The sequence below is a fragment of the Methylomonas subterranea genome, assembly GCF_024505185.1.
Lineage (GTDB): Bacteria > Pseudomonadota > Gammaproteobacteria > Methylococcales > Methylomonadaceae > Methylomonas > Methylomonas subterranea.
This window is the reverse complement of the sequence record NZ_JANIBJ010000006.1, coordinates 1-115,343: the sequence shown is the minus strand read 5'-3', so window position 1 is coordinate 115,343 and position 115,343 is coordinate 1. Positions and strand designations below refer to the sequence as shown.

Below are 115,343 nucleotides of genomic sequence, written 5' to 3'. Positions count from 1 at the left end.
CGATAATCGGAATCACAGTCGACCGCACGTCCTGCAGGAAGATGAACACCACCAGCGCCACCAGCACAAAGGCTTCAAATAAAGTTTTCAGCACTTCGTGGATGGAAGCATCCAGAAATTTGGAAACGTCATAACTGACGGTGTAAGTCATGCCGGGGGGGAAAGTGTCGCCTTTTAGTTTTTCCATCGTTGTTTTGATGTTCTCGATAACCTGCTTGGCATTACTCCCCGGCCGCTGTTTAAGTAAAATCGCCGCGGATGGGCGGCCATTTTCTTTGGAAATTACATCGTAGCCTTGCGAATCCAGTTCAATATCCGCAACGTCCTTGAGACGAATGATTTCTCCATTATCGCTACCCGATAACACGATATTTTCGTAGCCTTCCTTAGTGTTGTACTTGCCGGTGTAACGCAGCACATATTGCAAGGACTGCACCTCTTTGCCGGAACTTTCACCGATTTTACCGGGTGCCGCCTCCACGTTTTGGGCCTTTAGCTTGTCAATGACTTCCGTTGCCGAAATGTTGTACATCAGCAGTTTGTCGGGTTTCAGCCAGACTCGCATCGCATACTTGCGGGCACCCAGGATTTCCGCAAAACCGACACCTTCTATTCGTTTGAGCTCTTTCAGAATGTTGATGTCGGTGAAGTTGTAAAGAAATTTTTCGTTAGCCGCCGGATCATCGCTGAGAATATTGATATAAAGCAGCATGGCGTTTTGCACTTTTTCGACAATTACCCCCGCCTTTATCGCTTCAGCGGGTAACTCATCGATGGCGGAAGAAACCCTGTTCTGCACGTTCACCGCCGCCACATCCGGATTAGTACCGGGTTTGAAAATGATGCTGATCAGACCACTGCCATCGTTGCCGGAAACCGACGACATGTAAGCCATACCGGGAACACCGTTGATGGCGCGTTCCAGAGGCGTCAATACAGCTTTCACTACCACTTGTGCATTGGCTCCTGTAAATTTGGTGGTCACGCTGACCTCGGGCGGAGCAATATCCGGAAATTGGGTGACAGGCAGCTGTGTCAGCGAAATCAGCCCCATCAGGGTAATGATCACGGAGATAACGATGGACAGCACCGGACGGTGTATAAATTTAGCGGTCATATTGGCGTACTCCCTTACTGACGAACTTCGGACATGGAAGCCGCTAAATCGACGAATTTAGGTTCAATATTCTCTCCGTCCTTGGCGCTATCCACGCCTTCAAATACAATTCTGTCGTCCTTCGTTAAACCAGATTCTATAGCGTAATAGTCGGTAAAACGCATTTTGGGAACAATATTACGTTGGTGTAAAACATTGTTTTTGTCGACCACGAAGACATATAGTTGATCTTGAACCTCGAAGGTGGATTTTTGCGGAATGACCAGCGCCTGTTTCAACGTTTTATTGATTACAATTTTACCGTTGGCGCCGTGTTTCAAAATACCGTCCGAGTTGGGGAATCGCGCTCTGAAAGCAATATTGCCGGTTTCGCGATCAAACTCGCTTTCTATCATTTCGATTTTGCCTTTATACGGATACAGCTCGTTATTGGCCAGCCGCAAACTGACGACTTTCATTTCTTCTTCGTTGCCGGAAATGTAATTCAGATAATCGACTTCCGACAGGTGGAAATAGGCGAATATTTCGCTGTTATCCGAAATGGACGTCAGCATGTCGCCTTCCTCGATCAAACTGCCGACCTTATGCGGAATGCGGTTGATGATGCCGTCGTACGGCGCCTTGATTTGCGAAAAATCCAGATGCAGAGCCACCTGTTCCTTGTTGGCCTGAGCTTCTTCCACCTTGGCTTTTAAGGCATTGATTTTTGCTTCCAATACTTCCAGCTCGGTTTTGGAAACAATATTCTTTTCCACCAGCCGCTTCACATTGCCCAATTCAACTTCCGAAGCCTTTAAATCGGCTATGGCGGCTTTATAGTCCGCGTTGGCTTTTTGCAATTCCTTTTCGTGCTCCATGAAACTCAGGCTGAACAAAAGCTGGCCCTTCTTGACCGTCTGACCTTCGTCGACGTAGTTTTTTTCGATAAAGCCCTTGATTTTGCTTCTGACCTCGACATACCTGACCGACTGAATTTCAGCCACGTACTCGCTGGTATATGGGGTATTTTTGACGATGGGGCTGATGACCTCGTAACTTTCGGGTTTGGTTTCAGCAGTTTGTTCCGGCCCGCAGGCTGTGATGGTTAAACACAAGGCAAGCCAGGGAATTTGTTTGATTTTCATTGTTAGGGAATCGGTATTTGGTTACTGTTTAGAAACCGAAATCGGTTTCGCTCCAATAAATAATCAGCGATTTTTATCCATGCTCAATCGCTATAAAACCCATTGGGTAAATCAGCCATTGCCGGATGGGCCGCCGGCCGATGCGGCGCTGAGCCGGGCTTTGCTTGATTCGGCCGGAAGGTTTGTCGGGCGGCAAAACAAACCGCCCCGGCTTACCAGTCCGGACCGTTATGGGGAGGCGGGGCGCGTTGGCCGTATTGATATTTGAACTTGCGCTTCAACAATCCGGTGGGTTCGTCGGGTATGCGTTTTAACAACTGTTCGCTGGCGCGGCGGGCTTCGTCCTGTTCGGTGGCGGGCAGGGCGGCCGGTTGGTCGCCGGCGGACTGTTCCGGCTCGGGATTTTTAGGCTCGCGGCGGGCGTCGTCGGGCTTGTCGACCTCCGGTTCCGGTTGCCGCTGCTTGCCTTGGCTTTGTTCGGATTGTTCTTCTGATTGGGCTTGGCTTTGATCGGGTTTTTGCTGTTCTTGCTCCGCCTGCCCGCCTTGCTGCTGATTTTGGGCGGACTGGGGCTGGCCGGCTTGATCCTTTTGCTCATCCGCCTGCTGTTGTTCGGATGACGGCTCCGCGGCAGACTGACTATCCCGCTGCTGCCGCTCTTGCTGTTTTTGCTGTTGTTTTTCCAGCAATTCTTTGTTGTACCGGGCATCGGCGTGATTCGGATCCAGCCTGAGCGCTTCGCCATAAGCCTGTAATGCCTCGTCCAAAAGACCGGCCTTGGCCAGGGCGTTACCGCGATTGTAGTGACCGTTCGCGCTTTGCGTGTCTTTCAGGGTCTCGGCCGCTTCCTGAAATTGGCCGGCTTTATACTGGGCGGCGGCCCGCCAGTCGGGGTTGTCGAATTGTTCCGCCGCTTGGCGGTATTGTTGCTGACGAAACGCCTGTTGGCCGCGTTGATCGGGGGTTTGCCACAGGCTTTGCCAATCCAGCGCGGCCGCCGGCCTGGGTAAGGGCAGCAGGCACAACAGGGCAAGGGTCAACAAGCCTTTTCTGAAACGCAATGCCGCCCACGGCAGAACCAGCAACAACAACCACGGCCCCATTTCCCGCCATTGCTCCAGCAGCATAGCGGATTTTTGGTTTTGTGCCTTCTGTTGCACTTGGTTAAACAACCCGCCCAATCGCTCGATATCGCTGTCGTCGGCCGTTGCCGCCTGAAAAATCCCCCGCCCGTTTGCCGCCAATTGTGCCAGTTCCGCGCTATCCAGACCGGCCACCACGATATTGCCCCGCCCGTCCTTCAAAAAACCGCCGCCTGCCAGCGGAATGGGCGCGCCCTCCGGGCTGCCCAAAGCCAATACAGACAGGCGATAGTCGCCCAACAAGCGGCCGGCGCGGCTCGCGCTGTCGGCATCGGCGCCGTCGGTCACCAGCAGAATATCGCCTTGCGCCAAACCGGCCTGCCTGAGCAACTCGACGGCTTTTTCGATGGCAAGGCCGGTGTTACTGCCCGTGCTGGGCATGATGTCGGTGGTCAAGGCCTCTATCTGACTATTGATGGTGGCCGTATCCGTGGTCAGAGGGGTAACGGTAAAGGCCGCGCCGCTGTATACCAGCAAGGCGGTTTGGCCGTCCTTGCGCTGTTGCAAAATATCGCTGATTTTGTAGCGGGCCCGGCTGATGCGGCTGGGTTTGATGTCGGTGGCGTTCATGGATTCGGATAAATCCAGCGCTATCACCAAGGCGGAATCGTTGCGAAAGGCCGGGCTCGGTAAACGTTCCCAAGTGGGGCCGGCCAAGGCCAGAATGCACAACAAAGTAGCCAAAGCGGCCGCCAGCCAGCCCCCGCTTTGCATCGACCGAGGTTTTTCCTGCAGGATGAAGGGCAACAGTTCGGCGTCGCAGACAGCGGCCCAGTCGCCGCGCTGGTATTTGTGGCGCATCAATGCGTACAGCAATATGGCTGCCGGCACCACGCTCAGCAACCACCATGGCCTGAGGAAATGAAAATCCGCCGACATTTCAGCGCAACCTCAAACGACTGACGGCCAACAGCGCGACCAAGGCCATGGCAACGGCCAGCGGCCAGACATAAAGCTCGGCGCGCGGACGGAAAAACTGCTTGTCCTTTTCCACCGGCTCCAGTTGATCCAGAATTTGATAGATCTGCTCCAGTTCTTCGGTATTGCGGGCCCGGAAATAACGGCCGCCGGTGGTATCGGCAATGGCTTGCAGGGTTTTTTCATCCAGGTCGGCGGAGGGGTTGACCCGGCGAGTGCCGAACAGTCCGCGCACCAGCATTTCGTCCGCCCCCACGCCTATGGTGTAGATTTTCAATTGGTGTTCGGCGGCAATCTCGGCGGCCTTTAGCGGCGTCAATTCGCCGGCGGTATTGGCACCGTCGGTCAGTAAAATCAATACCCGACTGGCGCTTTTTTCATGTTGCAGACGTTTGACGGCCAAGCCGATAGCGTCGCCGATGGAGGTTTGCGGCTCGTCCTCGGTAATACCGATAAAGGCTTCGTTAAGCAGGGTTTCCACGGTCTGGCGATCGAAAGTCAACGGCACATGCAAATAGGCTCGGGTACCGAATAATATCAGACCCAGCCGGTCGCCCACCCGGCGTTTGACAAAGTCGCTCACCACATATTTGGTGGCGGTCAGGCGATCGTAGCGTTTGTCGTCAATCACAAAATCTTTTTCCACCATGCTGCCGGACACATCCACCGCCAACATCAGGTCGCGGCCGCTTACGGCCAGTTCCAGGGGGTCGCCCAGCCATTGCGGGCGGCAGCAAGCCAACAGCAGAAAAATCCAGGCCAGTCCGGCCACCCACAACGGCCAGCGCTGTTGACTGCCCAAGCCGTCCGCTCGGCCGGCGGGCAGTTCGTCCAGAAAAGGTACGATCAGCGCGGCTTGCCGAGGTTGCGGTTTGGCGGGCAGCAGCCGGCGCAATAAAAACGGCAACGGCAGCAACAAGCCCAGCCAGGGCCATTGAAAAGCCATCATGACAACTTACCTCGTTGCTTGAGCCAGCGTTCGCACAAGGCAAACAAGGCTTCCAGGTCGGCGTCATCCGCCGGCGCCGGCCGATAATGACTATCGGCCAGACAACGGCCCACACCCTGGCTGAACGGGGCGTCCGGAAGTTTGCGGTCCAGATACTCCAACCAGGCTTGGCCGTGCAATTGCGCCACGCCGGCGCGCGGCTCCGTGCCGATCGCGACGCGGCGCAACAAGGCCGACAGCTCGGTCAAGGTCTGCTTGGTATCGCTTTGTTGTCGGCGCATCCGGTTCAGCAAGGTTTGGGCGCGCTTGACGGCGGTTTTGCGGGTCAGCCGGCGATATGCGTAACGGCCAACCAAAATCAATAAAATCAGCAACAACGGCAGCAACCACCAAGCGGGCGCCGGCGGCCACCAGCCTATGTCCTCGGGCAAGCGGATGTCTCTCAAGGCTAAGGGTTCCATGGCTGAATCAGGCATTTTCCGTCAGACAGTCTTCTAGTTGTTGTTGGAGCTTTTCCAGTTCCGCGAAACCCGCCCGGGCGGTTTGCGCTTCGCCTTGCCAAAATTGTTGCATCAACGTATCGCCCTTATGCAGCAGTTGTTCGTGCAGGGCGGTTACTTGTTGCAACCAGACCCTGTTGTATTGTTCCTGTTGCCGGGCTTGCCTGAGCCAACGGCCGAAATGGCTTTTACGCGGCTGCATGATGGGCCAGCAAGCCATGTTGTTGCGGTTGCCGTGCAGACATTGCTCGACCCGCCGCAGCCATTGCCGGAGATCAAGCCTGCGCAAGGCGATCTGGGTTTGATCGGCGGACATTTCCTTGTTTGCGTAGGTCTCCCAGATGGGAAAGGGCCGGTAATGTTGGATCCAGCCCAGCATTTCATCCGCCGGCATGGGTTTGGCAATCGCATAGCCCTGGGCGACATAACAGTTCAACAACAGCAGGGCCAGACCTTGTTCCTCGGTTTCCACGCCTTCGGCGACCACCTGATTGCCGAAAGCCTGACTCAGGCCGATAACGGTCTCCACAATAGCAAAATCGTCGGGATCGTCAAGCATGTCCCGCACAAAGCTCCTGTCGATTTTGACCGTATCCACCGGCAGGTGGCGCAAATGGGTCAATGACGAATAACCGGTGCCGAAATCGTCCAGGGCCGCGCCTATGCCCAATGCTTCATGGCAGGTTTTAACGATACGGTTGACCGCCGCCAGATCGTCCAGGGCGGTGCTTTCCAGAATTTCCAGTTGTAAATGGCGCGAGGCCATCCGCGGGTGTTTTGCCAACAGCTTTTCCAAGTAGGGGATAAATCCCGGCCAGAGCAGGTGGTAGGCGGAAACGTTGACGCTGACTTCGATTTTCAAACCTTGCCGGTGCCAGTGATTCAGTTGCAGCCAAGCCTGTTCCATGACCCAATTGCCCAGCTTTATTTCCAGCTCGGTGGCCGCCAACACCGGCAGAAAATTCAAGGGCGATACCAGCCCCTTTTTCGGATGTTGCCAGCGTATCAGGGCTTCGACGCCGGTGATCCGCCCCGTCTTCAGACTGATTTTGGGCTGATAAAACAGACAGAACTCGTGGTTGGCAAAGGCTGTTTCCAGCTCCTGCAATTGATTGTGATGATCGACCACCAATTGATCCTGGCTGGCGTCGAACAGCTGGAAACGGTTTTTGCCGGTCAGTTTGGCATGATACATGGCTTGATCGGCATGGCGCAGCAAGGTATCGGCGTCGGCATCGTCCAGCGGGAATATGCTGACCCCGCTACTGGCGCCGATGTTGACACTTTGTCCGTCAATCAAAAACGCTTCCGCTATGGCGTTATGAATACGGGTCAGCGTTTGACTGATTTCTTCCACGCTATGCAAACCGGTCAGCAACAGGGCGAATTCATCGCCGCCGTGGCGGGAAACGGTGTCTTCTTCCCGCAAATTTTGTTTGATCCGCTTGGCCACCTCTATCAGTACCTGATCGCCGGCACCGTGCCCCAGTTGATCGTTGACGGGCTTGAAGCCGTCCAGATCCAGAAAGCAAACCGCCAGCAGCAACTTTTCACGCTTGCTGCGGGCGATGGCTTGCAACAGGCGGTCGCTGAACAGCGTGCGGTTGGGCAAGCGCGTCAATGGATCATAATGCGCCATTAGCTCCAACATTTGCTGTTGCTGCTTGATCTGGGTGATGTCGGAAAACAGGCCGATGAAATAGATGATTTGCCCACGGTCGTCGCACAGCGCCGAGATACTGAGCAGCTCCGCATACAGCTCGCCGTTTTTCTTGCGGTTCCAGACTTCGCCCTGCCAATGCAGCTTGGTCAGCAGGGTTTGCCACATTTCCCGGTAAAAAGCGGGTTCTTGCCGACCGGATTTCAGCAGGCTGGGCTTTTTGCCGATGGCTTCGTCGCGGCTGTATCCCGTGATGTCGCAAAACGTGGGGTTGACGTCGATGATGGTGGCTTCCGCATCGGTAATCAAAATGCCTTCGTGCGCTTCGCCGAACACCCTGGCGGCCAGTTTGAGCCTGTCGTCGGCGGCCTTGCGTTCGGTGATGTCCCTAGCCATGCTCAATAGCGCCACGATGCGCCCTTCGTCATTGCGCACCGGCACCGAGGTGCTTTCCAGCCAGCGGATGTCGCCCTTCAAATTGCCGATCTGCATCAGCAGCGAGCGGGTATGGCCGGCAAACACCTGTTCGATAGTCTGGCTAAAGCTGCTCCGGTAATCGGGCAACAGTAAATTTACCGGTTTGAGCGCCTGGATCTGCCCCAGGCTGTCGGCGCCCAGAATGGACAGTCCGGCCGGGTTGATGTTCAGCAATTCGCCGTCCCGCGTCATCAACATGATGCATTCCGGTACCGAGTTGAGAATAGTGCGCAGATAGGCTTCCGATTCCCGCACCTGCCGTTCGGCGGCTTGCAATTCGGCGTTGGTGGTTTGCAAGTCCAGCGTGCGGCGGTCGACCAGGGTTTGGATTTGCGCGGCACGACCGCTGATGGTCAGCAGCAAGATGCTGAACAAACTGGTCAAACCCATGCCGCTTAACAGGGTAAACCAGGGCAGCCAGGAGCCGCGCCGATCGAGAAAACCGCTATCCGGCAGGATGCCGATGCGCCAGACCCGGTCGGCGAACAAAAAATCCTGTTGCCACGGCCTTATATTGCTGTAGGCGCTAACGGGATGGGCAACATCTTTCCGATACAACAGGGAATGACCTTCGGCGGCGGCAACGTCGCTTATGGTTACGGCAAAGTCCTCTAAATCGAGCCCCGCCAAGGCGGTTTCCACCAAGCGTCTCGGTAACACCACCGCCGACACGAAGCCCTTCAATCCGTCGACGGCAAACACCGGAATGGACAGCAATACGCTGGCTTCGGCATCCCGCCGCTGAATCAGCGTCAGGGTCTGACTGACGCTGGGCCGGCCGCTGGCGAGTGCCTGTTGTTTGGAAGCGCGGCTAATGGCGGTCGCGGCCGAATCCAAGCCGAAGGCCGGCTCGTTGCCGCGCATGGGCTCGACGTAGGCAATGGGGAAATACTCCGCCCGTCTCTTAACCGGAATCAACTTGTCGTCGGCATCGCGTTCGACCACTCTAAAATCGGCAAAACCTTCGTTTTGTATCTGCCGTTCGAAGTCGGCCAGTTCCGTCAACGCGACCCTGGGCAGCCATTCCAATGCCTGCAGCTCGGGATGTCTGGTCAGTAAAGACCGGGAAAAGCGGGCGAATTGGCGCCGATTTACCGAGCCGGCGGCCATATACAGATCGCGTAAAGCCAGACTGTTGTCTACGGCGTTCTCGCCGTATTCGATCAGTTGCCGGCTGATCATTCGCGCCTGACCGTCGAAATCCATTTGAATGCGGTCGTGTTCCGCCCGCTGGACGAATACGAAGATGCTGGTCAGCGCCAGCAAGGTGATGGACAGGGGCAGGCCGACCCATTGCCGTCGGGCGGCCCACAACTTGCGGGGTTGCGCAAACTGACAAAACATCAACGGACTGATGATGAATACCCCCAGGCTGTCGCCTATCCACCAGTGCAGCCAGGAGGCTCCCAGCAAATGCGTGGGGGTCATGGAGAAACCCCACAAGCAGAGCACGCCCAAACTGGCGGCAACCAGATTCGCCACCGGCCCGGTCAAGAGAAAAAACAGCAGAATGCCGCGCGGTCCGTCCAGGGCCGGCACGCCGGGCCCCAGGTATTTTTGCGACAGCTGAGCGGCAACCAGGGCTTGCAGGGCGCTGGCGGTGCCGATCAAAAAGGCGGCGACGACGAATTCGCTACGCAAGTCGCCGACCATTTGACCGGCAACCAACAGGTTATTGGCGAAGGCTCCCAGCAAAACGGCCGGCAAGGCGGAGCGGCCCCAAATCAACAACGCCGCCAGACTCAGACCGGCCGGCGGCCATAGCGGGCTGGAATAGACAGGGTAAATCACCGTCATGAACCCCAGCCAGCCGCCCAGGATTATCAAGGTTGTCAAGCAAAGCAGACGAAGGCAATAACGGGCTTTATTCATCCTGGTGTATTTCGCGGCCCGGCAAACAGCCGGGCTGAAGCATCAACATAGGGGCAAACGTCAGGCGGTCCATTGCGCGTGGGTGGCGCTTAACACTTCGATCGGCGACTGATTGGTAGCGCATGTCAGCAAGGTCATGCGCAGCTTACGGCACAGCTGTTTCAAATGCGCCTGGCGTTCCTGAAATCTGCGCTGATAGGCATGGCTTTGCCGGCTTTCGCCGGTATCCAGCAGGATGTCGCGGATTTTATCGGTAAAACGATAGCGACCCTTTTCCGGCAGCCGGCTTTCCAAGGGATCGAAAATCTGCAGCAAAACCACCTCGCAATGCCGGGCTATCAGGGCCAAATGGTTTTCAGCCAGTGGGTCCAGGCCGCGAAAATCGCTGATGAGGTAAATCCGGCTACCGGGATGGGCATGGTGTTGCAATCTGGCCAGGGCCGATGTCAAATCATTGCCGCCGCCGTCGGGGTAAACCGGCAGGGTCAAGGCATCGAAAAAACGCAATAAAGCCGCTTTGCCGCTACGCGGCCTCAATTCCAGGCAACCGGCATCGCTGAATATCTGGCCGCCGATGCGGTCGCCCCGCCGCAGGGCGGCCCAGGCCAGCAAAGCGGCCAATTTGGCGGCCTGCACGGATTTGAATACGCCTCGGGTGGCAAAAGCCATGCCGGGGCGATAGTCCACCGAAATGAACAGCGGCCGCTCGCGCTCCTCGCAAAACACCTTGCTGTGCGGCTTGTCGGTACGCGCGGTGACCCGCCAATCCATGCGCCGCACATCGTCGCCGGGCTGGTACAGCCGGGTTTCGGCAAACGCCATGCCGCGGCCCTTGAAATGCGAAAGGTAATTGCCACTTTGCGCGGCCCGGATCTGCCTGGGGCGCATATTGAGCATGGCGGCCGGTTTGGCCAAATCCACCAGGGTTTTCAGGCTGACCGCGACGCGATCGTTTTCGGGCACGGCGCTTGGGCTCATGGCGCGCCGGGTCCCCAGGGCATCACCGGCACGGTGGAGATGCTGTTCATCGGCGCGCCGTCGATCAACTTGCGGCTGACGGCCAGATAGATCAAGGTATTATGCGCGTTGTCCCACAAGCGCATCACCCGTGTTTCCTTGAACAGAAAGGATGTGCCTTCGGAAAACACTTCTTCGTCCTTGGGTAAATTGGCGGGCAGTTGGATAGGCCCGGTTTGCCGGCAGGCCAACGAAAATTGCGACGGATCGTCGGCCAAACCGAGGGTTCCGGAAACGCCGCCGGTCTTGGCCTGGCTGACATGGCAGGTAACGCCGGGAATTTTCGGGTCGGCGAAGGCTTCCACGCAAACCTTGTGATTGGCCCCCAGCAGTTTCCAGGCGGTGGTCACGCAACCGACGTTTTCCGCTCTGACGGCTGAAACGGTCGGCAACAACAAGGCGATAAGGATTGCGTGCGATATAACTTCCCTGTTGATATCCCTCAAGCTAATCCTATTCCGTAGGCGGAGGGAACCGAATGCGGAAGTTATTGTGGGCGGAATCCTAAGCGGGAGTTTTTTCATCGGGGCTACCTTGGGGTGGAATGAAAGCGGAAGCGGCCATTGCAAGCGGGCCGGCCATGGTTTCGCGGAATATGGCTCAGGGCACCGGAATACGCGAAATCAGTTGCTTGATCACGTCATCGGCGCTGATACCTTCGGCTTCGGCCTCGTAGGATAAGATCAAGCGATGCCGCAGCACATCGTAAGCGACGGCCTGAATATCGCCCGGATCGACAAAATCGCGCCGTTCCAGCCAGGCCCTGGCGCGGGCGCAACGATCCAGGGCGATACTGGCGCGGGGGCTGGCGCCGTATTCCAACCACTTGGCCAGCTCTTCGCCGTAGGCGGCCGGGGAGCGGGTCGCCAATACCAGTTGCAGCAGATACTGCTCCAGGGCTTCGGCCATGTAAATGTCCAGCACTTCGTCGCGGGCCGCGAACAGAGTTTGCTGGCTGACTTTTTCGACCGCGCCGAGGCTATCTTGCCGCGCGCCGCGCGCTTCGACGCGAGCCAGATGCAGAATGGCTTTTTCATGCGCGGCGTTGGGATAATCGATTTTCAGGTGCATCAGGAAGCGGTCCAATTGGGCTTCCGGCAGCGGATAAGTGCCTTCCTGTTCGATCGGATTTTGCGTGGCCATCACCATGAACAGGGGCGGCAGTGGATAGGTGGCCTTGCCGACCGTGATTTGCCGCTCGGCCATGGCTTCCAGCAGAGCGGCCTGCACCTTGGCCGGCGCCCGGTTGATTTCGTCGGCCAATATCAGATTATGAAACAGCGGACCCTTCTGGAATTCGAAGCTGCCTTGTTGCGGGCGGTAAATCTCGGTACCGGTCAAATCGGCCGGCAACAGGTCCGGGGTGAACTGCACCCGGTGAAAATCGGCTTCCAAACCTTGGCTCAAGACGTTGATGGCGCGGGTTTTGGCCAAACCGGGCGCGCCTTCCACCAGCAAATGGCCGTCGGCCAGCAAGGCGATCAACATGCGTTCGACCAGAACGTCCTGGCCGATGATTTGAGTGTTGATGTGGTCTTTAAGCTGCTGTAGCGCGGTTTGCGCGGGAGTCAAATCGGTCATGGTTTGCTGAATTCCGTTCGAATATAGAGTGAAGCCCAAGAATAAGCCTATGGCGTGGGATGAAGATGGCGTTGCTTATTTTTCCATTCCCGGTGCGCGGACATGATATTGACGACTTCTTGCGGATCGTCGGTCACGGTAATCAAATTCAAATCCTCCACGGAAATAGTGCCGTATTCGAGCATTTTGTGCCGCAGCCAGTCCATCAATCCGCCCCAAAAATCGCTGCCGAACAGCACCAGCGGCAAGGGATAGGCCTTGTGCGTCTGCATCAGGGTCAAGGCTTCGAAAAATTCGTCCAGGGTACCGAATCCGCCCGGCATGCAGACATAACCCATCGAGTAACGCACGAACATGACCTTGCGCACGAAAAAATAGCGAAAATTCAGCGACAGGCTTTGGTAGGGATTGGCTTTTTGCTCCATCGGCAATTCGATGTTCAAGCCGATGGAGGTCTGATTTTGCAGGTGCGCGCCCTTGTTGGCGGCTTCCATGACGCCGGGGCCGCCGCCGCTGATGATGGCAAACCCCTCCTTGCTGAGCAGTTCCGCCAGTTCCACGGTTTTTTGATAATAAAAATGCTCCGCCGGCAAGCGCGCCGAACCGAAAATCGAAATCGCATCGCAAAGGCCGGACAATTCGTCGAAGCCCTCGGTAAATTCACTGATGATGCGAAATATCCGCCAGGATTGGTCGCCCTTCAAGTCGTCGATGATGCTGGACGAGGCCGAGCTGACGGTGGTGCGATTATTGATGCAGGCCATGTAGGTTCCTTAAATGTTCGCGCTTAAATTGGCTGTATCGGTTGACGAAAAACGCCCCTTTTGGGGCATGGCACATTGCTCAACGATTGCGGAATTTATACAACAGGCGGCCGCCCTGCAAGGTATGAGTGACCCTGCCAATCAGGGTTTGTTGCCAGTAAGGCGTGTTGCGCCCGGCACTGCGCCAGCTTTGCCCGTCGACTTGCCACGCCAACTCGGGGTCGAAAATGCAGACATCGGCGCTGAATCCCGGCGTCAACGCGCCGGCTTGCAGGCCCAAAATCGCCGCCGGTTTTTCGGTCAGACTGGCCAGTACCTTATGCAGATCGATGCGATGCAGTCTGGTCAATTCCAGCGCCAGCGGCAACAGGGTTTCCAGCGAGGCAATGCCGGGTTCGGTTTCCGGAAAGGCGCCCAGCTTGGCATCCAAATCGTGCGGTTGATGATCCGAGCAAATGGCGTCTATGGTGCCGTTGGCCAAACCTTCGCGCAGATAATGGCTGTCTTCTTCGCTACGAAAGGGCGGCAGCACGTGATAATGGCTGTCGAAGGGCAGCACATCCGTTTCGCTTAAATGCAATTGATGCACGGCCACGTCGGCGCTGACCTTGAGGCCGTATTTTTTGGCCTGCTGTATTTTGATCACCGATTGCTTGCAGCTGATTTGACTGACGTGCATGCGGCAACCGGTCAATTGCGCCAGTTCCAGGGCTTGCGCCAGGGCGATGGATTCGGCGGCGACCGGGATGCCGGGCAAACCATACCGGCTGGCCATGGCGCCTTCGTGAGCGCAACCCTTGCCGCTGAGGGAGGCTTCATTGGCGCGGTACATTAGCAACAAGCCGTGGGTGCCGGCGTATTCCATGGCCCGGCGCAGAATCAGCAAATTCCCCAGCGGGGCGTGGGCGTTGCTGACGGCGATGCAGCCGGCCTGTTTCAAGGCGAACATCGAGCTGAGTTCCGTGCCGTCCAGACGCTGAGTCAAGGCGCCTATGCTGTATACCCCAGGGTAATCGGCGGCTTCCGCCTTGTCCTTGATGTATTCCACCACCGCCGGACTGTCGATGCAGGGCTTGGTGTCGGGCGGCAGGCACAGCGAAGTAACGCCGGCGCTCAACGCCGCCTGGGTTTCGCTTTTGATGCTGCCTTTATGGCCATGGCCCGGTTCCCGCAGTCGCGCGCTCAAATCCACGAAGCCGGGGCAGACGATACGGCCCTTGGCGTTAATGGTCAGATCGGGGGTGAAATCGGCCGGCGGATTCAGCACCTGCAAAATTTGGCCGTCGGCTATGCACAGCGAACCCACGGCATCCAAGGCATTGGCCGGATCGATGATGCGGCCGTTTTCTATCAGTATCTTGGTCACGCCATACCTCCATGGTGGCCCAGCGTCATGGTCATGACGGCCATGCGCACGGCAATGCCGTTGCTGACTTGTTGCAAGATCACCGATTGCGGGCCGTCGGCCACGCTGGAGGCAATTTCCACTCCACGATTGATCGGGCCGGGGTGCATGACGATGGCATCGGGTTTGGCCCGTTGCAGCTTGGCTTCGGTCAAGCCGTAGCATTTGAAAAACTCGCTTTCGCTGGGCAGAAAGGCCGAATTCATGCGTTCCTTTTGCAAGCGCAGCATGATGACGACGTCGACGTCGCTCAACCCTTCGTCCATATCATGCAGCGGAATTACGCCCATGCTTCTGACATGGGCGGGTAACAGGGTTTTCGGGGCGATGACTCGTACTTCGGCTACCCCTAAAGTGTTGAGCGCCAGAATCTGCGAGCGAGCTACCCGAGAGTGCAGTATATCGCCGACGATCGCTACTTTCAGGCCTTCAAACTGTTTTTTATGCTGGCGTATCGTGAACATGTCCAGCATGGCCTGGGTCGGGTGGGCATGTTGGCCGTCGCCGGCGTTGATGACGCTGATATGCGGGGCGGTGTGTTGGGCGATGAAGTGCGCGGCCCCGCTCAAGGCATGCCGCACCACGAACATGTCCACATGCATGGCTTCCAGGTTACGGATGGTATCCAGCAGGCTTTCGCCCTTGGAGGTGGCGGAGGTAGCGATGTTCATATTCAACACGTCGGCCGACAGACGGGTGGCCGCCAGCTCGAAGGTGGTGCGGGTGCGGGTGCTGTTTTCGAAAAACAGGTTGACGATGGTTTTGCCGCGCAATAGCGGCACTTTTTTCACCTGATGTTCGGAAATGCCGACAAAGGATTCGGCGGTATCCAGGATCTCGGTCAACAGGCTCTTGTTAAGGCCTTCTGTGCTGAGAAAATGCTTGAGTTTGCCCTGTTCGGTAAGTTGTATGTGCCGATGCATAATCAGGCCGCGCAAGCCAGGGTTTGCAAATCTATGCCCAGGGGGTCTGGCCCGGTCAGCTTGATGCGTTGACCATCCGGCAAATCGATACGGACGCCCCGGCAATCGGGTTGCAGCGGGATTTGCCGACCGTTGCGTTCTATGAGCACCGCCAGTAAAACCTGATTGGGGCGGCCGTAATCGAAAATCTCGTTCAGCGCGGCGCGGATGGTGCGCCCGGTATAGAACACGTCGTCGATCAGAATGATGTCCCGGCCCTCAAGCCGCGGCGGCAATTGGCTGGCCTTGACGTTGGGATGCATGCCGATTTGCGAGAAATCGTCGCGGTAAAAAGTGATGTCCATCAGTCCCAAGGGTTCGGCAATCCGCAGGCGTTGGTGCATCCGTTCGGCTATCCAGGCACCACCGCTGTGTATACCGATCAGCAGGGGATTGTTCAGCTTGCGGCTTTCGATTTGTTGGCGGATATCGGTTTCAAGGCTGTCGAGCAGGTCGGCGATATTGAACGAGGAGGTCAGCATGATCGGTTTGTAAGCTTGTTTTTACGTAAACAGATGAAAGATCAAGGATACAAGAAAAAGCGGCTATTTGCATTCCAGGGTTGGAAACCGGAACACTTCTACTGTTTAAATCATGCTGTTTTATGCAAAACAGGGTTGGATCATTCATGAGCACAACAAGTGGTTGCGTGCAAAAGTTGGTGGGAGCAATGCTCGTTACCGACCATGAGCAGACAGACGGTTTTTCTGACGAAGGTCTGCTGATTGATCTACAGCCGCCAGCCGTAACCCCAAAAAGGTGCGACCACCTATAGGTTGTGCCGAGCCATGCGAGGCGCAACGATCGCGAACGGTGCGCCTGGCGGCAGCACCCTATAGTAAGCGCACCTTATGGCCTTATTTATTTTTGCGCGGATCATCGGTCGGATTCGTATAAATAATATCCCATGGCCCAGTAGCGATTAGTTCGACGATTGTTTCCTCATCAGTAGTCCAAACATAGTGAGTATGTCCACCAGGTAACACAAAGCTTGAACCTACGTTAAGCATCTCGCCTTTTTTTGCGTCAAATTTTTCACCCATGCCATTGCCTAGTTTGCCCCGCAGGACTGTAATTACTTCTGCAAATGGGTGTATGTGTGGAGGGATTGGATAATTAGATGGAAATTTCAGCAAAGCGATAAAAACCCCCGCTTTCTTTGGGTCGCCTACTAGAATGACGCTTTTGGCACCTTTAGGAAGTATCGGTTCGTCATTCCACTTAACCGTATCCGGGATAAACGATTCCATGGTAACAGCGCTCATGCGATCAATTTTATCCTGAGATAATGCAGAACCTGCGAAAGAAATAAGCATTAGAGCGATCAAGTAAATTCTCATCTGGCATCTCCATTTTCTATTTTGTTGTTAAGGCTCTGGGGCTTCATGGATGACACGTCTACAACAGCAGAGGTGTTGGATAAAGCAATTGTCGTAGAAGGGGGCGGAGGTGTATAGATATTATCTAAATCCTTATCGATTTTAACGGCAAGACTTTCGACGCCCTTTAAGGTTAATTTTTTATCACCGCCTTTTGTCTCTGAAATGTAATTGCCGATTAATTGGCCGTCATTAACCCTGACCAAATGTCCCATAATATAAGCGAATAAGAAACTTGGTTTATGCAGTCTGCCCACCAATATATACTCAGCTCCGGCTTTTTTCGCCAGTTCTGCGGCAGCGTCGCTGTGGTCAAAAAGATACCCAAAACCGCTGTTGGTCTCACGTTGAGCGTCTAACTCAACAGCAGTGATTTTATAGCCCGCTCTTTTTAATTCACCTTCTGGGGCCTTAGGGCGGATAAGCGAAGCGTCATCCGCCGATAAAACCGTCAATTTTCCGGTTCACCCACTTCCAACAATGGCAAGTCCAACCCCGCCCAATTTAACGGATAAATATCCATCTTGACCAAGCGATGAAAACTTGAATATGGCCAATCCTTAACTGTGACTGCCCAACCATGCTTGACCGGGTTGTAATGGATGTAATCCATATGTGCCACATAGTCGGCATCATCGATAATGGTATGTTCCCAAAATCGACGTTGCCATACTCCACGCTCGTGGCGTTTTATTCGGATTGCTGAACGATATTCGGTTTTAGGTATCGCTTTCGAGAAGGCTTTTTTTATCGCTCGCCATCGGTTGGAATATTGATCGTCGCCGGCCGGTAATGTCCAAATCGCATGCATATGATCAGGCAAAGCCACCCAAGCATCGATATGAAATGGCTGCTTTTCCCGGATCACTCGCACCGCTTCCCGTAACTCTGCAATATGCTCGATCAACAGCGACGATTTCCGTTCGAGCAAGTTAACGGTGAAAAAATAGGTGCCACCAGGAATGCGATTGCGTCGATAATTTGGCATGAAAGGAGTTTGACCGATTTGGCGGATGACGCTACGCTTATCCGCCCTACAGCCAGCTTGAAATATTGACCCCACTACTGGGATTAATTGCCTGCTGTAAAGGCTAGACCAGTCGTTCACCAGAAACTGGTGTCTGACTCTTTCGGGTCATAACAAGACAAATTATGCCTTACCCAACCAAGCCGTGAATTTTACGAGAACCGAATTTCAAGCATGTGATTGAACTCGGCGATAAAGCCCGGCAAACTGCAGTCCGACCTTATGTTGCGATTAGCGGAAATAACCCAGTAAAAAAAGCCGCTCATTTTCCTCCATCGCTTTGCCTCTTTACGTCGTCGGCAAATTCGTTAAACCAGCTTTGCAGAATCAGTTGCGCGGCCAGTTGGTCCTGAACTGCCCATAGCTTACCGGCACTGACTTTCAGGTCATCGAATAACAGTTGCTTGGCGGCAAAGGTGGTCAAGGCTTCGTCGATTTGATGTACCGGCAGATTGTAGCGGCCGTTGAGCTGGCGGCAAAATTTCCGCATGCGCGGGGTGATGATGTTGTCCGAGCCGTCTTGTTGCCGGGAAATGCCCACCACCAAGCCGAGCGGACGCCATTCGGCGATCAGCTTGCCAATGGCATTCCAATCAGGCACTTGGTTGAGCGAGCGTAGGGTTTGCAAGGGACTGGCGATGCCGGTATCGGCGTAACCCACCGCAACGCCGATTTTTTTATTACCGAAATCGAAGCCCAGATAGGCGTCGCTACGGAGTTTGGCGGCCAGCGGGTCGGGCTTAGCCATGCCCGGCGGCCGTGGTGAGGCGGTTGATGTCTATGCCCAGTTGGCTGGCGGCGGCATTCCAGCGTTGGTTGACCGGGGTTTCGTACAAAATGGCTTCGCCGCAAGGCGTATTCAGCCAGGCATTCTCGACGATTTCCTTTTCCAGTTGCCCGCTGCCCCAACCGGCATAACCCAGCGCAATCAGATAATGCGCCGGCCCCTGGCCCTTGGCAATGGCCTCCAGAATATCGCGCGAGCTGGTCAGGTTGATGTTATCGGCGGTCGGGATGGTGGAATCCCAAGTTTGCGCGCAAGGACTGTGTATGACGAAACCGCGCTCCTGCTGCACGGGGCCGCCGGCAAAAACCGGGGTGTTCAACACCTCTTCCAGATCCGATTCTATGCCCATTTGCTCGAGAATGTCCTTCAGTTTCATGTTGGTGGGGCGGTTGATGACGATGCCCAATGCGCCTTCCCGATTATGCTGGCACAAATAGGTTACGGTATGAAAGAAGTGCGGATCGAACAGGCTGGGCATGGCGATCAAAAATTGATTATTCAGATAAGTGCTGTCTGTCATATCTATGCGTGGTTGGGCTAGCGGGCTGTCATGCCGGTTTCGTCGGAAAACTTCCAGACCCGGGTAATGACCAAAACGTTCACTTCCTTGAGCAATTCCGTCGGCAGGGCCGCGAACGGCGCGCTCATTTTGACGATGCGTTTGGCCGCCTCGTCGAGCGCGAGGTTGCCGGACGTCCTGACGACGCGCATGCTGTAAATACTGCCGTCGGCATTGATGCCGACGTCCATGGTCAGCGATTGCGAAACACCGGGCTTCTTGGCCGCCGCCGGATAATTCAGATTGCCGGTGCGTTCGACCTTGTCTTCCCAGTCCTTGACGTATTGAGCCGCCAAATATTTGTGGGTGCTGACCGAACTGACGAATTTGATTTTACTGTCTTCGGCGCTTTGCCGGGTATTGCGTATCTGTTCGCCCAGTTGGGCGATTTGCTGCTGCAAGGCTTCGGCGGTCAGTTTGGGGTGTTCCGTAATCGTTTCCGCCACCGGCTCTTCGGCCGTTTCCACGGCAGCGGCGACTTTTACCGGAGCCTTGGCTTGGGTGAGCAGCTTCCGGGGCGTCGGATTTTGCGCCTCGCGGGCGGGCTGTTTGGTCGGCTCGACCCGGGCGGGCGCGGAGGCCTCGATCGGCGGCGTGGGCAGGCTTTGTTTGACCGGTTCGGGCTTTTGGGTGCTGTCGCCAGCCCCAAGCTGGTGTTCCGAGGCCAGATATTTAGCCTGACTCGGGGCTTTCTTCAAGGGTGCGTGCGACAGGGTGATCTCGATGGACTTGTTGGCCTTCGGCGCCTGCGGAGCCTTGAAGTTGATGCCCAATAAAATGCCGACGTGCACCAGCGCGGCAACGAAAACCGCCAACAGCAGCGAGTCGTCGTTGGACAGCGGTGAACTGGTAAGCGGCTGATCCTGCATCATCGGGTATTATTGTTTCGCTTGTAAGCGGTTTTGGATATGGTCCATCAGTTGTGCGCTGATATTGATGCCGAATTGTTTGTCGAGTTCCTGAACGCAAGTGGGGCTAGTGACATTGACTTCGGTCAGATAGTCGCCGATTACGTCCAGGCCGACGAAAACCAGGCCTTTTTCGCGCAGCGTGGGGCCTACCTGTTCGGCAATCCAGCGGTCGCGCTCGCTGAGTTCGCGGCCCTCGCCGCGGCCGCCGGCGGCCAGATTGCCGCGGGTTTCGCCGCTGGCGGGGATTCGTGCCAGGCAATAAGGCACCGGTTCGCCGTTGACCATCAGGATGCGCTTGTCGCCGTCCTTGACCTGCGGCAGATATTTTTGCGCCATGATGTAGCGGGTGGCGTGCTCGGTCATGGTTTCCAGAATCACGCTGAGGTTGGGGTCGTTTTCCCGCACATGAAATATCGAGGCGCCGCCCATGCCGTCCAGCGGCTTCAGGATGATCTCCTGGTGTTGCCGCAGAAAACCGCGAATTTTTTGCGGGTCGCGGGCGACAAAGGTGTCGGTGCAACATTGCGGAAACCAGGCGGTATACATTTTTTCGTTGGCATCGCGCAAGGATTGCGGTTTGTTGACAACGTAAGCGCCTTGCCGCTCCGCCTGTTCCAGCATGTAGGTGGCGTAGATGTACTCCTGGTTGAAGGGCGGGTCCTTACGCATCAAGATCACATCGAGTTCGGCCAGATGCATCTCTTGCTCGCCGAGAAATCGATGCCATTGTTGCCCGTTGCGCTCGACTTGCAGCATCCGGGTGCGGGCGTGGGCCTGACCGTTTTGCATGAACAGGTCGCCCAGTTCCATGTAATGCAACTCCCAGCCGCGCGCTTGCGCCTCCAGCAGCATGGCGAAACTGGTGTCTTTTTTGATGTTGATCTGGCCGATGGGGTCCATGACCATGCCGAATTTAAGCGTCATTCGCGTCCTGTTCTAATAAGTATCGGGAGATAATTGCAAAATTCTAACAAATTTATTTTTAAGAATGTTGTTTACCGGCAAAAGTATTTTTGGTATAAAGCTCGGCTATTTTGAATCAAAAGCTCGCATTGAGGTAGTCATGTCCAGAGTATGCCAAGTAACAGGTAAACGCCCCGTCACCGGGCACAACGTTTCACACGCAATGAACAGAACCAAAAGACGTTTTACGCCCAATCTGCATCATCACAGATTTTGGGTGGAAAGTGAAAATCGTTGGGTTCGCCTGAGAGTATCCTCAAAAGGCATGCGTATTATTGACAAGAATGGTATCGACGCCGTTTTGGCCGACATCCGCGCCCGCGGCGAAAAAGTTTAAGGAGAATTAAACATGCGCGATAAAATCAAATTGGTTTCGACAGAAGGCACCGGCCACTTCTACACCACCACCAAAAACAAAAAAACCATGCCCGAGAAAATGGAGATCAAAAAATTCGATCCCGTGGTTCGCAAGCATGTGATGTACAAAGAAGCCAAAATCAAATAAAGGGCTTTGATTGCCGTAATAGCGGCGGGCCGGACAGGTGCTTACCTGATCCAGCCGCCGCCCGGATCATTTCTCTCCCATTCTGTCCTGCTCGTTTTTAACCTTTTCCAGCTGCCTGGCTAATGCCGAGCATTTCAATTCCAAAGTGATTTTTTCCGCCTCCAGCGCCCTGCATTTTGCCTTGAGCTGCTGAACCAGCTGCCTGAGATCGTCATTCGGCCCCTCTTCAGATCTCTCACCCCTCGGCTCCGCCGGGACCGATATGGACGACTCATTGACCGGCATCAACAGATTACCGGTTTCGGTGCCGTCATCTATGGCGAACGAGGCCGGCTCCGCCAGCAGTTGATCCTGACTGAGACCGGCAATGCCGTTTTTCAAAATCAAGGCGTTGAATTTATTTTGCTGCAGAATAAAGGCTGCCATTTCGCTGGTTTTACCATCCTTGCAAACCACAACGATAGGATGATGCCTATGCAGGGTTTTTAGATACATGCGCAGGGAAAAAAACGGCACATTGGTGCTTTTTGGCAAATGGCTGATCCTGTATTCATCGGGGCCACGCACATCGATGACCTCTGCCCCTTTACTCATCTGCTCATGCAAACCGTCAACATCGATGTATTTGAGCGTGGGTAGCTTGATCAGATTGATGAACTGCTCCTTGCCCAGTCTGAGCAAGGTCATCTCGGTGAGGGCCGTAATCGAGGTACTTCTTGGCTCGCCCGAGATCAAGGCGTCTTCGCCGAAAGTGTCCAGGTCAACTAATTTCGACAGTTTGATATCCTTGGCGTTGGGCGATGGCTTGCGGCTGATCAATGCCTGACCCTTTTTGATGATGTAGTAAAAATCCCCCGGCTCCCCCTGCCGGATGACAACCTCTCCCGGCGCACAACTGACCTCCTGTAAACTCATCAGCAATTTTTGCAGATTGGCCGGCGGCAGCGAGCGGAAAATGGGCGACTTCAGCAGAGTCGTCATCCAGTCGTCGCTATCCCCCAAATCGTCAACCATCATAGCGCTTTCATTCTCGTCGTAAGTTATTTCGTTTGCCATTTTGATCATATCAGCATTCAATCGCAAAAACTGAATTCTACTATTGGCTACCGCGTCAACTTTTCTAGGCACTTGATGGGCGAGGGCAAAGCGCGCCGAATCGCTGCCCGCGGCAATGGTTTCGATGGTGAAAGTCTCGGTTCGCAAGTTAACCGAACCCTCCAGCAAATAATAAAGATCGCCGTCCCGCTGGCCGCGCCTGAACAAAACCGTGCCCTGCTCGGCGTGTTCCGGTTGCAATTGCGCGCACAGGCTGTTAAATGCTTGCGACGGCAGGGTTGACAAGGGAATCAATTGCCGGATCAGACGAGCCTCTTCGGACTGGATATCGACAGCCATGGTTTGATGCGGAATGAATGCAAATTAAAATGCTACGGGCAAGGTGCCTATCATAGACGATAATGAGTTAATATTTTTTGGCGAAACATTTTTGTTGCCGGATTGTCCATGCCGGTTCATCGACTGTTGGAAATACATATATGCTTAATAAGACCATAATAAGGCTGTTTCTTTTGCTCGCTTTCGCGCATTTTTCGGCCGAGGCGGCATTGCCGTTACAAGTGGAGGGCGAACAGTTACCCACCCTGGCCCCGATGCTGGAACGCAGCATGCCGGCGGTGGTAAATATTTCCACCTCCACCAATGTCCGGATTCAGGACAACCCGCTACTGAACGACCCGGTATTCCGCCGATTTTTCGGCATACCCAACAACCCGCGCCAGCAACAAAGGAACAGCTTGGGTTCGGGCGTAATTATCGACAAGGACGAAGGTTACGTACTGACCAACAATCATGTGATCGACAAAGCCGACAAGATTACCGTCACGCTAAGCGACGGCCGGCAACTGAACGCCAAAGTGCTGGGCACCGATCCCGAGGCGGACGTGGCGGTGATTCAAATTCCGGCCGATAGCTTGACCGCCCTGCGCATCGCGGATTCCAGCCAGTTGAAGGTGGGTGATTTTGTGGTGGCTATCGGCAATCCCTTCGGCTTGGGTCAAACCGTAACCTCGGGCATAGTCAGTGCCTTGGGCCGTTCCGGCCTGGGCATTGAAGGCTATGAAGACTTCATTCAAACCGACGCCTCCATAAACCCTGGCAACTCCGGCGGCGCCCTGGTGAACCTGCGCGGCGAATTCGTCGGCATGAATACGGCCATTTTGGCACCCAGCGGCGGCAATGTAGGAATCGGTTTTGCCATTCCGTCCAATATGGCCATCAAGCTGATGGACTCCCTGGTTCAACATGGCGAGGTGCGCCGGGGCCTGCTTGGGGTTACCACCCAGGATTTGACGCCGGAACTGGTTAAAGCCTTCAATCTGAAAAGCCAGCACGGCGCGGCGGTCAGCCGGGTAGAAGCCGGTTCGCCGGCGGAAAAAGCCGGCATCGAACCCGGCGACATCATCGTTGCGATCAACGGCCAGGAAGTCAAAAACGGCAGCAGCCAGATCCGTACCGCAATCGGTTTGTTGCAGGTGGGCGACACCGCCGATCTTGAAGTCATGCGCGGAGATCAACGTCTGAGCCTGCAAGCCGTAATAGGCAAACCCAAGCGTCCTGAAATTGCCGGCGAAAATATACACCCGATTCTGAAAGGCGTTACCCTGAGCGTAACCGGCAAGGACCAGATAGAAGGCGTTTTGCTGGAAAAAATCGAACCCAAATCCTATGCCTGGAAAACAGGTTTGCGGCCCGGCGATATCATCGTCAGCGCCAATCGCTACCGGGTCAGAAATCTGGATGAATTCAAACAGGTGGCCGACCCCAGATCCGCTTTATTGATCAATCTGCAGCGCAACGGCGAAGGCTTTTTCGTGGTGCTGCAATAAGAGCCCCTCGCGAAGCACCCGCGGGGCGAAACACATGGATGTGTTTCGTGACACCAACTTTAAAGCGGTTTCGCGCGGCGTTTCATTTTTTATTGCGTCACAGCTTGAATCACGCCCAAACAATTCATCCAATTGCAAGGCGTCTTGAAATATGCATCAGCCCTTCACGCTTCGGCCGCAGCCCTATACTGTTCAGCGCCGCCATCGATGGCGTTCAAGGCAAGCCCAATTTCATTGGCCAGATCGTCCAGTAATTTGATCTCCCGGTTGGTAAATACCTCTGTCGCGCCGGCATAAAGCGAATATACCCCCAATACCTTGCCCTTGGTTTTAACAGGCAAGGAGAGCATGCTGCGGTAACCCAACGCTAACGCCTTGTGCCGCCAGTCTTTGGTGCGCGGGTCGCTTTCGATGTCGTTGCTACCCACGTTACACATCTGGGCATAGGCCGCATGGGCGGGATGGCTGTTTTGCTCGGGAGATGTCGGCAAACGGTTGAATTGAGCCAGGGTTTCCTTGTCGATGCCGGCAAAAGCGGCCGGATGCAACATCTCTCCGGCGGCGTCCGGCACTCCCAACCAAGCCATGGCAAAGCCGCCTTCCTGCACGGCAATACGACACGCGGCATCGCATAGCGCATTGCTGTCGCGCGCATGCCGAATAAGCTTCATGATCTCGCATGTCATCGCATACACCCGGTTTAAATTGGCCAGCCGCTTTTCAGCTTGTTTGCGTTCGGAAATATTCTCTATTAGCGCAATAAAATGGGTATTGCCGCTTTCCCGGTGACGAATCGGACTGATAGTCAGCGATTCGTTATAAAAAATGCCGTCTCTGTGTTTGTTAATAATTTCGCCGCGCCAAACCCGTTGATTCAAGATGCTGTTTGCCAACGCCAGATAAAACGTTTCGCTTTGCGCCCCCAGGCGAATCAGTTCCTTTGACGGCTTGCCCAAAACATCTTCCAAGGCAAAGCCCGTTAGCGCGGAGAAAGCCGGATTGGCCCAGCGAATGACGGCTTGACTGTCGACAATAACAATGGCTTGAGCGGCGGCTTTCAGCGCCGTATCCAGCAGTTTTAATTGTCGCGCGGTTTTCTCGCGCGATAACGCATCCCCCACCCACTCGGAGGTACGCGCCACTATCAGATTTTGCAATTGCTCATCGGAATCCCGCAATTGCTCTTGTATCCGTTTCCTGCCTTGACAGACATCGGCCAATTTCCAACAACCGACGGCTTGCAAAACCAAAAGCACCAACAGCGCCGACAGAAAGGTATTGAAAAGCTCCGGATTGCCGTAGAGTTTTTTAGCCGGCAGCAGTGCAACAATTTTCCAGGCATTGGCGGTCAGTGCGGCGTCGTTCCGGTCGAGAAATACAGTGTTAAACGTCCACAACCCTTCAGTATCCTCAAACTGACCGGCTTCAGCCTGATTGATCCTGGCCCATATCAAAGGGCGATAGGCTGAAAAATTCGGGCTTGTGGGCTTAAATACCAGACCTTGCCCCTTGTCGGGCAGTGCAGAGGTAAGCAAAAAACCCTCGGGGCTCAACAACAGGGTACGCCCCGCATTCCCCGCGACGGCTTTCTCGAAACGAGCCAATAACTCCACCGCCGCATAATCGCAAACCAGCACGCCGCGCCGGGCGCCAGCGCCGTCAAAAACCGGCGCCGCAATGCGTAATACCGGCTGAAGCGGAGAGTCTTCGTCGCCGAATGGGTCATTGAACTCCAGAGGTGAAATGTAAAGCTGTTCGGGAGCCATTTTATTGGCGGCCATTAAATAATGACTGGCACTTTGATCTCTCGATTCAGCAGATGGCATAAAATGGGGCTTGCCACTGTTAAAATTTACCTGCAAACGTTCGCGCCCGAACTCGTCCAGCCAGCGTATCCGCTCAAACAGCACTGACGTGGCCGCTAACAGCGTCAACCGCCGTTCAAAATCAACTGGCGAAAGCCGATCGGCGGCCGGATTTGCTTCGTACGGCCCGGATATCCGGCGAATGCCACGCCTTATCTCATCCAAGGCGAGATTTATGGCTTCTCTGCCCGCTTCGACACCAATACCGTCGGACAAACGACAGCGCAGGGATGCGTGGTATTGGATGTTGCCGTAAAAAAAATAGCCGCCGGCGCAGCTCAATATGACCAGAACCACATACAGCCTGAAGAACCGGGAACCACATAGCCTACCCAGCTTATGCGCTAAGCTTTCAAGCATTTTCATGAGCATAAAATCGCAATCCCGGGGGGAGCCGAATGCATGAACATTTGATATGAAGGGTTAGAAATGAATAGTTTGGCAGTATATCGCAGTCGCGCCAAATTGCCAGAAGACTGGTTAATAGGCTGAGGGTACATTGCAATGCCGAACGCCAGGATAGCGGAAGAAATTCCGCGCGGGTCGGCATGAAGTTTCAAACCAAGAACTTGCCGCCGAAGGCAAAAAAACCACGGCGACTGCCTTACCTTGAAAAACAGCCGGGCATGCCAAATTCACACGGTGCATATTGATGTCCCGAAAAAGTCATAATAGTCGCCACGTTATCCATTAAAATGTCAGTCATTTTTGCCAAGCCGGAGAGGTTCAGTGTCAGTTCAGCCATGGTCGATCGAACAGGCCAAACAGCTTTATGCCATTCAGCAATGGGGCGACGGTTACTTTTCGATTAACGCCCGGGGCCATGTCTGCGTCAGGCCGCAAGGCGATAGCACCGTGGAGATCGATCTGTTTGAGGTCGCGCGGGCTTTGCGCGGCCAAGGTTTGCAACTGCCGGTGCTGGTGCGCTTTACCGATATTCTGCCCGACCGTATCCGCCGCCTGCAGCAGGCCTTCGATCAAGCCCGCGCCGCTCATGATTATCGCGGCCGTTACACGCCGGTTTACCCTATCAAGGTCAATCAACAGGGCAATGTGGTCGAAAGCATCGTCTCCGCCGAGCACATAGGCCTGGAAGCCGGCAGCAAACCGGAACTGCTGGCGATATTAGGCTTGGCCAAAACCGGCGGCACCATCGTTTGCAACGGTTACAAGGACAGGCTGTATATCCGCATGGCCTTGATGGGGCAGTTGATGGGCTTGTCGGTGTTCATCGTCATCGAAAAACCCTCCGAACTGGAACTGATCATCGAAGAAGCCGCCAAGCTGAATGTCAAGCCGCTGATCGGTTTACGAGTGCGTTTGTCCACCATCAGCGCCGGCAAGTGGCAAAACAGCGGCGGGGAAAAATCCAAATTCGGTCTGCATGCCAGCGAAATATTGCAGCTGATCGAGCGTTTGAAACAACACGCCATGCTGGATTGCCTGCAGTTGATGCATTTTCACATGGGCTCGCAGATCGCCAATATTCACGACATCAAACTGGCCCTGAAAGAGGCCGGGCGGTTTTACCAGCAGTTGCACAAGCTCGGCGCACCGATTAACACGGTGGATGCCGGCGGCGGCCTGGGCGTGGATTACGACGGCAGCGGCTCGCGGCGGGAATGCTCGATCAATTACAGCATGACCGAATACGCCGAAAATATCGTGCGCGCCTTCGCGGAAGCCAGCCATGAGCGCAAACTGCCGCAGCCCAACATCATCACCGAATCGGGCCGCGCCATCACCGCCCACCATGCCGTGTTGATTACCAACGTTACCGAAGTGGAAAGCCTGCAAGGTGCCGAAAATTTGCCGGCAACGACGTTCCATAACATCAGCGAGGCCTACCATAACGCTCAATTCGACATGGCCGAGGCCAGAGCCCGCTTTGTACAGGGTGATTTGTCGCTGCCGGAATTGGCGGAAACCGAAAAAAATTACGTCGGCCTATGCCAGCAGATTCAAAGCCAGCTGAACCCGCATAACCAGCAACACCGCGAAATACTGTTGGAGCTGGACGAAAAGCTGGCCGATAAGGTGTTCTGCAATTTTTCATTGTTTCAATCCATGCCGGATATTTGGGGCATAGAGCAGATATTCCCCATCATGCCGATACACCGGCTGGATCAACAACCCCGCCGCCGCGCGGTATTGCAGGATTTGACCTGCGACTCCGACGGCCGCATCGACCACTACGTGGATCAGCAGAACATCAGCCATACGCTGCCGTTGCACGGTATCGCCGATGGCGAAGATTACCTGATCGGCTTTTTCATGGTGGGTGCCTACCAAGAAATTCTGGGCGATATGCACAATTTGTTCGGCGACACTCATTCCATAAACATCGAGCTGGACGGCGACGGCTATCGTTTCGGCGAATTCATGGAAGGCGAGGATGTCAGCGAATTGCTGGATTACGTCCACATCGATACCGCCGCGCTGAAAAGCGCTTATCGGCAAAAGCTGGACGCTGCCCCACTCGGCGCCGCGCAAAAACAGGCTTTCGAACAGGAATTACTGGCCGGATTAAACGCCTATACTTATCTGGAAAAATAACCGATACCCCGTAACCGACAGCAAGATTCGATTATCAAGGAGCGCTCATGGTAAAGAAATGGATTATTGGTTTGGCCTTACTCGGCTTGATGGCATGCAACAAGGAAACCTCCAAACTGAGCAAACTACCGGATGACGGAGTCATACTGGCTTTCGGAGACAGTCTGACTTACGGCACCGGGGCCACGGCGGAACACGATTACCCGGCCCTATTGAGCGCATTATCCGGTCGCGAAGTGATCAACGAAGGCGTACCGGGCGAAATCAGCAGCGAGGGCCGACAGCGCCTGCCGCAATTGCTGGACGAATATCAACCGCATTTGTTGATCCTGATCCACGGCGGCAACGACATCTTGCGGCAGATCAACGTCGAGGAAACCCGGGCAAATCTAAAAGCCATGATCGCGGAAGCCAAACAGCGCAACATCCCGACCGTGATGCTGGGCATACCCAAATTCGGCCTGGTTTTTTTACATAGCGCGGAAGTCTATGCCGAGTTGGCCCAATCCGAACAGGTACCCACCGATCTGGAAACCCTACCGGCCATACTGTCCTCTAACGACTTAAAGTCCGATACCGTGCATCCGAACGACAGAGGCTATCAAAAACTGGCCGAGAATATCGCCGCCTTGCTGCGCGAACAAGGCGCCTTGTAAACTCTGACCGGTAAGCAACATTGTCCCCCACCACTCCGGAGAACCAGCGATGCAAACAGGCTTGATCGGCTTGGGCGCCATGGGCCAGGGCATGGCCCGCAATCTGGCCAGGGCCGGCCATCTGCAAGCGGTTTATAACCGATCCCCCGGCAAGGCCGACGCACTGGCCGCCGAACTGAATGTTCGGGCGCTGGACAGCCCAGCGGCGCTGGCCGGGCAATCCGAGCTTATCTTGCTTTGCGTTTCGGCCGACCGGGATGTGCTGGAAGTGGTTACGGCGCTGTGCGAAACCATCAAACCCGGCTCGGTTGTGGTGGACATGTCGACCGTCGGCAGCAATACCGCCAAACAAGCGGCGGCGTTACTGGCGAACAAACAAGCGGACTTTCTCGACGCGCCGGTATCCGGCGGCGTGGAAGGAGCCAAAAACGGCACGCTGGCCATGATGGTCGGTGGCGACCGGCTTGTGTTGGAGCGGGTCGGGCCGGTACTGCAAGCCATGACGGCCCGTATCGAGCACATGGGCCCAACCGGTTCCGGACAGGCCTGCAAGGCGGTGAATCAAATCATGTGCGCCGGCATCAATCAGGCGGTCACCGAGGCCTTGGCGTTTGCGCAAGCGCAGGGCCTGGATATGGAGAAAGTCGTCGACGTGGTTTCCGGCGGCGCGGCCGGCAACTGGTTTTTACAGCATCGGGGCAAGACCATGACAAAAGGCGTTTTCAAACCGGGTTTCAGGTTGGCCTTGCACCACAAGGATCTGCTGATTTGTCGGCAAATGGCCGAGCAAGCGCGCCTGGAGTGCCCCTTGACCGATGCAACGCTAGGCGATTATGAATTGCTCATGCAACAGGGCTTTGGCGACGAAGATATTTCCGCCCTGTATCGACTAAAACGGACAAACTAAAATATTAATTGAGGAGTGGAGATGAAAATTACGGTATTCGGTAGCGGCTATGTCGGCTTGGTAACCGGTGCGTGTCTGGCCGATGTCGGCAATCAGGTCATGTGCATGGACGTGGATCAAGCCAAAATCGACAAACTGAAGCAAGGCATCATTCCGATCTACGAGCCCGGCCTGGAAGAAATGGTCAAGGACAATATGCTGGCCGGTCGCTTGCAATTCACCACCGACGTCAAGGAAGCCGTGGATTTCGGCTTGTTCCAGTTTGTTGCGGTCGGCACCCCGCCGGACGAAGACGGCTCGGCCGATTTGAAATACGTGCTGGCGGTAGCCAAAAGCGTTGCCGAGCACATGACCGATTACAAAATCATCGTCGACAAATCCACCGTACCGGTGGGTACCGCCGACAAAGTCAAACAAACCGTACTGGATGAATTGGCCAAACGCGGCGAAACACTGGAATTCGATGTAGTATCCAACCCGGAGTTTCTGAAGGAAGGCTCGGCGCTGGACGACTTCATGAAACCCGACCGCATCGTCATAGGCACCGACAATCCGCGTACCGCCGAATTGCTGAAAGCCCTGTACGCGCCGTTCAATCGCAGCCGCGAGCGGGTCATCACCATGGACATCCGCTCCGCCGAACTGACCAAATACGCCGCCAACGCCATGCTGGCAACCAAAATCAGTTTCATGAACGAACTGGCCAATCTGGCCGAACGCTTGGGCGCGGACATCGAGCACGTCCGCCACGGCATCGGCTCCGACAGCCGGATAGGTTACAGCTTCATCTACCCCGGTTGCGGCTACGGTGGCTCCTGCTTTCCGAAAGACGTCAAAGCCCTGGAACGCACCGCCAAGGAAATGGGCTACCACGCCGAATTGTTGAGCGCGGTGGAAAACGTCAACGATAGACAGAAACATCGTTTGTTCGAGAAAATCTCCGCCCATTACCCGGACGGCGTGCAGGGCAAAACCTTTGCCCTGTGGGGTCTGGCCTTCAAACCCAACACCGACGACATGCGCGAAGCCCCCAGCCGGGTCTTGATCGACGCCCTGACCGCCGCCGGCGCCACGGTACAGGCCTACGATCCGGAAGCCCTGCATGAAGCAAGGCGCATATTCGGCGACAAAGCCGGCTTGATGTATTGCGAGAAGCAAGCCGACACCCTGCAAACGGCCGACGCCTTGATCATCGTCACCGAATGGAAGCAATTCCGCAGCCCGGATTTCGATGCCTTGAGCCGCTCGCTGAGCGACAAGGTGATTTTCGACGGCCGCAACATGTACGAACCCAAGTTCGTCAAACAAGCAGGCTTGCGGTATTACGCCATCGGACGCTGATAAACACCCGCTACCACCCGCTGGAAGGCAAGACAATTCCACCTTGGTATAAGACAGTATTCCGGAACCATCCGGGCGGGTTTATGCTTGGCCAGCGCCTTTTAATAACGCTAACTTTGGAAAATGCATGGAAATTTTGTTAATTGGCGCGGTTGCTTGTATGGCCGCATTGATCATCTCGGCGTGGCTGATGACATTTGCCCGCTGGTTTCCCATCCAGGGTATCGACGAAAAATTCCTGGTCGATTACAAAACCATGATCAGGGCCCACGTCGATTATGCCCTGATGGCCTTGTTCAATTTGGGCTTTTACGGCGCGGGCGTCGATTTGCCGGTTTTTGCCTGCTGGTGCGTGGCAATCGGCGGCTTTGCCAATCCCACGGTATTTGTCATCGCCGCCTTCGACCCGGAGTTTTGGCATAAAACCCATTGGAAAGTTTATACCGCCATCAGCTTCATCATTACCACCGTCGGCTTTGGCGGGGTGGGAATGGCTTTGCTGCGGCAGGCATTATAAAAAGCAATCGGGGCCGATCGATCCCGGACCCAACCGGCTCATGCTGGATAGGTATTCCCAGACATCAACCGGATTACTCTGAATTTAAATCGCCGGGACGATAGCGTAACTTCATGCTCGTCAGGCTGCGGTAATCCATGGGCCTTTCCGCTATCGGCCGACACCTGCGGGAACATGCTGGGCGCCGTCGAAACGGGCTCCGCTGGTTTTGGCGTCGGTAAAAATCGCATCGTGCAGCTTGGTGGAAGATAGATTGGCGCCGCTCAAATCGGCTCCGGTCAGATCGGCGCCACCCATTTCCGCCGAAAACAAATCGGCATTTTTCAAATTGGCGTTGTTCAGTTTGGCGTGCTTCAGCATGGCCCGGCCCAACTTGCTGTTGCTGAGATTGGCACCGCTGAGATTGGCGCCTTTCAAATTGGCCCGCATCAGGCCCATGGACTGATTTTTCATGTCCGCGGCCCAATCGGCGTTGCTGATATCGGCATGGCTGAAATTGGCCCCCTCCATCACCGCGATAACCCGGCTACCGCTCAGATTGGCGCCGCTGGCATCGGCATGCATCAAACTCACGCCGAAAATACTGGTGTTGGACAGATCGGCATTTACCAGCTTGATATGGGTCATTACGGTCAAATCCAGATTCAGGCCGGCCAGATTGGCCTTACTCAGATTGGCGCGGCGCAAGTCCGCCCCCCACAAATCGGCGTTGCGAAAGTCCAGCCCGGACAAATCCAGATCGGTCAAATCCTTGCGCCGCAGCGGGGCGGGGTGTTGTTTATCGGCCTTGGCCAATAGTTGTTCGACTTGAGCGCGGGTTAGTTCCGCCGCCTGTAAGCCGCCAGCCGCCAACACGGCAAGCAGTAGCGCCGAAAGCTTGATTGAATAATGCATATCCACTCCTGAATGTTATTGCTTACGTAATCAACGGTCAGCATAACACCGGCCAAGTGTTGGCGTCGATCATCGATATGCCGCCAGCAAACCGGCAAAAACCGCCAAGCCAAACCAATTGTTATTCAAAAAGGCCTTGAAACAATCGGGTTTATGGAAATGAAAAATCAATTTTTGCTGGTAAATCCCCAGACCGGTAGCGACCAGCAAGCCGGCATAATACGGCCAACTCAATTGCTGCATAAAACCTACGCTTATCAACAGCCCCAGGATAACCAACTGCAAGCCGGCGGTAATCTCCCGCACCCGCTTGCCGAATAAAATCGCTGTGGATTTGACGCCTATCTTCAAATCGTCGTCGATATCCACCATCGCGTACATGGTGTCGTACACCAGCGCCCACAGCAACACCGCCAAGTACAAAATCCAGCCGACTGTTGGAATTTCGTTGGTCTGCGCGGCAAACGCCATCGGCACCGCAAAACCGAACGCCGCCCCCAGATAGGCTTGCGGCAGATGGGTGTACCGTTTCATGAACGGGTAACTGGCGGCCAAAAAAGCGCCGATAAACGATAGGCCGATGGTGTACCAATTCATCAGCAACACCAACCCAAACGCGGTCAGACACAACACCGCAAAAACGATCAGCGCTTCCTTCGGCGACACCTTGCCGGCGGCGATCGGCCGCAACTTACAACGGTCTACATGCGGATCGAAATCCTTGTCGGCGTAATCGTTAATCACGCAACCCGCAGCGCGCATCAACACCACGCCCGACACGAACACGAACAACACCAGTCCATCCGGCCTGCCGTCGCCGGCAATCCACAAGGCCCACAGTGTCGGCCACAGCAAAATGAAAATGCCGATGGGTTTATCGAAGCGGGCCAGGAGCCAGTATTGGTGGAGACGGTCTTTGAGTGTGTCCATGAATCGTGATTATTTAAATGTGTTATGTTGAGCTTTATCCGATGCGAAGCTTGTGCAAACTCGACTTTGCTCAGTGGGGATTTCAGGTTTGAAGATGACGACAAAATATCCCGACTAACAAACGACCGCCGTTGGCAATTTTATCTGGAGAGAAATGGATTCGATCCCTATCTGGCTCAAGTTTGCTATGCCACCAAAACACAACTTCTTTACCGTTAAAAATACGTGTTCGTTCTCTCCGCGCTTCGCTATTGCTCTTCGTGTTTCCGTTCTCGTCAGATATGTTAATTCCATGCGAACCGAATTTAGAAGGCGCATCTTTCCATGGTTCGGAGAAAACTCTTTTTCCATGATCAGACAAAACACTTAAATGCTTGGTCAGTGGCTCTATCAACTCTCGATAAGGTTTGCTCATACCCTTGATACCATCGAAAGAGTTGGGAATAAAATCAAGTGAAGCGAATGCGGAATCTGCAAATTTTGTCAATTCATCGGGACTTTTGGTGGTATCGGTAATGAGCCACCGAAAATAGTCACGATAGCTTTGAAATTCTCCGACAAACCATAGATTCTCTATCTGATTGTCGACCGTAACAGCATGATTCCCAATTCGACGAACGCTAGGAAAAATCAGGCAAGCAACAGCATTGGCTTTGCTTTGGGCGGTTTGAGCGTGTGCCCAAGCAATTGACGGAGCAAATTCTTTAGCTCTATTGTTAATTTGTACGTCAAAATCTCTGGGCTCACATGAGTCAAGTTCCTGCCACTTGGATAGTCTTCCAAAAATACTCGCAACACGCTCCTGAACTTCCCAAGGTATCGCCATTGGTGAATCCGATTCATACAATTCATAAAAAGTTTTATTCTGCCAAACGGCGGTTTCAAACAGCTCTTCCGAATAGCAGGCTAACTGTCCTTGGTGATGCGCATCGTCCAGTAAATCCAACAAGGCTTCCAATGCCTCGATACAAGCATCGTTCTCAAGTCCATCGAAACGCCAGCTTGTTTCGTCGATGACAAAGCGCATGATTTATTGCCTTGGACGCCTTACGCGGGTTAGAGCAGAGACATCGAGTTGGTATTGATCGAAAAATCCGCGAGGCCAAGATGCAATGCTGCCGGTCTCGGTAAAACGCAGAGTCTGTGGGTCGGTTCCATCAACATCGAAGAAATGGATAATTGCTTGATCTTTGGTCAAGATACTATGCTCGCCAATAGCACGACGAATACCGTTTAAGACATGGTCGGAATGGGTTTCTACCACGACCTGAACACCGGCAGATGCCATAGCCGCAAGAAAATATCCCATTTGCGATTGACCGGCAGGGTGCAGGTGAGCTTCGGGATTTTCCACAATTAAGAGTCCGCCGTTTCCAGCCGTCAAGCCAGCAAGGATTACCGGAAGTGCATAAGTTACTCCAAAGCCCATGTTCGGCGGCCGAACCCACTCGCCATCGGGAACGCGGAAACGCAGTGCTGTTACTGTCCTAATCGAAATAGAATCGGTATCAATCTGTACAGGACGAGTAATCCTAGATAGCCACCGCTCCGTCTCGAATTTCAATAACGCGGCATCCTCTTCGCCGAATCCTGGACAACGGCGAGGTTCGGCGATGGATAAACTATCAAGGCTATAGAGAATCTGGGCGCTGTACTCCCCGCGAAAACCTACTTCCAGCAAGTCGGGCGGCAATGCCGCCGAGCCGAGTATATTGCGTGGACCGTAACGTTCGGCGCAAAGATACTGAAAGACTCTTTCTCCCTCGATGAACAGCATTGGAAGTTCTCCGGGTTCTTGTATCTCCGCATAGAGCGAACTGGCAACGCCAGTCAACTCCCACGAATAGACAGCATCATTGTCATCCGTGAGATCAAATCTAACCGAATCCTGCGTATTCCAATTTTGGATATCTTCGAACGAGCCCAATTCCAAACCGAATGGACCATTTAGCGGAACGATATTATCTCCTCGCCGAACGGATTCTTTTAAAAGAAGCAAAGCATGGATAACTGAAGTTTTACCAGCACCGTTCATGCCGGCCAGAATAGTCAGCGGCGCCATTTCAAAGCTGGCCTCAGCAAACATCTTGAAGCCGCGCAGTTTAAATTCACGGATCATTTGAGAACTTTCTCCAAGGCTTTGCGTGGCTTAAGCAACCTGTCTTCGACCTTTTTGTAGGAACCTGTGCCAGCACTTACAGAGGTATCGTAATCTCGGTTTTTAAAAAGCTTTCTTAGGGCTTTTTGAATAGCGTCTTTGTGTGTGCTAACAATTTCTGGAGGGTGCTCCGCGAGCGCTAAAGCTTGTGATTCAAAAATTGCTCGGTTGATGCGACCACTTGGTGATTGGTTGTGTGGAGCCCATCGGCGAAATGCACCGGTACCAAACACTTCATAACAATTTCGCATGGCTTGTCGAAATGCAGTTTCTAGTTTTTTTAAATCCGAAGGTTTTGCTTGTTGGTCTAGCCAGCGAGAAAAATCCAACAAAAATGCATCCAAACTCGATGCCTCGGCATATTTTTCTAGTGGCACGACATGAAAAGCACAGAAACGTAATGCCATTTCTCTATCTGTCATTCTTTTACTATCGCGAACCAACTGCCCTATCGAATCTTTTCGCCAGAAATAGTCGCCCATAACTTGATCGAAGCTTTCGCTTTCAACCAGCTTTCGCAAAAATTTTCGAGAGCGTTCCTTGCTCATACAATGGCGAATTTCCTGAGCAGAGAGTGGACTACCTCCGGTATTAACGCGATTGAAAATATCGAATTTAACGTCGTCCGGCGTTTGCGGCTCGATCACATGAGCCACTATCTGGGTGACGGCAAAACGCCGCTTGGTTGCAGGATCGAGCGTGGAAAATGTCGCCTCTTTTAGCGGACTCAGATATTCAAGATATTCTTCCTTCAACTCCAATTGATTGGACATAAACCGCTTGACCGTAGTCAGTCGCTGAACACCGTCGATTACCTGTAGAGCACCGTCTTTATCCTGGTTGAAGTAAAAAACAGGAAGAGGGATACCCAATAGGATGGATTCAATAAGGCGTATCTGTTGTTTGGTATTCCAAACGAAACTCCGTTGAAAATCGGGCGCTAAATCCAATTCTTTTTCTTGCTCTGGTTCCTTATCTTCAATCTGGGTATAAATCTCCCGGATAGTGAAGTTTTTAGTCGTAATCCGAATATCGTTCGGATTCCAAGGCTTCATCTTCAAATCAGAGCCTGATTTATCCTCGTCTTCTAGCGAACTTTCTTCAACCGAATTATCGGCCTTCGCATTATCGTCAGAGAGTTCTTTTGTAGTCATACGCCATTCAAATTTCAAATACATCAAAAATAGTCTGCCACCATAACAAACAGCTTTGTTATACGTTCAATACTTTCATTTGCTAGATTACTAAACCAAATCATCCAAATCCACATTCAATGTTTCGGCTATTTTTTCAGTGCGGCAACGGTTCCGGTTCGTTTGCCGCTTTCCATTTGGGCAATACTGGCTTGGGCCATTTTGCAGCTCTCGGCCAGCCCCGACTGAGTCAGGCTGCGATGTTCGCGCCATACTTTGATTTTATTCTCGCCGTTCAACAGCCGTTTTACGATTTCGGCGGGAACCAGTTCGTCTTCGCTGGCCAGGGCTTGGTCATAGGCTATGATGTCATCCAGCATTTCAGCCTTATTCAACAGCATTCTTATTCCACTATTTTAAGTTTCCAAACGAATTTTGCCCGTCGCATATTGATGCACCAGCGAAGAAATTAGCGTTTGATAGGGAATGCCAATATCTTGTGCACGGTTTTTAATCAACGTCACATCCCCCAAACTCAGGCGAATAGTGACATTTTTGGATTTTGACAGGTACTCTTTGGCCGCCTGTTTTGCCAAAGCAATTTCTTCATCCGCATTGACGCTACGTACCAGCTGGTCATTTTCCAATGCGGTTAATATCGACATTTCTTCGTCATCGAACATGGCTTCCCCCTTTGTAACGTTTTTTGGCTTTGCGACTTGGAATGATGGTTTTAAGAAAAATGCCGTCTTCGTTCTGTAAAAACGGCACCAGATAAACATAATCCAGCGCCTCAACCACATAAATTTTTTGCTGCGGATACTGTATTTGATCGGGATGGTCTAACACATCCAATATCTTCCCTGCATTGATTGCCGCGATAATATCCTCAAAGCCGATACCTCGGCTTTGCTTCAGCAATTCATTTTTCTCGCGACCAAATGAAATCATAGAACGCCACTTTTATACATACATTGTATTGGCGGCATGGCCTAGTTGCCGGTTTTATCCTTAATCGTCTGAATAATCCCCGTAGTCGAATGCCCCTCGATAAACGACAAAATCTTTACCTCGCCACCGTTGGCCAGCACGCTTTCGTGGCCGGCGATGCTGGTGATGTCGGTGTAGTCGCCGCCTTTGACCAGGATGTCCGGCAGGAGTTGGTCGATGACTTCCTTGGGTGTGTCTTCTTCGAACGGCACCACCCAGTCCACGCATTCCAGTGCCGCCAACATTTCCATGCGGTGGTCCAGTTTGTTGACCGGACGCTCGGGGCCTTTCAGTCTCTGTACGGAGGCGTCGCTGTTGACCAGCACCACCAAGCGGTCGCCCAGGGTTTTGGCTTGTTGCAGGTAGCGGACGTGGCCAGGGTGCAGAATGTCGAAACAGCCGTTGGTGGCGACGATTTTTTCGCCGTTTTGTTTGGCGGCGGCGCGTTCTTTTAAAAGCTCCGGCAAGCCGCAAACACCTTTGTGATGGGCGCGCGGACCGTGCAGGGCTGCGGCCAGTTCTTCGGTATTGACGGTGGCGGTGCCCATCTTGCCGACCACGATGCCGGCGCCGATGTTGGCCAGTTGAGTGGCTTCGGCCAGGGATTTTTTGGCGGCCAGGCTGGCGGCCAATACCGAAATCACCGTGTCGCCGGCGCCGGTGACGTCGAACACTTCACGGGCATGGGTAGGTAAGTGCAGGGGTTCGGCTTCCTTGCTCAGTAAGGTCATGCCGTGTTCGCCGCGCGTCACCAGCAAGGCGTCCAGTTCCAATTCAGTTAGCAGGTTTATGCCGCGCTCGACGATCTGTCTTTCATCGCTACAGCGACCGACGACGGCTTCAAATTCGCTCAAGTTGGGCGTAATCAGGGTCGCTTGCTTGTAAATGGAAAAATCGCTGCCTTTGGGGTCGACCAACACCGGTTTTTTCAGTTGGCGGGCCAAACGAATGAATTGTTCGACCTTGCTCAACGTGCCTTTACCGTAATCCGACAATACCACGACTTGCGACTGCATCATCTCCGCGTGATATTGATGCAGCAGCAGTTCGGTGTCGACATCGTGAAAGCCGTCTTCGAAATCCAGCCGGATCAATTGCTGGTGCCGGCTCATCACCCGCAATTTGGTGATGGTGGGATGGTGCGGCACGCCCTGAAACAGGCACAACACCCCGGCTTTTTTCAGCAGGGTTTCCAGGGCGACGGCGGCTTCGTCCTCACCGGTAAAACCCAACAGCGAAACCTTGGCGCCCAGGGCGGCGATATTCAAGGCCACGTTACCGGCACCGCCGGCCCGTTGTTCGTCGTGTTTGACATGTACCACCGGCACCGGCGCTTCCGGCGAAATGCGGGAAGTGGGGCCGTGCCAATAGCGGTCCAGCATCAGATCGCCGACCACCAGTACCCGGGCGGCGGAATAATTGGGTATTTGCATAGCTTTGCACGCGGTCTATTGAAGTCGGGATGTTATTATAACGGCTTGTCGAGACACACAGGGGCGTAAACCATGAGCATCACAATCTATCACAACCCGCGTTGCGCAAAATCCCGCGAAACATTGAAATTGCTGGAAGAAAAGGGCTTGCAGCCCGATGTGGTCGAATATCTGAAACATCCGCCGACAAGTGCCGAATTACAGGATATTTTGCATAAGTTGGGCATCAAACCGCGCGAGCTGATGCGCACCAAGGAAGCCGAATACAAGGAAAACGGTCTGGACGACGCATCCCTCAGCGATGCCGAACTGATTGCGGCCATGATCCGCATCCCCAAACTGATCGAGCGGCCGATTGTGCTGACCAACGGCAAGGCCGCCGTCGGTCGGCCGCCGGAAAACGTCTTGAACATCCTGTAACCGCCCCACTCTCTCGATACGAAATTTATGTCGAAACCCTTGATACCCTTGGCCGCGATGCTGGCCTTATCCATGTCCGCCCAGGCAACGCCGGCTAACGACGACATGGGCGTTTGGATCAGCAATACCTTTCAAACCGATTTCGGCGGCAGCCCCTATCTGGCATTTTTGGAACTGCATCCCCGCACCCGCAGCGACAACAGCAAATTCAATCAAATGATCGTCCGCCCGTTGCTGGGCTACAAGGTGACCAAGAAACTGCAACTCTGGGCGGGTTACACCTGGCAAGGCGAATACAACGATCAAACCGACTTCGAGTTAGCTACCAACGACATCATGGAACAGTTGCAATGGATAGACAACTGGACGCCGCAGTTAAACTTTCAATATCGTTTTCGTCTGGAACAGCGCTTGTTCGCCCACGAAGACGATGTCGGCCACAGGATGCGGCACCGCGTCCGCTTGGTTTATTCCATTCCGGACAGCAAGGCCTATTTGATTGCGTTGGACGAGTTGTTCGTTTATTTCAACGATATCGAAACCGGCCGGCTATCCCATTCCGTGCAGAGCGGCGTCAATCAGAACCGCAGCTATGTGGGGGTCGGGTACAAGTTGGCGCCTTTCGTGAATGTCGACACCGGCTATCAATTGCAGTATGTACATAATTACGGCAGCCCGGACTTGGTGAATCACGTCTGGCTGACCAATATGAATTTCAATTTTTGAGGCCAACGCATGGACCGCGCCGAGATCAAGATCCTGATCGTGTATTACAGCCGTAACGGCAGCACCTTGAAAATGGCGCGGCAGATAGCTCGCGGCGTGGAATCGGTGGCCGGCGCGGAAGCGGTTTTGCGCACCGTGCCGGAGGTGTCGACGGTGTGCGAAAAAGTGGCCGACAGCATCCCGGCCGACGGCGCGCCGTATGCCAGCTTGCGGGAACTGGAAACTTGCGACGGCTTGGCCTTGGGCAGCCCTACTCATTTCGGCAACATGGCGGCGCCGCTCAAGCATTTCATCGACGGCACCACGGCGATGTGGTTTGCCGGCGCCCTATCCGGCAAACCGGCCGGCGTGTTCACCTCCACCGGCAGCATGCACGGCGGCCAGGAAACCACCCTGCTGTCCATGATGCTGCCGCTGATGCACCACGGCATGCTGCTGCTGAGCCTGCCCTGCAACGAAATTGCCCTGCGCGAAACCGTCAGCGGCGGCACACCCTACGGCCCCAGCCATCGCTCGGAAACCGATAGCGAACTGACGGAACACGAAAAACGCTTGTGCTGGGTGCTGGGGGAACGCTTGGCGAAAACGGCGCTGGCGTTGAAGGCCAACCGAACATAAAGCCCATATCAGCCGCGGCACGGGGAAAACCGCGCGCCCTTGCTCTGCGCATCAGTTGCGCAAGGGGCTCCGATTTAGGTTAACCGGCAATGCCGCGATGCGACGCTCGATTTCTTCCATCATCGCCTGATAAGCTTCGCCTTCCAGGCCGCCATAACGCAGCAAGAACTCCGCTTCGGGAATAAACTCCGGCAGATCGGCTGTTTGCGGCATGATGCCGGACTCGTCGGCGGATGCCAGGAAAGTCTGTAGCGCCCTGGCACTTTGCCGACCGGCAACGGCACGTTCACCCATGACTGTTCCAGCCCGGTCTGCCGCCAAGTCGTTAAAGGAAAAACCGCTACCGCCGCGCGAATCCTGAATCTCCTTATAGAGCCCTACCGCGTTGGCCAAGGGCGAACCGGCATCCGCCGCCAATAAAGCGGATACCAGATAATGCTTGCTAAAGTCATCGCGATTTTGCAACAGCACCCGGCGCCAAACCGGGCTCGGCCAGTGCTGGTTTGCGGGCATCAGTCGGCCTAAGTCCTTCTGGTTGACATACAAAGCCAGCACCCGAATGATGGCCTGATTTTCCCGAACGGGGTCTTCCCGCTCGCCGCGCTGAACGGCGGCCTGAAATAAGGCCCGCATCAGCGTGGTCAAGTCGATGGCGGACCGGTCTGATCGGGTCAACTCGGTTAGACGGGTTTGGTAAAACAAAAGCGCCTCGCGCTCGCTATCGGACAACAAAGCGTTGCCCAGATGGGTTTTCAAATTGCCTTGCCATGTGTAGCTTACGCTGACGCCGCCACTGAAAAACTGGACTCTGTTTACCATGCCGACGATAGGCTGCCAGTCGGCGGCAAACGGCATACTGCCGGAAGCGTATTTGAGCAAGCCGTTTGCTATAAAACCCGGCACCGGCAAGCGGCCCAGCGTCAGCGCGCTTATTTCCGGAAGCGCCGAAGTTTGCTTCAGTTCAAGGCGCAGATTCAAAAAGCGGCCGGCAAAATAGCTTGGCAGCGGCAATGTGGCTTCGATGTCGGCCTTGCCGGGCGAAATCTTCAACGTGGCCGCGCCGTCGGCAAATTGATTTGCCGCATAATTCAAGGCCAAATTCAGCTCTTCCCGACCCAGAATGGCCCTTGCCGCGCTGCCTTTGCGCAAGCGGCGCGGATCGTTGCGCTGCAACAGCTTTTTTACCTTGGCAATTTGCTCGGGATTCAGATTTGCCTTGGTATTGACGCGCGGCGAATTCTCCACCGCCAGCAATGCCATGACCAACAACAGCGATAACACCAGACCAGCCAATAACAGAATACGTTGTAGCATTGATATTATCCTGCTTGCGCCGGGGCTTGCTTCACGTGAATGGACGAGGAATGTTCTTGACCCGATTGCAGGCTGACATTCAAGCCAAACCCGATGGTTGACATCCGGCGTTGTGCCGCCGGATTAAAGCTGACTCTATGTTTCAGATAGGCGAACAGGCCGGCCGCCAAACCTTGCGGCTTGTCTTACAAGGTCCAGGTTCTGAAGGTGCCGGTATCCAGGTGAATGAAATTGGACTCGGGATAAAATCCCACCCCGCCGCGATGCATGGCTATTGCGGCACTGTGGATTCGCCGCAGGTCGAAGCGCTCTATGCGTATATCCACCGCTCGGCCATGAATATGGAAACTGTTGTTGGCAACCCCGCTATGTTCGGCATGCAAGCGGGCATTGGTCATGGGCGAACGGTAACCGCAAATCACCCCGAACGGTTGGCTTAGTCCCAGCATTTGCTTCAAATCGTGTAACTGATCCAATAATTCGGGATCGATGGAATGCACGTCGCCGGTACGGTAGTCGCGCAACAAAAAACTGACTTCCTCTAAGGCGTCGCTCAGATAGCGACCCTTTTCAAAGTAGGTCACGTTCAATTTGTCCCCGGTATGCGGGTTTAGAAAAGCCAAGGAACGATGACTTCCAAAACGACCATGATCCATAAAAGGTGAGTTTTGCATTTCAGGCTGAATCAGCGGTTCGCGATGTCCCGGCTGAATAATCGAATGCTGCCGACCGGCCTGAGTATGGCTACTTGACTGGCTTGCCACATTCAGCGGCTGATTTTTACCCGTATAAACATCACGCACCCGAGCATTTTGCCGAGCGGAATGAAGTTGCTTTTGCTGCGCTGAAGCAGTCGCATGACGATGGTCGCTTGCTGCTTTACCGGTCTTTTGTGCCTTGGTTAATTTTGCAATATGGGCTTTATTGGACTTGGTGCCGCCGGATAGCACTTTTTTGTTTTCGCCAACAGGCCGAACCGCCGAACCCTTATGCGATTTATCGGCGGATTTGACCGCTTTGACTGCATTTTTTTTAGGTATCCGCACCGCGCTTCTTGTTTGCGCGGGTTTATTTTTATCCGGTTTTGCGGCATACACGACGCCAGGCATTCCGATAGATAAAACCGCGCCAACCGCTAAACGACCGAAAAAGCCGCGCCTGGACAGCTCAACTTCGTCCCGTTCCCTGGCATTATTTTCCGCATTGTGTTTCAGCATCCACAATCTCCCAATTCGATATTATTCGGACAGTATTTGATCCCGAAAGCTTAAAACTAAAAATCCTTTTTGAATTATAGCACTCCATTTCAGTTCTTCTTAGCGTCATTTTTCTGCTGTACGTCAACGTATAGTCGAAGCCACGCTCCGGGAATGCAGGCCGGTTTGGGTGCAAACCATGCGGTTTTATCAGTGCCAAGCCCGTTGAATCGGCCGATAGCGCCGCGCGCGAACCAGTCGGCGCTTCCGTATTTGCAGAACGACCAAGGATACAGTTCAACACTCAAATTGACAATCAAACGATTGATTGATATCGTTTTAATCAATCGATTGATTTAGTCGCTTCAGCCAACCCCGCTCCCAAAGGAACCATGGTCTCTTTCGAAAATCCCGCCATAGAAGTTCACGACGCCCGCAGCCGCCTGGTTATGGCGGCATTAAAACTGTTCGCCGAAAAAGGTTACAAGGCCGCCTCCACCCGCGAAATATGCGAAGCGGCGGGCGCCAATATTTCCGCCATCCGCTACTATTTCGGCGACAAGGCCGGCCTCTATCGCGCCGCATTTTTCGAACCGATGGGCGACACCCCCTGCGGCTCCAATGTCGCGGCTTATGCGGATTTACCCTTGCCCAAAGTGTTGGCCCGCTTCTTCAGCGAATTTTTGGAGCCGCTTAAAAAAGGCGAAGAGCTCGGACTGGTCATGAAACTGCACTTTCGGGAAATGATAGAACCGACCGGCGCCTGGCAGCAGGAAATAGATGCGGAAATCAAACCTCAGCATGAAGCCTTGGTTTCGCTGCTGAAGCAGCATCTAGGATTGATCCGCATTGACGATGACCTGCACAGGCTGGTGTTCGCGATGATAGGCATGGCGGTGCATTTTTACGTCGGCCAGGAAGTGATCGCAGTCACCTCGCCGCAAATCCTCGCGACGCCGCAAAACATCGACGTACTGGCCGAACGTTTGGCCGCTTATGCCTTGGCCATGATAGACAGTGAAGCAGAGCGGCGCGCTCGGGGAGGCACTCATGAGCACTAAATCCCTACCACCGCTCGGCGCCGGCCTGATTCCCTTAATGCTTTCGGCATGCGGCTCGGGCGGCTTATTGACCACCGTCGGCCCGGACTATCAAGCCAAGCCCCTGCCCGCGCCGACAAGTTGGCAAGCGCCGCAAGCGGATTCAGGCAATCTTTTTCAGGCTCATCGAGGCGACCCCACCGAACTGATGCGCTGGTGGGACGGCTTTCGGGATCCCGTGCTATCTCGCCTGTTAAACGCCGCCGAGCAGGTTAGCACCTCGGTTGCCGATGCCGCGGCGCGCATCGTGGAAGCCAGAGCCAATCGGGTGGGCGCCGATGCGGCCCTATTGCCGAATCTGCACTCCGAACTCGCTTCCAAACGCTCATCGTCCTCGTTTGGCGGCAGCCCGTTCATATGGAACCAATTTTCCGCCGGTTTGCAATCCAGTTGGGAAATAGACCTGTTCGGCGGCTTGTCCCGGCAAATGGAAGCGACCCAAAGTCAGCTAGCCTCGCGTAATGCCTCTTGGCACGACGCTAGGGTTGCGGTTGCCGTGGAAGTTGCCGAGGCCTACTTGGCTCATCGCTATTGCCAAGCGCAAGAACAACTATTCCGCGCCGACAGCGACTCGCGCCAGGAATCGGCCCGCTTGACGGCGATTGCCGGAATTAACGGTTTCCGCTCTCCGAGTGATGTGGCCTTGGCCAACGCCAGTGCCGCCGAAGGCAGCAAAAACTTGCTGCAACAACACGCCCAATGCGAACGCTCACTCAAAAGTCTGGTGGCGATGACCGGCCTCGCCGAAACCGAGTTGAGGCAATTACTGAAGGACGCGGAGGGACTGCCCCGGCCGCCGGCTTTCGGCATCGCTTCGTTGCCGGCCAAGGTTTTATTACAACGGCCCGACCTGGCCGCCGCCGAACGCGACCTTGCCGAGGCCAGCGCCAATATCGGCGTGCAACGGGCCAAGCAATTTCCGAAATTGAGCCTGTCGGGCAACATTACTCCCACACTGCAGAACATCAACGGCGCGGCCTTAATGCTGGCTCAGACCTGGGCGATAGGACCGACACTGAGCCTGCCGCTGTTCGACGCCGGCAAGCGGGCGGCCGACGTGGAAGTGGCCAAAGCGCAATACCAAGCGGCGGAAAGCCGTTTCCGCGCCAAAGTGCGCACGGCGGTCAAGGAAGTCGAAGACGCCCTGGTGCGCCTCGACAGCACTCGCCAACGCTTGCCGCAAGGCCAGGTGGCGGTTAGCGGCTACCGGGAAAACTTCCAGGCCCTGCAAAGGCTCTACCAAAGCGGTCTGGGCAATTTGCTCGACCTGGAAACGGCACGCCGCAACATGCTTGCCGCCGACCTGGCTCTCAAGGACTTGGAACGGGAACAGGTCGGCGCCTGGATCTCGCTTTATCGCGCGGCGGGCGGCGGCTGGTCGGATGACGCACACTCGCCAAATGCGAATGCGGCTGGCATCAATCCACAAAAACCCGCAAACAACGACAATCCGGATTTATTTTCGCAGCACCACAACACATTCAACGGAGGAGAATCATGACCCAGGGAAAAATTTTGGCGCTAGGCATCGCCTTACTGCTATCGATCGGCATTGGCGCAACCATGGGCCCCATCGACGAAACCAAGCCAGCGGCCGAAACCGCGCTAGCCGATAATCCGGCACTCAGCGTATCCACGGTCCGTCCGCAAATGCGCGAAATACCGCTCGGGCTGACCGCCAACGGTTCAATTGCGGCATGGCAGGAAGCGGTGATCGGCGCCGAAGTCGGCGACCTGCGCCTGAACGCAGTCAATGTACAAATCGGCGAAACGGTTAAAAAGGGCCAGGTGTTGGCGACTTTTTCGGATGAAAGCGTACTGGCCGACGTGGCGCAAAGCCGAGCCGTCTTGGCGGAAGCGGAGGCCAATCTGACGGAAGCCAAAGTCAACGCCGACCGGGCCACCAAGATTTCGCCGGCCGGAGCGCTGAGCGCGCAACAAGTGGATCAATATTTAACCATCGAAAAAACCGCCCGCGCCAAAGTGCAGTTGGCCAAGGCCCAGTTGGAGGCTCAATTGCTGCGGCTAAAATATACCAAGGTATTAGCCAGCGACGACGGCGTGATTTCCGCCCGCGCCGCCACCCTGGGCGCCGTGGCGGCCAAGGGGCAGGAACTGTTTCGCCTGATCCGGCAAAACCGGCTGGAATGGCGCGGCGAAGTCACCGCCGCCGAAATGACCCAACTCGCGCCCGGGGTTGCCGTAAGCGTCGAAGTGCCCAATGTCGGCGGTATCGAAGGCTCGGTGCGTTATTTGGCGCCCACCCTGGACGAACAAAGCCGTAACGGGCTGGTTTATGTCGATTTGCCGGGGGCCGCCGCCAAGGGCTTGCGCGCCGGCATGTTCGCCCGCGGCGAATTCCATTTGGGCGCTAGCCGCGGCTTGACCGTGCCGCAAGACGCACTATCGCTGCGGGAGGGCTTTAGCTATGTGTTTCGCTTGACCGAACCGGTTGGCGACCGGGCTCGCGTCCGGCAAATCAAGGTAGAGCTGGGCCGCAGACACGGCGACTCACTGGAAGTATTGTCGGGCCTCGGTCCGGACGATAATCTGGTGGCCCGTGGAGCCGCTTTCCTGACCGATGGCGACAGCGTCAGGGTGGTAGCGCAATGAACCTCTCATCCTGGTGTATCCGCAACCCGATTCCGGCGTTGATGCTGTTCGTGCTGCTCAGTTTTGCCGGACTGCTCAGCTTCAAAACCATGAAGATTCAGAATTTTCCCGACCTGGATCTCCCCACCATCACCGTTACGGCGTCCTTGCCCGGCGCTTCGCCGTCGCAACTGGAAACCGAGGTGGCGCGTAAAATCGAAAATGCCATCGCCACCTTGCAGGGTCTGAAACATATCACCTCCAAGGTACAGGACGGCAATGTCACCATTACCGCCGAATTTCGCCTGGAGAAACCGGTTCAGGAAGCCCTGGACGACGTGCGTTCCGCCGTTTCCAAAGTCCGCGCCGATTTGCCCGGCGACCTACGCGACCCCATCGTCACCAAACTGGATTTGGCCGGCTCGCCTATCCTGGCCTTTACCGTCAGCTCCATGCAACGGGACGACGAAGCTCTGTCCTGGTTTGTCGAGGATACGGTAGCCAAGCGTTTGTTGACGGTGCGCGGAGTGGGCGCGGTCAATCGGGTCGGCGGCGTCAACCGGGAGATCACCATTGCGTTGGACCCGGTCAAACTGCGGGCCCTGGGCGCCACGGCGGCCGATATTTCCCGCCAACTGCGCGACATGCAGCGCGAAAGTACCGGCGGCCGCATCGCTTTGGGCAGCGGCGAACAGCCGGTCCGTACCCTGGCCAACGTGGCATCGGTCGAGGAAATCCGGCCCTTGCGGCTTGCCTTGTCCGATGGCCGTCACATCGGGCTGGATCAGGTCGCCAAGGTCGACGACAGCGTGGCCGAACCGCGCGCGCTGGCCTTGTTGAACGGCAAGCCGGTGGTGGGTTTCGAAGTTACCCGCAGCCGTGGCGCCAGCGAAGTTGAAGTCGGCGCCGGTGTGCAATCAATCCTGGCGGAACTGCGTGCCGCCAACCCGGACATCGAATTTACCGAGGCCTTTAACTTCGTTACCCCGGTAAAGGAAGAATTCCAGGGTTCGATGACCATGCTTTACGAAGGCGCCCTGCTGGCGGTCTTGGTAGTCTGGCTGTTTTTACGCGACTGGCGGGCCACTTTTATTTCGGCCGTGGCATTACCGCTTTCGGTGATTCCAGCCTTTCTGGGCATGGATTACCTCGGTTTCTCGCTGAACGTCATCACGCTGCTGGCCCTGTCCTTGGTGATCGGCATCCTGGTGGACGATGCCATTGTCGAAGTGGAAAACATAGTCCGCCATCTGCGGATGGGCAAAACTCCCTATCAAGCCGCAATGGAGGCCGCCGACGAAATCGGCTTGGCTGTGGTTGCCACTACCTTCGCTCTGGTGGCGGTATTTTTGCCCACCGCTTTCATGAGCGGTGTAGCCGGAAGATTTTTCAAGCAATTCGGCTGGACGGCGGCACTGGCGGTACTGGCATCGCTGGTGGTTGCCAGGATGTTGACGCCCATGATGGCGGCTTATATGTTGAAGGACGGCAAACACCAGGAAGCCAGCGAAGGCATCTTGATGCGCACATATATGAAGTTGGCGCGTTGGTGTTTGCAACATCGGTTGACAACGATCTCCGGCGCGGCGGCGTTTTTTATCGGTTCGCTGTTTTTGATCCCGTTATTGCCCACCGGCTTTCTGCCGGCGGACGACAACCCGCAAACCCAGGTCTTCGTCGAGTTGCCGCCCGGCTCCAGTTTGGCGCAAACTCGAGCGTCCGCCGAAGCTGCTCGGCGGCTGGTGGCCGATATCGATTACGTAAAAACCATTTACACCACCATAGGCGGCGGTTCGGCCGGTACCGATCCGATGGCGGGCAACCAGGGCAGCGGCGAGGTGCGCAAGGCCACGCTGACGATCACTCTGGCCGATCGCCAGGACAGGCCGGTGCGCAAGCAGGCCATTGAGCAAAATATCCGCCAGGCACTGCAACAACTGCCCGGCGCGCGGACCAAGGTTGGACTGGGCGCCTCCGGCGAGAAATACGTACTGGTTCTGAGCGGCGACGATCCGCAAGCCTTGAGTAGCGCGGCCCGCAATCTGGAACGGGATCTGCGGAGTATCCCCGGCCTGGGCAGTATAGCCTCCAGCGCCGCGCTGGTGCGGCCGGAAATTGCGGTGCGCCCCGATTTTGCTCGCGCCTCCGATTTGGGCGTCACCACCCAATCACTGGCGGAAACCCTGCGCATTGCCACCCTGGGCGATTACGACTGGTCCTTATCCAAGTTGAATCTGACGCAGCGCCAAGTGCCGATAGTCGTCAAATTGGCCGAGGAAGGCCGGCGCGATCTGGCCGTGCTGGAACGGCTGGCCGTACCGTCCGCGAAACCCGGCATCGGCCCGGTCATGGTCGGACAGGTGGCCAAGCTCGAACTATCCAGCGGACCGGCGGTAATCGACCGCTATGACCGTTCGCGCAATATCAATTTCGAAATCGAATTGTCCGGCCTACCGCTTGGCGACGTCGCGGCGGCGGTGGAAAATTTACCCAGCATCAAAAACCTGCCGGCCGGCGTCAAGCGCATCAACATCGGCGACGCCGAAATGATGGGAGAGCTTTTCGCCAGCTTTGGCTTGGCCATGCTGACCGGCTTATTGTGCATCTTTATCGTGCTGGTCTTGCTGTTCAAGGATTTCCTGCAACCCATCACCATTTTGGCGGCACTGCCGCTGGCCTTCGGCGGCGGTTTCGTCGCGTTATTACTGACCGGCAAGGCCTTTTCGATGCCGTCGTTGATCGGCTTGGTGATGCTGATGGGAATAGCCACCAAAAACTCCATCCTGTTGGTCGAATACGCCATCGTCGCCCGCCGCGAACACGGCATGAGCCGCATGGCCGCCCTGCTGGACGCCTGCCACAAGAGGGCTAGGCCTATTGTCATGACCACCATCGCGATGGGAGCCGGCATGTTGCCGATTGCGATAGGGATGGGCAATGCGGATTCATCCTTTCGCAGTCCGATGGCGGTGGCGGTTATCGGCGGCTTGGTCACTTCCACCGTACTCAGCCTGCTGGTAATTCCGGTCGCTTATACCTATCTGGACGATTTCAAACATTGGGGTTTGGGGCTGTGGAAGCGCTACACCTCGCCTAACGCCGTTGCCGTCGAATCGTGAGGTTTAACCAAGGCCATGCCGCGGCGGAAAAATGTTAATCCATTTCCGGCTGGAAAAGCCGTCCCTTGGCATCCATCACCATCGCGGCCGCCGGTAGTTTGAATAGTCCCGTTTTTTTCGGCTACCGAAAAAAACGGGAGATTCGGCGCGGGGTATCTTCTCTTTCCATCGTGACCGTTATGCCGGCGGCAGCCCGGCATAACGCGTTTGCCTCGCCTGCTTGGCGGGGCATTTTCAGGTATAATCCGGCCATTTTTATTACTCAAGTGGCTCTCAGCGTGTCGACTAGCAAAAACGATGTTTCTACTTTTCAGGGCCTGATTTTGACCTTGCAGGAATACTGGTCGAATCAGGGCTGTGTGTTGTTGCAGCCTTTGGATCAGGAAGTCGGCGCTGGGACTTTTCATCCCGCTACTTTTCTGCGCGCCATTGGTCCGGAGCCCTGGAATTCCGCTTACGTGCAACCTTCGCGCCGGCCGACCGACGGCCGTTACGGCGAAAATCCAAATCGCTTGCAGCATTACTACCAATTCCAGGTGATCATGAAGCCGTCGCCGGATAATATTCAAGAGCTGTATCTGGGTTCCTTGCGGCATTTGGGCTTGGATCTGCTGGAGCACGATATCCGCTTTGTCGAAGACAACTGGGAATCTCCCACCCTGGGCGCCTGGGGCTTGGGCTGGGAAGTGTGGCTGAACGGCATGGAAGTCACGCAGTTTACTTATTTTCAACAAGTCGGCGGCCTGGAATGCAAACCGGTCAGCGGCGAAATCACCTACGGCCTGGAACGCATCGCCATGTATCTGCAAGGCGTGGAATCAGTGTTCGATTTGGTCTGGACCCGCGGCCCGCAGGGTGTCGTGACTTACGGTGACGTGTTCCACCAAAACGAGGTGGAGATGTCGGCTTTCAACTTCGAACACGCCAACGTCGAATTCCTGTTCCAATGCTTCGATACCTTCGAAGCCGAATGCCAGAAACTGCTGGAACAAAACCTGCCGCTGCCGGCCTATGAAATGGTCTTGAAAGCCTCCCACTCATTCAACCTGCTGGACGCCCGCCACGCCATCTCGGTTACCGAACGCCAGCGTTATATATTGCGGGTACGTAACCTCGCGAAATCGGTCGCCGAAGCCTATTACGCCCGGCGCGAAGCGTTGGGCTTCCCGATTCTGGCCAGACAAGGAGCGTAATCCATGAGCAGCAACGATTTATTATTCGAACTGGGCGGCGAAGAACTGCCGCCCAAATCCCTGAAAAAACTCAGCCAGTCGTTATTGGACGGCATGGTCGTCGGATTGCAAGACGCCGGCCTGAGTTTCAGCGAAGCCAAGGCCTATGCGACGCCGCGCCGCCTGGCCGTTCTGATTCGTAACCTGGACAGCCAGCAGGCGGACAAGGTCGTCGAAAAACGCGGCCCGGCCTTGCAAGCGGCCTATGGACCGGACGGTGCGGCGAGCAAGGCGGCCCTAGGCTTCGCGTCCAGTTGTGGCGCCAGTTTCGAGCAATTGGAAAAGCTGGAAACCGATAAAGGTTCCTGGTTGGTCTTCAAGCAAGCTGTCAAGGGCCAGCCGACCACTGAATTGATGCCGGACATCATTCGCAAAACTCTGGCGCAATTGCCGATCGCCAAACGCATGCGCTGGGGCGACTACGATCACGAATTCGTAAGACCCGTTCATAGTGCAGTGTTGCTGTACGGAAACGACGTTATCGAAGCGGACATTTTGGGCTTGAAAACCGGCCGCCATAGTTTCGGCCATCGCATGCACGCACCAAGTCCGATCGAGTTGAGCCATCCGAACGAGTACGTCGAAAAATTGTTGGCGGCGAAAGTCACGGTCGATTTCGAACAACGCATGCGGCAAATCGAAACCGGCGCCCAGCAGGCGGCGACTGCATTAGGTGGTATCGCCCATATCGAGGAGGATTTGCTGGAAGAAGTCGCGGCCTTGAACGAATGGCCGGTGCCGGTGGTCGGCAATTTCGACGCTCGTTTTTTGGAACTGCCGCAAGAAGTGCTTATTACCACCATGCAAGCCAACCAGAAATATTTTCCGGTCAAAAACGCCAAAGGCGGCTTGCTGGCGCATTTCATTACCTTCGCCAATATCGAAAGCTCCAACCCAACTGCAATCCGCGCCGGCAACGAGCGCGTGGTATTACCGCGTCTGGTCGATGCCGAATTTTTCTGGAAACAGGATAGAAAACAATCGCTGGCCGACCGCGTCGATAGCCTGAAAACCATCGTGTTTCAAAAAGACTTGGGCACCTTGTTCGACAAGACCGAGCGCGTCGCCCATTTGGCCGGCCTGATTGCCGAAAAACTGGGCGCGGATAGCGCTTTGGCGAAACGCGCGGCCCTGCTGGCGAAAACCGATTTGATGACCAATATGGTCGGCGAATTCGCCAACTTGCAAGGCACCATGGGCCGCTATTACGCGGCGGCGGACGGCGAGGACCTGGCGGTCGCCAATGCCTTGGAGGAGCAATATTTTCCGAAACAATCGGGCGGCGAAATTCCGCAAGCGCCCATCAGCGTGGCGCTGGCCGTGGCGGAAAAAATCGACACCTTGGCCGGCATTTTCAGCGCCGGCCTCATCCCGACCGGCGACAAGGACCCTTACGCCTTGCGGCGCGCCACCTTGGGCATACTACGCACCCTGATCGAAAACGGTCTGGAGCTGGACGTGGCCGAATTGTTGGATGCGGCCTTGGCCCAATTCAGCCACCCATTCGATCATGCCGAGACCCGACGAAAAGTCAGCGGCTTTATTTTCGATCGCTTGAAGGGCTATTGCCAGGATCGCGGCTTCGGCAGCGACGAGTTCGAAGCGGTTTTGGCCGTCAACCCTACTCAACCATTCGACTTTTGGCAAAGAATCCGGGCGGTTCAGGCCTTCAGACAGTTGCCGGAAGCCGAAAGCCTGTCCGCCGCCAACAAGCGCATCATCAACATTCTGAAAAAATCGGAACAGGCCGCGTCCAACGCCATTGGTGCGCTGGTTGAAATCGAGGAAAAGAATCTGTTGGCGGCCGCCGAAGCTTCGGCGGCGGACATTCAACCTTTATTGGCGGAGAAAAATTACCAGCTGGCATTGAACAGGCTGGCGCAACTGCGCGACAGCGTCGATGCGTTTTTCGATCATGTCATGGTCAATACCGATGATGTCGACTTGCGCAACAGCCGCCTGAGCTTGTTATCCATGCTATCCAATCAATTCTTGCGGATTGCCGATATTTCCAAATTGCAATCGTGACGGAACGCTGGGTCATACTCGATCGTGACGGGGTTATCAACGTCGATTCCGATGAGTTCGTCAAATCTCCCGAGGAATGGCTACCGTTACCCGGCAGCCTTGAAGCCATCGCCGAACTGAATCGACATGGCTTCAAGGTGGTTGTCATTACCAATCAATCCGGTTTAGCCCGGGGGCTGTTCGACCTGGCATCGTTGGCGGCCATGCACGAAAAAATGCGGGGCATGCTGGCGGAACTGGGCGGACAGGTTGAAGCCATTTATTTTTGTCCGCACGGCCCCAAGGAGCAATGCCAGTGCCGCAAACCCAAGGCGGGAATGTATAAGGCTTTTGCCAGCGACAAGTCGGTGGACTTAAGCTCGGTTTACGCCGTGGGCGACTCATATCGCGACATAGAAGCCGCTCGGGCGGCCGGCGCCCGCCCTGTACTGGTAAAGACCGGCAAGGGCCTGCAAACCCTGCACAATCACCCACGGCTTAATTTGCCTATATTCGAAAATTTATATGACGCCGCAAAATACATCGCCTCTAACAGCTGATTTCAAAGTCTATCTGGGTTCGACTTTATTTTTTATCTACGTTTTATTTTCCACCCCGATTGTAGGCGTGGCAATTTTAGGCGGCTTTTTTCTGCCTTTTCCCACCAGATATAAATTTGCGGACATTTGGATCGATTGTTTGCTGTTCATGCTGAAACTTTGCTGCGGTTTGAGCTACGAAGTCGAGGGACTGGAAAACATACCTAAAAATCAGGCCGCCATCATTCTCAGCAAGCATCAGTCCGCCTGGGAAACCATCGCCCTGCGGCAAATCATCAGCCCGCAGACGGCGGTACTGAAAAAGTCGCTGCTGCAGATTCCATTCGGAGGTTGGGCATTGGCCACATTAAAGCCGATAGCCATCGACCGCAGCAATCAAAAAGAGGCGTTAAAGATGTTGCTCGACCAAGGCGTGGAACGCCTGCGAGAAGGCTTGTTCGTGCTGATTTTTCCTGAAGGCACCCGGGTCGCGCCCGGAGCCTATAAAAAATTCAATGCCGGCGGGGCCATGTTGGCCAATAAATCGGGTTTTCCGGTGATTCCCCTGGCGCATAATGCCGGAGAGTATTGGCCGCGCAACAGCTTTTTGAAGTATCCAGGCGTCATCCAGGTAAAAATCGGCCCGATGATTTCCACCCAGGACAAGAGTACCAAGGATATCAATGCCGAGGCCGAGGCATGGATTTCCCAGGCCATGCTGAGTATTGCGAATAAGTCGACTTGAATGTTTCGGCGGGCTGAAAATGGCTGACCGAGGAGAAAATGAGTCTTGCGAGAGCCTTAAGAAAGTTGCGTTGGAAACTTGAACTATGAAGGATGGGGCAGAAAGTTGAGACTTTTTGAAGGCCGAGTCACTGAATAGAATGGCTCCGAATAAGTTTGCTTTTTAATACAAAAGGCCCGCAATTGCGGGCCTTAAGCAAGGACTTATAAAAATCCCGTCAGGGCTAGGATTAGTTGACCCCTGATCCTACTTGGTTAGGTGTACCATAGTTTTTTGGTTTTGGGTTGCCTTGATCAGGATCGTCCATGCAACCGCTCAAGCTGACAATCATAAGGGCCATAGCCAAGACAGAAAATACTTTTTTCATAACATCCTCCGAGTAAATTAAGGTTTTTATAATTTTGTGCACTTAAAAGTTAAGCACATAAAATTTATAGCATGACAGAAAGGCGCATGCAAGGCTAAATTTGAATGCCTAGTTCAAAGCATGTCGATATCGTTAGGCAAATTGACCTTAAACTCTTTGCCCGCCCACTGCGCGGAGCCGATGGCCCGCCATTCGCCGGCCAGATTTTTATTCCTTAAATCCCTTTCCCAAACAAAGGGCGCGCGCGTTTTTTTCATTTTTACGATGAAGCGAGTCTCTTCAAAATCAAGATGGAGTTTCTTACCCCAGAACGCGGTGATCTTCATGATGAATTTTTTTAAGCGGAACTCATCGATATTGGGAGTAACGGCGATGTTGGCCCACATCGAATGCACTCTGCCCCAATTGGGAGCCAACAGCCGGCCTTGTTCGTTGACGAATGGCAGCCAGCGTTCGACACCATTGGCGTCCAGATAGGTAATCGCCAACACATGGTCATAACCTTCGAAATGATCGTGCAGGTACAAGGCGTGCGGGGTAATCCCCAGAAAAGTATGCGAAAACATCAATACGGCATTGCTCATGTCGGCCATGACACTGGCGAGTGGCGTTTGCCGGGTATCCACTTTCAGGCGATACAACAAGCCATAATGAATACTGCTGTTCAGCTGCAGTAACACGATGATCAACAGCACCTTGCCCAGTTTACGGGCATTACGTCTTTGCTGCATGGCTTGGCCATCGGCAAAAATACGCTCATACAGCGTGGTGGCGACCGTCGCGCCGGGCTCCCTTATACAATTTGCATCGCAGCTTAGACGGGCACGATTGTCGGCTATGCGGCGATAACGCGACTTTGCCCAGGCGTGGATTCCGGGTATTCTGATAATCCAGCCAATAACAGCCGTGTAACCCATGGCTACAAGAATTTGCGCGTAGGTATCGACACCGGCATACAATCTGTTTTCGCCATCCAGCGCGTAGAGGTCGGTCAACAGGGTCTCATCGCTCAGGCTATCGAGGGCGGGATAAGCGCGCGCATAAGTTTGGGCTGGTTTAAAATCGACGGCGTGCAAAATATCGAAATGATTCAGAATCAGGACTGTACGGTTACACAACGGGCAATACTGGTCGAAAAAAACCGTCAGGACAGGTTGAGGCCTTCTCAGCCATGAACCAACACGGCGATACCAGGCAAACGGCACCATCAACACATAGAAAATCAGCATGCCCATGCCGAATGGATAAATATTGAAAGACAGCGCTATGCCCAAATGCAAGCTTAAGCCGGTCAGAAAATACAGCGGTCGCAACAATCTAAAATGAAACAAGGGTATAAAACTGAATTGGAAAACGATGATGGTGTAGCCAATCAACTTTTGCAGCGGCTCCATGTTTAATAACCACGACATATCCAACGCGGAGATGTAATACGGCATGGATGATGGCAGCCAAGCACCAAGGCCGTTACGCCAGTGCTCGGCAAACATTTTGTGGATGGCTGAATCGAAATAGAGAAAGCCCAAGCAGATGAGTACGGGCAGGTAATAGGCCAGCCTGGATACTTGTACCTCCGGATACTCGGAGTAGTGAGTGAAAGGTGTTGCCAGTTTTTTTCTGAGCCCGTCAATTGCAAATGCCTTGTCCATAGGCATAAAAATCAGAAAAAAATTCGCCCCTATCATGAACAAATCGAAACCGCCGTCAAAATCCCGTTGCATGGGGGTAAAGTTGACGAAGACCAACCAAAAAACATAATTGGCAAGGCTACTGGCCTGGCAGCGATAACCAATCACCAGACAGAATGCGACGGCCGCCCATAGCCACAAAAAGAAGGTAATCATCGGAAACTCGACGTCCATATAGGGAATGGGGTCGAAAATCAGGTGGTTGAAATAAATCAGGAAGAGAATTTCCTGTAAGGTAATCAGGCCGAACAGCAGCCTAAAAAGACCGATGCCCGTGGCGGGTGCTTGTTGCTGGAAAAGGGTGTAAATTTTGGATGCTAATGCGTTGGACATTTAGGTCGGGCCAGACAAAGTATCCACAAATTATAAGGTATTTTGGCTGGTGAAAAACGTTGGGACACAAAAAAGGCGGCTCCGGGAAACCGTGCCGCCTTTAATCAGAAAAACTAGGCTTCAAGAAGCAATCTAGCTTATTCTTCGTCCTTAGGCTCTTGAAACACCCATTTCACGAAGAAGTATCCTGCAGCGATAATAACTACCGCTCCAATCATACCTGATGGTTCTTTTAACATTTCTGTTAAGTCTAAGATCGCTCCCATGGGTGCCTCCTACCTTTTGTTAGTTGTTATAAAAATTGCCAGCCAAACGGCCTCCGAGACTGATATGTTACTTCAGCTGACTTTAAAGTCAAGTAATTGTCGCCTTTTAAGAAAGATGCCGCCACAAATTGCCAACGCCTCTGTTTATGGTAGTATGAGGGTTCAAACTGACTTTACAAGAATAAAAACAGTTAATTAATAAGGGGAAAGATATGATTGGCGGTATTGTAATGGTTTTGACAGTGATCTGGGTTTACCAGTCACTGATGAGAGCAAAAAAAGACAACGTATTGATGTGGGTAAGCATTTGCGCGGTTGTCTTTCTGGTGGTTCAGGTATTGTTCTATAATGTCAATATAATGATCATCGATGCCTTGGACGGTAAAAACGTGGGTGGAGACTACGATCGCGAACTGACCAGCGTGGGCGACCGCAAAACCCAGGAAGGCGCGGGCGGCTGGATTATGCCGGTCATTTTCGAATTGTTGCCGCCCATCGCCGGTTTTCTGGCGGTTTCGGTCATTCGTTCGCTGTTCATTCTGAAAGAAGCCTTGACCCCGGCCAATCTGTTTGCTGGCGTCAAGGAAATGTTCGAAAGCATTAAAAACAGTTTTAAAACATCCAGCAACTAAGCCGTTTTTCGAGCTTGAAAAAAGCCCAAGCTGTCTTGGGCTTTTTTTTGTAAAAAATGCTCCCGACTCAACCGGTAACCAGCGATACTATCGTCACGAGCGCCAAAATAAACAACACTGTGCCAATAAGGCCAACAATGATATAAGCAGGCAGCGAGCCGTGCTTGAAATCCATTTCCCGATTTTTGTCGCTTTGTACGCCGACTGCGGCGGCAAGCACGCTTTTTACAACATGCAGTAGACTGGGTTTGGACATGATTTCCTCAGTTTCCAAGGTTCAAATAACAATGCGGCTGTTACAGCCCATTCAGCGTTAACATCGATTTTTCCTGCCAATGAACAGCATACAACGATTAAACCAGCAATTAAAACAACGGATTTTATATCTGGATGGCGCCATGGGCACCATGATACAAAGTTACAAGCTGGGGGAAAAAGACTATAGAGGAACGCGTTTCACGGACTGGAACAGCGACCTGAAGGGCAATAACGACCTGTTGTCGCTGACTCAACCCGACATCATCAAGGCCATTCACAAGGCCTATCTGGAGGCAGGTTCCGATATCATCGAAACCAACACCTTCAACGCCACCAAAATCGCGATGGCCGATTATCACATGGAAGATTTGGCCTACGAAATCAATGTGGCTTCCGCGCGCCTGGCAAAACAGGCCACCGAAGAAATATCCGCGTTGACACCGGACAAGCCGCGCTTCGTCGCCGGCGTGCTGGGGCCGACCAACCGCACTTCCTCCATGTCGCCGGACGTCAACGACCCCGGCTTCCGCAACATCACTTTCGACGATCTGGTTGAAGCCTACAGCGAAGCGACCCAAGGCCTGATAGCCGGCGGAGCCGACATCATTCTGATCGAAACCGTATTCGATACGCTGAATGCCAAGGCGGCGATTTTCGCGGTCGAGCAAACCTTCGACAAACTCGGCTACAAATTGCCGGTGATGATTTCCGGTACCATCACCGACGCCTCGGGCCGCACCTTGTCCGGGCAAACCGCCGCCGCATTCTGGTATTCGTTGAAACACGTGCAGCCGATTTCGATCGGCTTCAATTGCGCGCTGGGCGCCCAGGAATTACGCCAGTACATCGAAGAACTCTCCAATATCGCGGATACCTACGTCTCTGCCCACCCCAATGCCGGCCTGCCCAACGAATTCGGCGAGTACGACGAAACGCCGGAAATGATGGCCGCCGAACTGGCTGACTGGGCCGCCAGTGGCTATTTGAACATCATCGGCGGCTGCTGCGGCACCTCGCCGGACACCATTCGCGCCATCGTCGCCGCGCTGGAAAAATATCCGCCGCGGAAGATTCCGGAACTGGAAAAACGCTGCCATCTGGCCGGCCTGGAAGCGATGAGCATAGGTCCCGAGACCTTATTCGTGAACGTCGGCGAACGCACCAACGTCACCGGTTCGGCGGTCTTCAAAAAAATGATCGTCGAAGAACGCTATGAGGAAGCGCTGGAAGTCGCCAAACAGCAGGTGGAAAACGGTGCCCAAATCATCGACATCAACATGGACGAAGGCATGCTGGATTCGAAAGCCGCGATGGTGCGCTTTTTGAATCTACTAGCAGCCGAGCCGGACATTGCTAAAGTACCCATCATGCTCGATTCGTCGAAATGGGACATCCTGGAAGCCGGCCTGAAATGCATCCAGGGCAAGGGTATCGTAAATTCGATCTCGATCAAGGAAGGCGAGGAAAAATTCATCGAACACGCCAAATTGGTGCGCCGCTACGGCGCGGCGGTGATCGTGATGGCCTTCGACGAACAAGGCCAGGCCGACACCATGGCGCGCAAAGTGGAAATCTGCACCCGCGCCTATAAAATTCTGACCGAACAAGTCGGCTTCCCGCCGGAAGATATCATCTTCGACCCCAACATTTTCGCGGTCGCCACCGGCATCGAAGAGCACAACAATTACGGCGTCGACTTCATCGAAGCCACCCGCATCATCAAACAAACTCTGCCGCATGCCTTGATTTCCGGCGGCGTCTCCAATGTGTCATTTTCGTTCCGCGGCAACAACCCGGTGCGCGAAGCCATACACGCGGTATTTTTGTACCACGCCGTGCATGCCGGCATGGACATGGGTATCGTCAACGCCGGCCAGTTGGCGATTTACGCCGACATTCCGGAAGATCTGCGTAACGCAGTCGAAGACGTGATTCTCAACCGCGCGCCGGAAGGCACCGACTCGCCAGAGCAGGCTACTGAAAAGCTGTTGGAAATAGCCGAGAAATATCGTGGCAGCGGTCAAGCCGCTAAGCAGGAAACCCTGGAATGGCGCGAATGGCCGGTCACCAAACGCCTGGAACATGCGCTGGTGAAAGGCATCGCCGATTACATCGAGGAAGATACCGAAGCCGCGCGATTGGCAGCGGAAAAACCTTTGCACGTCATCGAAGGCCCGTTGATGGACGGCATGAACGTGGTCGGCGACTTGTTCGGCGAAGGCAAAATGTTTCTGCCGCAGGTCGTCAAATCGGCCCGGGTCATGAAAAAAGCCGTGGCTTATCTGATGCCGTTCATGGATGCGGAAGTCGACGGCAGCGAACGGCAAACCAACGGCAAGGTGTTGATGGCCACCGTGAAAGGCGATGTACATGACATCGGCAAGAACATCGTCGCCGTGGTGCTGCAATGCAACAATTACGAAGTCATCGACCTGGGCGTGATGGTGCCGGCCGAAACGATTCTAAAAACAGCCCGCGAACAAAATGTCGACGTGATCGGTTTAAGCGGCTTGATTACACCCTCGTTGGATGAAATGGTGCATGTGGCCAAGGAAATGCAGCGTCAAGGCTTCACGATTCCATTGATGATAGGCGGCGCCACTACCTCGCGCGCGCATACCGCCGTGAAGATAGAACCCAACTACCAAGCGGCACCGACCATTTACGTGACAGATGCCTCGCGCGGCGTCGGCGTGGTCAGCGCCTTGCTCAGCGAAGATTTACGCGCCGAATTCGTCGAGAAAACCCGCGCCGAATACGAGCAGGTACGTGAACGCCACAAAGGCCGGCAAGCCAAAAATCCGCAGCACGATTTGGCCGGCGCGCGCAAAAACAGATTCAATTACGCCGATCATCTGCCGGTCAAACCGAAATTCCTCGGTACCAAGGTCGTTGCCGATTTTCCGCTGGAAACGCTGGTCGGCTTCATCGACTGGTCGCCATTCTTCCAGACATGGGAATTGTCCGGCAGCTATCCGGCCATCCTGCAAGACCATATAGTCGGTACCGAAGCCAAAAAGTTATTCGACGACGCTCAAAGAATGTTGCGGCAACTGGTCAGCGAGCGCTGGCTGACCGCCAAGGCCGTGATCGGCTTTTTCCCGGCCAACAGCGACGGCGACGACATTATTCTTTACACCGACGACAGCCGCAGTCAGCCGCGCGAAGTTCTGCATCATTTGCGCCAGCAAAACGTCAAGGCGCCGGGCCGGCCTAACTATTGCCTGTCCGACTTCATTGCGCCGGTCGGCAGCGGCATTGCCGATTATCTGGGCGGTTTTGCGGTCACATCCGGCATCGGCATCGAAAGCAAACTGGCCGAATTCGAAAAAGACCACGACGACTACAGCGCCATCATGCTGAAAGCTCTGGCCGACCGTTTGGCGGAAGCCTTTGCCGAGTACATGCACCAAGCCGTGCGCCGGGACTACTGGGGTTATGCCGAAGACGAAAACCACGACAACGCCGCCTTGATCGACGAAGCCTATCAGGGCATCCGTCCGGCGCCCGGCTACCCGGCCTGCCCGGACCATACCGAAAAGGCCAAGTTGTTCGAGCTACTCAACGTCACCGAAAACACGACCATCGAATTGACGGAGAACTTTGCGATGTACCCGACCGCCGCGGTCAGCGGCTGGTATTTTTCGCATCCGCAAGCGCAATATTTCAACGTCGGCAAAATCGACCGGGATCAACTGGAAGATTACGCCAAACGCAAGGGGTTGAATATTGAAGTAGCGGAACGCTGGCTGGCGGCGCATTTACATCATTGAGAACGGTAAACAATATGCAGTTACGCCTCGAACATTTTGTGGAACGCCTGATGTACGGCAGTCGCTGGATCATGGCGCCGGTTTTTCTGGGCATGAGCCTGATTTTGCTGATATTGGCCATTAAATTCTTCCAGGAGTTGTACCACTTCGTGCCGCATATTCTGGACCTGGACGAGGGCCAGATTATCTTGAAGTTGCTGACTTTCATAGACTTGACCCTGGTTGGCAGCCTGACCCTGATCGTGATGTTCAGCGGCTACGAGAACTTCGTCTCCCGGCTGGACATCGGCAGCGAGGCCGAAAAACTGGATTGGCTGGGTACCCACGATTATGGCTCCCTGAAGCTGAAAGTGGCGACTTCCATCGTGGCCATTTCATCCATTCGCTTATTGAAGGTCTTCATGGAAGTGGAAAACACCGCAAACGAAAAAATGTTGTGGTACGTCATTATTCATCTGACGCTGGTACTTTCCGCATTTATCATGGGTTATCTGGACAAGATATCCAAACATTGATGAGCGAATTGATATTGTTCGGCACCGAGGGCTGCCACTTGTGCGAGGAGGCCGAACAAATGCTGTTGCGGGCTGGCGTGAGTTTTGCCAGGCAGGACATCATGACCGGAGAACAATGGCTGCAACGCTATGCGATTCGGATACCGGTATTGCTGCATGAGTCGAGCGGGTCCGAGCTGGGCTGGCCGTTTGACGAGGCAGGGATTCGGGATTTCCTGACGCAAATCCGCTCCGCAATCCGACCGCGGGATGGCGGGGCGGCTTAGGCCGCGATACGTATGCAGTTACGGCCCTGGTTTTTGGCGGCATACAAGGCTCGATCGGCGCGCTCCAGTAACGGCTCCAACTCGGTATCGTCGGCCAGCGGGGCAATGCCGATACTGACGCTAAAGCCTATTTCCGCAACCCGGATCCGCGAAATTCTAGCCTGCAGACGCTCGGCCACATTGACGGCTTCCTCCCGCGCGGTTTCCGGCAACAGGATAAAAAACTCCTCGCCGCCGAAGCGGGCAAAAATATCCACCGGACGCAGAGCGCTTTTAGCTGTCTCGGTCAACTCGACCAGTATTTTGTCGCCGGTAAGATGCCCATATCGATCGTTGATCGATTTGAAATGATCGATATCGATGGCTATGACGGACAGCGGTTGCCGATGCCGGTTGGCGCGCTCGAGTTCGGCGCCGGCATGGCTCAGGAAATAACGGCGGTTATAGGCCCCGGTCAGAGGGTCGGTTGCGGCCAGCCCGGCCAGTTTCAGGTTGGCGAGCTTAAGTTCCCTGGTGCGCTGTTCGATGCGCCGCTCCAGATCGCGATTGGTCGCCGCCAGTTCGTCGCGAGCGGCAAGCAAGGCGGTTTCGGTTTCCATGATGTCGGAAATATCGTGTTGAATGCCGATGAAATGGCTCACCTCGCCGCTTTCGTCGCAGACCGGGTCGATGATGACATTGTTCCAAAAAATAGAACCGTCCTTCCGGCGATTTCTCAACAAGGCGCGAACCTGCCGACGGCCGGCAACGGCCTGCCTGACGCTCTCGAGTACATCCGGATCCAAGCCCGCCTGCAAAAAACGCGGATTCCTGCCCTTGACTTCGTCACCCCGATAACCGGTAATGGCTTCGAAGCCTTTGTTGACATAGACAATCGGATTGTCTTTGGCTCTGGCATCGGCGATCAGAATGCCGTCGTTGACGGCATCTATGGCCCGCCCCAAAATCCTGAGCTGTTCGTTTTGTAAATTCAGCTCCCGCAACAAAGCGGCCAGTGCCAGCGACGACAAAGCCAAGGCGGCAATATATTCCTGCAATTGGAGGACATTGTCGGCCGCCCGCATCGAAACGAATGGGCCCAGGCGATAAAGAGTGCAGTATATGGCGATGGCGGCAATCAGTAGATTGATCGAAGCAGCCCCACGCATGCCGAAACGTCCGGCCGCCCAAATCGTCATCGGCAGCAACAGCATGGGACTGAGCGGGAACTGGTCGGTCAAATACTCGGATCGGGAAAATACCCATAAGCCCGTTGCGATGGTCGAGGTCGCCAACAGAACGGCTTCCGGCAGGCGCTTGGCTGCGGGCCGGGGCCAAGCATCCATTTCAGGCTGAAACCAACTCAAAAGTACCGGCGTAATAATCAAAAGCCCCAAGCCGTCGCCAAACCACCAGATACGCCAATTGGTCCAATAACAGACTTCTCCGCCCGCCGTCGCCGTGTAAACCGCGGCGCCCAATAATGCCGCCGAACCGCTGGCCAGGACCACGGCAAATAGACCGAATAAAACCACATGGCGCAGCCTATCCAGTTTGACCGGCAGACCGATGGCTTGCTTTAGCAATACCGCGCTGAAGACCGCTTCCAGAATATTCACGGCGGCAAACATCAGCGCCTGTTTGACGGTAAAGGTCGGCCAGTCCGCCAAAATTTCAGCCGGAATGATGGCGCACGAGAAAACCGGCCAATACTTCGGCGGCGCCAGCAATAATGCCGCCAGCAGAAATGCATTCGGCGGCCACAGAATGGCGATACCTTCCGACATGATGGAAGCCTTAACGCCAAGCAGCGCCCCCAAATAATAGCCCATGGCTACCAGTATGGGCGCAAGATACGCCGTCGGCAAAAGTAACAAGGCACTGGAAATGTTTCGGGCTGGGGAAGGCGATGGCATTGGGCGAATAAATCCTGAACTGCCGGGCTAACGGGCCTGGAATGGCTGACAGTATATTCCAAGTCGATTGTAATTCATTACCTACAAAGACTATTTTGGCGACCGCCCGCGCGAGCCGGCCGCCGGGCAAAAAATGAGCGGCATTTTGCTGGCCGGATGTATTCAAGCCAGGGCCAAGCCATTAAATTATTGCCAGTATCCGCTGTTCCGATTCGCAGTTAGAATGTGCGTCAAAACAACACCAATAGCGATGTTTTTTAAAACAGCCAAGGTCGAATAGCCCGAAACACTCATGACGACTCTGAAAAAGTATTTGTTTCGTTTCTCCACCGGACTCTGGCTGGCCATGGCGATGTTCATCGTCTTCGCGCTGGTGTTTGCGATCTACGTCCAATCCGAAAAGCAAATCGATGTGGCCAACGAACAACGCTTCCAATCGTTTTTGTTGGCGGACGAACTGCGCCAATCGTCCGACGATTTGACGCGGATGGTACGCAGTTATGTGGCAACCGGCGACCCCATCTATAAACGTCACTTTCGGGAAATCCTCGACATCCGCGACGGCAAGCGGGCAAGACCGGTCGATTATCACTTGATCTATTGGGACTTGGTATTACAGGACGATAGCCGCCCCCGGCCGGCCGGCCCGGGGAAACTGCCCTTGCTGGTTCTGATGCGGCAGGCCGGCTTCACCGCAGCCGAATTTGCCAAGCTGGCCGACGCCAAAAACAAATCGGACGCGCTTGCCTTGACCGAGTATGCCGTGATGCAGCGGCTCGAATCCGTTTCGTCGCCCACCGAGGCCGACCGAAACCGGGCGAGCTTGATGCTGCATGATTCCGCCTATCATCAAGCCAAGGCCGATATCATGCGGCTGATCGGCGAGTTCTACCGGATGGTGGACAGCCGAACAGCGAAGGCAGTGCAAGATGCATTGCTTAAAGCCAGCCAGTTGAGAGTGGTGTTCATCGCCTTCGGCATGCTGTTGCTGTTGATGTTGTGGCGGACGTACCGGAGTTTGTTTCACATATTGGGCGGCTCGCTGGATGAATTGCACGACGCGCTCGTCCGCCTGGGTAGCGGCGATTTTTCCTCGCGGATTCGACCCGGCCTCGGCGGAAAAAACAGCATCTTGGCCTGGGTGTCCGAAACGCAAATCCAACTGGCGCGACTCGACGCCGAACACCGTCGGGTCGAAGCCAAGAATCAACGCCTGACGCAACTGTATGCCGCCTTGAGCCAGTGCAACCAGTCCATCGTGCGTTGCGATAATCAGCAGCAGCTGTTTTTGGAAATCTGCCGCGCCGCCGTGACTTTCGGTGGCATGAAGCTGGCTTGGATAGGCTGGCTGGATAGCGAGAGCGGAAAAGTCAAACCGGTTGCCTGGTACGGCGACGACGCCGATTATTTAAACGACATCGAAATATCGATCCATCCCGACGACCCTTTCGGCCGCGGGCCAACCGGCACGGCCATGCGCGAGGATAGGCCCTTTTGGTGCCAGGATTTTCAACAAAATCCCGCCACCACGCCTTGGCGCCTGCCCAAAGCCAAGTTCGACTGGCAAGCGTCGGCCTCGCTGCCTTTGCATGGCAATGGCAGGGTAGTCGGGGCGATGACGCTTTATGCCGCCAACGTAAATGCCTTCGATGAAGACGCGCGCAATCTGTTGCTGGAAATGGCCACGGACATCGATTACGCCCTCAACAACCTGGCACAGGAAATTCAGCGCCGACAAACACTGGCGGAGTTGGCCGAGTCCCGTAATCTGCTGCGGACCATCATCGACACGGTACCGCTACGAATTTTTTGGAAAGATAGGGAATTGACGTTTTTGGGCTGCAATCCTGCTTTTGCCCTCGATGCGGGCGCCGACAGCCCCCTGGATGTCATAGGCAAGAATGACAAGCAGTTGGCATGGCGCGATCTGGCCGAGTTTTATCAAAACGACGACCGCCAAGTGATGAGTTCGGGCGTGCCCAAGCTGTTTTACGAAGAGCCCCTGATCAAACCGGATGGCGAGACCGTCTGGTTGAGAACCTCCAAAGTTCCTCTATTGAACTCGGATCGGCAAACTATCGGCGTGCTGGGCGTCTATCAGGATATAACGGCTATCAAGCAAACCGAGCTGGCGCTACTGCGTAGCGAAGCCAATCTGAATCGGGCCCAGGCCGTGGCAAAAATCGGCAGTTGGCGTCTGGATCTGAAACAAGGCCGTTTGGAATGGTCCGCCGAAACCTTCCGCATTTTCGGCCTGCCGCCGGATACCCCGGTGGACTACCGCTTATTCCTTTCGCGCGTGCATCCCGATGATAGCGATCAGGTCAATAATGCCTGGCAAGCCGCGCTGAAGGGCGCGCCTTACCACCTTGAGCATAGAATCGTCGTGAACGGCGATATCCGGTGGGTGGAGGAACGAGCGGAGTTGGAGTTCGATGCGGACGGTAACTGTCTGGCCGGCGTCGGTACGGTGCAAGACATCACCGAACGCAAGCAGGCGCTGGCACGCATCGAGCGTTTGGCCAACTACGATCCATTGACCGGCTTACCCAATCGGGCTCAGTTGCAAGACCGCGTCAGGTACGCCGTCAGTCTGGCCAAGCGCGCTCAAGGCAGTTTGGCTTTGATGTTTCTCGATCTCGACCGTTTCAAGGACATCAACGACACGTTGGGCCATAGCGTGGGCGACGCCCTGTTGATTAAACTGGCAAAACGCCTGCGCCAACTGCTGAGGGAAGAGGATACGGTCACCCGCCTGGGCGGAGACGAATTCATTCTGTTGTTGCCGGGTGTTGATGCCCGCGGAGCCGCCTTTTTGGCGCAAAAGCTGCAGGAGGCCATTGCCGAGCCCTATGCAATCGAGCAGCATAATCTGTCACTGACCGCATCGATCGGTATCGCGCTTTATCCCGGCGACGGCGAGGATCTGGAAACATTATCCAAAAGCGCGGACGCCGCGATGTATAGCGCCAAGCAGGAAGGTCGCCAAGGCTACCGGTTTTTTACCCCCGAGATGCAAGCCAAGGCAACCCGCAATCTTTTGTTGCTGAACGCCCTGCGCCACGCGCTGACACTTGAGCAATTGCAGCTCTATTACCAGCCGCAAGTATCGATGCCGGATGGCCGCATCATCGGCGCGGAAGCCTTGTTGCGTTGGCGGCATCCGGAGCTGGGCATGATATCGCCGGCGGAGTTCATTCCCATTGCGGAAGACAGCGGGCTGATTCTGCCGATCGGGGAATGGGTATTGCGCCGCGCCGCCAGACAGGCGAAAGCCTGGGAAACCGAGGGGCTGGGCGTGTTGACGATGGCGGTCAACATATCCGCTGTACAGTTCCGCCATCCCGACCTGCCGGACTTAGTCGCGCGCGTGCTGGAGCAAGAAGGCTTGGCGCCGGAATTTCTGGAATTGGAACTGACCGAGGGCGTGGCGATGCTGAATCCGGAACGCGCCATCGATGTGATCAACAATCTGCATGCGCGCGGCGTGAGCATGGCCATCGACGATTTCGGCACCGGTTATTCGTCCTTGAGTTATCTGAAAAGATTCAAAGTCAGCAAGCTCAAGATCGACCAGTCCTTTGTGCGCGATATCGACAGCGACGCGGAGGATAGAGCCATCGTCCGCGCCGTGATAAGTCTGGCCCGGAGTCTGGGCCTGAAAACCATCGCCGAAGGCGTGGAAACCATAGAGCAACAAACCTTCCTGAATCAGCAAGGCTGCGAGGAAATGCAAGGCTATTTGTTTAGCCCGCCGCTGCCGGCCAATCAGTTTGCCGCCCTGCTGAAACGGCATCCGCACGCCGAATGAGCGCTGATCTTAGCGCCTTGACGGCGTTTATCCGGCTTGCCAACCTTATTCCGGCGGATTTTATCCCTTAACCCGGTTTCGTCTTAGTATTGGTACTGGCGGGGGCTGGCGTGATAAATTCCCCGCCTTATGTCAATCCCATCGGAACGAGCCATGACCACCATCCGCCAAGACGACTTCATTCAAAGCATCGCCGATGCCTTGCAATACATTTCCTATTACCATCCCAAGGACTTTATCCAGGCACTATATTCGGCGTATCAAAAGGAACAAAGCCCGGCGGCCAAGGATGCGATGGCGCAGATTTTGATCAATTCGCGGATGTGCGCGGAGGGCCGGCGGCCGATTTGCCAGGATACCGGCATCGTGACGGTGTTTTTGAAGATCGGCATGGACGTGCGCTGGGACGCCAAACTGGACGTTGGCGAGATGGTCAACCAAGGCGTGCGCCGAGCCTATTTGCAACCGGATAACGTATTGCGGGCCTCCATCCTGGCGGATCCCGCCGGTAAGCGCATCAACACCAAAGACAATACCCCGGCGGTGATCCACATGGATTTGGTGGCCGGCGACAAAGTCGAGGTGGAACTGGCCGCCAAGGGCGGCGGTTCGGAAGCCAAGGCCAAATTCATTATGCTGAATCCTTCCGACAGCATCGTCGACTGGGTGATGAAAACCGTGCCGACCATGGGCGCCGGCTGGTGTCCGCCGGGGATTTTGGGTATCGGCATCGGCGGCACCGCCGAAAAAGCCATGATACTGGCCAAGCAGGCCTGCATGAGTTCGATTGATATTCAGGATTTGCTTGCCCGTGGACCGGTCAATGCCTTGGAAGAGTTGCGGCTGGAACTCTACGACAAGGTCAACGCGCTGGGCCTGGGCGCGCAAGGTCTGGGCGGCCTGACCACGGTACTGGATGTGAAAATCCTCGATTATCCGACCCACGCCGCCAACAAACCGGTGGCGATGATCCCCAACTGCGCAGCCACCCGCCACGCCCATTTTGTCTTGGACGGCTCCGGCCCGGCGCTGTTGACGCCGCCAAAACTGACGGATTGGCCGGTCATCACCCAAGCGGCCGGCAACGCCCGCCGGGTCGATATAGACACTCTCACAAAACAGGACATCGCCGACTGGAGGCCCGGCGAAACCTTGCTGTTAAGCGGCACGCTGCTGACAGGCCGCGATGCCGCCCACAAACGCATCGTCGATCTGCTGCACAAGGGCGAACCGCTGCCGGAAGGCGTCGATTTCAAGGATAAGTTCATTTATTACGTCGGCCCGGTCGATCCGGTGCGCGACGAAGTGGTCGGTCCGGCCGGCCCCACCACCGCCACCCGCATGGATGGCTTTACCGATACCGTATTGGCGCAGACCGGTCTGCTGGGCATGATAGGCAAGGCCGAGCGCGGCCCGGCGGCGCTGCGGGCCATCGAAAAACATCGGTCGGTCTATTTGATCGCGGTCGGCGGCGCGGCCTATCTGGTGTCGAAAGCCATCCGCAAGTCCCGCGTGGTGGCCTTTCCCGAGTTGGGTATGGAAGCAATTCATGAATTTGTGGTGGAAGATATGCCGGTGACGGTAGCGGTGGATAGCCGCGGCGAGTCCATACACGACACGGCGCCGAAATATTGGCAATCCCGGATAGGCAAAATTCCGGTGACGGTAGTGTAAGCCGGCCGCTTGCCGGCCAAGGATTCCAGCCCAAATGAATCCCATATTTATATCCCTCGCCCTAGCCCGGAGAGCGGTATGCGTAAGTTATTGTGGGCGGAATCCTAAAGCGTGATGTCGGTTTCCCAGCCCTTGACCGCTCTTGGCATGACGTCTGTTATCCTTTGCGCGGTGACATCCATCAATTGCAACTCCGAGCGCCTGCGATCCTGGCGCCGCCTGTCGTTTGCCAGCCGCGAGCTGTTGCCGCGCCGGTCGTTGTTGCGCAGTCTTAAGGAATATTCCGCAATATTGATGGGTTTACCGTTCAACGGTTTCCGGTTGAGCTGCTTGATGATGCGCATGGCCGCCGCATCCGGCTCCACCCTCACCAAGGCGTTGAATTCCGCTTTATCCGAATTGGCGGCCGTTAACATCTGGATGCTGATTTTTACCAGATTACCCGGTTTGCTAAACAAACCCCCTTTAAGCGCGGGGCTGATAAAGGATTCAATATCGGGAACCAGCGTGGATTCGCTGATTCGTTTCAAAATTAGGATCATCGTGCCTGCCTTGTCGAGAAACCCGCCTGATTAAATCGAAAAACAACCGGCTACAACCGCGCTGGCTGTCCGGTTTGCCGGGCAAAGTGTAGCCCGCTATAAGGTTAAAATGGATTTTTTAATCTGATGGTAATATTTGCGCCACCTTTCCAGTCAATAATGGTTACGATGACGATCAACTTCAAGGATGCCGGCTAAACCATGCAAAAAATACCGGCGCCCGCTCAGGGCAATCATTTTTACCGAGACCATGTGGCTTTACTGATCGATAGTTATCGACAGCTGTTGCAGCGCTCATTTTTGCACGACATCGGCGAGGACTGCCTGGGACAGCGGGTATTTGAGGCGGAGTTCGCCCTGCTGTCGCACAACACCGACCCGGACCCCTTGTTTAACTACGCCAATCTAAAGGCTCTGGAATTATTCGAATTAAGCTGGGACGAATTGATCGGCATGCCGTCCAGATTGTCGGTAGAGCCAGAAAATCAACAAGCCCGCGAACGCCTGATGGCGGCGGTCACGGATAAGGGTTTTGTGGATAATTACACGGGCATCCGCGTTTCCAAAACCGGCCGGCGCTTCAGGATAGATAATGTGGCGATCTGGAATGTGCATGACCGGCTGGGTCGGTATCTGGGACAGGCCGCCTGCTTCAGCGATTGGACTTATTTGTAATCCTTCGGCTCTGCCCGCCTTTCGCCGGTTTCGCAAAACGTGTCATTGTTTTCCCTCTCGGTTCGAATGCCACCCGCAAGTAGCTTACCTCCGGCACCATTTATCGGCTATCTCCCACCGGCGCGGCGAAGGCATCGGAAACCAAAGCTTCGACATTACCGCCGGTCAGCGCCTGTAAAAATGCCACCAGATCGTCGATTTCCGCGTCCGAAAGCCCCAGGGGCTTGATCAGCGGCGACAGATTTTCGTTGGCGATACCGCCCCGGTTATAAAACTCCACCACATCCTTCAGACTGGAAAGGCTGCCGTTGTGCATGTAGGGCGCGCTGAGCGCCACGTTACGCAGCGACGGCGTTTTGTATGCCCAGCGGTCGGCCGGATTTTGGCTGATTTCGTAATAACCCAGGTCGTTGGCTCTGGCTTCGGCGACGCCTTGCAAGCTTTTAGCGTCCACATCGACAAACACGCCCGGCGCCACTTGCACCCGCTGCTTGTCCGGCACTCTTAGCATGGATTCGGCATAGCCGATGCCGGTGTTATGGCGTTTTTGGTCGGTAAACAAGGCGGACTTTTCGCCTATGCCATGGCAACCGCCGCAGGCGGCCTTGCCGGTAAACAGCTCGAATCCGCGCCGGGCGGCATCGCTCAGGGCTTGGCTTTGTTTACCGAAATACCAGCGGTCGAACGGCGAATCGGCGGAATTTAACGCCCGTTGGTAACTGGCCAGGGCCTGACCGATGGTTTCCATGCCAGGGCCTTTTCCAAAGGCCTTTTCGAACAGGCCCCGGTAGTCCGCGCCGGCCTTGATTTTATCCACCACATGGCCGATGGACGGATTGCCCATTTCGTTATGCGCCAGCAGCGGCCCCCACGCCTGTTGCTCCAGGCTGTTTTCCCGGCCGTCGTGAAACAGCAGTTGCGCATAAGCGACGTTGTATAGCGACGGACTGTTACGCCGCACGCTACGGCCTTCCACGCCGACGGCGGTCGCCATTTCGTTGCTGCTGAAACCCTGCTCGGGAATATGGCAAATCGCGCAGGAAAAGGTATTGTTGAACGACAACCGGCGGTCGTAAAACAATTTACGGCCCAAATCGATTTTGGCGGCGGTAACGGGGTTATCCGGCGGCTCCGGCAGTTTCGGCAGCCCCAGCGGCGGTTTTTTTACAAACTCGATCAGTTTGGCCGGCTGGCCTCGCCTATGCTCCAGCGCCAGCGAGCGGGTGTGGTAATCGGCCCGCTGATAGTTCTGTTTGTTATCACCGGCTTGATATAGATTTTCCGCGACTGCCGGCCGCGCGGCCGCCGACTCATTAGGTGCCGCCAACAGCGTTTTCACGTCGTTAATGACCGTGTCGGCATGCAGAAAGTCCACGTTGTAGATATTGCGAATATTTTTGTCGGTATCGATCAGATAAACCCGCAGCAAATGCGAAAAAGTACCGGTAAATTGGCCTTGTTCGTCATAAATTTTTTGCACGTTTTGCTGATAGGCGTCCAGTATGGGTTGCAGGGTTTGTTCGTCGCGGGTAGTCAAAAACCGCCAATCGAATTCGCCGGTTTTAAAGCCGGAACCGTACTGGCGCATCATGTCCGGCGTATCGTGGGCCGGATTGAAACTCAGGGTCAACAGGCGCAGCTTGGCCGCCAATTCCGGCTGTTTTTGCAATTGCCGGCTGATTTTATGCAGTACCTGGGTCGCCAGCGGGCAACCGTTTACATCGCTGCACGTGGCGTAAATAAAACTCAACAACACCAGTTTGTCGCCCATCAGCTCATGCAGACGCTTGGGCTGGTTGTCGCCGGTCAAAATCTCGCCGTCGCCGGCGGCTCCGACCACAGGCAGCGAATAGCTGGCGGGCGCGGCCAATTGATACGGCAAGACGGCATGACCCGGCGCCAAGGGGATTTCGGCCCGGCAGACTAAAGCGGTTACCAAAGCCAGCAGGCCGATCAAACGAGAGGTTTTCATAAATTTCAGCCCAGGCCAAGGATTCAAATTTCGCCGGCGGGATTCCATTGATCCCGACAACACATATTATTAATAACTAATATTCCAGTTGGACGGCGCTGTCAACCTCGGCCTATCCGTCAGCGCCGGAAAAATCCGCAACCGGATCGATGTTATATTTTTTTCGCTTTCTCCAGAATGTAGCTCGGCTCATGCCGGCATAACTAGCGGCGGCCTCCAGATTGCCGCCCGTGATTTGCAAGGCTTCGCGGATCAAGTCCGCCTCGCCGCGAAAGGTTTTATGTCCGGCCGCCGCTTGGGTTTCGGGAATGGCGGCCGGCTTTACTTCGCGAAATTCCGGCGGCAAATCATCCAGACTCAATTCGTTGCCGCGCCCCACCGCAAAGGCGTATTCGACAACGTTGATCAGTTCCCTGACATTGCCGGGCCAACTGTAATCGAGCAAACGCCGCATGGCATCCGGGGCGATACTGTCGACATGCCGCCTGCCGTGAAGGTTGTGCAGGCCGATGCTATGCCAGAGCAGCAGGTTTACATCCAACCGCCTTTCCCTCAGCGGCGGCAGAAACACCGGCACCACCCGTAACCGATACATCAAGTCTTCCCGAAAACGTCCCGCTTTGGTTTCTTCGCGCAACGAACGATGGGTGGCGGCGATAATTCTGACGTCGACGTTGAGGATTGCGTCGCCGCCCACCGGGGTAAAGCTTTGTTCCTGCAAAACCCTCAGCAGTTTGGCTTGCAATTCCAAGGGCAATTCCGCGACTTCGTCCAGAAACAGCGTGCCGCCATGCGCGCGCTGAAACAAGCCGTCATGCTGCCGCAGCGCCCCGGTAAATGCCCCCTTGACGTGGCCGAACAGTTCGCTTTCCAACAGGCTTGGAGACAGCGCGGCGCAGTTGATTGCCAGAAAAGGCCGCTGATGACGCGGGCTTTCCTGGTGTAAGGCCCTGGCCACCAGTTCCTTTCCGGTACCCGATTCACCGCGTATCAATACGGTGGCTTCGGTTTCCGCGACATTGCGGATGATTTTGATCGCCTCCAGCATGATGGGGTCGCGGGTCAAAATACCGTGAAAACTTTCGCTGTTTTCCCGTATGCCGAGCGCCGTTTCGCTTGCCGCTTGCGGCCGCAGAAACTCCAGCGCGCCGGCGAATTCTCCATTGGCGTCGAAGAAGGCGCGGGCGGTACGGTAGCAGGTGACGCGCTCGCCGTTGGCGCGCTTGGGATTGACTATTTGCGCCTTGATCGAACCCAGCTCGGCCAGACCGCAAGGGTCTTGACCTTCCTCGCAACCCAGCGTTTCCGCGCAGGGTTTACCCAGAACGGCTTCCGCCGTCAGGCCGAACAGTTTTTCCGCCCCTTTACTCCAGAACAACACTTTACCACCGGCATCCACCGCAAACACGGCGCCGGCATCCAGCAGATCGGTGAGTATGGTCAAGACCTGATCGGGACCTATCCTGCTCAACCAGCGGTTAAAAAAGGGGGAAGATTGGCTCATGGCGGGGGGATTTGTTTCAAATATGTTTCACACTATGGCACAAGTGTTTCAATGTTTCAACATGAAACACAACAAGCCGGCCTGCAGGGCTTGAAATCCAGCGGCGGCAGCGCTGGAGAGTCTTGGCACGATACTTGATATAACTTTATCAGACTATACTGATTTAGTTCTTGATGGAGTATGACCATGATCTTTCGCCAATTGTTCGAACCCGAAACCTCGACCTACAGCTATTTATTGGGCTGCGAACGCAGCCGCCGCGCGGTATTGATCGATCCGGTGGCCTCGGAAGTCGACGGCTATATTCAACTGCTGCAAGCCCTGAACTTGAAACTGATCTACACCCTGGAGACTCACGTTCACGCCGATCATATTACCGGAGCCGGTTTACTTCGCAATACATTAGGGAGTAAAAGTATCGTGCATCGCGATGCCGGCGCGATGTGCGCCGATTTACTGGTCACCGACGGCGTGCTGTTGCAGGTCGGCGAGCTGGAGTTTGCAGTGCTGCATACTCCCGGCCATACCGCCGGCTGCGTCAGTTATGCGATGGCCGACCGGGTGTTTACCGGCGATGCCTTGTTGATCGGCGGCAGCGGCCGCACCGACTTCCAACAGGGCGACGCCGGCCAACTGTACGATAGCATCACCGGCAAATTGTTCATCCTGCCGCCGGATACCCTGGTGTACCCAGGCCACGATTATCAAGGCAACACGGTCTCGACCATCAAGCAGGAGATGGTCAAAAATGCCCGCCTGGGCGGAGGTAAATCGCGTGACGAATTTATTGCCACCATGCAAGACCTCAAACTGGCCTACCCGAAATTTATCGACCAAGCCCTGCCCGCCAACCAATCCTGCGGCTTGGCCGCGGAATAGGCGAGCTTAGGCGAATGTTTTTAACCCTCGGCCTGGCTATCGTCATCGGCTTGCTGCTGGGCCTGCTCGGCGGCGGCGGCTCGATCCTGACCGTGCCCATGCTGGTCTATGTACTGCACATAGAGCCGAAACAAGCCATCGTGACATCCTTCGTGGTGGTGGGCATCTCCAGTTTGATGGCATTGATTTCCCACGCTCGCCGCGGTTTTGTGTGCTGGAAAAGCGGCTTGTTCTTCGGACTGGCCGGCATGGTCGGCGCATTCGGCGGCGGCCGTCTGGCCGCGCACTTTGCCGACGACATTTTGATGGCGCTGTTCGGCTTGGTCAGCCTGTCCACCGGTCTGCTGATGCTGCGCGGAAAACGCGACGAAACCCCAACCGACTTAGCCGTCAACCCCACATCGGTATGTCCGCTGCGGGTGCCGTTTTTCCGCGTACTGTTCGACGGTTTTTTCGTCGGCGGCTTGACCGGCATGGTCGGAGTGGGCGGCGGTTTTTTGATCGTGCCGGCATTGACCCTGCTGGTCGGCCTGCCGATGCAGGGCGCGGTCGGCACCTCGTTGTTGATCATTGCCATGAACGCCGTGGCGGGTCTAAGCGGTTACAGCCAATACGTGGCGCTGGATTGGGAATTGACCGGGCTGGTCGGCGCCGGCGCCATTTTCGGCAGCGCGATTGGAGCCTGGCTCTCGGCCTACGTTAAACCCGCTCTATTGCGGAAAGCCTTCGGGATCATGGTGACGCTGGTTGCCGCTTATGTGCTATCTCAAGCCGTCAGCGCGCAAATGCTCGATTCGCTGCAACAGTGGCTGACGAATGCCGCAGACGCCGGACGCCTGCTGGTCGGCTTGCTGCTGCTGTTACTGCTACTGCGCATCGGTCACTGGGTTCACAAGGCGGACGCCGCCGTGTTCACACTTAATAAAGTTTCAAAGGGCTAAGCCATGGATAGCGAACATTTTGCCAACCTGCATCGACGTTGGAAAACCCGAGTCGACACCATGGGCAACCTGCTGATAGAGATTTTTCATTACCTGGCCCTGTTTGTAATCGGCGCCAGCGTGGTCTGGTCCGGCGTGCTCGCCTATATCGGCATGATGGGGCAAGGCCACGCCACCATCGGCGACATTTTATTGTTGTTCATCTATCTTGAACTGGGTGCGATGGTGGGGATTTATTTCAAGACCAACGCCATGCCGGTGCGCTGTCTGATTTACATCGCCATCACCGCGCTGGCCCGCTTGGTGATTGCCGATGTGCAGGCGCATCACGAGGCCGGCATGGGCATGTTATGGGTATCCGTGGCGATTTTACTGTTGGCGATTGCCACCCGGGTCATCCGCAAACCGCCGTCGGAATCGGAGATCCACTGAACTTAAGTCAAACCGTTTACATCGTCGCGCGGAGACCGACGATCTGCGTCAGGCTAACAAGCTTGACCATCATCAGGGAGTAGTAACCGTTGGGGGACGAAAATACCGCACAAACGGGATTTTCAAAAATGATTACAAAAAGAACCTGTCAAGGTCGAGGAGACATTATGAAATACTCAATCAACCCTTCACGCCGGCGCTTTTTTGCGCAAACCGGTGCTGGATTATTAGCCTATGCGGGATTGCCGGGCTGGCTGCGAGCCATGGAAGGGATGGGCGAAATGCCGAAAATGACGCCTAAAAAAGCCTCGGCCAATTTTCATCCCGATGTCGAAATCGACTTGATTTGTAAACCGTCGACAGTGTCTATACTGCCCGGTCAACCGACTCGCGTACAGCAGTATTTTGCCAAGCTGGTTAAGGGCCCGGCCAACACGTTGACCGAAATTCCCGATTCCTATCTCGGGCCGGTCCTGCGCTTTGAAAAAGGCCAGAAGATCCGTATCAATCTGCATAATCAACTAACCGAACCGACCGTCACCCACTGGCACGGCCTGCATGTGCCGGCGGAACAGGACGGCCATCCGCTTTATGCGATCGACAAGGGTGAAACGCTGGTCTACGAGTTCGAAATGCTCAACCGCGCCAGCATGAACATTTACCACCCGCATCCGCACAATACCACCGCCAAACAGGTCTATCACGGCCTGGCCGGAGCCATATTGGTCAATGACGACGAAGAACGCCGTCTGGAGTTGCCGGCCGGCGAATACGAAGTACCGATCGTGATTCAGGACCGGCTATTCGACGCCAACAACCAATTGCAATATGTGCGTCATATGCACGACCGCATGATGGGCTTTTACGGCGACCGCATTCTGGTCAACGGTCGCGCCAATTTTCAGCTCGACGTCGCCAGTCGGGCTTATCGCTTCCGCGTCCTCAACGGCTCAACGGCGCGCATATACAAGCTGGCCTGGGACGACAAGTCACCGGTCACGGTGATCGGTACCGATGGCGGCTTGCTGGAAACCCCCGTCAACAAACCCTACGTGATGCTGGCCCCCGGCGAACGTCTGGATGTGTGGGCGGATTTCAGCGGGCGCAAAGTCGGCTCCCAGCTTGTTTTGCGCAGCCGTTCTTTTTCCGGCGTATTGCCGAAAATGGCCGAACGCATGATGACGGGAAAACACGGCGGCGACGATCGGCGGCACGGTGGCGGCGGCCATCGCATGGGCATGGGCATGCACGGCAGTAACTTGCCGGTCGGTAGCGATTACCCGATTTTCACGGTGCGCGTGACCAAAAGCGTTAGCGACAGTCCCAAGCTGCCGAACCGCTTGTCCACCATCAAACACTACACCCTGGCCGACACCGCCAACCCCAACAAACCTGTACCCATCGGAATTTCCGAAGGGCCGATGAAAATGGTTCTGAACGGCCGGCCCTACGCCTACAACGACGTTCTGCCCAGCGAACGTATCCCGCTCAACACCGTGCAATTGATGGAGATTTTCCATGCCCACGGCGGCGGTCACGGTGGTGATAAGCCATCCGAGTCCGGCGGACACAAAATGGGACGCATGGGCATGATGGGTGGTATGAATCACGATGGCGATAAAGCTCAGGGCGAAGGCGGTCATCGCATGGGAGGCATGGGAATGGGCATGCGCCACGGCAACGATAGCGGCGAGGGCGGTCATAAAATGGGTGGCATGGGCGGCATGGGCATGATGATGTCGATGGCCCATCCCATTCACCTGCACGGCCAATATTTCCAGATTCTCGGCCGCAACATCGGCATGGGCGAAAGCGATGATTATGCCACCGTCAAGGATGGCTTCATCAATGGCGGCTGGAAAGACACGGTATTGGTGATGCCCGGCGAAAGCGTCAAGATCATCAAGCCGTTCCAGGATTTTAAAGGCTTGTTCATGTACCACTGCCATAATCTGGAGCATGAGGACATGGGCATGATGCGCGACTTTTTGGTGGAATGAGAGCCCGTTCCAGGCGCCAATTATCAGGGAGCAGGATATGTCAATCACCAGCAGACATTTATCGATCGGCGGCATGCATTGCCCGGGTTGCGAGGACATCCTCAGCCAGGCGGTTAGTGCCTTGCCGGGGGTGCGCGACGTTAAAGTCAGTTATATAAATGCCGCGCTGGATGTCGAATTTGATGAGGCGGTCGTCGACGAAGCGCGCATCCGCGCTTGCATAGAAAGCAAAGGCTATGCTGTCTCGACCGTTTCGACATCGACGGCTGACAAAATCAAGCGAACACTGCTTTTTCTGGTCTTATTGATCCTGGTGGGCGGCGTGGCGTTCTGGGGCAAGGGCCTGATGCCGGGCGTAATGCAACAAATCAAGCCGCACATGAGCCATGCCGTACTGCTGGGCATAGGCTTTCTGACCGGCTTTCACTGCATCGGCATGTGCGGCGGTTTTGTGGTCGGCTATACCGATCCGACCCAGACCAAGGCTAGACAGTTGCTGGCACATCTGAGTTACGCCTTCGGTAAGACCCTGTCTTACACGCTGTTGGGCGCGGGTTTTGGCTTGCTGGGGGCCGCCATCGCCATTACCCCGCAAATGCGCGGCGGCGTGGCACTGGCCGCAAGCGTTTTTCTGCTGATATACGGCCTGAAAATGCTCAACGTGTTTGCGCTTCTACGCCGCTTTACCCTGCGCATGCCCAAAACCGTCGACCGGGTGGTAGCCGACGAATTCCGCCGGCCCCGACGCAGCGCTCTGCGCACCGGCTTATTGACCGGGTTGCTGCTGGGGTGCGGGCCTCTGCAAGCCATGTACATCATGGCGGCCGGCAGCGGTGATCCCTTCCAGGGCGGCATGATTTTGTTGCTGTTCGGCCTGGGCACCTTGTTACCGTTATTGGGATTCGGCTTATTCGCCAGCTTGCTGTCGCATGGCGCCATGCGGCAGATGGTTAGGGTTTCCGGCCTGCTGGTAATCGCCATGGGGCTAATGATGGCACAACGCGGCCTGATGCTGCTCAAGGGCGGACACATGCCGGCAATGAGCGGGCAAACCCAAACCGCGCCGCCGGCCCATTAAAACTACTTTTATCGGATTAAAGGAGATAACGCCATGCAGCACGCGCCCATGCAGCCGACCCTGCCTAAACCCAGCCTACTGCGTTGGGAGATAGGCATTGCCATGCTGATCAAAATCCTGTTGTTGATCGGCCTCTGGTTTCTGATTTTTCGCTGGCTGGATAAACCCACCGCCAAACCGGATATAGCCGGGCATTTTGCCTTGCCGGCCGCGCCGCAATCCGGCAATCCCGACTTTTCCTCGCAAGCAAGCCAGGAGCCTTCCCATGTTCGGTGAAGATATTGTCATGCTGTCCCGCATGCAGTTCGGTCTGACCGCGCTGTATCACTTTTTATTCGTGCCGCTGACTCTGGGCATGACCTTCATCCTCGGCATCATGGAATCGGTCTATGTAATGACCGGGCGCGAAGTCTACAAGGACATGGTCAAATTCTGGGGCAAGTTGTTCGGCATCAATTTCGCGATGGGGGTGACCACCGGCCTGACGCTGGAATTCCAGTTCGGCACCAACTGGGCCTACTATTCGCATTACGTCGGCGACATCTTCGGGCCCTTGCTGGCCAGCGAAGGCTGGATGGCGTTTTTCCTGGAATCGACCTTCGTCGGCCTGTTCTTCTTCGGCTGGGACAGACTCAGCAAGGTACAACATCTGTTGGTGACCTGGTTGCTGGCGATCGGCACCAGCGTGTCGGCCCTGTGGATTTTGATCGCCAACGGCTGGATGCAACATCCGGTCGGCGCCGAATTCAATTACGAAACCCTGCGCATGGAAATGACCAGTTTCGCCGATGTTTTCTTCAACCCGGTGGCCCAGGTCAAGTTCGTGCATACCGTGGCGGCGGGTTATGTCACCGGTTCGATGTTCGTGCTCGGCATCAGCTCCTGGTATTTGCTGAACAAACGCGACATCGGTTTCGCCCGGCGTTCTTTCTCGATTGCCTCGGCGTTCGGTCTGGCGTCGGTACTGTCGGTGATCGTGCTCGGCGACGAAAGCGGTTACACCTCTGGCGAGACGCAAAAAATCAAGCTGGCCGCCATCGAATCGGAATGGGAAACCCACCCGGCGCCGGCCAGCTTTACGGTGATCGGCTTCCCCGATCAGGAAAACCGGAAAACCGATTACGCCGTCAAAATCCCCTACGTACTGGGTTTGATTGCCACCCGCTCCATAGACGAAGACGTCAAGGGCTTGAAAGACTTGCGCGAAGAAAGCGTAGAACGCATCAAAAGCGGCATGCTGGCTTACGACAATCTGCAGAAACTGCGGGCCGGCGACCTGAGCGCCAAACCGGCTTTCGAAGCGCATAAAGCCGATTTGGGCTATGGTCTGTTGTTGAAAAAATATACCGACAAGGTGGTGGACGCGAATCAAGACATGATAGCCAAGGCCGCCAACGACACCATTCCCAAGGTCGCGCCCTTGTTCTGGACCTTTCGCATCATGGTCGCCTGCGGTTTCACCATGTTGTTCATCTTCGGCATGACCTTTTATTACTGCGCCACCCGGGTTGCCGACCAGAAGCGCTGGTTGCTACGCATGGCGGTATGGTGCATACCCCTGCCCTGGATCGCCGCCGAAACCGGCTGGTTCGTGGCCGAAGTCGGCCGCCAACCCTGGACCATCTCCGGCGTATTACCGACCCACATGAGCGTGTCCAGCCTCAGCGCCGACCAGCTGTGGTTCAGTATCGGCGGTTTTGCCCTGTTTTACACCGTGCTGCTGATCATCGAAATGTATCTGATGTTGAAGTATGTGCGGCTCGGGCCCAGCAGCCTGCATACCGGCCGCTACTGCTTCGAACCGCGTTCCGCCCACTAATCGCCAGGAAAACTCCATGAACTTTATGCACAAATCTGTTTTGGCCTTACTGATAGGCGCCTCGGTGGGCACGGTTTACGCGCAAGCGCCGGCCAGCGAGCAACGCTTGCACGATGTCGCCGAGCGCGGCAGCCGTGTGATGCCGTTTCATTTGGAAAAGACTCAACATATCTTCGATAAAACCGCGCATGGCGGCATTCAGCAAGTGATTGCCAAGGATGCCGGCGATAGCGAACAAATTGGCTTGATACGCCAGCATCTGGCGGACATTAGCGAGCGCTTCAAACAAGGCGACTTTTCCAAGCAGCGCCGCATCCATGGCGACGATATGCCCGGCTTGGCGGAACTGGCCAGCGCGAATGGCGCGGTGCGATTCGCCTACCGCGACCTGCCGAACGGCGCCGAAATCGAGTATTCGGCCGAAGACAGCGCGCTGGTCGATGCGATCCACCGTTTCTTCAATGCTCAGCTCAGCGACCATGCCCACCATGCGGTCGGCGGCCAGCCTATGAATTGCGAACACAAGGGCCATAAGCATCATCACCCGCACAAACAGTCCCGGCAGATGCCGCAATCCACACAAGGCAAGGAGTAACCCATGTTCGATTATGAAACCATACGCGTCATTTGGTGGCTGTTTATCGGCGTCGTCGGCATCGCTTTTGCCTTGACCGAGGGCTTCGATTTCGGCGTCGGCACTCTATTGCCCTTCGTGGGCCGCAACGATATCGAGCGGCGGGTCATCATCAACACCGTCGGCGCCACCTGGGAAGGCAATCAGGTCTGGCTGATTCTGTTGGGCGGGGCGATATTCGCCATCTGGCCGGCGGTTTACGCCACGCTGTTTTCCGGACTTTACGCGGCCATGCTGCTGGTGTTGTTCTCGCTGTTCTTTCGGCCGGCCGGTTTCGATTACCGCGGCAAGATCGAAGACCCGCGCTGGCGCAATACCTGGGATTGGTGCCTGTTTTTGGGCGGAAGCCTGCCGCCGGTATTACTCGGCGTGCTGGTCGGAAATTTGATCCTGGGACTGCCGTTTCATCTCGACCAGGATTTAAGAGCTTTCTACGACGGCTCGTTCCGGGCCTTGTTGAGTCCCTTTGCCTTGCTGTGCGGGGTGACCGGCTTGTTGCTGACCACCTTTCACGGCGCCTTGTTCCTGAAATGGCGCAGCGAGGGCGTGATTCACGACAGGGCCGTACTGGCCGTCGAAGCGCTGGGCCCCATGCTGTTGCTCGCGCTGGCGGCGGCAACGCTGTGGGTGTTTGTCGGCATCGAGCGTCCGGAAATAACCCAAATGGCGGCTAACGATGCGCCGTCCAACCCGCTGAATAAAACCGTGATCGGCAACGGCGCCGGTTGGTTCGGGCATTTCATGGCGCATGCCTGGATGTGGCTGGCGCCGGTGGCCGGATTTGCCGGTCTGGCCTTGGCCTGGTGGTTGGGCAAGGGCGAATCCAGGATGGGAGCCTTTATGTTCAGCAGCCTGGGCATAGCCGGGATTGCCCTGACGGTCGGCTTCGGCTTGTTTCCCTTCCTGCTGATTTCTGCGACCGATCCACGCTCCAGCCTGACGCTGTGGGACGCCAGTTCCAGTCACTCAACCATGCTGCTGGCTTTCTGGATTACCGTGGTGTTCCTGCCCATCGTGCTGCTGTATACCCGTTGGGTCTACAAAATCATCTGGGGCAGCGTCACCGAAGCCAGCGTCTTGAAAGACACTCACACACTTTACTGAGGAGACACATCATGTGGTATTTCGCTTGGATACTCGGCGTCGGTTTCGCGGCGTCCTTCGCCATCATCAACGCCATGTGGCTGGAATCGGTCTGCGACATCGACCACCACGGTATCGATCAATCCTGCGAGAGTTTGGCGCAACGCGGCAAGGAGAGGCTGTCATGAGCACGGAACGCATCGTCAGAATTGTGGCGGGCTTTTTTATCCTGCTGTCTCTGAGCTTGGGCGTGGAAGGCAGTCCACTGTTCCACTCCGGCAACTGGCTTTGGTTTACCGCCTTTGTCGGCGCCAATTTGTTTCAAAGCGGTTTTACCCGATTCTGTCCGCTGGAAATCATTCTGAAAAAATTGGGCATAAAAGAAACTTGCCGGTAACACCGGCAAAAAAATATCTATCAATCAATTAGGAGTAGTCACATGGCAAAAATAGTAATCGTGGGGGCCGGCATAGGCGGTATACCAATGGCCTTGGAAATGAAGGAAAACGCTCGCAAGGAAGACGAGGTCGTGGTGATCGCCGATACCCCGACTTTTCACTTCGTGCCGTCCAACCCCTGGGTAGCGGTCAACTGGCGCAAACCGGAAGACATCAAGGTGGAACTGGCGCCGATGTTCCAGAAAAAGAATATCGGCTTCATCCAGCAAAAAGTCACGCGCTTTCACCCGGAAGACAATCAGCTCGAACTGGCCGACGGCTCGCGGGTCGCTTACGATTTCCTGATCATAGCCACCGGCCCCAAGCTGGCCTTCGACGAAGTACCGGGCCTGGGTCCGGACGGCCACACCCAATCGGTGTGCCATGTCGATCACGCCGGCGAATCGGGCGAGTTTTGGGATAAATTCGTTGAAGATCCGGGCCCCATCATTGTCGGCGCGGCCCAGGGTGCTTCCTGCTTCGGCCCGGCTTATGAATACATGTTCATTGCCGAAACCGATCTGCGCCAACGCAAAATTCGCGACAAAGTCAAAATGACCTATGTCACCTCGGAACCTTATATCGGCCATTTGGGCCTGGGCGGCGTCGGCGACACCAAGGGCATGCTGGAAAGCGAACTGCGCAATAAAAGCATCAACTGGATTTGCAATGCCAAAATCGACAAAATCGAAGCCGGCATGATGTATGTCACCGAGGTCGACGAAAACGGCCAGGAAAAGAAAAAACACGAACTGCCGTTCAAGCACAGCATGATACTGCCGGCTTTCAAGGGCGTGGATGCTTTGTTTGGAATCGATAAATTGGTCAATCCGCGCGGTTTCGTCATCGTGGACGAGCATCAGCGCAACCCCACCTTTAAAAACATTTATTCCATCGGGGTCTGCATTGCCATTCCGCCCTTGGAGCAAACCCCGGTTCCCACCGGTGTGCCCAAAACCGGCTACATGATAGAGTCCATGGTTACCGCCACCGCGCACAACATTCGCGCCGAACTGGACGGTAAACAACCGAAGGACAAAGGTACCTGGAATGCTTTGTGTCTGGCGGATTTCGGCGACTCGGGCGTAGCCTTCCTGGCCATGCCGCAGATTCCGCCGCGCAATGTGCAATGGGCTTCCAAAGGTAAATGGGTGCATTTGGCCAAAATAGGCTACGAAAAATACTTCATGCGTAAAGTCCGCAAGGGCATCAGCGAGCCGTATTACGAAAAACTGACCTTAAAAATGTTCGGCATTATGCGGCTCAAGGGCTAAAACAGGGCGAAACAGCGGTGAAGTCGCGGCACACGCGCCGCTGTCTTTAATCCGAGAGTAATGAGCGCATCGCCCCGGCAAATGCAAGACAGTCTCGTTGGAGAGACGCATAGTCGCGATGATGGCCTTGCGAATCGCGACTATGCGTCGCTCCTACCATGACTTTAATTACCGTAATTATTATTCGGTCAAAACAACGTAAAACAAACGTAGGCCGGATAAGCGAAGCGCATCCGACCCACACGTCACCAGCGCTGAATAGTTACAAATTACCCGTTCAAACTGAATTCGGATTTTTTCATGAGACACAAACACTTTTGGCAAATACCGTTCGCGTTAATGCTGGTGGTTAATCCGGTCCGCGCCGATTCCGGACCAAGCCCGCATACCCTGGAACAGGCCATGGATACGGCATTGGCCAATAACCCCGAGCTAGGCATCATGCAGGCCCGCATCGATCAGGCCAATGCCCAATTGGGTGAAGCCTTGGCGAACTTTTACCCTCAAATAAAGGCCAGCCTATCGTATCTGCACAGCGATAACCCGGCGCAGGCCTTTGCCATGATCATTGCGCAACGGCGTCTCAGTTTTACCGGCAGCGATTTCAATCACCCGGGCGGCGTCGACAATTACCGTCCGCAAGTGACCGCCAGTTATTCCTTGTTTCGCGGCGGCCGGGATTACTACGGCAAGCAGGCGGCCGAATTGGGCGTGGAAACCTCCGAATATGAAAAATCCGCCACCCGCAATCAACTGCTCAACAACGTCACCGCGGCCTATTACGGCGAGCTGGCGGCCATGGAAGCACACGCCATCAGCCGGCGTTCGATTGAAGCGGTGCAAAGCGAGCTTGCCCAATCGAAAATTCGCTTCGATGCCGGAACCGTACTGAAGTCCGACGTGTTGTCGCTGGAAGTGCAATTGGCCGAAGCCAGGGATGCCGAAATTCAGGCGGCCAACGCCATCGAAATGGCGCAAAGCATGTTGAAAACCCTGCTCGGTCTCGGCGCTGGCGAAAGTTTTCCGATCGATTCGGCCCGGCCGACCGCCTTACCGGACACCCCGGCCAGTTTCGACGACTTGCTCGGTCAGGCCCTGGCGCGCCACCCCGAGTTGATGGCCGCCGAAAAGCGGGTGGCCATGGCCGAACAAAAAGTCAAGATGGCCCAAGCCGCCCATCTACCCAGGGCGGATGCTTTTGTCAGCTACGGCTCCGACAGCAAGGATCTGGCCTACAGCGCCAATCGCGATAACGTCACGGCCGGCGTGATGGTGGAAGTGGACATATTTTCCGGCTTCGCCACCCAGGAAAACATCAAAAAAGCCGAGCATGAGTTGACCGCCGCCCTTGAAAGCGCCCGGCAGACCCGCCTGCGTATCGAAAACCAGTTGAAATCCGCTCAACTCAAATTACAGGACGCCTTGAGCCGCGCCGAAGTTGCCGGGATTGCGGTGGATTCCGCCGAGGAAGCCCTGCGTCTGGTCAACGAACAACGGCGGGCCGGCGTGGTGACCGTGACCCGTTATATCGAAGCGGAAGTCGCCCGCGACAAGGCCCACAGCCGTCAAATCAACGCCCGTTTCGATGCCTTGCGCGCCGAAGCGGAACTCAAGCAAGCCACGGGCTTCTGGCAATAAGGAAATCGAGATGACCGAACACTTTGGCATGAACAAACCGAACTGGTTAATTCCGGCGGCGGCCATCACCGCCTTGCTGCTGGTGATTTTATTCGCCTTGGGAATTTTGGGCGGCGCAAGCAAAACCCCGCCCGGCAATACCCCGCCAAATGCAGCATCCTTGCCGGCGGGCGCGCAAACGCTGCAAGTCGCCAAGCAGGCGGCGGACAATGTGTTGTCCTGGCAAGGCATCGTGCAATCGCGCCTGTCGGCAAAAATCGCCCCCAAACTGAATGCCAGGATTGTGGAAATCGCCGTGCGCCCCGGCGATAGCGTGAAAAAAGGCGACATCATCGCCAGACTCGACGACCGGGACCTGCGCGCGGCCTACCAAGCCGCCAGCGCCGCGCATGTAGCCGCCCAAGCGCAAGCCGGGCAAGCCAGCGCGGACGAAAAACGCATGCTTGGCCTGTATGAAAAACAGGCGGCGACCACACAGGCTTACGAAGCGGCCTTGGCTCAAGCCAAGGCGGCGCGCGCCACGGCGGCTCAAGCCGCCAGTGCGGCCAACCAAAGCAAGGTGATGTTGGGGGAAAACGTGTTGTACGCGCCGTTCGACGGCATCATCGGCGAACGCCTGCAAGAGCCGGGCGACATGGGTTTACCCAATCAACCCATCGTCACCCTGCATAAACCGGACGACTTGCGCCTGGAAGCCGCCATTGCCAGCCAGTGCGCGGCCGCCATCAAATTGGGTATGACAGTCGGGGTGCGTCTCGAGGCCCCTCGGCAAATCTTGACGGCGACGGTGGATGAAATTGCCCCGGAAATCGACCCGCAAACCCGCACCCAAGGCGTCAAGGTCAAATTGCCGAAAGTCGAGGGCGTAAGGCAAGGCCAGTTCGGCTGGCTGGAACTGGCCTGCCTGGCCGAGCAACAAGCCCTGCTGATTCCGGTAACGGCCATCGTGCAATATGGCCAGTTACAGGCGGTTAAAGTGCTGGAGGGTCAAGGCCTGACCACCCGCCATATCCGCGCGGGCAAACAGTATGGATCAAGAATCGAAGTCTTGTCCGGCCTGCGTGAAGGCGAAACCATTCTGATTAGCGGCGCGGCGTCCTTGCCAGGCGATGGCGGGCAGCTGCCATGAAAGACGCCATGAAATCCACCGAAGGGCAAAAAGACAGTCTGACGGTCGCCATCGTCCGTTTGTTTACCACTTCGCACCTGTCGCTGCTGTTTCTGCTGATTTCCTTGCTGGCAGGCGCCGCCGCGCTCTGGTTGACACCGCGCGAGGAAGATCCGCAAATCATCGTGCCGGTGATGGACGTGTTCGTGCAATATCCGGGAGCAACGGCGGAGGAAGTCGAGAAGCGCGTCACCACGCCGCTGGAAGTGCTGTTAAAGCAAATCCAAGGCGTGGAGTATGTCTACTCCGCTTCCAGTCCAAGTCAGGCGCTGGTTACGGTTCGTTACGAAGTCGGACAAAGCATAGAAGACAGTCTGATCAAAACCCGCGACAAACTGGAAGCCAATCTCGACATCATTCCGCCCGGCGTCACCGATTGGGTGGTCAAACCGGTTGAAATCGACGACGTGCCGATTCTGCTGCTCGGCCTGTCCATGCCCAAGTCCGCCGAGGACATCATGTCCATTCGCCGTATCGCCGAAGAGCTGATCGAGCGTTTACGCGCCATAGACGACGTGGGCAAAAGCTACGTGCTGGGCGCCGCGCCGCGGCGGATTTCGGTGTATCCCGACCCCGCGAAACTGCAGGCCGCCGGCGTCAGTCTGCTGGAACTGCAACAAAGCTTGGCCGGCGGCAACGTCAATCTGGCGGCCGGCCGGCTGAATCAAGACAACCGCGAGATCCTGCTGGAAGCCGGACCGAATTACCAGTCCGTGGAGCAAGTCGGGGCCACGGTCCTGAAAAGCGTTGGCGGCAGACTGGTCTATTTAAGGGATGTCGCGGAAATTATCGACGGTGCCGCGGATACCGATTACTACACCCGCATCGGTTTCGGGCCGGGCGTGGGGCAGATGAAAACCGTCGGCCACGCCGGCGACACCCCGCCGGAGGTTGGCGAGGAACGGCAAATGGCCACCATCGCCATCGCCAAGCGGCGCGGCAGCAACGCAGTCGCCGTCGCCGAACAGGTATTGGCATTGACCGAGCAACTGCATGGCAGCTTGATTCCCAATGATGTGCTGGTGACGGTTACCCGCAACTACGGCGAAACCGCCGATCACAAGGTCAACGAACTGGTGATGCATTTAAGTATCGCCATTTTGACCATCATCGTGCTGCTGGCGCTGTCGCTGGGTTTCAAGGAATCCTTGATCGTGTCGCTGGCCGTGCCGATGACTTTTGCGGTGACACTGATGCTGGATTTGTTGTTCGGCTACACCATCAACCGGGTGACGCTGTTCGCCCTGATCCTGTCCTTGGGTTTGCTGGTGGACGACCCCATCGTCGACGTCGAAAACATCCACCGCCATTACAAGATGCGCAAGGAACCGCCGTTGCGGGCCTTGCTGACGGCGGTCAACGAAATCCGTCCGCCGACTATATTGGCCACCTTTGCCGTCATCATGTCTTTCGTGCCGATGTTTTTCATCACCGGCATGATGGGGCCTTACATGGCGCCCATGGCCTTCAACGTGCCGATTGCGATGTTGATGTCCTTGCTGATCGCCTTTACCGTGACGCCCTGGGCCAGTTACAAGTTGTTGAAGGCCGATTACGGCAAGGATCACGGCCCGGAATTCCAATTGCGGGATACCCGAGGATTCAAGATTTACCAAGCGATCATGACGCCGCTGCTGCTCCACAAATCCAAGGCGTTTTGGTTTTTGCTGGCGGTTTTTATTGCCTTCGTGCTGTCCACCCTGATGGCGGTCACTCGGGTGGTACCCTTGAAACTGTTGCCGTTCGACAATAAAAACGAGCTGCAACTGGTGATCGACATGCCGCGCGGCTCGTCCCTGGAAGCGACCGACGAAGTGGCGGTAGCGCTGGGTCGATATCTTGCCACGGTCAACGAAGTGAGCAATTATCAAACCTATGTCGGTCTGGCGTCGCCGATGGATTTCAATGGCCTGGTGCGGCATTATTATCTGCGGCGCGGTGCTTACGTCGGCGACATTCGCTTGGTGTTGGTCGACAAAACCCGCCGCGAGCAACAGTCGCATGCGATAGCCCTGCGCATGCGGCCGGATATCGAGCGCATCGGCAAACAATACGGCGCCAACGTCAAAATCGTCGAAATGCCGCCGGGCCCGCCGGTTTTATCCAGCGTGGTGGCGGAAATCTACGGCCCGCCGGAAGCCCGTTATGCCGACATCATCCAGGTATCAAATCGTGTGCGCGCCGAGCTGGAAAAAACCGCCGGCGTGGTCGATGTGGACGATTATGTGGAAGCCCCGCGGGAGCGTCTGCATTTCATTCTCGATCAGGACAAGGCCGCCTTGCTGGGCATCAACAATCAACAAGTGGCCAATAGTCTGAAACTGGCGGTGGAAGGAGGCATGGCCGGCACCCTGCACGTCGCCAGCGAACGCCAGCCTCTGCTGATAGGACTGCAATTGCCCAGAGCCGCCCGGTCGTCCGAGACCGATTTGCTGACCCTGTCGGTGAAATCGGCCAACGGAGACTTGGTGCGCCTGAGCGAATTGGGCCATTTTGAACGCGAGGGCGGCGACCAGACCATTTATCACAAGAATCTGCAACCGGTTTCCTACGTGCTGGGCGAAATGGCCGGCCGCAGCCCGGTGGAAGCGGTGTGGGATTTGGGCGACAAGCTGGAGGAACAACCGCTGCCGGCCGGCTACCGCGCTGAAATGGCCGGCGAAGGCGAATGGAAAATCACCGTGGACGTGTTCCGCGATTTGGGCCTGGCCTTCGCGGCGGCCATGGTGATGATCTACATCCTGCTGGTTGGGCAGACCGGTTCGCTGGGCGTGCCGCTGATCATGATGATTGCGATTCCGTTGACGGTCATCGGCATCATGCCCGGCTTCTGGTTCATCAATCTGTTTTCGGCTGATGTGGGCCAATACGCGGACCCGGTATATTTCACCGCCACGGCGATGATAGGCATGATTGCGCTGGCCGGCATCGTGGTAAGGAATTCCATCATTCTGATCGATTTTATCGAGAACATTTATCGCGGCAACCCGGATATCAGCTTGACCGACGCCATCGTCGAAGCCGGCGCCACCCGCTTGAATCCGATCTTTTTGACGGCGGCCTCCGCGGTGCTGGGCTCGGTGATGATAGTGCTAGACCCGATCTTCTCGGGACTTGCCTGGAGTTTTATCTTCGGTATTATCGCCTCGACCTTGTTCTCGCTGGTGGTGATACCCCTGGTATATTTCCTGATCAATCGGAATATGCCCAAGGCGGTGGAAGTCGAGCAATAGTCGTTGTATGCTGGGGCCATGCCCCGGCATTCCCGCGCGAAGATCGGTTCCGCCCAATCGGCGTTCCGACCGGCGCTTAATCATGCAATCCTGTTAGGAGGAATCCATCGTGAAACCCATAATCCGCGTTTTTTGTCTGGCGTCCGCCTTGTGGCCTATCCTGTCCATGCCCGTCGCCAATGCCGACCCGTCGCCGGCAAAATTCTCCCGCGAATTGTTATTGAACAAGCAGGTGTCGCTGCCAAGCAAGGAAGTGGACACCAAGGTAATCCGCGTGCACTTTCCCAAGGGCTATAAAACGCCGCTGCATACCCACGAAGGCCCTGGACCGCGTTTTGTCCTGAAGGGCAAATTGAAAATCGAAGATAACGGCCAAACCAATGTATTTGGCCCGGGCCAAGTATTTTGGGAAACCGGCGCTGAAATGACGGTGGAGAATGTCGGCAAGGGCGAAGCGGAAATCATCATATTCGAGATGGCTCCCGCCAACTCGGACGCGCATTAAACTGCCATCCAGCCAATTATCGTCATTTTCCTGATAGAGAAGTCATTAAAGCCGAAGCCCTTACCGACATTCAATATCCGGCAGGAACTCGCCATGGCAACCCCACGGACAAGCCACACACACCCCCTGCAAATCGCCGAAGTCCGCGCGAGCCCGTCGCACGGTCGGATCGGCATTACCTTTTGCCCCGGCAAGCATGACCATTTTGCCCTCACCGGGGCCTGGGAGCGCGACCTCGGTATCGATCTGGACAGCATTTCCGCTTGGGGTGCGAAACTGGTGTTGACGCTGGTGGAGCCCGCCGAACTTTCGGCGCTCAAGGTACCGCTGCTTGGGCACGAGATACGCGCGCGCGGCATGGCTTGGCTGCATCTGCCCATCGCCGACTTTTCCGTTCCCACCCCGGCCTTCGAACGACATTGGCTCACGCAAGGCCGCGAAATACGCGACTTGTTGCGCAACGGCCATGACGTGCTGGTTCATTGCAAGGGCGGCCTGGGCCGGGCCGGCATGATAGCCGCCCGCTTGCTGGTGGAATTGGGCATGGATGCCGATGCAGCTATTCATGCCGTTCGCCGCGTCCGCCAGGGCGCTATAGAAACGCCGGCGCAACTGGCGCTGGTGCGCCGAATCAAGCCCATTCCCTGAGGCAGGGCCGCCGATGAACGAGGTGGATTTTTTGCTCGATACCGACACGCTGCTGCGGGTTGGCGGGCAACTGGGCAGCAACCCGGCCGGCATCTTTCAAGACGGCCAGGGAAGGCGCTATTACGTGAAGTCGCCGGAATCACCCGCTCATGCCCGTAACGAAATGATAGCGGCCAAGCTTTACCGATTGGCTGGCGCGCCGACATTGCCCTACGTGAGTACGATGGCGCCAGACCGGGTCGCTACCGCATGGGTCGATCTCGATAAAAAATGCGTCGCGCATCTCAGCGAAAACGAACGCAAACAGGCGCAACACTGGTTCGGCGTGCACGCCTGGACCGCCAACTGGGACGCCGCCGGCTACCACGGCGACAACCAGGGGGTGGCAAACGGCATTGTGTTGACGCTCGATGTCGGTGGAGCGCTGGCATTCCGGGCCCAAGGCGATCCCAAGGGCAAAGCGTTCGGGACCCAGGTGGATGAACTGGACGTTCTGCGAACAGACCAAGGCAATCCGCACGCGGCCAAACTATTCGCCGGCATGAATCCGGACGACATTGAACGGGCCGTGAAGGTGGTGCTGGGAATATCCGACGAACGGATTGTCGAGACCATCCTGAGCGCCAGCGGCACTCGGGCCCTGGCCGACAAGATGCTCGCGCGCAAGGCCGATATGGCAAGACGCCTGACTGTGGATTTTTCGGCCGGGTAAGCAATGGCTGTTAATTGCTTCCCGTGGCCGGTGGCAACCCCTCGCTTTAAAGAGGGACGTTCACCTTAACCGCTCAGTCATGCGACAGAAGACAGCTTATAAGGGGGCTAGCGCCGAAAGCTCCCGGAGTCTGCGGCGACTCCGGGGTCAACGGCCCTGTTTACAGCAACAAGCGCCGAATATCCGCCAGATTGGCCTTGAGGGCTTCCATGAAGCGAGCACCTTCGGCACCGTCGATGACGCGGTGGTCGTAAGTGATATCCAGCGGCAGCATCAGTTTTGGTTCGAATGCGGAACCGTTCCAGACCGGCTGCACCTTGGCGCGGGTGACGCCCAAAATCGCCACTTCCGGCGCATTCACAATCGGCGTAAAGGCGCTGCCGCCGATGCCTCCCAGGCTGGAGATGGTCATGCAGCCGCCCTGCATGTCGGACGGTTTCAGCTTGCCCTGTCTGGCCAGTTCGCTGACCTCCGCCAGTTCCGTGGACAGTTGGAAAATGCCTTTTTTATCCACATCCCGAATCACCGGTACCACCAAGCCGTTGGGGGTATCCACGGCAATGCCGAGATGGAAATACTTTTTTAAGAACAGCTTATCGCCTTCCGGCGACAAGGAACTGTTGAAGGACGGATACTTCTGCATCGCTCCAACCAGCGCCTTCATGATGAAGACCAATCCCGTCAGTTTGATGCCATCTTTGCCTTGGCCGGCATTGGTGGCTTTACGGAATTCTTCCATTTCGTCGATGGCCACTTCGTCGTGATAAGTCACCAGCGGCAAATTCAGCCAGACCCGGGTCAGGTTTTGTCCGGTCAGGCGCTTGATTTTACTTAAAGGCTTTTCCTCGATTTCGCCGAACTGGCTGAAATCGACGGCGGGAATACTGGGAATACCCGCTCCACCGCCCGCCGCGCCAGCAGTAGCCATCGCCTGCTTGACGAAATTTTGCACATCGCTTTTCAGGATGCGACCCTTGCGACCGCTGCCGGTTTGCAGTTTGCCAAGATCGACGCCGAGTTCGCGGGCATAGAGTCTGACGCTGGGGGTGGCATGAGCTTTAACCGCTTCGCCACTGCTTGCAACGGGAGCCGAGGGTGCGGCCGCAGGCTTGGCGGGTTCGGGCTTGGGGGCTTCGGCCAGCGCTACCGGAGCAGGCGCGGGCGCCGGGCTGGGTTCCGCCGGCGCGGGAGCAGCGGCCGTGGCCGCTTCGCTGACTTCGACGGTGGCGATCAACGTGCCTTCCGCCACTTTATCGCCAGGCTTGATATGCACGGTTTTGATAACGCCGGCCGCGCTGGAGGGCAAGTCCATGGTGGCCTTGTCGGTTTCCATCACCGCCAGGGTTTGCTCCACGGCCACCACGTCGCCGGGCTGAATTAATACTTCGACAATGTCGATCTCGGGCACGTTGCCGACGTCGGGGACCTTTACTTCGATTATAGAACTCATAGGGTGTTTTCCGTTAGATCAGCCGTTAAATCAACCAAGGCGCGGAAACATCCGGGTTGATATTGTATTTGGCAATCGCCACTTCGACCTTGGCGGCCTCGAATTCGCCGGCTTGCGCCAAGGCATGCAAGGCCGCCACGGCGACGTTGTATCTGTCCACTTCGAAGAAACTGCGCAAATTGGCGCGGGTATCGGAACGGCCGAAACCGTCGGTACCCAATACGGTGTAAGGCCGGTTCACCCAGGGCCGAATCTGCTCGGCAAACACCCGCATGTAATCGGTGGCGGCAATGATGGGGCCGGTGGTGCCGCTCAGGCACTGAGCGACATGCGGGACGCGCGGCGTTTCGGTCGGATGCAGGCGATTCCAGCGCTCGCAGCTTTGGCCGTCGCGGCCCAACTCGGTAAAGCTCGGGCAGCTCCAAAGGTCGGCGTCGACGCCCCAGTCTTCGTGCAGCAACTGGGCGGCGAAAATGACTTCGATGAAAATGGTGCCGGAACCCAACAGTTGTACCCGGGGTTTGTTACTTTTCGGTCCCTTCTTGAACAAATACATGCCTTTCAGAATGTCGGCTTCCGCGCCTTCGGGCATGGCGGGTTGATCGTAGTTTTCATTCATCAGGGTGATGTAGTAGAAAATATCTTCCTGATCCACATACATACGGCGCAAGCCATCCTGAATGATCACCGCCAGCTCGCAGGCGAAGGTGGGGTCGTAGGAATAGCAGTTCGGCACCGTGGCCGACATCAGATGGCTGTGGCCGTCTTCGTGCTGCAAGCCTTCGCCGTTCAAGGTGGTGCGGCCGGCTGTGCCGCCCAGCAAAAAGCCGCGGGTACGTTGGTCGGCGGCGGCCCAGATCAGGTCGCCCACCCGCTGGAAACCGAACATCGAATAATAGATGAAGAACGGAATCATCGGCACGCCATGGGTCGAGTACGACGTACCGGCCGCGATCCAGTCGCACAGGCCGCCGGCTTCGTTGATGCCTTCCTGCAATACCTGGCCGTGTTTGTCTTCCTTGTAGAACATCAGCTGTTCGGCGTCCTGAGGCGTGTACAGCTGACCGACTTGCGACCAGATGCCCAGTTGGCGGAACATGCCCTCCATGCCGAAGGTGCGCGATTCGTCGGGCACGATGGGCACGATGCGCTTGCCGATCTGCTTGTCTTTCACCAGGATGTTCAGGATGCGCACGAACGCCATGGTGGTGGAAATTTCGTGACCTTCGCCGGTGCCTTCCAGCAGAGCTTTAAAGGCGGATAGCGCCGGAATCTCCAGCGGGTAGGCCTTGGTGCGGCGTGACGGCAGATAGCCGCCCAGATCGACCCGGCGTTGGCGCAGGTAATTCAGTTCGGCGGAATCTTCCGCAAAACGGATGTAAGGCAGATTGATCAGCTCTTCGTCGCTGATCGGCAGTTGGTAACGGTCGCGGATGGCCTTGATCGATTCCATGCTCATCTTTTTTTGCTGATGGCTGGTGTTTTGTGCCTGCCCGGAATCGCCCATGCCGTAACCCTTGATGGTTTTGGCCAGAATCACTGTGGGTTGGCCGCTATGATTGGCGGCGGCGTTGTATGCGGCGAAGACTTTGATCGGGTCGTGGCCGCCGCGATTCAGTTCCCAGATATCGCGGTCGGTGTAATCCTTGACCAGTTCCTGCAGTTCGGGGGTATTGAAGAATTTCTCCCTTACATAGGCGCCGTCCTTGGATTTAAAGGTTTGGTAATCGCCGTCGACGCATTCCATCATGCGCTTGACCACCAAGCCGTCCTTGTCGCGAGCCAGAATGGCATCCCAGCGCCGGCCCCAGATCACCTTGATGACGTTCCAGTTGGCGCCGCGGAAGTTGCTTTCCAGTTCCTGAATGATTTTGCCGTTGCCGCGTACCGGGCCGTCCAGGCGTTGCAGATTGCAGTTGACCACGAAAATCAGGTTGTCCAGCTTTTCGCGGCCGGCCATGCCGATAGCGCCCAGGGTTTCCGGTTCGTCCGATTCGCCGTCGCCCAGAAAGGCCCAAACCTTGCGGCCTTCGGTATTGGCGAAACCTCTATCCTGCATGTAACGCATGAAGCGAGCCTGATAAATCGCCATGATGGGGCCAAGACCCATGGACACGGTGGGGAATTGCCAGAACTCCGGCATCAGCCAGGGATGCGGATAGGAGGACAGACCGTTACGGCCGACTTCCTGCCGGAAGTTATCCATTTGCTCTTCGCTCAGGCGGCCCAACAAAAATGCATGGGCATAGGTGCCGGGCGCCGAATGGCCCTGCGAGAAAATCAAATCGCCGCCGTGTTTGTCGGAAGCCGCGTTCCAGAAATGGTTTTGCCCCACATCGTACAAGGTGATGGCTGAAGCGAAGCTGGCGATATGCCCGCCGACATTGGTGTACTTATTGGCCCGCAATACCATCATCATGGCATTCCAGCGCACGTAGGAACGTATGGTGCGCTCTATGTCGAAATTGCCCGGAAACTTGGGTTGCTTGTCGACCGGAATGGTATTGATGTAAGGGGTATTGGCGGAAAAGGGAATATCCAGGCCGGCTTGTCTGGCGGTGTCTAGCAGTGTTTCGATCAAAAAGCTGGCGCGGTCGCTGCCTTCTCTTTCAATCACCGCCCGTAGCGCCTCCATCCACTCCTGGGTTTCGGCAGGATCAATATCGTGTTTGGCGGCAATATCGGTGTTGTTGTTCATTAACGGGACCTAGAAAATCGTTGGCTTAGCCCAAAAAGGATACCCGAAAAGGCCGTTTTCAGCATGTTTTTTTGTTCTTCAGGAACTGCAGGACAGCATGGAGCAACCCGCGCGTTGTTTAGCCCAATCCGGGCGTTTTTCGGCGAAACGCTGCTTGCCGGCTTGTTCGGTATAAGGACGGCGCAGCACCTCCAGCAATTGCCAAACCTCGCTGAAGTCGCCTTGTTCCGCCAAGTCGATGGCTTGTTGCGCCAGATAATTACGCAACACATAGAGCGGATTGACTGCATCCATGGACTGTTGGCGCTCGATGCGCGGCCGTCCGTCGCGTTGCAAGCGACCCTGGTAGATCTTGAACCATGCGTCGGCCAGGCTTAGGGTTTCCGCGGACAAGGGCGCATAGGCGCAGGCCTCGAGATGCGCCCGAAAATCCGCAAGGGCGCTATCGGCTTCGATGGCGGACAAGCCGCGATAGAACAGCGTCATATCGGTTTCCGCTGCCTGGAGCAAGCCGGCCAATTCAGCTGTCAGACTTTGGTCGACGGCCGGGTCGAAAGCGGTCAAGCCCAACTTGTCCGCCTGCATGCGCTGCCAAGTTTGCTCGAAGGTTTGGGTAAACACCGTCAGGGCGTCCTGCAGGGGCTCGGCTTTCAGAATCAGGGGATAGAGGGCGTTGGCTAATTGCACCAGATTCCAGTAGGCAATTTTGGGTTGGTTACCGAATCGGTAGCGCCGACCCTGGGCATCGGTGGTGTTGGGCGTCCAATCCGGGTCGTAATTTTCCAGCCAGCCATAGGGGCCGTAGTCGATAGTCAGACCCAGGATGGACATGTTGTCGGTATTCATGACCCCATGCACGAAACCCACCCGTTGCCAGTGCGCTATCATTTCGGCGGTGCCGCGGCAGATTTCCGCGAACCATTGCAGGTAAACCGCTTTGCCGGGTTGACCCAAATGCGGGAAGTCGGTTTTGATGGTGAAATCGACCAGTTGTTTCAGGGTTTCCAGGTCGTCTCTCGAAGTAAACAACTGGAAATTACCGAAACGGATAAACGACGGCGCCACCCGGCATACCACCGCACCCGGCTCCAGTTGCGGGTTGCCGTCGTAAAACATGTCGCGCACCACTTGTTCGCCGGTCAATATCACGCTCAGTGCCCGGGTGGTCGGCACGCCCAGATGATGCATGGCTTCGCTGCAGAGAAATTCGCGTATCGACGAGCGCAACACCGCCAAGCCGTCGGCGCTACGCGAATAGGGCGTGGGACCGGCGCCCTTCAGTTGCAAAGTCCAACGCCGGCCTTGCCGGTTGACGACCTCGCCCAAATTGATGGCGCGGCCGTCGCCCAGCTGCCCGGCCCAATGACCGAATTGCTGGCCGCCGTAATTCATGGCGTAGGGCTCCATACCGTCCAGCAAGTGATTGCCGGCAAATACCTGGCAAAACACTTCGGATTGGCAAGCAGCTTCCGACAAATCCAATTCGCCGGCCATTTCCCTGGAATACGCCACCAGCCGCGGCGCCTTGACGGCCTTGGGCGACACCCGCGAATAACAACTTTGATAGACCTGCCGGCGGTAATTGTCGGCTTCGGGGTCGCCGGGCAACTCGCGGACAAAACGGTTATCGAAAGTCAAAGTATTGAAAAGGTTGTCGTTGGCTTGAGTCGGCATGGCGTTATGACGAAAATCAGTTTCGGTTGGAGGCGGGAAGCGGCTAAGATAGTGTTACCCGCACTTTATAACAATCGTTCAAGCAATTGAGGTTCATTTCATGAAAAAACTGTTTCCTAAACGCAGCACGGCCGCTATCAAATTCAGTTGGTTATTGTTACTCGGCGGCGTGGCGGCCAGCCAGCTGACCGGTTGCTTTACGGTCGGGCAGGAGTTTGCCGGATCGCGGGTACCCGAAATCAAAATCGGTCAAACCACCCGGCAGGAGATCACCGATATTTTCGGCCGACCCTGGCGCACCGGCATGGAAGACGGCAAGACTACCTGGACCTACGGCATCTATAAATACTCCCTGTTCGGTGCCGACGACACCCAGGATTTGTTGATTCGCTTCGACCCGCAGGGCGTGGTGCGGTCTTACACCTTTAGCTCTACCCGCAAGTAAGTTTTGGGCTTGAGCTATGGCGATGAGCCGGTTTTTCCGGGCTTGAGCGCGCCGACCAGCAACAGCGTCAAAAGGCAAAACAGCGCGCCGGCGTAAAAAGTCGCCGGCGCGCCGTGGCGGTCCCATAGCCAACCCGCCAGTACGCTGGCAAGCAGCATGGCGATACCGCCGATCAGATTGAAAAAACCGTAGGCCGTGCCGCGCAAATCCGCCGGAGCGGTATCCGCCACCATTTTGGCCAGCAGACCCTGGGTCATGCCCATATGTACACCCCATAGCGCAACCCCGGCCAACAGCGACGGCCAGTCGACGCTGGCAGCCAACACCAAGTCGGCGGCTATTAAAACCATCAGCCCCCAGGCCAACAATTTAGCCGGGTTGATTCGGTCGGACAAATGCCCGAAAGGATAAGCGCTGGCGGCATAAACGATGTTCATCACCACCATCACCAAGGGTACCCAGGCGATCGGAATACCGCTTTGCTGGGCGCGCAACACCAAAAAGGCTTCGCTGAAGCGGGCCAGGGTAAATACGGCACCCATCGCCACCACGCCCCAGTAAGGCCGGCTCAAGCGCCGCAGGTTCCGTTTGCGGATCGGATTACTCCGATGTGGGTTGCCGCCACGGGGCGGTTCGCGGACGCCTATCAGCAGCAGCAAAACGGCCAGCAGGCCGGGTATGACCGCCATCCAAAACACGGCGCGAAAATCGTCGGCCCACAACAGCATCAAGGCCACGGCCAGCAGGGGACCGAGAAAGGCACCCACCGTATCCAGCGATTGCCGTAAACCGAAAGCGGCGCCGCGAATTTCCGCCGGAGCAATATCCGCCACCAGCGCATCCCTGGGCGCGCCGCGAATACCCTTGCCGATCCGGTCTATCAATCGGGCGGCCAAAACCATGCCGCTGCCGGCGGCGATGGCGAACAAGGGTTTGGTCAGCGCGCCCAATCCATAACCCAGCAGCGCCAAGCCTTTGCGCTTGCCCAGATAATCGCTGAGCGCCCCGGAAAAAATTTTCACGATCAGCGCGGTGGCTTCCGCCACCCCTTCGATCAAGCCTATGGTCAGGCTACTGGCGCCCAGACTGCTCACCATGAATAATGGCAACAGGGCGTGAATCATTTCCGATGAAATATCCATCAACAGGCTGACGCAACCCAGCGCCCAAACCCCCCTGGGAATACGCCGCCAGACCAGATCAGCCCTGGGTTTCAATGGCGACAGACTTGCCCAGGGGGATTAACGCGAACCAAACACGACTATGGTCTTGCCGTGCGCGGTGATCAAGCCCTTGTCTTCCAGTTCCTTCAACACCCGGCCGGCCATCTCCCTGGAACAACCGACGATGCGGCCGATTTCCTGCCGGGTGATATGCAGTTGCATGCCGTCGGGATGGGTGATGGCATCCGGCTCCTTGGTCAGATCCAGCAAGGTACGGGCGATACGGCCTTCCACGTCCATGAAAGCCAAGTCGCGGTATTTACGGCTGGTGATCAACAGCCGGGTGGACAGCTGTTCGCCGAGGACCGTCAGAATTTCCACCGCATGTTCGCGCAATTCCGTGTTAAGCAAGGACTTGAAGCGATCATAGCCGATTTCAGCCATATGGCTGGCGGTGCGGGTTTTTACGTATGCGCTACGGATTTCGGCATTTTTGAACACGCCGATCTCGCCGACGAAATCGTGTTTGTTCAGATAGGCCAAAATCAGTTCATGACCCTCTTCATCCTCAACGCTGACGCTGACCGAGCCGTCGACGACAAACAAAAGTTTATCGCCTATATCCCCGGGTCTGACGATGGTTAATTTGGCCGGATAACTGCGCACGTGGCAAACGTGTAAAAACGCTTCCAGCGCTTCCGGTGAGATTTTATTATTTTTTTTAACCAAGCTCATTTGTCATAATCCATTCCAATCCAAGTGCGGATACCCTAACGAAATGAGAAGTAATTTGCAAAAAAAACAATTCATGGCCGGGTATCGTTGTAAAATCCGCAGCATTTTTATTTTCCGGGATTCAACATGCAAGCAACAGTGAAATGGATCGACGGGCGCTTATTCGTCGGCGAGTCCGGTAGCGGCCACGCAGTGGTGATGGACGGTCCGCCCGACCATGGCGGTCGCAATATGGGAGTACGGCCGATGGAAATGCTTTTATTGGGCGTGGGCGGCTGTTCCTCGTTCGATGTAATCGATATTCTGCAAAAAGGCCGGCATGACGTCGTCGATTGCGTTACGGAACTGACCGCGGAACGGGTCGATGCCGTTCCCGCGGTTTTCAGTAAAATTCACTTGCATTTTAAAGTGACCGGCAGAAATTTAGCCGCCGCCGCGGTGGAGCGGGCGATTAAATTGTCGGCGGAAAAATATTGCTCGGCATCCATCATGCTGAGCAAGGCGGGTGTTGAAATTAGCCATGATTTTGAAGTGATAGAGGGTTGAGCGGTTGAGCAAATTACAATTACACGGGTTTAACAACCTGACCAAGTCGTTGAGTTTCAACATTTACGATGTCTGTTACGCGCCCAAGGAGCAGGAAAAAGCCTATATCGAATATATCGACGAGGCCTATAACGCCAAGCGACTGACGCAAATTCTGAAGGATGTGGCCAACATCATAGGCGCGCAGATTTTGAACATCGCCCACCAGGATTACGACCCGCAAGGCGCCAGCGTCACCATGCTGATTTCCGAGGGCGCCACGATTCCGGCCGGCATGAACTCCGAGTCGCCCGGCCCCTTGCCCGACACGATTTTGGCGCATCTGGACAAAAGCCATATCACCGTGCATACCTATCCGGAAAGCCATCCGGATACCGACATCTGCACCTTTCGGGCCGATATAGACGTCTCAACCTGCGGGCAGATTTCGCCGTTAAAAGCCCTGAATTACCTGATTCACAGCTTCGAATCGGACATCGTCATCATGGATTACCGGGTGCGCGGCTTTACCCGCGACATTTCGGGCGAGAAACACTATATCGATCACAAGATCAACTCGATCCAGAATTACATCGCCGAAAGCACCAAAGAGCTTTACCAGATGATCGACGTCAACGTGTACCAGGAAAACATCTTCCACACCAAAATGATGCTGAAGGAAACCGAGCTGGAAAACTATCTGTTCGAAAAGGAAAGCAATTTCAGCGACGATGAAAAACTGGAAATTCAGGAACAGTTACAGGAAGAGATGGCCGAGATTTTCTACGGCAGAAACTTCAGTTAGTAGCCTGTCGGACGCCCCCGTTAACCGGCAAGGATTCCGCCCACAATATAACTTCCAAATTCTGTTCCCTGCCCCCTCGGCGGCTGTCGTAAAAGCCCCCCTTTCCTTGCGGGAGAGGGAGAGGCTTAGGGACGGAATCCTAAGCAGTTGAGCAATAACGGCAAGGTAGCCCGCCATTCCGCTATCGGCTATTGCAAGAGCGCCTCAATCGCAAGCCGGCACGGGCAAGCCAAGCCGATGGCTGATGCCTTGAAAGCCCAACAGCAAAACGGACCCGGCGAAAGGGCTGCCTAGAGTTGAAACCCTTCAATCCGTATTCGCCACCACGATGGCCCGCGTTGGCGCGGGCAAACCCTCGCAGGTCAATTGCGGATTATCCGGGTGCAAAAAATCCCGCAGGGAGTTGAAACGCATCCATTCGGTACTGCGCTGCTCATCGACGGTGGTCTTCGTCACATCGCATAAGCTGATGTTTTTAAAGCCGCAGCGACGCATCCATCTCATCAGTAACTCGCAGCTCGGCAAAAACCATACATTGCGCATTTGCGCATAGCGCGATTCGGGAAACAACAGGGTATCCATTCCGCCCTCGACAACCAGGGTCTCCAGCACCAGTTCGCCTCCCGGCCGCAAACACCCCTTCAATTCCAGCAGGTGATCGATGGGCGAGCGACGATGGTACAAAACACCCATGGAAAACACCGTGTCGAATAATTTCATTTCACCCGGCAGTTGTTCCACTCCCAGGGGCAGCAGATGGATTGGCGCATCCGCTGCGTAAAGCTTGCGCACCGCCTGAAACTGCATCACGCTCAACAGAGTCGGATCGATACCTATAACCAGTCGCGCGCCGGCTCCCAACATGCGCCAGCAGTGATAGCCATTGCCGCAGCCGATGTCCAAAACCGTGCGATTGAGCAATGGGGCGATGTGAGGCGCCAATCGGTCCCATTTCCAGTCCGACCGCCATTCGGTATCGATGTCGACCCCATACAGCCGATAAGGCCCTTTTCGCCAGGGATGCAGTTTTTGCAAGCCCTGGATCAACTGCTGTCTTTCTTGCCGGGACAGGTCGGAGGGCAGGCCGATGGAAACCGCGTCGCGCAAATCGACGTCGCTTGGCTTGGGATTGGGTAATTCAGCGACCGCGTTCAGCCAAGCGGCCAAATCGCCGTGGCCTCGCTGGTCGAAAGCCTCCGCCAACTGACCGGGCAGCCTTTGCGCCCAATCGCCGGCACCCAAGGATTCCAACACGCGGTACAAGGCACTGTAAGCCTTCATTTCAGCGCGATCATGGAAGCGAAATTAAAATATTGAAACCATATTTCCGCGCTGGCGAATCCCGCCGCCACCAGGCGCGAGCGATGCGTCCGGAACGATTCCGCCAACAGCACATTCTCCAACGCCGATCTTTTTTGGCTGATTTCCAAATCGCTGTAGCCCTGCATTTTCTTGAAATGATGATGCATTTCCACTTGCAGGGCTTGCTGCCGCACGTCTTCGAACGCTAGTTTCTCGGACAAAATCAACACCCCGCCAGGCAGCAGGCCTCGATAAATACGCTCCAACAGCGCCAGTCTGTCGGCCGGAGGGACGAACTGCAGGGTAAAATTCAGTACCACCACCGACGCCCGCTCGATGACGACGTCGCGAATATCGGCGCATAGAATATCGATAGGCGGAGCGGATGAGTTGGCGGGCAGGTTTTGCTTGAAACGTTCCAGCATCGCCTCCGAATTATCAATCGCCACTATCCGGCAATCGGCGGCCGTAATCCGCGCGCGCATGGCCAATGAAGCCGCGCCCAGCGAGCAGCCCAGGTCATAACAATTGCTGCCGGGTTGGCTGAAACGGCCCGCCAACAAGCCGATGGCGGAAATGATGGCGCTGTATCCGGGCACCGACCGCTGGATCATGTCCGGAAAGACATTCGCCACCGCATCGTCAAATTTGAAGCTAGTTATTTCGCCAAGCGGATTGGCATAAAGAGAGTCTTTTTTGAATGGCATGGGGAAATACTCCCCGAAGATAACTCCGGGGAGTAAAAGAGCTTAGGAATGATTTTGCGCTGAAAGCGCTTCGGTGTTGCGTTTGGCCAACTGGTTGATGACTTCCCGCAAGGAACCGGTACGCTCGACTTCATTTTTGAAACTGGTCCGGTAGTTGGTCACCAAGCTGACGCCTTCAATCAGAATGTCGTATACCTTCCATTCACCCTGTTTGAACAGCATGCGGTAGTTCACCGCAATCGGTTGTAAGCCGGGTTGCAATATCTCGGTTTTGACCATGACTTTGCGTTCGTCCTCGTCCGGGTTAAGCGGCAAAAATCTGACCGACCATTCCTTGAACTCCACAAACGCCCTGGAATAAGTCCTGATCAACAAGGTTTGAAATTCCTTCTTGAAGGCTTCTTTTTCAGAGGCCGAGGCATCTTTCCACAGCTTGCCCAATACCAGCGATGAAATCAGATCGAAATCCGCCCGCGGATAAATCACCGAATGCACAAACTCGGTAATCTTACGAAAATCCTTGGTGAAACCGGGATCCTGCATGCGCGCTTTTAATTGGCTGGACGCATCTTCGATGACTTTTTGCGGCTCGGACAAATCGGCGGCAACGGCATTCGTCGCCACTCCGGCATTTGCCAAAAACCCCAGCATCGCAATTAATAAAATTTTCAAATAATGTCTCATGATTGTTTTAACCGCTACATATAAGGTATCGTCGGCTGAAATCGGAACGCTCAAGATCGATACACTGTTACAATAATTCTTAGTATTCGCCAATCCGGCGGGATCGACCAACATCATCAGGCTCTAAAACACCGGACTATTTTACTATGGAAAAGATGTCACGCCCTAAAGACTTTTTCCCCGCCACCCGCATGCGCAGAATGCGCTACCAAGCGTTTTCCCGCCGCTTGATGCGGGAAAACCGCCTATCCGCCGATGATTTGATTTGCCCCCTATTCGTCATTGAAGGACAGAACCGCCAGGAAAGCGTTGCCTCCATGCCGGGTGTAAGCCGCTTATCCCTGGATTTATTGCTGAAGGAAGCCGAATCCCTGCTGGCACTCGGCATACCCGCCATTGCCTTGTTTCCGGTGGTGGACGCCGCGCAAAAATCGCTGGATGCAGACGAGGCCTTTAATCCGGAAGGCTTGGCGCAACGTAGCGTCCGGGCCTTGAAAGCCGCCTTTCCGGAACTGGGCGTCATTACCGATGTAGCGCTGGACCCCTTTACCTCCCATGGACAGGACGGCCTGATAGACGCGCGGGGCTACGTCGTCAACGACGAGACGGTGGCGGTACTGTGCAAACAAGCCTTGTCTCACGCCGAGGCCGGCGCCGACATCGTAGCGCCTTCCGACATGATGGACGGCAGAATCGGCGCCATCCGGCAAACCCTGGAAGCCAACGGCCACGGCAACACCCGCATTCTGGCCTATTCGGCCAAATACGCCTCCAGTTTTTACGGTCCCTTCCGCGACGCCGTCGGCTCCGCCGGCAATCTGGGTAGCGGCAATAAATACAGCTACCAAATGGACCCGGCCAATTCCGACGAAGCAATGCGCGAAATCGCCCTGGACTTGCAAGAAGGCGCGGACATGATCATGGTGAAGCCGGGCATGCCCTATCTGGACATCATTCGCCGCGCCAAAACAGAATTCGGCGTTCCGACCTTCGCTTATCAGGTCAGCGGCGAATACGCCATGTTGAAAGCGGCCGCGCAAAACGGCTGGCTGGACGAAAGGCAAGTCGTGCTGGAATCCTTGCTGGCCTTCAAGCGGGCCGGCTGCGACGCCATCCTGACCTACTACGCCAAAAATGCGGCGCGGTGGTTAAGTTCTTAATATTTCACTGGGGGAGAAATCATGAACATGCAAGAAGAAGCGGATGATTTGGAAGAACTCATTCATCCGCGCCATTTCGGCCTGGAGCAAGCCATATTCATCATCATGTTGCTGCTATCGCTGCTGGGCATGGTCGTTACGGACTTTTCCCGCCACGACGGCTACGGCTACTGGCTGATCATGGTGCTGGTGTTCGGTGTGTTATCGATTTTCGTCTCCTGGCTGCAATCGAAACGTAGCGAGATAGAATTCGGCGACATCGTCAAGGAACAGGCTTCGCATTGGCTGCTGACATTATTGATCGTTGTCGCCGCTTTTTTGGTACAAAAATCCGGGCAGCTCACCGAAACCAGCGCCAGTTTGGTCATTTTGCTGTTGCTGGCCATGGCGACCATGCTGGACGGCAAGCGTATCGGCTGGCAATTCACCCTGATAGGTTTTTATCTGGCGGGCAGCGCCATCATCATCGCCTATGTCGAAGCCTTCATCTGGGCCTGCGGCGGACTGGGCGTTGCCGTGATCATCGGGACATTTCTCTGGAAAAAATGGGTCATCAAATACCGTGACAATAACGAAGACTGAGCACTACGCTGTTTTCGGCCACCCAATCAGCCACAGCAAATCGCCGCGGATTCACGGCTTGTTTGCCGAACAAACCCGGCAACGAATCTACTATGCCGCGCAAGACGTGGCTGCCGACGCCTTCAAAGCCGCCGCCGACGCCTTTTTCGCCGACGGCGGCAAGGGCCTGAATTGCACGGTACCGCTGAAGGAGTTGGCTTGGCAATACGCCGGCCGGCTTAGCGAGCGGGCCCGGAAAAGCAAGGCCGTCAACACCCTGGCCCTGCAAGCGGACGGCGGCATATGGGGCGACAACACCGACGGCATCGGCTTGCTGAACGATTTAACCCTCAACCACGGCATAAACTTATTGGACAGCCGTATCCTGATCCTGGGCGCGGGCGGCGCCACTCGCGGTATTTTGGCGCCGCTGCTGGAGCAGCACCCCGCCTGTATCGCCATCGCCAACCGTACCTTGGAAAAAGCGGAAACCATAGTCAACGAATTCGCCGATGCCAAACTTTCCTGCTGCGATTACGCCGGCTTGGCCGGGCGGCAATTCGATTTGATCGTCAACGCCACCTCCGCCAGCCTGGGCGGCCAACTGCCTCCGCTAACCGACGATTTATTGGCGGCAAGCGGTTGTTGTTACGATCTGGCCTACGGCAACCAAGCGACCACGTTTGTGCGGTGGGGCATGGCCCGGCATGCCCGCAAAAGCCTGGACGGACTGGGCATGCTGGTGGAGCAGGCCGCGGAAGCCTTCGCCCTTTGGCGCGGCATTCGTCCCGATACCGCTCCGGTCATAGCGTTGCTGAACCGCGAACGGCAAATCCCGAATTCGTTCAGCTAACCATAGCCCCATGCGTGTAGTGCAAACAAAATCGACTATGCTTCCAAGCAAAATACACGCACTATCCCTTGGAATGATATGGCTTCAATAAAAGGTTTTTTCGACAAACTGAGTTCGGCAAAGCAAGCGCGCTTCGGCCAGAAAGTCACCCCGGATATTCTGGAGCAGCTATTTCCCATCAGGAATCTCAGCGAAGAAATACGCCAAAGCTTCGCGTCGGAAACCCATGTCGAATTGATCGACGGCGGCACCACCTTATTCACTGTCAACAGTCAGGCGGATTGCGCGATTTATCTGATTTTCGGCAGCATCCAGCTTACCGATCAAAACGGCCGTAGCTATAACATAGAAGCCGGCAGCGCCCAAGCCAAGTTCCCGATTTGCAGCGGCAGCAAACACACCACGACCGCCGTGGCGCAATCCGATATCGGCATACTGCGGGTCTCTCTGAAAATCATGTCCACCCGCAACCGCTTCCAACACAGGGCGCTGGAGATCCCGGAAAATCTGCGCGACAATCGGCTGCTGGCCTTGTTTGCGGATCATTTTCAAAATCATGAACTGGACATTCCATCCTTGCCCGAAGTCGCCATCAAATTGCGCAAGGCGATCCAGAAAGACGTCAACCTGGACGTCGCAGTCAACATCATCCAACTCGACCCGGTCATTTCGGCAAAATTGATCGAAGTGGCCAATTGTCCGCTGTACCTGACCGTGGTGCCGGCCAAAAACTGTCTGGAAGCCGTCAACCGTATCGGCCTTACCGCCACCCGTAATCTGGTCATCGCGCTCAGCCTCAAGCAGATTTTTAAAAGCAAATCCCACTCCATCAAACAGCGCCTGGAAACACTCTGGAAACAAAGTCTGTATTTATCCGCGCTGTGTCACGTGTTGGCCGCGTCCAGCCAGCAGGCCAAGCCGGAAGATGCCTTGCTGGCGGGACTGGTTTGCGACATCGGCAGCATCCCGTTTTTAAATTTTGTTGCCAACCTGCCCGACGAATTCATTATCGAAAGCGAAATCGAACAGGCCCTACCGTTGGTGGTCGCCCCGCTAAGCGCCACCGTGCTGAGGGAATGGCAGTTTGCCGACGAATTTGTCGATGTCGCCTTGAATTCCCGCAATTGGTATGAAAATCTCGGCGAAGAATTTTCTCTGACCGACGTTGTGGTGCTTTCAAGGCTGCACGCGCTGATCGGCAACAAAAACAACTCCGAGTTACCCGCCATCACGGCCATTCCCGCCGCCAGCAAACTCAAGGGAATAGCCCTATCGCCCGAAAACACCCTGTCCATCCTTCATGACGCCAAACACAAAATTCATGAAGCCCTGGCGATTTTCAACAGCTAGATTTATGTTTTGGAAATTTCTAAAAAAAGACGCCGAACAGCCCGCCGCCAGCCCTCATCCCAGGCGCGCTGCCGCGGCGACCCTGCCGTTGGCGTTTTTACAGAAACTGGTGCCGGTGGGCGCGCTCCCCGCCGAGGAATTGCAAGCCCTTGATGTTTCATTGGAAAATTTCACGCCAGGCCAGATTATCTTTAACCGGGGAGAAAACGCCGACTCCCTGATGTACCTTTATTCCGGCACGGTGTTCCTGGAAGCGGCAAACGGTAGCGGCCATACCGTCGAGGAAGCTACCTTTACCGCCTACCACCCCTTGTCTTCAAGTACCGACCACCAATTCAGCGCCATCGCCAAATCCGCCACCCGCATAGCCTATTTACCGCTCTCGGCTTTGCAGCATGGCGCCAAGGCGGTCCTTGGCAAAAGCCCGCTGGATAATGCCGCATCCGTGGCGCCGGGGTTGGCCGACAGCGATTTCTTCCATGCCTTTTGCGCGGCATTCCGCCGCGACCAGCTGCGCTTGCCCAGCTTGCCCGATGTGGCGTTCCGCTTGCGCAGCGCCCTGCAAAAAGACATCAGCATTGCCGATGCGGTCAAAATCATCAACCTCGACCCGGTCATCGCCTCCAAACTGATACAAGTCGCCAACAGCCCGCTTTACCGCACCGTCAACCCCATTTCCAAATGCCACGACGCCATCAATCGTCTGGGGCTGAAAACCACGCAAAATCTGGTCACCAGCATCAGCCTGCACAACCTGTTTCGCAGTCATAACAAACTGCTCAACAACCGCGTGCAACAGCTCTGGCGGCAAAGCATACAGATAGCCAGTCTCAGCTATACGCTGGCCGGCATGGCTAGGAAAATCAATCCAGACGAAGCGCTGCTGGCGGGTCTCACGCAAAATATCGGCGCATTGCCCATCATCACGTTCGCCGAAAGCGTCGACAATGTGGCTTATACCGAACAGGAACTGGATAAAACCATCGAAGCCCTGCAAGACGTGGTAGGCGAATTCATTTTGAAAAAATGGCATTTCCCCGACAGTCTGTTAAAAATTCCCAGCCAATCCGGCAACTGGTATTACGACGCCGCCCCGGAACTGCAAATGAGCGACATCGTTCTGCTGGCCCGCTTTCATGCTCAACTCGGCAACCGGCAAACCCAAAAACTGCCGCCGCTGAACACCTTGCCGGCGTTTGTCAAATTCGGCGAAAAAACCCTGACGCCGGACATGTCTTTGCAAGCCTTGCAGGAAGCCAAGCAACAAATCGCCGAAGCCCTGAGTTTTTTCAGAACCTGACGTCATAAAAACCGACCGAATCAAACCCATTCATCCGCCGCCAACCGAAAACAACATTTATCAGCACAATACGCCACCAACCGCCATGACCAATCCTTTGTTAGAAAACACCGAACTGCCGCAATTTTCCAAAATTCTGCCCGAACACGTGGAGCCCGCCATCGACCACCTGCTCAATGCCGCCCGGCAAACCATCGCCGAGCAACTGGCAACCGGCGGCCCCTATCGCTGGGATAATTTGATCGCCCCCATCGACGAAGCCGAAGACCGCCTGAACAAGGCTTGGTCGCCGGTCAGCCACATGAATTCCGTGGTCAATAGCGACGCCATGCGCGATGCCTACAACGCCTGCCTGGGCAAACTCAGCGAATACTCCACCGAAGTCGGGCAAAACCGCGCCCTCTATCAAGCCTACCGCGCCATCCGCGACAGCGCGGACTTTGCCGGCCTTGACCGCGCCCAGCAAAAAATCGTCAACAACGCCTTGCGCGATTTTCATTTGTCCGGTGTCGACTTGCCGACCGACAAACAGGCCCGCTACAAGGATATCAATCAGCAATTATCCAAGCTGGCCAGCCAATATGAAGAAAACCTGCTGGACGCCACCAATGCCTGGCACAAACACCTCACTCATGTCGACGATTTGGCCGGCCTGCCCGAATCGGCACTGGTGCAAGCCAAACAACTGGCGGAAGCCGACGGCAAGCAAGGCTGGTTGATCAACCTGCAATTTCCGTCCTATCTGGCGGTGATGACATACGCCGACAATCGCGACCTGCGCCGCGAACATTACGAAGCCTTCTGCACCCGCGCCTCCGACCAAGGCCCGCACGCCGGCCGCTGGGATAATTCCGACATCATGGAACAGATCCTGGCCCTGCGCCACGAAAAGGCCCAACTGCTGGGTTTCAACAATTACGCCGAATATTCCCTGGCCACCAAAATGGCCGAATCCACCGATGACGTGGTGAAGTTTCTGGAGGATCTGGCCGACAAATCCTGGCGCCAAGCCCGCCGCGACTTGGCCGAACTGAAGGAATTCGCTGCTTCGGAACACGGCCTGCAAGACCTGCAAGCCTGGGACATCGGCTATTACTCGGAAAAAATGCGCCAGCATTTTTATCAATTGTCGCAGGAAGAAGTGAAAACCTACTTCCCCGCCGACCGGGTGATTCCGGGCCTGTTCGCCATCGTGGAAAAACTTTACGGTTTGCAAATCGGCGAAATCAAGGACTTCGACACTTGGCATCCCGATGTGCGTTTCTACCAAATTTTGGACGCCGCCGGCCAATTGCGCGGCCGCTTTTATCTGGACTTATACGCCCGCGCCAAAAAACGCGGCGGCGCCTGGATGGACGATTGCGTGTGCCGCAAAAAAACCGCCGCCGGCCTGCAAACCCCGATTGCCTACCTGACCTGCAATTTCACCCCGCCCGCCGGCAGCGCCCCCGCCTTGCTGACCCACGACGAAGTGCAAACCCTGTTCCACGAATTCGGCCACGGCTTGCACCACATGTTGACCCGGATCGACCATCTCGGCGTGTCCGGCATTAACGGCGTGGAATGGGACGCAGTGGAACTACCCAGCCAGTTCATGGAAAACTGGTGTTGGGAAAAACCGGCGCTGGCCCTGATCTCCGGCCATTTCCAAACCGGCGCGGCACTGCCGGACAGCCTGTTCGACAAAATGCTGGCGGCGAAAAACTTTCAGGCCGGCATGCTGATGGTCCGGCAATTGGAATTCAGCTTATTCGATTTCAAGATCCACCAACACTACGACCCGGCCAAGGGCGGGCGAATTTATCAAACCCTGCAACAAATTCGAGATCAGGTCGCCGTCGTCAAGGTACCGCCGTTCAACCGTTTCGCCCACAGCTTCTCGCACATTTTCGCCGGCGGCTACGCGGCGGGCTATTACAGCTACAAATGGGCGGAAGTTCTGTCAGCCGACGCCTTCTCGCTGTTTGAGGAAAAAGGCATCTTCGACCGTGCCACCGGCGAGTCGTTTTTACACCATATTCTGGAACAGGGTGGCAGCGACCAAGCCATGAACCTGTTCAAAAACTTTCGCGGCCGGGAGCCGAATATCGATGCCTTGTTGAGACACAACGGCATTGCCGCCTGAGCGTCGAATCGTCCATTGCGGACAGGCTCTTACACCAGCTTGGCCAGCAGGGCATCCCTTGCCTGTCTGGTCAGCTTGCCGGTCGGATTGCGGGGAATGTTCGCAACGAAATGGATTTTTCTGGGCAGAAACACTTCATCCAGATAGGGCTGCAAGCCGGCGCGGATTTGCTGTTTTTCCAGCTTGCTCACCACCACGACGGCCAATCTGTCTTCGCCGTCGTTGCCGGCGAGCTGATAGAAAAACCCGTCCTCCACCCCGTCCAGGTCCAGCAAGCGGCGATTCAGCTCGCTTAACGAGGACCTTTTTCCGCCTATCTTGACCATATCCTCTTGCCTGCCCAACACGGCGAAAGTATCTTGCCCCTCCAGGTTGATCCTGTCGGGCAATGCCACCGACTCCGGCAAGTGCGCGGCCCGCAAGCAAACCCGGCCCAGGTCGTCCCGCCGCAGCCGGCAGCCCGGATAAAGCCGCCATAAACCGTCCTGTAATGTCTGCCTGTGCGCGAACGACAACGTTTCGGTGCTACCGTATATTTCGACCGGCGATTGCCCCAGAATGGCGCGGGTTTCACCCGCCAATTTATCGGACAAGTTATCGGTAGCCGAAATGACGCCGCTCAGATTGTGCCAATCCCCCCCGCTCAGGTGCCGCAAATGGGTGGGAGTGGTGACCAATACGGCCGGCCAGCCGGCATCGTTGACGGCTTCGCGGATGTCTTCCGGGAAGAAGGGCCGCCGGTCGTACAGAATCAGACGGGAAAACAAGGGCCAAAACACCGAAGTTTCCAGTCCATACATGTGTTGCGGCGGCGTGGTCGATATCATCAGGCGGACCTGATCGCCCAAACCCAGGGCGCCGACGGCCATGCCGGCCGAAATCCTCAGTGTTTCCAGGCTATGCTCGGAAGCCCGCGGCCTGCCGCTGCTGCCGGAGGTAAATGCGATCAAGCGCGCGGACGGCCAAACTATCTCCAGCGGCCGACCGCTGTGTTGGGCACCGTCCGGCGCGGGCACCTCAAACCAATCGATGTCCGCCAGACCCGGGTCACGGTTGCCGGCGATGTAAGCGTCGGGATAATCCACCAGGATTTCCCGAATGGTCGCGGCTTGCTGGGATGGCGGCAACAGACACACTTGTTGCCGGCTGGCGGCGGCCAGCAACGTGATGCAAAACAAATAGCGGTTTTCGCATAAATTGAACACATGGGCGCGCTCGGGCAAAACGGCGGCTAAGCGCCCGACATCCGCCCACAACTGATTCCGGCTGATTACCCGGCCGGCAAACACCGCAAAGGCTTCATCCATCACTGAAAACATGGCGCTGAACGACCTCGGTGGCTTGCATAAAGTGTATGTTGACTAATTTCTAAGCGATACATTGTACTTTATTGAGCCATGGGCGAAATAAGCTTGGCTGGCTGGATCATGGCGGTCTTGTCCCGACCCCTGTGTGTAGTAACCAAAGTCAGCTGGCTGCATAAGTTGTTAATAGCAACCATAATGCAACCACACTTGCTTTCAGAGGTAACACTGTGCCCGCCTTGACCATCAAAAACATTCCAGACTCGTTATATGAACAATTGAAATCTGCTGCCGAACTGCATCGGCGTAGCATCAACAGTGAGGTCTTGGTTTGTCTTGAAAAGGTATTGGTTGCTAA

The 115,343-nt window shown here is 55.5% G+C and carries 104 protein-coding genes (1 of these 104 running past the window's edge); 54 read left to right on the top strand and 50 right to left on the bottom strand.

Translation table 11 applies throughout. From position 1 onward, the window contains the following. The 20 genes from NP590_RS04890 to gshB all read right to left on the bottom strand — a co-directional run. Nucleotides 1-1,117: the beginning of an efflux RND transporter permease subunit gene (locus tag NP590_RS04890; protein ID WP_256601129.1), read on the bottom strand. It extends 2,042 nt beyond the left edge of the window; the window shows 1,117 of its 3,159 coding nt (coding positions 1-1,117); it begins with the start codon at nt 1,115-1,117; its stop codon lies beyond the left edge, outside the window. Nucleotides 1,118-1,131: 14 nt separating this feature from the next. Then, nucleotides 1,132-2,241, bottom strand: coding sequence for an efflux RND transporter periplasmic adaptor subunit (locus NP590_RS04885; protein WP_256601127.1), 1,110 nt, complete (start codon nt 2,239-2,241; stop codon nt 1,132-1,134). Nucleotides 2,242-2,453: 212 nt separating this feature from the next. Then, on the bottom strand, nt 2,454-4,262 hold the full coding sequence (locus NP590_RS04880) for a VWA domain-containing protein (protein WP_256601125.1): 1,809 nt from the start codon (nt 4,260-4,262) through the stop codon (nt 2,454-2,456). Between the two features lies 1 nt (nt 4,263). Beyond that, a complete protein-coding gene (locus tag NP590_RS04875; RefSeq protein ID WP_256601124.1) occupies nt 4,264-5,250 on the bottom strand; it encodes a vWA domain-containing protein in 987 nt (328 codons plus the stop codon). Then, nucleotides 5,247-5,711, bottom strand: coding sequence for a DUF4381 domain-containing protein (locus NP590_RS04870; RefSeq protein WP_256601123.1), 465 nt, complete (start codon nt 5,709-5,711; stop codon nt 5,247-5,249). The genes NP590_RS04875 and NP590_RS04870 overlap by 4 nt, the downstream gene beginning before the upstream one ends. Before the next feature lie 7 nt (nt 5,712-5,718). Beyond that, complete coding sequence (locus NP590_RS04865) at nt 5,719-9,723, bottom strand: EAL domain-containing protein (RefSeq protein ID WP_256601121.1); 4,005 nt, start codon at nt 9,721-9,723, stop codon at nt 5,719-5,721. Between the two features lie 96 nt (nt 9,724-9,819). Then, nucleotides 9,820-10,737, bottom strand: a complete 918-nt coding sequence (locus NP590_RS04860; RefSeq protein ID WP_256601120.1) for a DUF58 domain-containing protein — start codon at nt 10,735-10,737, stop codon at nt 9,820-9,822. Continuing rightward, nucleotides 10,734-11,222, bottom strand: coding sequence for a CreA family protein (locus NP590_RS04855; protein ID WP_256601119.1), 489 nt, complete (start codon nt 11,220-11,222; stop codon nt 10,734-10,736). Before NP590_RS04855 ends, NP590_RS04860 begins: the two co-directional genes overlap by 4 nt. 154 nt (nt 11,223-11,376) lie before the next feature. Further along, the gene (locus NP590_RS04850) at nt 11,377-12,357 is read right to left on the bottom strand and encodes an AAA family ATPase (RefSeq protein ID WP_256601118.1); all 981 of its coding nucleotides are present in this window, start codon (nt 12,355-12,357) and stop codon (nt 11,377-11,379) included. 47 nt (nt 12,358-12,404) lie between these two features. Further along, the gene (locus tag NP590_RS04845) at nt 12,405-13,121 is read right to left on the bottom strand and encodes an LOG family protein (protein ID WP_256601117.1); all 717 of its coding nucleotides are present in this window, start codon (nt 13,119-13,121) and stop codon (nt 12,405-12,407) included. Nucleotides 13,122-13,200: 79 nt separating this feature from the next. Next, nucleotides 13,201-14,487 carry a dihydroorotase gene (locus NP590_RS04840; protein ID WP_256601116.1) on the bottom strand — a complete coding sequence of 429 codons (1,287 nt, stop codon included), beginning with the start codon at nt 14,485-14,487 and terminating at the stop codon, nt 13,201-13,203. Next, nucleotides 14,484-15,449, bottom strand: coding sequence for an aspartate carbamoyltransferase catalytic subunit (locus NP590_RS04835; RefSeq protein WP_256601115.1), 966 nt, complete (start codon nt 15,447-15,449; stop codon nt 14,484-14,486). The genes NP590_RS04840 and NP590_RS04835 overlap by 4 nt, the downstream gene beginning before the upstream one ends. 2 nt (nt 15,450-15,451) lie before the next feature. Further along, entirely contained in the window at nt 15,452-15,970 is a 519-nt protein-coding gene (gene pyrR / locus NP590_RS04830; protein WP_256601114.1) for a bifunctional pyr operon transcriptional regulator/uracil phosphoribosyltransferase PyrR, read from the bottom strand. A gap of 375 nt (nt 15,971-16,345) precedes the next feature. Beyond that, on the bottom strand, nt 16,346-16,828 hold the full coding sequence (locus NP590_RS04825; RefSeq protein WP_256601113.1) for a cupin domain-containing protein: 483 nt from the start codon (nt 16,826-16,828) through the stop codon (nt 16,346-16,348). Next, on the bottom strand, nt 16,825-17,322 hold the full coding sequence (locus NP590_RS04820; protein WP_256601112.1) for a DUF2380 domain-containing protein: 498 nt from the start codon (nt 17,320-17,322) through the stop codon (nt 16,825-16,827). Before NP590_RS04820 ends, NP590_RS04825 begins: the two co-directional genes overlap by 4 nt. Beyond that, nucleotides 17,319-17,855: an REP-associated tyrosine transposase gene (locus NP590_RS04815; RefSeq protein WP_256601157.1), complete on the bottom strand. Its 537-nt coding sequence runs from the start codon at nt 17,853-17,855 to the stop codon at nt 17,319-17,321. Before NP590_RS04815 ends, NP590_RS04820 begins: the two co-directional genes overlap by 4 nt. 301 nt (nt 17,856-18,156) lie before the next feature. Beyond that, nucleotides 18,157-18,642, bottom strand: a complete 486-nt coding sequence (gene ruvX / locus NP590_RS04810; RefSeq protein WP_256601111.1) for a Holliday junction resolvase RuvX — start codon at nt 18,640-18,642, stop codon at nt 18,157-18,159. Further along, a complete protein-coding gene (locus NP590_RS04805) occupies nt 18,635-19,201 on the bottom strand; it encodes a YqgE/AlgH family protein (protein WP_256601110.1) in 567 nt (188 codons plus the stop codon). Before NP590_RS04805 ends, ruvX begins: the two co-directional genes overlap by 8 nt. A 17-nt stretch (nt 19,202-19,218) precedes the next feature. Further along, the gene (locus tag NP590_RS04800; RefSeq protein WP_256601109.1) at nt 19,219-20,112 is read right to left on the bottom strand and encodes an energy transducer TonB; all 894 of its coding nucleotides are present in this window, start codon (nt 20,110-20,112) and stop codon (nt 19,219-19,221) included. 6 nt (nt 20,113-20,118) lie between these two features. Further along, nucleotides 20,119-21,075, bottom strand: coding sequence for a glutathione synthase (gene gshB, locus NP590_RS04795; protein WP_256601108.1), 957 nt, complete (start codon nt 21,073-21,075; stop codon nt 20,119-20,121). Between the two features lie 139 nt (nt 21,076-21,214). Between gshB and rpmB the strand changes: the two genes are divergently transcribed. Together rpmB and rpmG are read left to right on the top strand one after the other, a co-directional pair. After that, nucleotides 21,215-21,451, top strand: a complete 237-nt coding sequence (rpmB, locus tag NP590_RS04790; RefSeq protein ID WP_256601156.1) for a 50S ribosomal protein L28 — start codon at nt 21,215-21,217, stop codon at nt 21,449-21,451. A 12-nt stretch (nt 21,452-21,463) separates the two neighbouring features. Then, nucleotides 21,464-21,619, top strand: a complete 156-nt coding sequence (gene rpmG, locus NP590_RS04785; RefSeq protein ID WP_045778960.1) for a 50S ribosomal protein L33 — start codon at nt 21,464-21,466, stop codon at nt 21,617-21,619. Between the two features lie 66 nt (nt 21,620-21,685). On the opposite strand, the gene NP590_RS04780 is transcribed toward rpmG, so the two are convergent. Next, nucleotides 21,686-23,014, bottom strand: a complete 1,329-nt coding sequence (locus tag NP590_RS04780; RefSeq protein WP_256601107.1) for a cyclic nucleotide-binding domain-containing protein — start codon at nt 23,012-23,014, stop codon at nt 21,686-21,688. Nucleotides 23,015-23,154: 140 nt separating this feature from the next. Between NP590_RS04780 and NP590_RS04775 the strand changes: the two genes are divergently transcribed. Next, nucleotides 23,155-24,504: a DegQ family serine endoprotease gene (locus NP590_RS04775; RefSeq protein WP_256601106.1), complete on the top strand. Its 1,350-nt coding sequence runs from the start codon at nt 23,155-23,157 to the stop codon at nt 24,502-24,504. A gap of 164 nt (nt 24,505-24,668) precedes the next feature. Here the strand turns inward: NP590_RS04775 and NP590_RS04770 are convergent, their stop codons facing one another. Continuing rightward, nucleotides 24,669-26,729 (bottom strand): GAF domain-containing protein, encoded by a 2,061-nt coding sequence (locus NP590_RS04770; RefSeq protein WP_443192665.1) that lies wholly within the window; start codon nt 26,727-26,729, stop codon nt 24,669-24,671. Nucleotides 26,730-27,098: 369 nt separating this feature from the next. On the opposite strand from NP590_RS04770, the gene speA reads away from it, so the two are divergent. The 5 genes from speA to NP590_RS04745 all read left to right on the top strand — a co-directional run bounded on the left by speA (nt 27,099) and on the right by NP590_RS04745 (nt 32,346). Further along, nucleotides 27,099-28,925: a biosynthetic arginine decarboxylase gene (speA, locus tag NP590_RS04765; protein ID WP_256601104.1), complete on the top strand. Its 1,827-nt coding sequence runs from the start codon at nt 27,099-27,101 to the stop codon at nt 28,923-28,925. Between the two features lie 47 nt (nt 28,926-28,972). Beyond that, nucleotides 28,973-29,581: a GDSL-type esterase/lipase family protein gene (locus NP590_RS04760; RefSeq protein ID WP_256601103.1), complete on the top strand. Its 609-nt coding sequence runs from the start codon at nt 28,973-28,975 to the stop codon at nt 29,579-29,581. Between the two features lie 49 nt (nt 29,582-29,630). Then, entirely contained in the window at nt 29,631-30,488 is an 858-nt protein-coding gene (locus NP590_RS04755) for an NAD(P)-dependent oxidoreductase (RefSeq protein WP_256601102.1), read from the top strand. Nucleotides 30,489-30,509: 21 nt separating this feature from the next. Then, nucleotides 30,510-31,829, top strand: coding sequence for a UDP-glucose dehydrogenase family protein (locus NP590_RS04750; RefSeq protein WP_256601101.1), 1,320 nt, complete (start codon nt 30,510-30,512; stop codon nt 31,827-31,829). Nucleotides 31,830-31,956: 127 nt separating this feature from the next. After that, nucleotides 31,957-32,346, top strand: a complete 390-nt coding sequence (locus NP590_RS04745) for a hypothetical protein (protein WP_256601100.1) — start codon at nt 31,957-31,959, stop codon at nt 32,344-32,346. Nucleotides 32,347-32,496: 150 nt separating this feature from the next. Here NP590_RS04745 and NP590_RS04740 read toward each other — a convergent pair whose 3' ends face one another. From NP590_RS04740 to hldE, 9 genes are all read right to left on the bottom strand, one after another. Next, on the bottom strand, nt 32,497-33,240 hold the full coding sequence (locus NP590_RS04740) for a pentapeptide repeat-containing protein (protein WP_256601099.1): 744 nt from the start codon (nt 33,238-33,240) through the stop codon (nt 32,497-32,499). A 69-nt stretch (nt 33,241-33,309) separates the two neighbouring features. Next, nucleotides 33,310-34,170 (bottom strand): 4-hydroxybenzoate octaprenyltransferase, encoded by an 861-nt coding sequence (gene ubiA, locus NP590_RS04735; protein WP_256601098.1) that lies wholly within the window; start codon nt 34,168-34,170, stop codon nt 33,310-33,312. 82 nt (nt 34,171-34,252) lie between these two features. Further along, on the bottom strand, nt 34,253-35,197 hold the full coding sequence (locus NP590_RS04730; protein ID WP_256601097.1) for a hypothetical protein: 945 nt from the start codon (nt 35,195-35,197) through the stop codon (nt 34,253-34,255). A 3-nt stretch (nt 35,198-35,200) separates the two neighbouring features. Then, a complete protein-coding gene (locus NP590_RS04725; RefSeq protein ID WP_256601096.1) occupies nt 35,201-36,289 on the bottom strand; it encodes a DUF3696 domain-containing protein in 1,089 nt (362 codons plus the stop codon). After that, complete coding sequence (locus NP590_RS04720) at nt 36,286-37,482, bottom strand: DUF262 domain-containing protein (protein ID WP_256601095.1); 1,197 nt, start codon at nt 37,480-37,482, stop codon at nt 36,286-36,288. The genes NP590_RS04725 and NP590_RS04720 overlap by 4 nt, the downstream gene beginning before the upstream one ends. A 128-nt stretch (nt 37,483-37,610) precedes the next feature. Beyond that, nucleotides 37,611-37,862 (bottom strand): helix-turn-helix domain-containing protein, encoded by a 252-nt coding sequence (locus tag NP590_RS04715; protein ID WP_256601094.1) that lies wholly within the window; start codon nt 37,860-37,862, stop codon nt 37,611-37,613. Between the two features lie 15 nt (nt 37,863-37,877). Then, a complete protein-coding gene (locus tag NP590_RS04710; protein WP_256601093.1) occupies nt 37,878-38,144 on the bottom strand; it encodes an antitoxin in 267 nt (88 codons plus the stop codon). Continuing rightward, the gene (locus tag NP590_RS04705; RefSeq protein WP_256601092.1) at nt 38,134-38,412 is read right to left on the bottom strand and encodes a toxin; all 279 of its coding nucleotides are present in this window, start codon (nt 38,410-38,412) and stop codon (nt 38,134-38,136) included. The genes NP590_RS04710 and NP590_RS04705 overlap by 11 nt, the downstream gene beginning before the upstream one ends. A 41-nt stretch (nt 38,413-38,453) precedes the next feature. Next, the gene (gene hldE, locus NP590_RS04700; RefSeq protein ID WP_256601091.1) at nt 38,454-39,884 is read right to left on the bottom strand and encodes a bifunctional D-glycero-beta-D-manno-heptose-7-phosphate kinase/D-glycero-beta-D-manno-heptose 1-phosphate adenylyltransferase HldE; all 1,431 of its coding nucleotides are present in this window, start codon (nt 39,882-39,884) and stop codon (nt 38,454-38,456) included. 72 nt (nt 39,885-39,956) lie between these two features. On the opposite strand from hldE, the gene arsC reads away from it, so the two are divergent. From arsC to wrbA, 3 genes are read left to right on the top strand one after another with little or no spacing between them, the layout of a single operon-like run. Then, a complete protein-coding gene (arsC, locus tag NP590_RS04695; protein ID WP_256601090.1) occupies nt 39,957-40,304 on the top strand; it encodes an arsenate reductase (glutaredoxin) in 348 nt (115 codons plus the stop codon). Between the two features lie 27 nt (nt 40,305-40,331). Beyond that, the gene (locus tag NP590_RS04690) at nt 40,332-41,030 is read left to right on the top strand and encodes a DUF2490 domain-containing protein (RefSeq protein ID WP_256601089.1); all 699 of its coding nucleotides are present in this window, start codon (nt 40,332-40,334) and stop codon (nt 41,028-41,030) included. Between the two features lie 9 nt (nt 41,031-41,039). Then, complete coding sequence (wrbA, locus tag NP590_RS04685) at nt 41,040-41,648, top strand: NAD(P)H:quinone oxidoreductase (RefSeq protein WP_256601088.1); 609 nt, start codon at nt 41,040-41,042, stop codon at nt 41,646-41,648. 51 nt (nt 41,649-41,699) lie between these two features. On the opposite strand, the gene NP590_RS04680 is transcribed toward wrbA, so the two are convergent. Then, nucleotides 41,700-42,962: a YfiM family lipoprotein gene (locus NP590_RS04680; RefSeq protein WP_256601087.1), complete on the bottom strand. Its 1,263-nt coding sequence runs from the start codon at nt 42,960-42,962 to the stop codon at nt 41,700-41,702. Between the two features lie 185 nt (nt 42,963-43,147). Continuing rightward, nucleotides 43,148-44,179, bottom strand: a complete 1,032-nt coding sequence (gene mepK / locus NP590_RS04675; protein ID WP_256601086.1) for a peptidoglycan L,D-endopeptidase MepK — start codon at nt 44,177-44,179, stop codon at nt 43,148-43,150. A 371-nt stretch (nt 44,180-44,550) separates the two neighbouring features. On the opposite strand from mepK, the gene NP590_RS04670 reads away from it, so the two are divergent. The 8 genes from NP590_RS04670 to NP590_RS04635 all read left to right on the top strand — a co-directional run bounded on the left by NP590_RS04670 (nt 44,551) and on the right by NP590_RS04635 (nt 55,492). Further along, nucleotides 44,551-45,219: a CerR family C-terminal domain-containing protein gene (locus NP590_RS04670; protein ID WP_256601085.1), complete on the top strand. Its 669-nt coding sequence runs from the start codon at nt 44,551-44,553 to the stop codon at nt 45,217-45,219. Next, on the top strand, nt 45,209-46,759 hold the full coding sequence (locus NP590_RS04665) for an efflux transporter outer membrane subunit (protein WP_256601083.1): 1,551 nt from the start codon (nt 45,209-45,211) through the stop codon (nt 46,757-46,759). Before NP590_RS04670 ends, NP590_RS04665 begins: the two co-directional genes overlap by 11 nt. Next, entirely contained in the window at nt 46,756-47,871 is a 1,116-nt protein-coding gene (locus NP590_RS04660; RefSeq protein WP_256601082.1) for an efflux RND transporter periplasmic adaptor subunit, read from the top strand. The genes NP590_RS04665 and NP590_RS04660 overlap by 4 nt, the downstream gene beginning before the upstream one ends. Beyond that, nucleotides 47,868-50,969, top strand: coding sequence for an efflux RND transporter permease subunit (locus tag NP590_RS04655; protein ID WP_256601081.1), 3,102 nt, complete (start codon nt 47,868-47,870; stop codon nt 50,967-50,969). Before NP590_RS04660 ends, NP590_RS04655 begins: the two co-directional genes overlap by 4 nt. A 278-nt stretch (nt 50,970-51,247) precedes the next feature. Then, a complete protein-coding gene (gene glyQ, locus NP590_RS04650; protein ID WP_256601080.1) occupies nt 51,248-52,162 on the top strand; it encodes a glycine--tRNA ligase subunit alpha in 915 nt (304 codons plus the stop codon). A gap of 3 nt (nt 52,163-52,165) precedes the next feature. Further along, complete coding sequence (glyS, locus tag NP590_RS04645; protein WP_256601079.1) at nt 52,166-54,229, top strand: glycine--tRNA ligase subunit beta; 2,064 nt, start codon at nt 52,166-52,168, stop codon at nt 54,227-54,229. After that, nucleotides 54,226-54,768: a D-glycero-beta-D-manno-heptose 1,7-bisphosphate 7-phosphatase gene (gene gmhB, locus NP590_RS04640; RefSeq protein ID WP_256601078.1), complete on the top strand. Its 543-nt coding sequence runs from the start codon at nt 54,226-54,228 to the stop codon at nt 54,766-54,768. Before glyS ends, gmhB begins: the two co-directional genes overlap by 4 nt. Then, nucleotides 54,734-55,492, top strand: coding sequence for a lysophospholipid acyltransferase family protein (locus NP590_RS04635; protein ID WP_256601077.1), 759 nt, complete (start codon nt 54,734-54,736; stop codon nt 55,490-55,492). The genes gmhB and NP590_RS04635 overlap by 35 nt, the downstream gene beginning before the upstream one ends. Nucleotides 55,493-55,721: 229 nt before the next feature. Here the strand turns inward: NP590_RS04635 and NP590_RS04630 are convergent, their stop codons facing one another. From NP590_RS04630 to NP590_RS04620, 3 genes are all read right to left on the bottom strand, one after another. Further along, nucleotides 55,722-55,859 (bottom strand): hypothetical protein, encoded by a 138-nt coding sequence (locus NP590_RS04630; protein WP_013821086.1) that lies wholly within the window; start codon nt 55,857-55,859, stop codon nt 55,722-55,724. 113 nt (nt 55,860-55,972) lie between these two features. Further along, nucleotides 55,973-57,880 (bottom strand): DCC1-like thiol-disulfide oxidoreductase family protein, encoded by a 1,908-nt coding sequence (locus NP590_RS04625; RefSeq protein ID WP_256601076.1) that lies wholly within the window; start codon nt 57,878-57,880, stop codon nt 55,973-55,975. A gap of 137 nt (nt 57,881-58,017) precedes the next feature. Beyond that, nucleotides 58,018-58,146, bottom strand: a complete 129-nt coding sequence (locus NP590_RS04620; RefSeq protein ID WP_013821084.1) for a hypothetical protein — start codon at nt 58,144-58,146, stop codon at nt 58,018-58,020. A gap of 266 nt (nt 58,147-58,412) precedes the next feature. Here NP590_RS04620 and NP590_RS04615 point away from each other — a divergent pair, with 266 nt between their 5' ends. Then, entirely contained in the window at nt 58,413-58,778 is a 366-nt protein-coding gene (locus NP590_RS04615) for a hypothetical protein (RefSeq protein ID WP_256601075.1), read from the top strand. Between the two features lie 67 nt (nt 58,779-58,845). Here the strand turns inward: NP590_RS04615 and NP590_RS04610 are convergent, their stop codons facing one another. Next, a complete protein-coding gene (locus tag NP590_RS04610; protein WP_256601074.1) occupies nt 58,846-59,034 on the bottom strand; it encodes a DUF2970 domain-containing protein in 189 nt (62 codons plus the stop codon). 79 nt (nt 59,035-59,113) lie between these two features. On the opposite strand from NP590_RS04610, the gene metH reads away from it, so the two are divergent. The 3 genes from metH to NP590_RS04595 are packed head-to-tail and all read left to right on the top strand — an operon-like array spanning nt 59,114 to nt 63,590. Then, nucleotides 59,114-62,809 (top strand): methionine synthase, encoded by a 3,696-nt coding sequence (metH, locus tag NP590_RS04605; RefSeq protein ID WP_256601073.1) that lies wholly within the window; start codon nt 59,114-59,116, stop codon nt 62,807-62,809. Nucleotides 62,810-62,823: 14 nt separating this feature from the next. Beyond that, nucleotides 62,824-63,324, top strand: coding sequence for a TIGR00645 family protein (locus tag NP590_RS04600; protein ID WP_256601072.1), 501 nt, complete (start codon nt 62,824-62,826; stop codon nt 63,322-63,324). Further along, complete coding sequence (locus NP590_RS04595) at nt 63,324-63,590, top strand: glutaredoxin family protein (protein WP_256601070.1); 267 nt, start codon at nt 63,324-63,326, stop codon at nt 63,588-63,590. Before NP590_RS04600 ends, NP590_RS04595 begins: the two co-directional genes overlap by 1 nt. On the opposite strand, the gene NP590_RS04590 is transcribed toward NP590_RS04595, so the two are convergent. Then, complete coding sequence (locus NP590_RS04590) at nt 63,587-65,446, bottom strand: sensor domain-containing diguanylate cyclase (RefSeq protein ID WP_256601069.1); 1,860 nt, start codon at nt 65,444-65,446, stop codon at nt 63,587-63,589. The genes NP590_RS04595 and NP590_RS04590 overlap by 4 nt on opposite strands. A gap of 331 nt (nt 65,447-65,777) precedes the next feature. On the opposite strand from NP590_RS04590, the gene NP590_RS04585 reads away from it, so the two are divergent. Together NP590_RS04585 and NP590_RS04580 are read left to right on the top strand one after the other, a co-directional pair. Continuing rightward, nucleotides 65,778-69,296, top strand: a complete 3,519-nt coding sequence (locus NP590_RS04585; RefSeq protein ID WP_256601068.1) for a bifunctional diguanylate cyclase/phosphodiesterase — start codon at nt 65,778-65,780, stop codon at nt 69,294-69,296. A 153-nt stretch (nt 69,297-69,449) separates the two neighbouring features. Beyond that, complete coding sequence (locus NP590_RS04580) at nt 69,450-70,970, top strand: fumarate hydratase (protein WP_256601067.1); 1,521 nt, start codon at nt 69,450-69,452, stop codon at nt 70,968-70,970. A 104-nt stretch (nt 70,971-71,074) separates the two neighbouring features. Here NP590_RS04580 and NP590_RS04575 read toward each other — a convergent pair whose 3' ends face one another. Continuing rightward, entirely contained in the window at nt 71,075-71,512 is a 438-nt protein-coding gene (locus tag NP590_RS04575; protein WP_256601066.1) for an RNA-binding protein, read from the bottom strand. Nucleotides 71,513-71,713: 201 nt separating this feature from the next. Between NP590_RS04575 and NP590_RS04570 the strand changes: the two genes are divergently transcribed. Beyond that, the gene (locus NP590_RS04570) at nt 71,714-72,187 is read left to right on the top strand and encodes an MEKHLA domain-containing protein (protein WP_256601065.1); all 474 of its coding nucleotides are present in this window, start codon (nt 71,714-71,716) and stop codon (nt 72,185-72,187) included. A 100-nt stretch (nt 72,188-72,287) separates the two neighbouring features. On the opposite strand, the gene NP590_RS04565 is transcribed toward NP590_RS04570, so the two are convergent. Both NP590_RS04565 and NP590_RS04560 read right to left on the bottom strand, forming a co-directional pair. Beyond that, complete coding sequence (locus tag NP590_RS04565) at nt 72,288-74,159, bottom strand: cytochrome c peroxidase (RefSeq protein ID WP_256601064.1); 1,872 nt, start codon at nt 74,157-74,159, stop codon at nt 72,288-72,290. Nucleotides 74,160-74,271: 112 nt separating this feature from the next. Continuing rightward, the gene (locus NP590_RS04560; protein WP_256601063.1) at nt 74,272-75,663 is read right to left on the bottom strand and encodes a sigma-54 interaction domain-containing protein; all 1,392 of its coding nucleotides are present in this window, start codon (nt 75,661-75,663) and stop codon (nt 74,272-74,274) included. Nucleotides 75,664-75,849: 186 nt separating this feature from the next. Between NP590_RS04560 and NP590_RS04555 the strand changes: the two genes are divergently transcribed. From NP590_RS04555 to NP590_RS04470, 18 genes are all read left to right on the top strand, one after another. Then, nucleotides 75,850-76,542 carry an MBL fold metallo-hydrolase gene (locus tag NP590_RS04555; protein WP_256601062.1) on the top strand — a complete coding sequence of 231 codons (693 nt, stop codon included), beginning with the start codon at nt 75,850-75,852 and terminating at the stop codon, nt 76,540-76,542. Between the two features lie 14 nt (nt 76,543-76,556). After that, a complete protein-coding gene (locus NP590_RS04550; protein ID WP_256601061.1) occupies nt 76,557-77,483 on the top strand; it encodes a sulfite exporter TauE/SafE family protein in 927 nt (308 codons plus the stop codon). 3 nt (nt 77,484-77,486) lie between these two features. Then, complete coding sequence (locus NP590_RS04545) at nt 77,487-77,915, top strand: phosphate-starvation-inducible protein PsiE (protein ID WP_256601060.1); 429 nt, start codon at nt 77,487-77,489, stop codon at nt 77,913-77,915. A gap of 167 nt (nt 77,916-78,082) precedes the next feature. Beyond that, the gene (locus NP590_RS04540) at nt 78,083-79,915 is read left to right on the top strand and encodes a multicopper oxidase family protein (RefSeq protein WP_256601059.1); all 1,833 of its coding nucleotides are present in this window, start codon (nt 78,083-78,085) and stop codon (nt 79,913-79,915) included. Between the two features lie 37 nt (nt 79,916-79,952). Next, nucleotides 79,953-80,993 (top strand): urease accessory protein UreH domain-containing protein, encoded by a 1,041-nt coding sequence (locus tag NP590_RS04535; RefSeq protein ID WP_256601058.1) that lies wholly within the window; start codon nt 79,953-79,955, stop codon nt 80,991-80,993. A gap of 33 nt (nt 80,994-81,026) precedes the next feature. Continuing rightward, complete coding sequence (locus tag NP590_RS04530) at nt 81,027-81,269, top strand: hypothetical protein (protein WP_256601056.1); 243 nt, start codon at nt 81,027-81,029, stop codon at nt 81,267-81,269. Continuing rightward, on the top strand, nt 81,259-82,812 hold the full coding sequence (locus NP590_RS04525) for a cytochrome ubiquinol oxidase subunit I (protein WP_256601055.1): 1,554 nt from the start codon (nt 81,259-81,261) through the stop codon (nt 82,810-82,812). The genes NP590_RS04530 and NP590_RS04525 overlap by 11 nt, the downstream gene beginning before the upstream one ends. A gap of 16 nt (nt 82,813-82,828) precedes the next feature. Then, on the top strand, nt 82,829-83,407 hold the full coding sequence (locus NP590_RS04520; protein ID WP_256601054.1) for an aspartate carbamoyltransferase: 579 nt from the start codon (nt 82,829-82,831) through the stop codon (nt 83,405-83,407). A 3-nt stretch (nt 83,408-83,410) separates the two neighbouring features. Beyond that, nucleotides 83,411-84,550, top strand: coding sequence for a cytochrome d ubiquinol oxidase subunit II (gene cydB, locus NP590_RS04515; protein WP_256601053.1), 1,140 nt, complete (start codon nt 83,411-83,413; stop codon nt 84,548-84,550). A gap of 11 nt (nt 84,551-84,561) precedes the next feature. Then, on the top strand, nt 84,562-84,717 hold the full coding sequence (cydX, locus tag NP590_RS20560) for a cytochrome bd-I oxidase subunit CydX (RefSeq protein WP_371927240.1): 156 nt from the start codon (nt 84,562-84,564) through the stop codon (nt 84,715-84,717). Beyond that, the gene (locus tag NP590_RS04505; RefSeq protein ID WP_256601052.1) at nt 84,714-84,926 is read left to right on the top strand and encodes a YgaP family membrane protein; all 213 of its coding nucleotides are present in this window, start codon (nt 84,714-84,716) and stop codon (nt 84,924-84,926) included. Before cydX ends, NP590_RS04505 begins: the two co-directional genes overlap by 4 nt. 42 nt (nt 84,927-84,968) lie before the next feature. Further along, complete coding sequence (locus tag NP590_RS04500) at nt 84,969-86,240, top strand: NAD(P)/FAD-dependent oxidoreductase (RefSeq protein ID WP_256601051.1); 1,272 nt, start codon at nt 84,969-84,971, stop codon at nt 86,238-86,240. A gap of 300 nt (nt 86,241-86,540) precedes the next feature. Continuing rightward, nucleotides 86,541-87,878, top strand: a complete 1,338-nt coding sequence (locus NP590_RS04495; protein WP_256601050.1) for a TolC family protein — start codon at nt 86,541-86,543, stop codon at nt 87,876-87,878. A gap of 10 nt (nt 87,879-87,888) precedes the next feature. Beyond that, entirely contained in the window at nt 87,889-89,007 is a 1,119-nt protein-coding gene (locus tag NP590_RS04490) for an efflux RND transporter periplasmic adaptor subunit (RefSeq protein WP_256601049.1), read from the top strand. 8 nt (nt 89,008-89,015) lie between these two features. After that, entirely contained in the window at nt 89,016-92,279 is a 3,264-nt protein-coding gene (locus NP590_RS04485; protein WP_256601048.1) for an efflux RND transporter permease subunit, read from the top strand. A gap of 109 nt (nt 92,280-92,388) precedes the next feature. Next, a complete protein-coding gene (locus NP590_RS04480; protein WP_256601047.1) occupies nt 92,389-92,784 on the top strand; it encodes a cupin domain-containing protein in 396 nt (131 codons plus the stop codon). 93 nt (nt 92,785-92,877) lie between these two features. Next, nucleotides 92,878-93,432 (top strand): cyclin-dependent kinase inhibitor 3 family protein, encoded by a 555-nt coding sequence (locus tag NP590_RS04475; RefSeq protein ID WP_256601046.1) that lies wholly within the window; start codon nt 92,878-92,880, stop codon nt 93,430-93,432. A gap of 13 nt (nt 93,433-93,445) precedes the next feature. Next, a complete protein-coding gene (locus NP590_RS04470) occupies nt 93,446-94,144 on the top strand; it encodes a hypothetical protein (RefSeq protein ID WP_256601045.1) in 699 nt (232 codons plus the stop codon). 160 nt (nt 94,145-94,304) lie between these two features. Here the strand turns inward: NP590_RS04470 and aceF are convergent, their stop codons facing one another. From aceF to NP590_RS04455, 3 genes are all read right to left on the bottom strand, one after another. After that, on the bottom strand, nt 94,305-95,594 hold the full coding sequence (gene aceF, locus NP590_RS04465) for a dihydrolipoyllysine-residue acetyltransferase (RefSeq protein WP_256601044.1): 1,290 nt from the start codon (nt 95,592-95,594) through the stop codon (nt 94,305-94,307). Between the two features lie 25 nt (nt 95,595-95,619). Next, entirely contained in the window at nt 95,620-98,292 is a 2,673-nt protein-coding gene (gene aceE / locus NP590_RS04460; RefSeq protein ID WP_256601043.1) for a pyruvate dehydrogenase (acetyl-transferring), homodimeric type, read from the bottom strand. A 78-nt stretch (nt 98,293-98,370) separates the two neighbouring features. Then, nucleotides 98,371-99,966 (bottom strand): protein adenylyltransferase SelO, encoded by a 1,596-nt coding sequence (locus NP590_RS04455; RefSeq protein WP_256601042.1) that lies wholly within the window; start codon nt 99,964-99,966, stop codon nt 98,371-98,373. Between the two features lie 100 nt (nt 99,967-100,066). Between NP590_RS04455 and bamE the strand changes: the two genes are divergently transcribed. After that, nucleotides 100,067-100,411, top strand: coding sequence for an outer membrane protein assembly factor BamE domain-containing protein (gene bamE, locus NP590_RS04450; RefSeq protein WP_256601040.1), 345 nt, complete (start codon nt 100,067-100,069; stop codon nt 100,409-100,411). A 14-nt stretch (nt 100,412-100,425) separates the two neighbouring features. Here bamE and NP590_RS04445 read toward each other — a convergent pair whose 3' ends face one another. Continuing rightward, nucleotides 100,426-101,628 (bottom strand): MFS transporter, encoded by a 1,203-nt coding sequence (locus NP590_RS04445; RefSeq protein ID WP_256601039.1) that lies wholly within the window; start codon nt 101,626-101,628, stop codon nt 100,426-100,428. A gap of 24 nt (nt 101,629-101,652) precedes the next feature. Further along, nucleotides 101,653-102,309 carry a cAMP-activated global transcriptional regulator CRP gene (gene crp / locus NP590_RS04440; protein ID WP_256601038.1) on the bottom strand — a complete coding sequence of 219 codons (657 nt, stop codon included), beginning with the start codon at nt 102,307-102,309 and terminating at the stop codon, nt 101,653-101,655. 126 nt (nt 102,310-102,435) lie between these two features. Between crp and NP590_RS04435 the strand changes: the two genes are divergently transcribed. Together NP590_RS04435 and speD are read left to right on the top strand one after the other, a co-directional pair. Then, nucleotides 102,436-102,855: an OsmC family protein gene (locus NP590_RS04435; protein WP_256601037.1), complete on the top strand. Its 420-nt coding sequence runs from the start codon at nt 102,436-102,438 to the stop codon at nt 102,853-102,855. Nucleotides 102,856-102,859: 4 nt separating this feature from the next. After that, nucleotides 102,860-103,639 (top strand): adenosylmethionine decarboxylase, encoded by a 780-nt coding sequence (gene speD, locus NP590_RS04430; protein WP_256601035.1) that lies wholly within the window; start codon nt 102,860-102,862, stop codon nt 103,637-103,639. A gap of 306 nt (nt 103,640-103,945) precedes the next feature. Here the strand turns inward: speD and cmoB are convergent, their stop codons facing one another. From cmoB to NP590_RS04415, 3 genes are read right to left on the bottom strand one after another with little or no spacing between them, the layout of a single operon-like run. Then, nucleotides 103,946-104,920 carry a tRNA 5-methoxyuridine(34)/uridine 5-oxyacetic acid(34) synthase CmoB gene (gene cmoB / locus NP590_RS04425; RefSeq protein WP_256601034.1) on the bottom strand — a complete coding sequence of 325 codons (975 nt, stop codon included), beginning with the start codon at nt 104,918-104,920 and terminating at the stop codon, nt 103,946-103,948. Next, nucleotides 104,917-105,648, bottom strand: a complete 732-nt coding sequence (gene cmoA, locus NP590_RS04420; RefSeq protein ID WP_256601032.1) for a carboxy-S-adenosyl-L-methionine synthase CmoA — start codon at nt 105,646-105,648, stop codon at nt 104,917-104,919. Before cmoA ends, cmoB begins: the two co-directional genes overlap by 4 nt. A gap of 42 nt (nt 105,649-105,690) precedes the next feature. Next, nucleotides 105,691-106,299: an MlaC/ttg2D family ABC transporter substrate-binding protein gene (locus NP590_RS04415; RefSeq protein WP_256601155.1), complete on the bottom strand. Its 609-nt coding sequence runs from the start codon at nt 106,297-106,299 to the stop codon at nt 105,691-105,693. A 179-nt stretch (nt 106,300-106,478) separates the two neighbouring features. Here NP590_RS04415 and hemB point away from each other — a divergent pair, with 179 nt between their 5' ends. The 6 genes from hemB to prlC all read left to right on the top strand — a co-directional run bounded on the left by hemB (nt 106,479) and on the right by prlC (nt 113,681). Next, on the top strand, nt 106,479-107,492 hold the full coding sequence (gene hemB, locus NP590_RS04410; protein ID WP_256601030.1) for a porphobilinogen synthase: 1,014 nt from the start codon (nt 106,479-106,481) through the stop codon (nt 107,490-107,492). A gap of 21 nt (nt 107,493-107,513) precedes the next feature. Then, complete coding sequence (locus tag NP590_RS04405; protein WP_256601029.1) at nt 107,514-108,074, top strand: hypothetical protein; 561 nt, start codon at nt 107,514-107,516, stop codon at nt 108,072-108,074. Further along, nucleotides 108,061-108,906 (top strand): shikimate dehydrogenase, encoded by an 846-nt coding sequence (gene aroE / locus NP590_RS04400; RefSeq protein ID WP_256601154.1) that lies wholly within the window; start codon nt 108,061-108,063, stop codon nt 108,904-108,906. The genes NP590_RS04405 and aroE overlap by 14 nt, the downstream gene beginning before the upstream one ends. Nucleotides 108,907-108,984: 78 nt before the next feature. Beyond that, nucleotides 108,985-110,256: an HDOD domain-containing protein gene (locus NP590_RS04395; protein ID WP_256601027.1), complete on the top strand. Its 1,272-nt coding sequence runs from the start codon at nt 108,985-108,987 to the stop codon at nt 110,254-110,256. 4 nt (nt 110,257-110,260) lie between these two features. Further along, the gene (locus NP590_RS04390; protein ID WP_256601026.1) at nt 110,261-111,556 is read left to right on the top strand and encodes an HDOD domain-containing protein; all 1,296 of its coding nucleotides are present in this window, start codon (nt 110,261-110,263) and stop codon (nt 111,554-111,556) included. An 85-nt stretch (nt 111,557-111,641) separates the two neighbouring features. Further along, on the top strand, nt 111,642-113,681 hold the full coding sequence (gene prlC, locus NP590_RS04385) for an oligopeptidase A (protein ID WP_256601025.1): 2,040 nt from the start codon (nt 111,642-111,644) through the stop codon (nt 113,679-113,681). Between the two features lie 29 nt (nt 113,682-113,710). Here the strand turns inward: prlC and NP590_RS04380 are convergent, their stop codons facing one another. Continuing rightward, nucleotides 113,711-115,000, bottom strand: a complete 1,290-nt coding sequence (locus NP590_RS04380; protein WP_256601024.1) for an AMP-binding protein — start codon at nt 114,998-115,000, stop codon at nt 113,711-113,713. A 215-nt stretch (nt 115,001-115,215) separates the two neighbouring features. On the opposite strand from NP590_RS04380, the gene NP590_RS04375 reads away from it, so the two are divergent. Further along, nucleotides 115,216-115,343 (top strand): FitA-like ribbon-helix-helix domain-containing protein (locus NP590_RS04375; RefSeq protein WP_256601153.1); only part of this gene is annotated, 128 nt, incomplete at its 3' end.

Excerpts from the sequence above, each read along its gene's own strand:
- metH (WP_256601073.1), top strand. The coding sequence starts at position 59,114 with ATGAACAGCATACAACGATTAAACCAGCAATTAAAACAACGGATTTTA.
- rpmG (WP_045778960.1), top strand. The coding sequence starts at position 21,464 with ATGCGCGATAAAATCAAATTGGTTTCGACAGAAGGCACCGGCCACTTC.
- NP590_RS04845 (WP_256601117.1), bottom strand. The coding sequence starts at position 13,121 with ATGGCCTGCATCAATAATCGCACCACCGTCAGCTCGGCCTCGTCCAGC.
- ubiA (WP_256601098.1), bottom strand. The coding sequence starts at position 34,170 with ATGGACACACTCAAAGACCGTCTCCACCAATACTGGCTCCTGGCCCGC.
- NP590_RS04710 (WP_256601093.1), bottom strand. The coding sequence starts at position 38,144 with ATGTTCGATGACGAAGAAATGTCGATATTAACCGCATTGGAAAATGAC.
- NP590_RS04770 (WP_443192665.1), bottom strand. The coding sequence starts at position 26,729 with ATGCTTGAAAGCTTAGCGCATAAGCTGGGTAGGCTATGTGGTTCCCGG.
- rpmB (WP_256601156.1), top strand. The coding sequence starts at position 21,215 with ATGTCCAGAGTATGCCAAGTAACAGGTAAACGCCCCGTCACCGGGCAC.
- NP590_RS04560 (WP_256601063.1), bottom strand. The coding sequence starts at position 75,663 with ATGAGCCAATCTTCCCCCTTTTTTAACCGCTGGTTGAGCAGGATAGGT.
- cmoB (WP_256601034.1), bottom strand. The coding sequence starts at position 104,920 with ATGAAGGCTTACAGTGCCTTGTACCGCGTGTTGGAATCCTTGGGTGCC.
- NP590_RS04800 (WP_256601109.1), bottom strand. The coding sequence starts at position 20,112 with ATGATGCAGGATCAGCCGCTTACCAGTTCACCGCTGTCCAACGACGAC.
- aceE (WP_256601043.1), bottom strand. The coding sequence starts at position 98,292 with ATGAACAACAACACCGATATTGCCGCCAAACACGATATTGATCCTGCC.
- hemB (WP_256601030.1), top strand. The coding sequence starts at position 106,479 with ATGGAAAAGATGTCACGCCCTAAAGACTTTTTCCCCGCCACCCGCATG.
- cydB (WP_256601053.1), top strand. The coding sequence starts at position 83,411 with ATGTTCGATTATGAAACCATACGCGTCATTTGGTGGCTGTTTATCGGC.
- NP590_RS04505 (WP_256601052.1), top strand. The coding sequence starts at position 84,714 with ATGAGCACGGAACGCATCGTCAGAATTGTGGCGGGCTTTTTTATCCTG.
- NP590_RS04690 (WP_256601089.1), top strand. The coding sequence starts at position 40,332 with ATGTCGAAACCCTTGATACCCTTGGCCGCGATGCTGGCCTTATCCATG.
- NP590_RS04475 (WP_256601046.1), top strand. The coding sequence starts at position 92,878 with ATGGCAACCCCACGGACAAGCCACACACACCCCCTGCAAATCGCCGAA.
- NP590_RS04570 (WP_256601065.1), top strand. The coding sequence starts at position 71,714 with ATGCAAAAAATACCGGCGCCCGCTCAGGGCAATCATTTTTACCGAGAC.
- NP590_RS04860 (WP_256601120.1), bottom strand. The coding sequence starts at position 10,737 with ATGAGCCCAAGCGCCGTGCCCGAAAACGATCGCGTCGCGGTCAGCCTG.
- NP590_RS04520 (WP_256601054.1), top strand. The coding sequence starts at position 82,829 with ATGAACTTTATGCACAAATCTGTTTTGGCCTTACTGATAGGCGCCTCG.
- NP590_RS04390 (WP_256601026.1), top strand. The coding sequence starts at position 110,261 with ATGTTTTGGAAATTTCTAAAAAAAGACGCCGAACAGCCCGCCGCCAGC.
- NP590_RS04705 (WP_256601092.1), bottom strand. The coding sequence starts at position 38,412 with ATGATTTCATTTGGTCGCGAGAAAAATGAATTGCTGAAGCAAAGCCGA.
- glyS (WP_256601079.1), top strand. The coding sequence starts at position 52,166 with ATGAGCAGCAACGATTTATTATTCGAACTGGGCGGCGAAGAACTGCCG.
- NP590_RS04415 (WP_256601155.1), bottom strand. The coding sequence starts at position 106,299 with ATGCTGGGGTTTTTGGCAAATGCCGGAGTGGCGACGAATGCCGTTGCC.
- NP590_RS04680 (WP_256601087.1), bottom strand. The coding sequence starts at position 42,962 with ATGCTACAACGTATTCTGTTATTGGCTGGTCTGGTGTTATCGCTGTTG.
- NP590_RS04870 (WP_256601123.1), bottom strand. The coding sequence starts at position 5,711 with ATGGAACCCTTAGCCTTGAGAGACATCCGCTTGCCCGAGGACATAGGC.
- NP590_RS04745 (WP_256601100.1), top strand. The coding sequence starts at position 31,957 with ATGGAAATTTTGTTAATTGGCGCGGTTGCTTGTATGGCCGCATTGATC.
- NP590_RS04610 (WP_256601074.1), bottom strand. The coding sequence starts at position 59,034 with ATGTCCAAACCCAGTCTACTGCATGTTGTAAAAAGCGTGCTTGCCGCC.
- arsC (WP_256601090.1), top strand. The coding sequence starts at position 39,957 with ATGAGCATCACAATCTATCACAACCCGCGTTGCGCAAAATCCCGCGAA.
- NP590_RS04550 (WP_256601061.1), top strand. The coding sequence starts at position 76,557 with ATGTTTTTAACCCTCGGCCTGGCTATCGTCATCGGCTTGCTGCTGGGC.
- NP590_RS04825 (WP_256601113.1), bottom strand. The coding sequence starts at position 16,828 with ATGAGAATTTACTTGATCGCTCTAATGCTTATTTCTTTCGCAGGTTCT.
- NP590_RS04755 (WP_256601102.1), top strand. The coding sequence starts at position 29,631 with ATGCAAACAGGCTTGATCGGCTTGGGCGCCATGGGCCAGGGCATGGCC.
- NP590_RS04875 (WP_256601124.1), bottom strand. The coding sequence starts at position 5,250 with ATGATGGCTTTTCAATGGCCCTGGCTGGGCTTGTTGCTGCCGTTGCCG.
- NP590_RS04730 (WP_256601097.1), bottom strand. The coding sequence starts at position 35,197 with ATGCGCTTTGTCATCGACGAAACAAGCTGGCGTTTCGATGGACTTGAG.
- NP590_RS04595 (WP_256601070.1), top strand. The coding sequence starts at position 63,324 with ATGAGCGAATTGATATTGTTCGGCACCGAGGGCTGCCACTTGTGCGAG.
- NP590_RS04885 (WP_256601127.1), bottom strand. The coding sequence starts at position 2,241 with ATGAAAATCAAACAAATTCCCTGGCTTGCCTTGTGTTTAACCATCACA.
- aceF (WP_256601044.1), bottom strand. The coding sequence starts at position 95,594 with ATGAGTTCTATAATCGAAGTAAAGGTCCCCGACGTCGGCAACGTGCCC.
- NP590_RS04555 (WP_256601062.1), top strand. The coding sequence starts at position 75,850 with ATGATCTTTCGCCAATTGTTCGAACCCGAAACCTCGACCTACAGCTAT.
- NP590_RS04380 (WP_256601024.1), bottom strand. The coding sequence starts at position 115,000 with ATGTTTTCAGTGATGGATGAAGCCTTTGCGGTGTTTGCCGGCCGGGTA.
- NP590_RS04575 (WP_256601066.1), bottom strand. The coding sequence starts at position 71,512 with ATGATCCTAATTTTGAAACGAATCAGCGAATCCACGCTGGTTCCCGAT.
- NP590_RS04835 (WP_256601115.1), bottom strand. The coding sequence starts at position 15,449 with ATGCATCGGCACATACAACTTACCGAACAGGGCAAACTCAAGCATTTT.
- NP590_RS04625 (WP_256601076.1), bottom strand. The coding sequence starts at position 57,880 with ATGTCCAACGCATTAGCATCCAAAATTTACACCCTTTTCCAGCAACAA.
- NP590_RS04545 (WP_256601060.1), top strand. The coding sequence starts at position 77,487 with ATGGATAGCGAACATTTTGCCAACCTGCATCGACGTTGGAAAACCCGA.
- cmoA (WP_256601032.1), bottom strand. The coding sequence starts at position 105,648 with ATGCCATTCAAAAAAGACTCTCTTTATGCCAATCCGCTTGGCGAAATA.
- NP590_RS04500 (WP_256601051.1), top strand. The coding sequence starts at position 84,969 with ATGGCAAAAATAGTAATCGTGGGGGCCGGCATAGGCGGTATACCAATG.
- NP590_RS04630 (WP_013821086.1), bottom strand. The coding sequence starts at position 55,859 with ATGAAAAAAGTATTTTCTGTCTTGGCTATGGCCCTTATGATTGTCAGC.
- bamE (WP_256601040.1), top strand. The coding sequence starts at position 100,067 with ATGAAAAAACTGTTTCCTAAACGCAGCACGGCCGCTATCAAATTCAGT.
- NP590_RS04760 (WP_256601103.1), top strand. The coding sequence starts at position 28,973 with ATGGTAAAGAAATGGATTATTGGTTTGGCCTTACTCGGCTTGATGGCA.
- NP590_RS04775 (WP_256601106.1), top strand. The coding sequence starts at position 23,155 with ATGCTTAATAAGACCATAATAAGGCTGTTTCTTTTGCTCGCTTTCGCG.
- wrbA (WP_256601088.1), top strand. The coding sequence starts at position 41,040 with ATGGACCGCGCCGAGATCAAGATCCTGATCGTGTATTACAGCCGTAAC.
- NP590_RS04455 (WP_256601042.1), bottom strand. The coding sequence starts at position 99,966 with ATGCCGACTCAAGCCAACGACAACCTTTTCAATACTTTGACTTTCGAT.
- NP590_RS04600 (WP_256601072.1), top strand. The coding sequence starts at position 62,824 with ATGCAGTTACGCCTCGAACATTTTGTGGAACGCCTGATGTACGGCAGT.
- NP590_RS04435 (WP_256601037.1), top strand. The coding sequence starts at position 102,436 with ATGCAAGCAACAGTGAAATGGATCGACGGGCGCTTATTCGTCGGCGAG.
- NP590_RS04655 (WP_256601081.1), top strand. The coding sequence starts at position 47,868 with ATGAACCTCTCATCCTGGTGTATCCGCAACCCGATTCCGGCGTTGATG.
- NP590_RS04530 (WP_256601056.1), top strand. The coding sequence starts at position 81,027 with ATGCAGCACGCGCCCATGCAGCCGACCCTGCCTAAACCCAGCCTACTG.
- NP590_RS04660 (WP_256601082.1), top strand. The coding sequence starts at position 46,756 with ATGACCCAGGGAAAAATTTTGGCGCTAGGCATCGCCTTACTGCTATCG.
- NP590_RS04585 (WP_256601068.1), top strand. The coding sequence starts at position 65,778 with ATGACGACTCTGAAAAAGTATTTGTTTCGTTTCTCCACCGGACTCTGG.
- NP590_RS04880 (WP_256601125.1), bottom strand. The coding sequence starts at position 4,262 with ATGTCGGCGGATTTTCATTTCCTCAGGCCATGGTGGTTGCTGAGCGTG.
- hldE (WP_256601091.1), bottom strand. The coding sequence starts at position 39,884 with ATGCAAATACCCAATTATTCCGCCGCCCGGGTACTGGTGGTCGGCGAT.
- NP590_RS04405 (WP_256601029.1), top strand. The coding sequence starts at position 107,514 with ATGAACATGCAAGAAGAAGCGGATGATTTGGAAGAACTCATTCATCCG.
- NP590_RS04750 (WP_256601101.1), top strand. The coding sequence starts at position 30,510 with ATGAAAATTACGGTATTCGGTAGCGGCTATGTCGGCTTGGTAACCGGT.
- prlC (WP_256601025.1), top strand. The coding sequence starts at position 111,642 with ATGACCAATCCTTTGTTAGAAAACACCGAACTGCCGCAATTTTCCAAA.
- NP590_RS04780 (WP_256601107.1), bottom strand. The coding sequence starts at position 23,014 with ATGGCTGTCGATATCCAGTCCGAAGAGGCTCGTCTGATCCGGCAATTG.
- pyrR (WP_256601114.1), bottom strand. The coding sequence starts at position 15,970 with ATGCTGACCTCCTCGTTCAATATCGCCGACCTGCTCGACAGCCTTGAA.
- NP590_RS04635 (WP_256601077.1), top strand. The coding sequence starts at position 54,734 with ATGACGCCGCAAAATACATCGCCTCTAACAGCTGATTTCAAAGTCTAT.
- NP590_RS04525 (WP_256601055.1), top strand. The coding sequence starts at position 81,259 with ATGTTCGGTGAAGATATTGTCATGCTGTCCCGCATGCAGTTCGGTCTG.
- NP590_RS04565 (WP_256601064.1), bottom strand. The coding sequence starts at position 74,159 with ATGAAAACCTCTCGTTTGATCGGCCTGCTGGCTTTGGTAACCGCTTTA.
- NP590_RS04740 (WP_256601099.1), bottom strand. The coding sequence starts at position 33,240 with ATGCATTATTCAATCAAGCTTTCGGCGCTACTGCTTGCCGTGTTGGCG.
- NP590_RS04540 (WP_256601059.1), top strand. The coding sequence starts at position 78,083 with ATGAAATACTCAATCAACCCTTCACGCCGGCGCTTTTTTGCGCAAACC.
- cydX (WP_371927240.1), top strand. The coding sequence starts at position 84,562 with ATGTGGTATTTCGCTTGGATACTCGGCGTCGGTTTCGCGGCGTCCTTC.
- NP590_RS04490 (WP_256601049.1), top strand. The coding sequence starts at position 87,889 with ATGACCGAACACTTTGGCATGAACAAACCGAACTGGTTAATTCCGGCG.
- NP590_RS04615 (WP_256601075.1), top strand. The coding sequence starts at position 58,413 with ATGAGAGCAAAAAAAGACAACGTATTGATGTGGGTAAGCATTTGCGCG.
- crp (WP_256601038.1), bottom strand. The coding sequence starts at position 102,309 with ATGAGCTTGGTTAAAAAAAATAATAAAATCTCACCGGAAGCGCTGGAA.
- NP590_RS04725 (WP_256601096.1), bottom strand. The coding sequence starts at position 36,289 with ATGATCCGTGAATTTAAACTGCGCGGCTTCAAGATGTTTGCTGAGGCC.
- NP590_RS04495 (WP_256601050.1), top strand. The coding sequence starts at position 86,541 with ATGAGACACAAACACTTTTGGCAAATACCGTTCGCGTTAATGCTGGTG.
- NP590_RS04395 (WP_256601027.1), top strand. The coding sequence starts at position 108,985 with ATGGCTTCAATAAAAGGTTTTTTCGACAAACTGAGTTCGGCAAAGCAA.
- NP590_RS04805 (WP_256601110.1), bottom strand. The coding sequence starts at position 19,201 with ATGACAGACAGCACTTATCTGAATAATCAATTTTTGATCGCCATGCCC.
- NP590_RS04720 (WP_256601095.1), bottom strand. The coding sequence starts at position 37,482 with ATGACTACAAAAGAACTCTCTGACGATAATGCGAAGGCCGATAATTCG.
- NP590_RS04670 (WP_256601085.1), top strand. The coding sequence starts at position 44,551 with ATGGTCTCTTTCGAAAATCCCGCCATAGAAGTTCACGACGCCCGCAGC.
- NP590_RS04580 (WP_256601067.1), top strand. The coding sequence starts at position 69,450 with ATGACCACCATCCGCCAAGACGACTTCATTCAAAGCATCGCCGATGCC.
- NP590_RS04620 (WP_013821084.1), bottom strand. The coding sequence starts at position 58,146 with ATGGGAGCGATCTTAGACTTAACAGAAATGTTAAAAGAACCATCAGGT.
- NP590_RS04535 (WP_256601058.1), top strand. The coding sequence starts at position 79,953 with ATGTCAATCACCAGCAGACATTTATCGATCGGCGGCATGCATTGCCCG.
- NP590_RS04815 (WP_256601157.1), bottom strand. The coding sequence starts at position 17,855 with ATGCCAAATTATCGACGCAATCGCATTCCTGGTGGCACCTATTTTTTC.
- gshB (WP_256601108.1), bottom strand. The coding sequence starts at position 21,075 with ATGACGCTTAAATTCGGCATGGTCATGGACCCCATCGGCCAGATCAAC.
- NP590_RS04715 (WP_256601094.1), bottom strand. The coding sequence starts at position 37,862 with ATGCTGTTGAATAAGGCTGAAATGCTGGATGACATCATAGCCTATGAC.
- NP590_RS04850 (WP_256601118.1), bottom strand. The coding sequence starts at position 12,357 with ATGACCGATTTGACTCCCGCGCAAACCGCGCTACAGCAGCTTAAAGAC.
- NP590_RS04470 (WP_256601045.1), top strand. The coding sequence starts at position 93,446 with ATGAACGAGGTGGATTTTTTGCTCGATACCGACACGCTGCTGCGGGTT.
- ruvX (WP_256601111.1), bottom strand. The coding sequence starts at position 18,642 with ATGGCTAAGCCCGACCCGCTGGCCGCCAAACTCCGTAGCGACGCCTAT.
- NP590_RS04665 (WP_256601083.1), top strand. The coding sequence starts at position 45,209 with ATGAGCACTAAATCCCTACCACCGCTCGGCGCCGGCCTGATTCCCTTA.
- NP590_RS04485 (WP_256601048.1), top strand. The coding sequence starts at position 89,016 with ATGAAATCCACCGAAGGGCAAAAAGACAGTCTGACGGTCGCCATCGTC.
- mepK (WP_256601086.1), bottom strand. The coding sequence starts at position 44,179 with ATGCTGAAACACAATGCGGAAAATAATGCCAGGGAACGGGACGAAGTT.